General features: G+C 69.9%; 115 protein-coding genes and 1 pseudogene (2 of these 116 cut by a window edge). 49 read left to right on the top strand and 67 right to left on the bottom strand.

The annotated features are described in order from the left end of the window. Nucleotides 1–137: the start of an antibiotic biosynthesis monooxygenase gene (locus OG741_RS31795; protein ID WP_405603487.1), read on the bottom strand. It extends 841 nt beyond the left edge of the window; only the first 137 of its 978 coding nucleotides appear in the window; its start codon is at nt 135–137; its stop codon lies beyond the left edge, outside the window. An 81-nt stretch (nt 138–218) separates the two neighbouring features. On the opposite strand from OG741_RS31795, the gene OG741_RS31790 reads away from it, so the two are divergent. Further along, entirely contained in the window at nt 219–785 is a 567-nt protein-coding gene (locus OG741_RS31790; RefSeq protein WP_405603486.1) for a nucleoside deaminase, read from the top strand. 132 nt (nt 786–917) lie between these two features. Further along, nucleotides 918–1700 carry a TIGR02569 family protein gene (locus OG741_RS31785; RefSeq protein ID WP_405603485.1) on the top strand — a complete coding sequence of 261 codons (783 nt, stop codon included), beginning with the start codon at nt 918–920 and terminating at the stop codon, nt 1698–1700. Nucleotides 1701–2052: 352 nt separating this feature from the next. Here the strand turns inward: OG741_RS31785 and OG741_RS31780 are convergent, their stop codons facing one another. Further along, nucleotides 2053–2628, bottom strand: a complete 576-nt coding sequence (locus tag OG741_RS31780) for a TetR/AcrR family transcriptional regulator (RefSeq protein ID WP_266482911.1) — start codon at nt 2626–2628, stop codon at nt 2053–2055. A gap of 5 nt (nt 2629–2633) precedes the next feature. Further along, a complete protein-coding gene (locus OG741_RS31775; RefSeq protein WP_405603484.1) occupies nt 2634–4064 on the bottom strand; it encodes an amidase in 1431 nt (476 codons plus the stop codon). A 55-nt stretch (nt 4065–4119) separates the two neighbouring features. Between OG741_RS31775 and OG741_RS31770 the strand changes: the two genes are divergently transcribed. Continuing rightward, nucleotides 4120–4911, top strand: coding sequence for an SDR family NAD(P)-dependent oxidoreductase (locus OG741_RS31770; RefSeq protein WP_405603483.1), 792 nt, complete (start codon nt 4120–4122; stop codon nt 4909–4911). A 58-nt stretch (nt 4912–4969) separates the two neighbouring features. On the opposite strand, the gene OG741_RS31765 is transcribed toward OG741_RS31770, so the two are convergent. The 8 genes from OG741_RS31765 to OG741_RS31730 all read right to left on the bottom strand — a co-directional run bounded on the left by OG741_RS31765 (nt 4970) and on the right by OG741_RS31730 (nt 13934). Next, nucleotides 4970–6493, bottom strand: a complete 1524-nt coding sequence (locus OG741_RS31765; protein WP_405603482.1) for an NCS1 family nucleobase:cation symporter-1 — start codon at nt 6491–6493, stop codon at nt 4970–4972. A gap of 14 nt (nt 6494–6507) precedes the next feature. Then, nucleotides 6508–7509 (bottom strand): TIGR03842 family LLM class F420-dependent oxidoreductase, encoded by a 1002-nt coding sequence (locus OG741_RS31760; protein WP_405603480.1) that lies wholly within the window; start codon nt 7507–7509, stop codon nt 6508–6510. 12 nt (nt 7510–7521) lie between these two features. Beyond that, a complete protein-coding gene (gene hydA, locus OG741_RS31755) occupies nt 7522–8928 on the bottom strand; it encodes a dihydropyrimidinase (RefSeq protein WP_405603478.1) in 1407 nt (468 codons plus the stop codon). A 32-nt stretch (nt 8929–8960) separates the two neighbouring features. Further along, nucleotides 8961–10244, bottom strand: a complete 1284-nt coding sequence (locus OG741_RS31750) for an aspartate aminotransferase family protein (RefSeq protein ID WP_405603476.1) — start codon at nt 10242–10244, stop codon at nt 8961–8963. Beyond that, entirely contained in the window at nt 10241–11083 is an 843-nt protein-coding gene (locus OG741_RS31745) for a nitrilase-related carbon-nitrogen hydrolase (RefSeq protein ID WP_266482895.1), read from the bottom strand. Before OG741_RS31745 ends, OG741_RS31750 begins: the two co-directional genes overlap by 4 nt. Before the next feature lie 234 nt (nt 11084–11317). Beyond that, nucleotides 11318–12913, bottom strand: coding sequence for a hypothetical protein (locus OG741_RS31740; RefSeq protein WP_405603474.1), 1596 nt, complete (start codon nt 12911–12913; stop codon nt 11318–11320). Between the two features lie 105 nt (nt 12914–13018). Beyond that, a complete protein-coding gene (locus OG741_RS31735; RefSeq protein ID WP_405603473.1) occupies nt 13019–13399 on the bottom strand; it encodes a PPOX class F420-dependent oxidoreductase in 381 nt (126 codons plus the stop codon). Nucleotides 13400–13676: 277 nt separating this feature from the next. After that, entirely contained in the window at nt 13677–13934 is a 258-nt protein-coding gene (locus OG741_RS31730; RefSeq protein ID WP_405603471.1) for a helix-turn-helix domain-containing protein, read from the bottom strand. A 55-nt stretch (nt 13935–13989) separates the two neighbouring features. Here OG741_RS31730 and map point away from each other — a divergent pair, with 55 nt between their 5' ends. After that, nucleotides 13990–14757: a type I methionyl aminopeptidase gene (gene map, locus OG741_RS31725; RefSeq protein WP_405603470.1), complete on the top strand. Its 768-nt coding sequence runs from the start codon at nt 13990–13992 to the stop codon at nt 14755–14757. A gap of 6 nt (nt 14758–14763) precedes the next feature. Here map and ggt read toward each other — a convergent pair whose 3' ends face one another. After that, nucleotides 14764–16593, bottom strand: a complete 1830-nt coding sequence (ggt, locus tag OG741_RS31720; RefSeq protein WP_405603468.1) for a gamma-glutamyltransferase — start codon at nt 16591–16593, stop codon at nt 14764–14766. Nucleotides 16594–16698: 105 nt separating this feature from the next. On the opposite strand from ggt, the gene OG741_RS31715 reads away from it, so the two are divergent. Then, nucleotides 16699–17442, top strand: a complete 744-nt coding sequence (locus OG741_RS31715; RefSeq protein ID WP_405603467.1) for a hypothetical protein — start codon at nt 16699–16701, stop codon at nt 17440–17442. On the opposite strand, the gene OG741_RS31710 is transcribed toward OG741_RS31715, so the two are convergent. After that, nucleotides 17439–18764 (bottom strand): cytochrome P450, encoded by a 1326-nt coding sequence (locus OG741_RS31710; protein WP_405603466.1) that lies wholly within the window; start codon nt 18762–18764, stop codon nt 17439–17441. The genes OG741_RS31715 and OG741_RS31710 overlap by 4 nt on opposite strands. 28 nt (nt 18765–18792) lie before the next feature. Next, the gene (locus OG741_RS31705) at nt 18793–19335 is read right to left on the bottom strand and encodes a PH domain-containing protein (protein WP_405603465.1); all 543 of its coding nucleotides are present in this window, start codon (nt 19333–19335) and stop codon (nt 18793–18795) included. Nucleotides 19336–19501: 166 nt separating this feature from the next. On the opposite strand from OG741_RS31705, the gene OG741_RS31700 reads away from it, so the two are divergent. Continuing rightward, a complete protein-coding gene (locus OG741_RS31700; RefSeq protein WP_405603464.1) occupies nt 19502–21091 on the top strand; it encodes a CocE/NonD family hydrolase in 1590 nt (529 codons plus the stop codon). A 46-nt stretch (nt 21092–21137) separates the two neighbouring features. Here OG741_RS31700 and OG741_RS31695 read toward each other — a convergent pair. The 12 genes and pseudogenes from OG741_RS31695 to OG741_RS31640 all read right to left on the bottom strand — a co-directional run. Next, nucleotides 21138–21296: pseudogene (locus tag OG741_RS31695) on the bottom strand (amino acid ABC transporter permease); the annotation flags it as partial. 278 nt (nt 21297–21574) lie between these two features. After that, nucleotides 21575–22021: a DUF6278 family protein gene (locus tag OG741_RS31690; protein ID WP_405603462.1), complete on the bottom strand. Its 447-nt coding sequence runs from the start codon at nt 22019–22021 to the stop codon at nt 21575–21577. 58 nt (nt 22022–22079) lie between these two features. Then, nucleotides 22080–22859: an exodeoxyribonuclease III gene (locus tag OG741_RS31685; protein ID WP_405603460.1), complete on the bottom strand. Its 780-nt coding sequence runs from the start codon at nt 22857–22859 to the stop codon at nt 22080–22082. 44 nt (nt 22860–22903) lie between these two features. Continuing rightward, nucleotides 22904–23536, bottom strand: coding sequence for an MBL fold metallo-hydrolase (locus tag OG741_RS31680; protein WP_405603458.1), 633 nt, complete (start codon nt 23534–23536; stop codon nt 22904–22906). Between the two features lie 47 nt (nt 23537–23583). Continuing rightward, nucleotides 23584–24882 (bottom strand): 4-carboxymuconolactone decarboxylase, encoded by a 1299-nt coding sequence (gene pcaC, locus OG741_RS31675; protein ID WP_405603456.1) that lies wholly within the window; start codon nt 24880–24882, stop codon nt 23584–23586. 36 nt (nt 24883–24918) lie between these two features. After that, on the bottom strand, nt 24919–25497 hold the full coding sequence (locus OG741_RS31670) for a hypothetical protein (RefSeq protein WP_405603455.1): 579 nt from the start codon (nt 25495–25497) through the stop codon (nt 24919–24921). A 2-nt stretch (nt 25498–25499) separates the two neighbouring features. After that, complete coding sequence (locus OG741_RS31665) at nt 25500–26657, bottom strand: ROK family glucokinase (RefSeq protein WP_405603453.1); 1158 nt, start codon at nt 26655–26657, stop codon at nt 25500–25502. Nucleotides 26658–26996: 339 nt separating this feature from the next. Then, complete coding sequence (locus OG741_RS31660) at nt 26997–27824, bottom strand: ATP-binding cassette domain-containing protein (RefSeq protein ID WP_405603452.1); 828 nt, start codon at nt 27822–27824, stop codon at nt 26997–26999. Further along, the gene (locus tag OG741_RS31655; protein WP_405603450.1) at nt 27821–28876 is read right to left on the bottom strand and encodes an ABC transporter permease; all 1056 of its coding nucleotides are present in this window, start codon (nt 28874–28876) and stop codon (nt 27821–27823) included. Before OG741_RS31655 ends, OG741_RS31660 begins: the two co-directional genes overlap by 4 nt. After that, the gene (locus tag OG741_RS31650; protein ID WP_405603449.1) at nt 28873–29886 is read right to left on the bottom strand and encodes a sugar ABC transporter substrate-binding protein; all 1014 of its coding nucleotides are present in this window, start codon (nt 29884–29886) and stop codon (nt 28873–28875) included. Before OG741_RS31650 ends, OG741_RS31655 begins: the two co-directional genes overlap by 4 nt. A gap of 128 nt (nt 29887–30014) precedes the next feature. Next, nucleotides 30015–31013: a substrate-binding domain-containing protein gene (locus tag OG741_RS31645; RefSeq protein ID WP_266482838.1), complete on the bottom strand. Its 999-nt coding sequence runs from the start codon at nt 31011–31013 to the stop codon at nt 30015–30017. 143 nt (nt 31014–31156) lie between these two features. Further along, nucleotides 31157–31876, bottom strand: a complete 720-nt coding sequence (locus tag OG741_RS31640; protein ID WP_323136086.1) for a GntR family transcriptional regulator — start codon at nt 31874–31876, stop codon at nt 31157–31159. Nucleotides 31877–32031: 155 nt separating this feature from the next. Between OG741_RS31640 and OG741_RS31635 the strand changes: the two genes are divergently transcribed. Further along, nucleotides 32032–33036, top strand: a complete 1005-nt coding sequence (locus OG741_RS31635) for a Gfo/Idh/MocA family oxidoreductase (protein ID WP_405603447.1) — start codon at nt 32032–32034, stop codon at nt 33034–33036. A gap of 53 nt (nt 33037–33089) precedes the next feature. On the opposite strand, the gene OG741_RS31630 is transcribed toward OG741_RS31635, so the two are convergent. From OG741_RS31630 to OG741_RS31620, 3 genes are read right to left on the bottom strand one after another with little or no spacing between them, the layout of a single operon-like run. Continuing rightward, complete coding sequence (locus OG741_RS31630) at nt 33090–34268, bottom strand: cytochrome P450 (protein WP_405603446.1); 1179 nt, start codon at nt 34266–34268, stop codon at nt 33090–33092. Between the two features lie 18 nt (nt 34269–34286). After that, nucleotides 34287–34958, bottom strand: a complete 672-nt coding sequence (locus OG741_RS31625) for a response regulator (protein WP_405603445.1) — start codon at nt 34956–34958, stop codon at nt 34287–34289. Beyond that, nucleotides 34955–36178: a sensor histidine kinase gene (locus OG741_RS31620; protein WP_405603444.1), complete on the bottom strand. Its 1224-nt coding sequence runs from the start codon at nt 36176–36178 to the stop codon at nt 34955–34957. Before OG741_RS31620 ends, OG741_RS31625 begins: the two co-directional genes overlap by 4 nt. Before the next feature lie 145 nt (nt 36179–36323). Between OG741_RS31620 and OG741_RS31615 the strand changes: the two genes are divergently transcribed. Further along, nucleotides 36324–36542, top strand: a complete 219-nt coding sequence (locus OG741_RS31615) for a hypothetical protein (protein WP_405603443.1) — start codon at nt 36324–36326, stop codon at nt 36540–36542. An 8-nt stretch (nt 36543–36550) separates the two neighbouring features. On the opposite strand, the gene OG741_RS31610 is transcribed toward OG741_RS31615, so the two are convergent. After that, a complete protein-coding gene (locus OG741_RS31610; protein WP_405603441.1) occupies nt 36551–36931 on the bottom strand; it encodes a hypothetical protein in 381 nt (126 codons plus the stop codon). Nucleotides 36932–37459: 528 nt separating this feature from the next. Here OG741_RS31610 and OG741_RS31605 point away from each other — a divergent pair. Then, nucleotides 37460–38008: a DUF1062 domain-containing protein gene (locus OG741_RS31605; protein ID WP_405603440.1), complete on the top strand. Its 549-nt coding sequence runs from the start codon at nt 37460–37462 to the stop codon at nt 38006–38008. Nucleotides 38009–38074: 66 nt separating this feature from the next. Here OG741_RS31605 and OG741_RS31600 read toward each other — a convergent pair whose 3' ends face one another. The 5 genes from OG741_RS31600 to allB all read right to left on the bottom strand — a co-directional run bounded on the left by OG741_RS31600 (nt 38075) and on the right by allB (nt 43037). Then, entirely contained in the window at nt 38075–38632 is a 558-nt protein-coding gene (locus tag OG741_RS31600; RefSeq protein ID WP_405603439.1) for a dihydrofolate reductase family protein, read from the bottom strand. Between the two features lie 82 nt (nt 38633–38714). Then, nucleotides 38715–39323 carry a dihydrofolate reductase family protein gene (locus tag OG741_RS31595; RefSeq protein WP_405603438.1) on the bottom strand — a complete coding sequence of 203 codons (609 nt, stop codon included), beginning with the start codon at nt 39321–39323 and terminating at the stop codon, nt 38715–38717. 106 nt (nt 39324–39429) lie between these two features. After that, nucleotides 39430–40263, bottom strand: coding sequence for an AIM24 family protein (locus OG741_RS31590; RefSeq protein WP_405603437.1), 834 nt, complete (start codon nt 40261–40263; stop codon nt 39430–39432). A 315-nt stretch (nt 40264–40578) separates the two neighbouring features. Next, the gene (gene alc, locus OG741_RS31585; RefSeq protein WP_405605862.1) at nt 40579–41694 is read right to left on the bottom strand and encodes an allantoicase; all 1116 of its coding nucleotides are present in this window, start codon (nt 41692–41694) and stop codon (nt 40579–40581) included. Then, the gene (gene allB / locus OG741_RS31580; RefSeq protein WP_405603436.1) at nt 41694–43037 is read right to left on the bottom strand and encodes an allantoinase AllB; all 1344 of its coding nucleotides are present in this window, start codon (nt 43035–43037) and stop codon (nt 41694–41696) included. The genes alc and allB overlap by 1 nt, the downstream gene beginning before the upstream one ends. Before the next feature lie 337 nt (nt 43038–43374). On the opposite strand from allB, the gene OG741_RS31575 reads away from it, so the two are divergent. Then, on the top strand, nt 43375–44175 hold the full coding sequence (locus OG741_RS31575) for an IclR family transcriptional regulator (protein ID WP_405603435.1): 801 nt from the start codon (nt 43375–43377) through the stop codon (nt 44173–44175). Between the two features lie 76 nt (nt 44176–44251). On the opposite strand, the gene OG741_RS31570 is transcribed toward OG741_RS31575, so the two are convergent. After that, nucleotides 44252–44818 (bottom strand): TetR/AcrR family transcriptional regulator, encoded by a 567-nt coding sequence (locus OG741_RS31570; RefSeq protein WP_405603434.1) that lies wholly within the window; start codon nt 44816–44818, stop codon nt 44252–44254. Between the two features lie 92 nt (nt 44819–44910). On the opposite strand from OG741_RS31570, the gene OG741_RS31565 reads away from it, so the two are divergent. After that, nucleotides 44911–45330, top strand: coding sequence for a DUF1348 family protein (locus OG741_RS31565; RefSeq protein ID WP_405603433.1), 420 nt, complete (start codon nt 44911–44913; stop codon nt 45328–45330). 21 nt (nt 45331–45351) lie between these two features. Here OG741_RS31565 and OG741_RS31560 read toward each other — a convergent pair whose 3' ends face one another. After that, nucleotides 45352–46044 carry an ABC transporter ATP-binding protein gene (locus tag OG741_RS31560; RefSeq protein ID WP_405603432.1) on the bottom strand — a complete coding sequence of 231 codons (693 nt, stop codon included), beginning with the start codon at nt 46042–46044 and terminating at the stop codon, nt 45352–45354. After that, a complete protein-coding gene (locus tag OG741_RS31555; protein WP_405603430.1) occupies nt 46041–47120 on the bottom strand; it encodes an ABC transporter permease in 1080 nt (359 codons plus the stop codon). Before OG741_RS31555 ends, OG741_RS31560 begins: the two co-directional genes overlap by 4 nt. A 110-nt stretch (nt 47121–47230) precedes the next feature. On the opposite strand from OG741_RS31555, the gene OG741_RS31550 reads away from it, so the two are divergent. Continuing rightward, entirely contained in the window at nt 47231–48415 is a 1185-nt protein-coding gene (locus OG741_RS31550; RefSeq protein ID WP_405603429.1) for a sensor histidine kinase, read from the top strand. Next, nucleotides 48412–49044 carry a response regulator gene (locus OG741_RS31545; protein ID WP_405603428.1) on the top strand — a complete coding sequence of 211 codons (633 nt, stop codon included), beginning with the start codon at nt 48412–48414 and terminating at the stop codon, nt 49042–49044. Before OG741_RS31550 ends, OG741_RS31545 begins: the two co-directional genes overlap by 4 nt. A 55-nt stretch (nt 49045–49099) precedes the next feature. Here OG741_RS31545 and OG741_RS31540 read toward each other — a convergent pair whose 3' ends face one another. Together OG741_RS31540 and OG741_RS31535 are read right to left on the bottom strand one after the other, a co-directional pair. Continuing rightward, nucleotides 49100–49411, bottom strand: coding sequence for a DUF5955 family protein (locus tag OG741_RS31540; RefSeq protein WP_266482780.1), 312 nt, complete (start codon nt 49409–49411; stop codon nt 49100–49102). A 119-nt stretch (nt 49412–49530) separates the two neighbouring features. Next, entirely contained in the window at nt 49531–51417 is a 1887-nt protein-coding gene (locus OG741_RS31535; protein ID WP_405603427.1) for a serine/threonine-protein kinase, read from the bottom strand. 166 nt (nt 51418–51583) lie between these two features. Between OG741_RS31535 and OG741_RS31530 the strand changes: the two genes are divergently transcribed. The 3 genes from OG741_RS31530 to OG741_RS31520 all read left to right on the top strand — a co-directional run bounded on the left by OG741_RS31530 (nt 51584) and on the right by OG741_RS31520 (nt 54335). Next, a complete protein-coding gene (locus OG741_RS31530; protein WP_405603425.1) occupies nt 51584–52201 on the top strand; it encodes an NTP transferase domain-containing protein in 618 nt (205 codons plus the stop codon). Between the two features lie 217 nt (nt 52202–52418). Continuing rightward, nucleotides 52419–54041 carry a malate synthase A gene (aceB, locus tag OG741_RS31525; protein WP_405603423.1) on the top strand — a complete coding sequence of 541 codons (1623 nt, stop codon included), beginning with the start codon at nt 52419–52421 and terminating at the stop codon, nt 54039–54041. Between the two features lie 138 nt (nt 54042–54179). Continuing rightward, entirely contained in the window at nt 54180–54335 is a 156-nt protein-coding gene (locus OG741_RS31520) for a hypothetical protein (protein WP_405606015.1), read from the top strand. 122 nt (nt 54336–54457) lie between these two features. On the opposite strand, the gene OG741_RS31515 is transcribed toward OG741_RS31520, so the two are convergent. Further along, on the bottom strand, nt 54458–54925 hold the full coding sequence (locus OG741_RS31515) for an ATP-binding protein (protein ID WP_405603421.1): 468 nt from the start codon (nt 54923–54925) through the stop codon (nt 54458–54460). Nucleotides 54926–55099: 174 nt separating this feature from the next. Between OG741_RS31515 and OG741_RS31510 the strand changes: the two genes are divergently transcribed. Together OG741_RS31510 and OG741_RS31505 are read left to right on the top strand one after the other, a co-directional pair. After that, nucleotides 55100–55933, top strand: a complete 834-nt coding sequence (locus tag OG741_RS31510) for a helix-turn-helix domain-containing protein (protein WP_405603420.1) — start codon at nt 55100–55102, stop codon at nt 55931–55933. Further along, complete coding sequence (locus tag OG741_RS31505) at nt 55930–56136, top strand: DUF397 domain-containing protein (protein ID WP_405603419.1); 207 nt, start codon at nt 55930–55932, stop codon at nt 56134–56136. Before OG741_RS31510 ends, OG741_RS31505 begins: the two co-directional genes overlap by 4 nt. 82 nt (nt 56137–56218) lie before the next feature. Here the strand turns inward: OG741_RS31505 and OG741_RS31500 are convergent, their stop codons facing one another. After that, entirely contained in the window at nt 56219–57142 is a 924-nt protein-coding gene (locus tag OG741_RS31500) for a fibronectin type III domain-containing protein (protein WP_405603417.1), read from the bottom strand. 125 nt (nt 57143–57267) lie between these two features. Between OG741_RS31500 and OG741_RS31495 the strand changes: the two genes are divergently transcribed. Further along, on the top strand, nt 57268–60222 hold the full coding sequence (locus OG741_RS31495) for an NACHT domain-containing protein (RefSeq protein ID WP_405603415.1): 2955 nt from the start codon (nt 57268–57270) through the stop codon (nt 60220–60222). 229 nt (nt 60223–60451) lie between these two features. Beyond that, on the top strand, nt 60452–61264 hold the full coding sequence (locus OG741_RS31490) for a CAP domain-containing protein (RefSeq protein WP_405603413.1): 813 nt from the start codon (nt 60452–60454) through the stop codon (nt 61262–61264). Nucleotides 61265–61287: 23 nt separating this feature from the next. Here the strand turns inward: OG741_RS31490 and OG741_RS31485 are convergent, their stop codons facing one another. From OG741_RS31485 to OG741_RS31475, 3 genes are read right to left on the bottom strand one after another with little or no spacing between them, the layout of a single operon-like run. Continuing rightward, the gene (locus OG741_RS31485) at nt 61288–62592 is read right to left on the bottom strand and encodes an ATP-binding protein (protein WP_405603412.1); all 1305 of its coding nucleotides are present in this window, start codon (nt 62590–62592) and stop codon (nt 61288–61290) included. Next, entirely contained in the window at nt 62589–63281 is a 693-nt protein-coding gene (locus tag OG741_RS31480) for a response regulator transcription factor (protein ID WP_405603411.1), read from the bottom strand. Before OG741_RS31480 ends, OG741_RS31485 begins: the two co-directional genes overlap by 4 nt. Before the next feature lie 53 nt (nt 63282–63334). Then, on the bottom strand, nt 63335–63595 hold the full coding sequence (locus tag OG741_RS31475; RefSeq protein ID WP_405603410.1) for a hypothetical protein: 261 nt from the start codon (nt 63593–63595) through the stop codon (nt 63335–63337). Here OG741_RS31475 and OG741_RS31470 point away from each other — a divergent pair. Further along, nucleotides 63582–63887, top strand: coding sequence for a hypothetical protein (locus tag OG741_RS31470; protein WP_405603409.1), 306 nt, complete (start codon nt 63582–63584; stop codon nt 63885–63887). The genes OG741_RS31475 and OG741_RS31470 overlap by 14 nt on opposite strands. Nucleotides 63888–63924: 37 nt before the next feature. Here OG741_RS31470 and OG741_RS31465 read toward each other — a convergent pair whose 3' ends face one another. Both OG741_RS31465 and OG741_RS31460 read right to left on the bottom strand, forming a co-directional pair. Further along, entirely contained in the window at nt 63925–66087 is a 2163-nt protein-coding gene (locus OG741_RS31465) for a hypothetical protein (RefSeq protein ID WP_405603407.1), read from the bottom strand. 146 nt (nt 66088–66233) lie between these two features. Continuing rightward, nucleotides 66234–67076 carry a MerR family transcriptional regulator gene (locus tag OG741_RS31460; protein ID WP_405603405.1) on the bottom strand — a complete coding sequence of 281 codons (843 nt, stop codon included), beginning with the start codon at nt 67074–67076 and terminating at the stop codon, nt 66234–66236. A 158-nt stretch (nt 67077–67234) separates the two neighbouring features. Between OG741_RS31460 and OG741_RS31455 the strand changes: the two genes are divergently transcribed. From OG741_RS31455 to OG741_RS31430, 6 genes are all read left to right on the top strand, one after another. Further along, nucleotides 67235–67636 (top strand): hypothetical protein, encoded by a 402-nt coding sequence (locus OG741_RS31455; RefSeq protein WP_405603403.1) that lies wholly within the window; start codon nt 67235–67237, stop codon nt 67634–67636. A gap of 129 nt (nt 67637–67765) precedes the next feature. Beyond that, on the top strand, nt 67766–68368 hold the full coding sequence (locus OG741_RS31450) for a TIGR03086 family metal-binding protein (RefSeq protein WP_405603402.1): 603 nt from the start codon (nt 67766–67768) through the stop codon (nt 68366–68368). Nucleotides 68369–68474: 106 nt separating this feature from the next. Then, on the top strand, nt 68475–69062 hold the full coding sequence (locus OG741_RS31445; RefSeq protein WP_405603400.1) for a 3'-5' exoribonuclease domain-containing protein: 588 nt from the start codon (nt 68475–68477) through the stop codon (nt 69060–69062). 29 nt (nt 69063–69091) lie between these two features. Then, a complete protein-coding gene (locus OG741_RS31440) occupies nt 69092–69913 on the top strand; it encodes a chitosanase (RefSeq protein ID WP_405605860.1) in 822 nt (273 codons plus the stop codon). A gap of 91 nt (nt 69914–70004) precedes the next feature. Further along, nucleotides 70005–71135, top strand: coding sequence for a catalase family protein (locus OG741_RS31435; RefSeq protein ID WP_405603398.1), 1131 nt, complete (start codon nt 70005–70007; stop codon nt 71133–71135). A gap of 147 nt (nt 71136–71282) precedes the next feature. After that, entirely contained in the window at nt 71283–72140 is an 858-nt protein-coding gene (locus OG741_RS31430; RefSeq protein ID WP_405603396.1) for a chitosanase, read from the top strand. 68 nt (nt 72141–72208) lie between these two features. Here OG741_RS31430 and OG741_RS31425 read toward each other — a convergent pair whose 3' ends face one another. From OG741_RS31425 to uraD, 6 genes are all read right to left on the bottom strand, one after another. Continuing rightward, nucleotides 72209–73540 (bottom strand): nucleobase:cation symporter-2 family protein, encoded by a 1332-nt coding sequence (locus OG741_RS31425; protein WP_405605858.1) that lies wholly within the window; start codon nt 73538–73540, stop codon nt 72209–72211. Beyond that, entirely contained in the window at nt 73528–73665 is a 138-nt protein-coding gene (locus OG741_RS31420; RefSeq protein WP_405606013.1) for a hypothetical protein, read from the bottom strand. Before OG741_RS31420 ends, OG741_RS31425 begins: the two co-directional genes overlap by 13 nt. 260 nt (nt 73666–73925) lie before the next feature. Then, the gene (locus tag OG741_RS31415) at nt 73926–75302 is read right to left on the bottom strand and encodes an 8-oxoguanine deaminase (RefSeq protein ID WP_405603395.1); all 1377 of its coding nucleotides are present in this window, start codon (nt 75300–75302) and stop codon (nt 73926–73928) included. Between the two features lie 147 nt (nt 75303–75449). Next, entirely contained in the window at nt 75450–76373 is a 924-nt protein-coding gene (gene pucL / locus OG741_RS31410) for a factor-independent urate hydroxylase (RefSeq protein ID WP_405603393.1), read from the bottom strand. Between the two features lie 5 nt (nt 76374–76378). Continuing rightward, nucleotides 76379–76768 carry a hydroxyisourate hydrolase gene (gene uraH, locus OG741_RS31405; RefSeq protein ID WP_405603391.1) on the bottom strand — a complete coding sequence of 130 codons (390 nt, stop codon included), beginning with the start codon at nt 76766–76768 and terminating at the stop codon, nt 76379–76381. Further along, a complete protein-coding gene (gene uraD / locus OG741_RS31400; protein ID WP_405603389.1) occupies nt 76765–77307 on the bottom strand; it encodes a 2-oxo-4-hydroxy-4-carboxy-5-ureidoimidazoline decarboxylase in 543 nt (180 codons plus the stop codon). Before uraD ends, uraH begins: the two co-directional genes overlap by 4 nt. A gap of 439 nt (nt 77308–77746) precedes the next feature. On the opposite strand from uraD, the gene OG741_RS31395 reads away from it, so the two are divergent. Continuing rightward, nucleotides 77747–78040: a hypothetical protein gene (locus tag OG741_RS31395; RefSeq protein ID WP_405603387.1), complete on the top strand. Its 294-nt coding sequence runs from the start codon at nt 77747–77749 to the stop codon at nt 78038–78040. A gap of 33 nt (nt 78041–78073) precedes the next feature. Here the strand turns inward: OG741_RS31395 and OG741_RS31390 are convergent, their stop codons facing one another. Together OG741_RS31390 and OG741_RS31385 are read right to left on the bottom strand one after the other, a co-directional pair. After that, nucleotides 78074–78457 (bottom strand): helix-turn-helix domain-containing protein, encoded by a 384-nt coding sequence (locus tag OG741_RS31390; protein WP_405603386.1) that lies wholly within the window; start codon nt 78455–78457, stop codon nt 78074–78076. Continuing rightward, a complete protein-coding gene (locus tag OG741_RS31385) occupies nt 78454–78702 on the bottom strand; it encodes a hypothetical protein (RefSeq protein WP_405605856.1) in 249 nt (82 codons plus the stop codon). The genes OG741_RS31390 and OG741_RS31385 overlap by 4 nt, the downstream gene beginning before the upstream one ends. Before the next feature lie 168 nt (nt 78703–78870). Here OG741_RS31385 and OG741_RS31380 point away from each other — a divergent pair, with 168 nt between their 5' ends. The 16 genes from OG741_RS31380 to OG741_RS31305 all read left to right on the top strand — a co-directional run bounded on the left by OG741_RS31380 (nt 78871) and on the right by OG741_RS31305 (nt 95599). Continuing rightward, entirely contained in the window at nt 78871–79923 is a 1053-nt protein-coding gene (locus OG741_RS31380; protein ID WP_405603384.1) for a lytic transglycosylase domain-containing protein, read from the top strand. 57 nt (nt 79924–79980) lie between these two features. Next, nucleotides 79981–81033, top strand: a complete 1053-nt coding sequence (locus OG741_RS31375) for a sigma-70 family RNA polymerase sigma factor (RefSeq protein ID WP_405603382.1) — start codon at nt 79981–79983, stop codon at nt 81031–81033. 100 nt (nt 81034–81133) lie between these two features. Beyond that, on the top strand, nt 81134–82093 hold the full coding sequence (locus OG741_RS31370; protein ID WP_405603381.1) for an ABC transporter ATP-binding protein: 960 nt from the start codon (nt 81134–81136) through the stop codon (nt 82091–82093). Continuing rightward, entirely contained in the window at nt 82090–82860 is a 771-nt protein-coding gene (locus OG741_RS31365) for an MlaE family ABC transporter permease (protein WP_405603379.1), read from the top strand. Before OG741_RS31370 ends, OG741_RS31365 begins: the two co-directional genes overlap by 4 nt. 2 nt (nt 82861–82862) lie before the next feature. Then, on the top strand, nt 82863–83666 hold the full coding sequence (locus tag OG741_RS31360) for an MlaE family ABC transporter permease (protein ID WP_405603378.1): 804 nt from the start codon (nt 82863–82865) through the stop codon (nt 83664–83666). Nucleotides 83667–83671: 5 nt separating this feature from the next. Next, nucleotides 83672–84916 carry an MCE family protein gene (locus OG741_RS31355; RefSeq protein ID WP_405603376.1) on the top strand — a complete coding sequence of 415 codons (1245 nt, stop codon included), beginning with the start codon at nt 83672–83674 and terminating at the stop codon, nt 84914–84916. Then, nucleotides 84913–85947 (top strand): MCE family protein, encoded by a 1035-nt coding sequence (locus OG741_RS31350; protein WP_405603375.1) that lies wholly within the window; start codon nt 84913–84915, stop codon nt 85945–85947. Before OG741_RS31355 ends, OG741_RS31350 begins: the two co-directional genes overlap by 4 nt. Next, a complete protein-coding gene (locus tag OG741_RS31345) occupies nt 85944–86924 on the top strand; it encodes an MCE family protein (RefSeq protein WP_405603373.1) in 981 nt (326 codons plus the stop codon). Before OG741_RS31350 ends, OG741_RS31345 begins: the two co-directional genes overlap by 4 nt. Next, a complete protein-coding gene (locus tag OG741_RS31340; RefSeq protein WP_405603371.1) occupies nt 86921–88075 on the top strand; it encodes an MCE family protein in 1155 nt (384 codons plus the stop codon). The genes OG741_RS31345 and OG741_RS31340 overlap by 4 nt, the downstream gene beginning before the upstream one ends. Then, complete coding sequence (locus OG741_RS31335) at nt 88072–89346, top strand: MCE family protein (RefSeq protein WP_405603370.1); 1275 nt, start codon at nt 88072–88074, stop codon at nt 89344–89346. The genes OG741_RS31340 and OG741_RS31335 overlap by 4 nt, the downstream gene beginning before the upstream one ends. After that, a complete protein-coding gene (locus OG741_RS31330; protein ID WP_405603369.1) occupies nt 89343–90614 on the top strand; it encodes an MCE family protein in 1272 nt (423 codons plus the stop codon). Before OG741_RS31335 ends, OG741_RS31330 begins: the two co-directional genes overlap by 4 nt. Then, nucleotides 90587–91162, top strand: a complete 576-nt coding sequence (locus OG741_RS31325; protein WP_405603368.1) for a hypothetical protein — start codon at nt 90587–90589, stop codon at nt 91160–91162. The genes OG741_RS31330 and OG741_RS31325 overlap by 28 nt, the downstream gene beginning before the upstream one ends. Before the next feature lie 49 nt (nt 91163–91211). Continuing rightward, nucleotides 91212–92006 carry a hypothetical protein gene (locus OG741_RS31320; protein WP_405603367.1) on the top strand — a complete coding sequence of 265 codons (795 nt, stop codon included), beginning with the start codon at nt 91212–91214 and terminating at the stop codon, nt 92004–92006. Between the two features lie 185 nt (nt 92007–92191). Further along, on the top strand, nt 92192–93016 hold the full coding sequence (locus tag OG741_RS31315) for a TIM barrel protein (RefSeq protein ID WP_405603365.1): 825 nt from the start codon (nt 92192–92194) through the stop codon (nt 93014–93016). Nucleotides 93017–93054: 38 nt separating this feature from the next. Then, entirely contained in the window at nt 93055–93942 is an 888-nt protein-coding gene (locus OG741_RS31310) for a 2-hydroxy-3-oxopropionate reductase (protein ID WP_405603363.1), read from the top strand. Nucleotides 93943–94132: 190 nt separating this feature from the next. Next, nucleotides 94133–95599, top strand: a complete 1467-nt coding sequence (locus OG741_RS31305) for a catalase (protein ID WP_405603362.1) — start codon at nt 94133–94135, stop codon at nt 95597–95599. Nucleotides 95600–95966: 367 nt separating this feature from the next. Here the strand turns inward: OG741_RS31305 and OG741_RS31300 are convergent, their stop codons facing one another. From OG741_RS31300 to OG741_RS31260, 9 genes are all read right to left on the bottom strand, one after another. Continuing rightward, nucleotides 95967–98249 (bottom strand): nitrate- and nitrite sensing domain-containing protein, encoded by a 2283-nt coding sequence (locus OG741_RS31300; RefSeq protein WP_405603361.1) that lies wholly within the window; start codon nt 98247–98249, stop codon nt 95967–95969. Between the two features lie 98 nt (nt 98250–98347). After that, nucleotides 98348–98539: a hypothetical protein gene (locus OG741_RS31295; RefSeq protein WP_405603360.1), complete on the bottom strand. Its 192-nt coding sequence runs from the start codon at nt 98537–98539 to the stop codon at nt 98348–98350. Continuing rightward, complete coding sequence (gene dhaL, locus OG741_RS31290) at nt 98536–99204, bottom strand: dihydroxyacetone kinase subunit DhaL (protein WP_405603358.1); 669 nt, start codon at nt 99202–99204, stop codon at nt 98536–98538. The genes OG741_RS31295 and dhaL (OG741_RS31290) overlap by 4 nt, the downstream gene beginning before the upstream one ends. Before the next feature lie 46 nt (nt 99205–99250). Continuing rightward, nucleotides 99251–100243, bottom strand: a complete 993-nt coding sequence (gene dhaK, locus OG741_RS31285) for a dihydroxyacetone kinase subunit DhaK (RefSeq protein WP_405603357.1) — start codon at nt 100241–100243, stop codon at nt 99251–99253. 166 nt (nt 100244–100409) lie between these two features. Continuing rightward, nucleotides 100410–102092 (bottom strand): phosphoenolpyruvate--protein phosphotransferase, encoded by a 1683-nt coding sequence (locus tag OG741_RS31280; RefSeq protein ID WP_405603356.1) that lies wholly within the window; start codon nt 102090–102092, stop codon nt 100410–100412. Further along, the gene (gene dhaL / locus OG741_RS31275) at nt 102089–102730 is read right to left on the bottom strand and encodes a dihydroxyacetone kinase subunit DhaL (protein ID WP_405603355.1); all 642 of its coding nucleotides are present in this window, start codon (nt 102728–102730) and stop codon (nt 102089–102091) included. The genes OG741_RS31280 and dhaL (OG741_RS31275) overlap by 4 nt, the downstream gene beginning before the upstream one ends. Nucleotides 102731–102893: 163 nt before the next feature. Further along, nucleotides 102894–103892: a dihydroxyacetone kinase subunit DhaK gene (gene dhaK, locus OG741_RS31270; RefSeq protein WP_405603354.1), complete on the bottom strand. Its 999-nt coding sequence runs from the start codon at nt 103890–103892 to the stop codon at nt 102894–102896. Further along, nucleotides 103889–104662 carry an MIP/aquaporin family protein gene (locus tag OG741_RS31265; RefSeq protein ID WP_405603353.1) on the bottom strand — a complete coding sequence of 258 codons (774 nt, stop codon included), beginning with the start codon at nt 104660–104662 and terminating at the stop codon, nt 103889–103891. The genes dhaK (OG741_RS31270) and OG741_RS31265 overlap by 4 nt, the downstream gene beginning before the upstream one ends. 377 nt (nt 104663–105039) lie before the next feature. Beyond that, nucleotides 105040–105816 carry an IclR family transcriptional regulator gene (locus tag OG741_RS31260; RefSeq protein ID WP_405603351.1) on the bottom strand — a complete coding sequence of 259 codons (777 nt, stop codon included), beginning with the start codon at nt 105814–105816 and terminating at the stop codon, nt 105040–105042. Between the two features lie 60 nt (nt 105817–105876). Between OG741_RS31260 and dhaM the strand changes: the two genes are divergently transcribed. The 4 genes from dhaM to OG741_RS31240 all read left to right on the top strand — a co-directional run bounded on the left by dhaM (nt 105877) and on the right by OG741_RS31240 (nt 107360). Continuing rightward, complete coding sequence (gene dhaM, locus OG741_RS31255; protein WP_405603350.1) at nt 105877–106269, top strand: dihydroxyacetone kinase phosphoryl donor subunit DhaM; 393 nt, start codon at nt 105877–105879, stop codon at nt 106267–106269. Continuing rightward, complete coding sequence (locus tag OG741_RS31250; RefSeq protein ID WP_405603348.1) at nt 106253–106552, top strand: HPr family phosphocarrier protein; 300 nt, start codon at nt 106253–106255, stop codon at nt 106550–106552. The genes dhaM and OG741_RS31250 overlap by 17 nt, the downstream gene beginning before the upstream one ends. 76 nt (nt 106553–106628) lie before the next feature. Next, nucleotides 106629–107117, top strand: a complete 489-nt coding sequence (locus tag OG741_RS31245; protein WP_405603346.1) for an ATP-binding protein — start codon at nt 106629–106631, stop codon at nt 107115–107117. Nucleotides 107118–107171: 54 nt separating this feature from the next. Next, nucleotides 107172–107360 (top strand): hypothetical protein, encoded by a 189-nt coding sequence (locus OG741_RS31240; protein ID WP_405603345.1) that lies wholly within the window; start codon nt 107172–107174, stop codon nt 107358–107360. Nucleotides 107361–107397: 37 nt separating this feature from the next. Here the strand turns inward: OG741_RS31240 and gcl are convergent, their stop codons facing one another. Then, nucleotides 107398–109185: a glyoxylate carboligase gene (gene gcl / locus OG741_RS31235; RefSeq protein ID WP_405603343.1), complete on the bottom strand. Its 1788-nt coding sequence runs from the start codon at nt 109183–109185 to the stop codon at nt 107398–107400. A 204-nt stretch (nt 109186–109389) separates the two neighbouring features. On the opposite strand from gcl, the gene OG741_RS31230 reads away from it, so the two are divergent. Beyond that, entirely contained in the window at nt 109390–110115 is a 726-nt protein-coding gene (locus OG741_RS31230; RefSeq protein ID WP_405603341.1) for a hypothetical protein, read from the top strand. A 284-nt stretch (nt 110116–110399) separates the two neighbouring features. On the opposite strand, the gene OG741_RS31225 is transcribed toward OG741_RS31230, so the two are convergent. Beyond that, the gene (locus OG741_RS31225; RefSeq protein WP_405603340.1) at nt 110400–112016 is read right to left on the bottom strand and encodes an AMP-binding protein; all 1617 of its coding nucleotides are present in this window, start codon (nt 112014–112016) and stop codon (nt 110400–110402) included. After that, on the bottom strand, nt 112013–112205 hold the 3' portion of the coding sequence (locus OG741_RS31220; protein ID WP_405603339.1) for an AMP-binding protein. 1496 nt of this gene lie beyond the right edge of the window; the window shows 193 of its 1689 coding nt (coding positions 1497–1689); its start codon lies off the right edge, out of view; it ends in the stop codon at nt 112013–112015. Before OG741_RS31220 ends, OG741_RS31225 begins: the two co-directional genes overlap by 4 nt.

The raw sequence follows: 112205 nt of genomic DNA, 5'->3' as shown, positions 1-112205 counted from the left end.
CCGTCAAAGCCCTCGGCTACGTGGTTGGTCTTCTCCTGCCAGCGCTTATAGGCGTCAACCCGGCCCTCCCGGACCTTCTGGGAGGTCACGACGGTGGCACCGTCGCCGCCCGGGACACGGCTTGCAGTAACACCCATACGGAGTAGCCTACTACGTAGGGGAGTTATCGGACAAATGGGGGAATTATACCTCGGTGTGTGGTGAAGCGGAGGTTCGACATGGGACACAAGGAGTTTCTGTCGGAGGCGATACGGCTGGCCACCGAGTCCGTGGAAGAGGGATGGGGCGGCCCTTTCGGCGCGGTTATCACCCGTGACGACGAGATCGTCGCCCGCGGCCAGAATCGCGTACTCCTCACCGGCGACCCCACCGCGCACGCCGAAGTGGAGACCATCCGCAAAGCGGTTCAGCGGCTCAATCCCGAGGCGCCCTCCATATCGGAGGATCACCAGAACGAGAGCACGCTCGAATACGTGCAGCGCCCGGCAGGATCCCCCGACCCGGTACCGGAGAGGGCCCGGATGCTCAAGGGGTGCACGATCTACATCAGCGGCGCCCCGTGCCCGATGTGCATGAGCGCCATCTACTGGTCGCGGATCGACAACGTCTATTTCAGCTGCGATCTGAAAGCCACGCGTGAGATCGGATTCGATGACGCCTTCCAGTACGAGGACTTCATGAAGCCCCTCGACGAGCGCAGGATCCAGATCGAGCAGATCCACCCCGAGATGGGTGCGAAGGCCTACGAGGCGTGGAGTACAAAGCCCGACCGGCACCCCTACTGAACTGACAGGGTGTCACCTGGCGGCGATACGAGGCGGAACGCGCCGCGGTCGCTGCGCTCGGCACCTCGAATTCATCGAGTACGAAGGGAAAGTTCGGCAGCCATGCAAGCCAGCCGCCTACGCTTCCCGGCCATGACCCAGTCCCCCGCACCGTCCGCTCGCGTACTCACGGCTTTCGGGGCGTCCGAAGCACCCGTCCCGCTCCCCGGCGGCCATGGTTCCGCCTGGCGTTCAGGACCGCTGGTGCTGAAGCCCGCCGTCTCGGAGCCCGAGACGGTATGGCGTGCGGGCGTGCTGCACCATCTGCCGAAGGCCCCCGACTTCCGCGTGGCCCGCCCCGCCCCGGCGGCGGACGGGGGCTGGGCGGCGCACGGCTGGGAGGCCTGGCGGCTGACCGGCGGATCCGCCGATCCGCACCGCGCCGACGACGTCATCCGGGCAGGCGAGGCGTTCCACGCGGCGCTCAGTGACCTGCCCCGCCCGCGTTTCCTCGGCGTACGGGACGACCCGTGGTCCCGCGCGGACCGGCTGGCCTGGCAGGAGACCGACGAGGTCCCGGACTTCCCGCTGCTCAAGCCGCTGTTGGCCGCCCGCCGCCCGGTCGAGGCACCCGCCCAGATCGTCCACGGCGATCTGCTGGGCAACGTCCTCTTCGAGCCCGGCCTGCCGCCCGCGATCACCGATTGGGCTCCGTACTGGCGCCCGGCGGCCTGGGCCTCGGCGATCGTCGCGGTCGACGCGCTGTGCTGGTCCGCGGCCGATGCGGCGCTGCTGGAGCGCTGGTCACATGTGCCGGACTGGGGTCAACTCCTCGTCCGCGCGCTGATCTTCCGTATCGCGACGCGGGAGAGCGTGGACGAGGCGGCAGAGAGCGAGTACCGGCCGGTCGTGGACCTGGTCCTGGCGACCGGCTGACTGGGCCCGGGGGTCTTTCCCCACCCCGCCCTCCCCCTACGGCCTGGCGGCCGTGGGAGGTACCCCCATCCCGAACTGGGGGCAAGCCCCCAGACCCCCGGTCGGGGCTTCGCCCCGGACCCCGAATGCGACCTTCGGCCGCATGTCCTCAAACGCCGGACGGGCTGAATAATCAGCCCCGCCGCACAATCCAGCCCCGCCGGCGCTTGAGGCGTGGTCCCGGACGCGAAATTCAGCCCCTCCGGCGTTTGAGGCGCGCGGAGGTTGGGGGTCCCCCGGACGGAGTCGGGGGAGGGCGGCGTGGGGAACAAGCCCGCCGCAGGTGGCACCGCGCCGCACCGCACCGCGCCGCCTACCTCCCCACCGCCCCCCGCGCCAGCAGCAGCAGCGCGTCCACCAGGTCCTGCGACGGGCCGCCCGTCGCCAGGCGGCGGAGCTGGAGGCCCATCACCAGCGCGACCGTCGTCGCGGCGAGGTGCTCCGCGTCGGGGACGCCGAGGCCGGTGAGGATCTGCGTCGCCAGCCGGTCGTACGCCGCGAAGGCCTCCGCCGCGGCCTCCCGCAGCCGTTCGTCGCGCCCGGCCTCGACGTACAGCTCGAAGGGCGCGATGTGCTCGCTGTCGAAGGCGGTGCCGCCCGCCACCTGGCCCGCCAGGGCAGCCGCGCCGTCGATGTCGACGCCGTCGCTCTGGCACTGGTCGGCGAGTTCGGTGAAGCGGCGGGTCTCCTCGCGCACGAAGTGCAGCAGGCTCTCGCGCAGCAACTCGTGCTGGGTCTCGAAGTGGTACGTGACCGAGCCGAGCGAGACCCCGGCCTCCTTGGCGATCCGCCGGTTGGTGACCGCCGCGACCCCGTCCTTGCCGATGATGTGCAGGACGGCGGTGATGATGCGCTGCCGGGTGGGGGCGGAGCGGGCGGGGCTGGACATGGCGGTCATTGTTCCACCGGCACGCTCCCGGGGATCAGCGGGGCGGGCGGGCGCTTCTCGTACCAGCGCAGGTCGGCCTCCAGTTGGGCGGCGAGCGAGATCAGCCGTTCCTCGCTGCCTGCGGGGCCGAGCAGTTGGGCGCCGAAGGGCAGTCCGTCGGCCGTGAGACCGGCGGGGACGTTGACGCCGGGCCAGCCGAGGACGTTCCAGGGCCAGGCGTACGGGCACGCGGCGGCCATGATCGCGTCCGTACGCCAGGCGCTGAGGCCGTCGAAGGTGCCGATGCGCGGGGGCGGGGCCGCGGTCGTGGGCGTGAGAACGACGTCGTACGAGTCGAAGATCGCGCCGATCCGCCGGTGCTGGCGGACTTCGCGGGCGCGGGCGGCCCGCACGACGCGCCCGCCGAGTGTCCGGCCGTGCCGCATGGCGGTGCGGGTGCGCGGGTCGAGGAGTGCGGGCTCGGGGTGGAGGGCCGCGACCTCGGCTATGCCCGCGGTGGCGCGCGGCACGAAGGCGAGGCCGATCAGCCCGTAGCGCGGCCGGGCCTCCTCGACATGGTGGCCGAGCCGGGCGAGTGCTTCGGCAAGTGCGGTGACGCCGCGGCGTACTTCGGGGTGCGGCATGCTGCGGGTGAGGGTGAGCGGGGGCCGCCAGGCGAGGGCGATGCGCAGTCGGCCCGGGTCGCGGCGGGCCGCGGCCGAGGCGTCGATCGCGGCGGGCTGGTGCAGGTCTTCGGCGTGCGGGCCCTGCACCACGTCGAGCAGCAGGGCGGCGTCGGCGACGGTGCGGGCGAGCGGGCCGTTGACGGCGAGGCCCTGGAAGGCGTCGGCGTAAGGGTGGAGGGAGACCCGTCCGCGCTGCGGTTTGATGCCGACGAGATGGGACCAGGCTGCCGGGATACGGACCGAGCCCGCGCCGTCGGAGCCGAGGGCTGCGGGCACGAGCCCGGCGGCGACGGCTGCCGCGGAGCCGCCGGAGGAGCCGCCCGGGGTGTGGTCGGTTGACCAGGGGTTGCGGGTGGCGCCGAAGGCGGGGCCTTCGGTGAACGGCCACTGTCCGAGTTCGCAGGAGTTGGTCTTGCCGACGATGACGGCGCCGGCCGCGCGCAGTCGGCGTACCGCCTCTCCGTCCCGTTCGGCCGGGGCGAGTTCGCCGGAGCAGCCGAAGAGGGTAGGCAGCCCGGCCACGTCGGTGTCGTCCTTGACGGCGACCGGCACACCGAGCAGCGGCAGCCGCTCCCCTGCCGCGAGCCGCCGGTCGGCGTCCCTGGCTTCGTCGACGGCCCGTTCGCCGCGTGTCCAGCGGAAGGCGTTGATGGTGGACTGGCTGGCCTCGATGCGCCGGAGCGCGTCGCTCACGAGCTCCTCCGAGGAGGTGTGACCGCCCCTCAACACCCTTATGTGTTCTGCCAGTCCGCCGAATTCGTCTGTGGACACGACCGCCCCGCCTCCCTATTGTTCGTTCGAACGAACAGAACTGGAGGGTAACCAGATGCGCATCACCGGAGCAACCGTTCTGCTGACCGGGGTCACCGGCGGCATCGGCGGCGCACTCGCCGCCGAACTGTCCGCCAAGGGCGCGAAGTTGGTGCTGACCGGCCGCCGCCGCGAGGCCCTGGAGCCGCTCGCCGACCGCTATGGGGCGCGCACGATCCTCGCCGACCTCGCGGACGACGACGATGTACGGCGGCTCGCGGACGAGGCCGCCGGTACGGACATCCTGATCCCCAACGCCGCACTGCCCTCCAGCGGTGAGCTGCTGGACTACACGCCGGAGCAGATCGACCGCGCCATCGCGGTCAACTTCCGCGCTCCCGCGCTCCTGGCGCGGCTGCTCGCCCCCGCCATGGTCGAGGCGGGCCGGGGCCACATAGCCTTCGTCGGCTCGCTCTCCGGCAAGGCGGCGACCAAGTCCTCGTCGCTGTACAGCGGAACCAAGTTCGCGCTGCGCGGCTTCTCGCTCGCTCTGCGCCAGGATCTGCACGGCACGGGTGTCGGCGTGTCGATCGTCCAGCCCGGTTTCGTACGGGACCTGGGGATGTTCGCGGCGACCGGCTCGGGGACTCCCGCAGGTGTGCGTACGGTCTCGCCGCGGCAGGTTGTGAACGGTGTGGTGCGGGCCGTCGAGCGCGATGTCGCCGAAATCAATGTCGCACCGCTGGAGTTGAAGATCCTCAGCGCGATCGCAGGCCAGTTCCCGGGCTTCGCCGAACGGGTCCAGCGGCGGTCGGGGGCCGAGCCGACGATCCGCAAGATCGTGGAGTCCCAGCGGCCGAGCCGCTGACCGGGCGCGCGGCGCGAGCGGGCACCGATGTGCGCGCTCGCGCCCCTGCGTGCGCCGTTCAGCCTGCGGTCAGCCGGGCCCGCTCCGGCAGCATCAGCACCATGTAGAGCACGAGCGAGGCCCCCAGCCCCACCGCCCAGCCGTAGTCGGCGAGCGGCTTCAGGAACGGGATGAGGCCGTCCTCGGGGAAGGGCCCCTTGCCGGGCGCGGAGTGCGATCCGCCCACCGCAAGTACACCGCCGACCACGAAGGCCGCGACCGCGCGCGGATTCCAGCCGGAGGCGTACCAGTAGCGGCCGCCAGGAGTGTAGAGACCGGGCAGGTCGAGCACGGTGCGGCGGACGACCCAGTAGTCGGCGATGAGGATGCCCGCGACCGTGCCGAGCAGCCCGCCGACCAGACCGAGCCAGGTGAAGATGTAGAGCTCGGGTGTCTCGGTGAGCTTCCACGGCATGATCAGCACCCCGACGACGCCGGTGATCAGCGCTCCCCTACGGAAGTTGATCACCTTCGGCGCGAGGTTCGCCAGGTCGTACGCCGGTGAGACGACGTTCGCCGCGATGTTCACAGAGAGCGTCGCGACCAGCACGGTCACCAGGGCGAAGAGCAGCCCGAAGACATTGTCGGTCTTGGCGGCGAGCTGGACGGGGTCCCAGACGGCCACGCCGTACACGGCCTGCGAGCCGGAGGTGACGAAGACCGACAGCAGGGCGAAGAGCGTCATCGTCGTCGGCAGCCCGAGCGACTGCCCCCAGATCTGGGCCCGTTGACCGGATCCGAAGCGGGTGAAGTCGGGGATGTTCAGGGAGAGGGTCGACCAGAAGGCGATCATCCCCATCAGGGAGGGGAAGAAGACCGTCCAGAAGTCCGGGCCCCAGCCAAGCTTGGACGGCTGGTCGAGCAGCGGGCCGAGGCCGCCCGCCTTCGCGGCGATCCACACCAGCAGCACCAGCGCGCCGACGATGACGAAGGGCGCCGCCCAGTTCTCGAACCGCCGCAGTGCCTCCATCCCCCGGTAGATGATGGCCAGTTCGAGCGCCCAGAAGAGCACGAAGCACACCCACAGCGTCCACGGCTGCCCGCCGACCTCCGCGGCCTCGGCCCAGCCGCCGAAGATCTTGCCGAGCAGGACGAAGATGCCCTGGCCGCCGATCCAGGTCTGGATGCCGAACCAGGCGCAGGCCACCCCCGCCCGGATCAGCGCGGGCAGATTCGCCCCGCGCAGGCCGAAGGAGGCCCGGGCGAGAACGGGGAAGGGGATGCCGTACTTGGGTCCCGCGTGCCCGGTCAGCAGCATCGGGAACAGCACGATCAGATTGGCCAGGGCGATGGTGAACACCGCCTGCTTCCAGTCCATGCCGAGCGTGACGAGTCCGGAGGCGAGCAGCCAGGACGGGATGTTGTGGGCCATGCCGACCCACAGGGCCGCGAAGTTGTACGTCGTCCAGCGGCGCTGCGAGACCGGTACGGGCAGCAGATCGTCGTTGACGAAGCGGTTGTCGGAGGGTGCCGCGCCGGGCGCAAGCTCGACGCGGCCGTCCTGGTCGATTATGGGTTCTCCGGAGGGGACGGTCGCAGTCACAGGCGGCTCGCCCTTCAGCCGTTGAGTGCCGGGATGATCTCGGAGCCGTACGCGTCGATGGTCGCTTCCTTCGCGTCGTGCATGTTGTAGACGGCGAACTGGTCCACGCCCAGTGCGCGCAGCTCCTTCAGCTTCTCGATGTGCGCCTCGGCCGGGCCGAGCAGACAGAAGCGGTCGACGATCTCGTCCGGGACGAAGTCCGTCGACGGGTTCCCGGCGCGGCCGTGGTGGCTGTAGTCGTAGCCCTCGCGCGCCTTGATGTACGAGGTGAGAGCCTCGGGCACCAGGTCGGAGTGCTCGCCGTAACGGGAGACCAGATCGGCGACGTGGTTGCCGACCATCCCGCCGAACCACCGGCACTGCTCGCGGGCGTGCGCCAGGTCGTCACTGACATAGGCGGGCGCGGCGACGCAGATGGTGACGGATGCGGGGTCGCGTCCGGCGTCGGAGGCGGCCGTGCGTACCGCGGAGACCATCGACGCGGTCAGATACGGGTCGGCGAGCTGGAGGATGAACCCGTCGGCCTTCTGGCCCGTGAGCGCCAGTGCCTTCGGCCCGTACGCCGCCATCCACACCGGCAGCTTCCCGTCGCGCACCCACGGCAGCCGCAGCGGCTGCCCGTCGACCTCGGCCTCCCGGCCCTCGGCGAGATCGCGGATGACGCCCATCGCCTCGCCGAGCCGGGCCAGGGTGTTGGGCTTGCGGCCCGCGACGCGCATCGCCGAGTCGCCTCGCCCGATGCCGCACACCGTGCGGTTGCCGAACATGTCGTTCAGCGTCGCGAAGGTGGAGGCGGTGACTTCCCAGGTCCTGGTCCCCGGGTTGGTCACCATCGGCCCGACGTGCATCTGCTGCGTGTGTTCCAGGATCTGGCTGTAGATGACGAAGGGCTCCTGCCAGAGCACCGCCGAGTCGAAGGTCCAGCCGTAGCGGAAGCCGTTGTGTTCCGCGCGCTGCATGAGCGAGACGACGGCCGAGGCCGGCGGGTCGGTCTGCAGGACAAGTCCGAAGTCCATGATGTGGAGCTCCTAGTTCAGGTACTGGCAGGTGCCGCGGGGGGTGTACTGGCCGTGTCCCGCCCGGCCGGTGAACTCCCGCTGGTCGATGACCACTTCGCCGCGCGAGAGCACGGTCTCCACCTGGCCGGTGATCCGCTTGCCCTCGTAGGCGGAGTAGTCGACGTTCATGTGGTGCGTCTCGACGGAGAGAGTCTGTTCGGCGTGCGGGTCGTAGATGACGACATCGGCGTCGGCGCCGGGGGCGATGGTGCCCTTCTTGGGGTAGAGGCCGAACATCCGGGCCGGTGTGGCGCAGGCGATCTCGATCCAGCGCCGGCGGGTGATGTGCCCGTCCAGGACGGCCTGGTGCAGCAGGTCCATCCGGTTCTCCACGCCCGGCAGCCCGTTGGGAATCTTGGAGAAGTCCCCGCGGCCCAGCTCCTTCTGGCCGCTGAAGCAGAACGGGCAGTGGTCGGTGGAGACGACCTGGAGGTCGTTCGTCCTCAGCCCCCGCCAGAGTGCCGCCTGGTGCTCGCGCGGCCGCAGTGGCGTCGAGCAGACGTACTTGGCGCCCTCGAAGTTCGGCTCGGCGAGATTGTCGGTGGACAGGAAGAGGTACTGCGGGCAGGTCTCGCCGAAGACGTTGAGACCCTTGTCGCGGGCGGCCGCGAGCTCGGCGACCGCCTCGTCGGCCGACACATGGACGACGTAGAGCGGGGCGCCGGCGACCCGGGCGAGCTGGATGGCGCGGTGGGTGGCCTCCGCCTCCAGCAGGACCTGGCGCACCTCGCCGTGGTAGCGCGGGTCGGTGCGGCCCTGGGCGAGTGCCTGTTCCACCAGGACGTCGATCGCGATGCCGTTCTCGGCGTGCATCATGATCAGCCCGCCGTTGGTGGCGGAGCGCTGCATGGCCCGCAGGATCTGCCCGTCGTCGCTGTAGAAGACGCCCGGGTAGGCCATGAAGAGCTTGAAGGAGGTGATGCCCTCCGCCACCAGGTGGTCCATCTCCTTCAGCGAGGACCCGTTCACGTCCGAAAGGATCATGTGGAAGCCATAGTCGATGGCGCAGTTGCCGTCGGCCTTGGCGTACCAGGCGTCGAGTCCTTCGCGCAGGGCATGGCCGACCGACTGCACGGCGAAGTCGACGATGGTGGTCGTGCCGCCCCAGGCGGCTGCCCGGGTGCCGGTCTCGAAGGTGTCGGAGGCGGAGGTCCCGCCGAACGGCAGCTCCATATGCGTGTGCGCGTCGACGCCGCCCGGGATGACGTACTTGTTGGTCGCGTCGATGATGCGGTCGGCGGTCCAGCCCTCGGCCACGGCGGAGGCGTGCGCCGCGAGAGCGGCGATCCGGCCGTCCTCGATCAGTACGTCGGCGTGGATCTCGTCCGCGGCGGTGACGACCAGGCCGCCGCGGATCAGGGTGCGGGTGCTGCTCATGGTGGTGCGCTCCCTTTCGTGCCTACGGTCGACTACGCGTTGTGCAGGGCCTGTTCGAGGATGACGGCGCCCTCTTCCGCCTCGGAGACGGTCAGTGAGAGCGGCGGGGCGATCCGCAGGACGCTGGTGTTGTGGCCGCCGCCCTTGCCGATCAGCAGGCCGCCCTCGCGCGCGGCCTCCAGGACGGCCGATGCCGCCTGTGGGTTCGCCTCGTCGGTGCCGGGTTTGACCAGCTCGATGCCGATCATCAGGCCGCGGCCGCGTACTTCGCGTACGGCGGCGATGCCCGCCCCGATGGCTCGCAGCCGCTCGATCAGCAGGCCGCCGACGCGGCGAGCGTTGCCCTGGAGGTCGTGCTCCAGCAGATACGAGAGGTTGGCGATGCCCGCCGCCATGGTGACCGGGGAGCCGCCGAAGGTCGAAATGGAGTTGGCGTCCAGGGAGTTCATGACCTCGGCGGATGCGACGACACCGCCGATCGACATGCCGTTGCCGATTCCCTTGGCGAAGGTGAGCATGTCCGGCGGCCCGCAGTCGGCGTGCGCCTGCCAGCCCCAGAAGTGCTCGCCGGTGCGGCCCCAGCCGGTCTGCACCTCGTCGGCGATCCAGAGGATGCCGTGCCGGTTCAGGACCTCGCGGAACGCGGCGTACAGGCCGTCGGGCGGGGATGTGAAGCCGCCGACGCCCTGGATGGGCTCGGCGATCAGCGCCGCGACCGAGCCGCGGGTCTGGCCGAGGATGTCCTCCAGGTCCGCGACGCAGGCCTCGATGAACTGCGCGTCGGAGAGCTGGGCGTAGGGGCCGCGGGTGCGGACGCCGCCGTGCACGTACAGCGTCTGCAGCGGGGAGAGACTGGTCGGCGACCAGCCCCGGTTGCCGGTGATACCGACCGCCGAGAAGGACCGGCCGTGGTAGCTGTTGCGCATCGCCAGGACCTGGTTGGACCGGCGGTATCCGGTCGCCAGCAGCAGGGCGGTGTCATTGGCCTCGGTGCCGGAGGTGGTGAAGAAGACCCGGGCGTCGGGGATGCCGGAGAGGGTCGCGATCCGCTCGGCGAGCTCGACCATCGGGCGGTTGAGATACAGCGTGGACGAGTGGACGATCCGCCCGGCCTGCTCGCTGACGGCCTTGGTGACCTCGGGCAGGGCGTGGGCGGTCATGGTGGTGAGGATGCCGCCGAAGAAGTCGAGGTAGCGGTTGCCGTCCGCGTCCCAGACATGGCGGCCCTCGCCGTGCGTGATCTCGACCGGCTGCTTGTAGTAGAGGGCGACCCAGTCCGGGATGACGGCCCGGTGCCGGTCGTACAGGCTGGTCACGGCTGCACCAGCCCCTCGTACGCGTCCGGGCGGCGATCGCGGTAGAAGGCCCACTGCTGGCGTACGACATCGATCAGGTCGAAGTCGAGGTCGCGTACGAGCAGTTCCTCCTCCTTGTCACTGCCCACCTCACCGACGAACTGGCCCCGGGGGTCGACGAAATAGCTGGTGCCGTAGAAGTCGTTCTCGCCGTACTCCTCCTGGCCGACGCGGTTGATCGCGGCGATGAAGTATTCGTTCGCGACGGCGGACGCGGGCTGCTCCAGCTGCCAGAGGTACGCGGAGAGGCCACGCGAGGTCGCGGAAGGGTTGTAGACCAACTGGGCTCCGTTCAGGCCCAGTTGACGCCAGCCTTCCGGGAAGTGCCGGTCGTAGCAGATGTACACCCCCACCCTGCCCACCGCCGTGTCGAAGACCGGCCAGCCCAGATTCCCCGGCTTGAAGTAGTACTTCTCCCAGAAGCCCTTGACCTGGGGAATGTGGTGCTTGCGGTATTTACCGAGGTAAGTGCCGTCGGCGTCGATCACCGCGGCGGTGTTGTAGTAGAAGCCCGCGCCCTCGACCTCGAACACCGGGACCACGATCACCATGCCGGTCTCGCGGGCGAGTTCCTGCATCCGGCGGACGGTGGGGCCGTCCGGGACGGGCTCGGCCCAGCGATAGTGCTCCGGCTCCTGGACCTGGCAGAAATAGGGGGCGTTGAATACTTCCTGGAAACCAATCACTTTCGCGCCCTGGCGGGCCGCCTCACGGGCGTGTTCCTCGTGCTTGGCAATCATGGATTCGGTGTCGCCGGTCCAGGTCGCCTGGACGAGTGCGGCGCGTACGACGTTGGCCATGAGCTGCTCCTTCGACGCGGGGTCAGAGACCCTCTACGCACGTAGATACTTGCGTAGGAGGAGAACGTAAGCCCCGTCACACACTGGGGCAAGACCATCGTCGTTAACCGGCAGAGTCGATCACGTTTCACACCCGAGCGGTCCACATCGAACAGCTTCGGCCCGGGGTGTGTTGATCAGCCGCGGACCAGGCACGGGGCCAGGCACGGGATCAGGCCGCGGGTCAGGCACGCGTCAGGCGCCGAGATGACCCGCTACACGCAGCGCGTGCACAAGATCGCGCTCGTGCGACGTGGAGATCACACGTGCGGCGTCGAGCAGCCGCGGTACCAGCCTGCGGGGGTCGCTGTCGGCGATCCTGACGGCGTCCTCGGCGGAGTGGAGTTGGACGAACGCGGTCAGTAAAGCCCGCGCCTCAAGATCGCGGCCCTCGTCCTCCAGGGCGAGCACGGCCGCGGCGATGTCGTCGGCGGGGCGGGTCACGCCCTGCCGCAGCAGCCGGCTGCTGTCGTCGGTGCGGCCGGCCGCGGCGAGTGCGCCCGCGGCTGCCGCAAGCCTTAAGGCCGGCTGCGATGCGGCCTCCCACAGCAGTGTGGTCCAGTCGGCGGCGAGGCCCGCGCGGTGCAGCTCGGCGGCGAGTACGGGCAGCCAGGGGGCGGGCCAGGCAGCCGCCTCGCAGAGCACGGCGTGCGCCTCGCCGCTGCGGCCCTCGGCCCGCAGACGCCCGAGCGTGGCGACGGTGTCACGGGCAGCCTGCCGAGCCCCGGCAGGGGGTTCGGGCGCGGTGGGCGTCTGCTGCTCCGAGGGGCCACCGCCGAATCGTGCCCCGCGGGGTGTGTCGCCGACGACGGGCAGCACGGGCACGGCGGCGACCTCGTCCCCGCTCCCCTCGACCCCGGCGAACCGGGCGCCGCGGGGGCGCCGCTTCTTCTTGCCGGCGGCGCGTTCCGCGGGGTGCGCGGCCTCCGGAGCCGTCGGGTCCGCCTGGGCGGGCGGGCCGTCGTGGGGTGCGGCGGGCTGGGGCCGGAACCAGTCGTCGGGCAGCGCGGGTACGGCGGGGGCGGGGGCTTCGTACGCGGGGTCAAGGGGCCTGCCCGACTGCGGCGGCACGGTGGCAGCGCTGTTCGCGTCGTACGCAGGCCCTGCGGGCGCGTCCGGCTGCGGCACGGCGGCGGCACCGGCCTCGTACTGCGTGCCTCGCTCCCGGAGATCGGTCCAGCCGTCGGCCTCGGTACCCGGCGCCTCGTACGCCGTACGCGCCGCGAAGCCCGACCACTCCTCCGGCTCCCCGCCGTGCTCGGGTCCGGCCGCCCGCGTCGCGTCCCCGCACAGGGCCGTGTGGCGGGCCCGCAGCTCGCTCACCCGGGCCGTCGCGCGGGCGTAGTCGTCGCGCGTCCACTCCAGTTCGTTGGCCAGCTGTTCCGCCGCCGCGCTGCCCTCCGGCTCCCCCGCCAGGCGGCGCAGCAACTCATCCGCCCGGCCCGTCGCGTACACCTCTTCCCGGAGCATCAGCTCCAGCCGCTCCTCCAGCGCCTCGCGGCCGCCGGGCAGCCGGTCGTGCGCCGCCGCCGAGTCCGCGTGGAGCTGGCGCGCGCGTACGGATTCCAACTCCGCGAACTGCCTGCCGCGCACCCCCGCGAGGTCCTGGAGCAGCGATTCCACCACGTCCCAGGGCGGGATCTCGGTCCCGTCCAGACAGGCCCGCATACCCTCGGGATCACGCTGCCAGAAGATTCCGTACCAGCCGCTGCCCGGGTCGATGAGCGCCGCGAGCCCCTTGAGGTATCGCGCGAACACGCCGGTCTCGACCGGAAGTTGATGCACCGTCATCGCTGCCGCCCCTGCCCCACCGTCGAATGGAACCTTCCAGTCTGGAAGCTTCCAGTCCGTAGGCATTCGACCGCAGCAGTGTTACGACGCTGTCACGCAGTGTTTTCAGATGGTCACCGCGATGCCAGTGTGCGGCCGCTTACCGAGCCGTACGACCATGGCCGGCCAGTCGACGAGCCAGAACTGCCAGGTGTATTTGCGGGAGAGCAGCTTGCGGATGGCGCCCGTCCCCTCGTCGTCCAGCAGCCGCGCCGTACCCTCCACGCTCGGCGCACCCTCCGCCACCCGGCCGCGCGCATCGCAGACCGTGACGGCGACGCGGCTGTTGTTGCGCAGCCGCTTGACCTTCCAGGCGTCGGACCGGGTCCATACGAACAGCTCACCGCCGTCCACGGCGAACCAGACGGGTGTTGCGACGCCTGTCCCGTCCTTGCGGTAGGTGGTGAGGCTGACGTATCTGGCGCTGGCGAAGTCCTCGGCATTCACGCGGCGAGCCTACGCCGGGCGGCAAGCCGTGGGCCCTGCCGGGGGCTGTTCCCCTACCCGCCCCTTCCCGAACTGGGGGCAAGCCCCCAGACCCCCGAATGCGACCTTCGGCCGCATGTCCTCAAACGCCGGACGGGCTGGATATGCGGCCATGCCGCATATCCAGCCCCGCCGGCGTTTGAGGCGCGGGGGTCCGGGGGCGGAGCCCCCGCAAGGGGTCTGGGGCGGAGCCCCAGTTCGGGAAGGGGCGGGTAGGGGAACAGCCCCGCCGCAGGCGTCACGCCGCAGCCCGCGCCCCCGCGCAGCTCACCGCCAGCTCGTCCATGGACAGACCCAGCACCGCCGCCACCGCCGCCACCGTGAAGAACGCCGGCGTCGGCGCGCGACCCGTCTCGATCTTGCGCAAGGTCTCCGCGGACAGCCCCGCCGCCGCCGCCACCTCCACCATGCTCCGGTCACCGCGCGCCCGCCGCAGCAACTGTCCGAGCCGTTCGCCGCGTTCGCGCTCTTGGGGGGTGAGAGGGGTGCGTACCATGGCGTTATTCTAATGCCGGTATTTCAATACCGGAAGAACCGGTATAGTAATTGGCATGATGGAGATCAAAAGCGATACGTCGATCGACGCGATGCGCGAGGCGGGCCGCATCGTGGCCCATGCCCTCACCGCGGTCCGCGAGGCCGCGGCCGTCGGCGTCAGCCTGCGCGAGCTGGACGGCGCCGCCCGCGCGGTCCTCGCCGGGGCCGGAGCCGGTTCGCCCTTCCTCGACTACCGCCCCAATTGGGCGCCCATCCCCTTCCCCGCCGTCATCTGCACCTCCGTCAACGACGCGATCGTGCACGGCATCCCCAACCACTACCGGCTGCGCGACGGCGACCTGGTGAGCATCGACTGCGGCGCGACCCTCGACGGCTGGGTCGGCGACGCGGCCGTCAGCTTCACCGTCGGCCGCGCCCGCCCCGAGGACGAACGCCTGATCGCCACGGCCGAAGAGGCCCTGCAGGCGGGTATCGCCGCGGCCGTCGTGGGCAACCGCATCGGCGACATCGCCCACGCGGTCGGCCGGGTCTGCCGCTCGGCGGGATACGGCATCCCGGACGGCTTCGGCGGCCATGGCATCGGCCGCCATATGCACGAGGACCCGGGCGTGCCCAACGAGGGCCGCCCCGGCCGTGGCATGCCGCTGCGTCACGGCATGGTGCTCGCGATCGAGCCGATGGTGATCGGCGGCGGCACGGACGAGCACCACACGGCGGGGGACGGCTGGACGATCCGTACGACGGACGGCAGCCGTGCCTCCCACGCCGAGCACACGGTGGCGATCACGGACGACGGCCCGCGCATCCTGACCGCGCTCTAGGTCCGGTCAGCCGCCGGACGGATCACCGGACGGATGGACGACCATCGCCGAACCCCCGCCCCTGCGCACCTTCTCGGCCGCCGCCAGCCAGCGCCCGTCGGGCAGTCGCTGAATGCCCGTGGCCGCGCCGATCTCCGGGTTCTGCCGGAAGGCATGGCCGATGGCCTCCAGCTCGGCGCGCAGCGTGCTGTTCCACAGCGCGGGCTCCAGCTCCGTGGTCGTCTGGTTGCGCTGGCTCGCGCGGGGCGCGGCGATCGCCTCGACCAGTGGCAGGCCCCGGTCCAGGTGGCCCGTCAGCGTCTGCAGCACCGTCGTGATGATCGTCGCGCCGCCGGGTGAGCCGAGGGCGAGGATCGGGCGGCCGTTCTCGAGCACGATCGTCGGCGAGATGGACGAGCGCGGGCGCTTGCCCGGGCCCGGCAGATTCGGGTCGTGGACCGCGGGGTTCGCGGGGGCGAAGGAGAAGTCGGTCAGCTCGTTGTTGAGCAGGAACCCGCGGCCCGGCACGGTGATGCCGCTGCCGCCGGTCGACTCGATCGTCAGGGTGTAGGCGACGACATTGCCCCACTTGTCGGCGGCCGTCAGGTGCGTGGTGTTCTCGCCCTCGTACGTGGTGGGGGCGGCCGTTCCCGGCGTACCGCATGCCTCGGGCTCGCGCGGGTCGCCCGGAGCCAGCGGGCTGGTGAGCACCGCGTCGTCCTTGATCAGGCAGCCGCGGGAATCCGCGAAGCGCTGCGACAGCAGCTCCTTCACGGGCACGTCCTCGAAGGCGGGGTCCCCGACCCAGCGCCCCCGGTCGGCGAACGCGATCCGGCTCGCCTCGATGAAACGGTGCAGATACTGCGCCTGCGAGGCCTTCGAAAGGTCGCTCCGCTCCAGGATGTTGAGCGCCTCGCCGACGCTCGTGCCGCCCGAGGAGACCGGCGCCATGCCGTACACGTCCAGACCGCGATAGGCGATCTTGGTGGGCGCGCGCCGGATCGTCTCGTACGACCGCAGATCCCTCTCCGTCAGATCGCCGGGGCGTACCTTGCGCGTCGTACCCGCGGCCACGGGTGGTGTGCGGACCGTGCTGACGATGTCGTCGGCGATGGCGCCGCGATAGAGCGCGCCGACGCCCTTGCGGCCCAGTTCCTTGTACGTGGCCGCCAGGTCTGGGTTCTTGAAGTCGGAGCCGACCACCGGCAGCGCGCCGCCCGGCAGGAAGAGCTCCGCCGTGTCCGGGAAGTCCCGGAATCTCGCCTCGTTGGCCTGGGTCTGGTTTCGGAAGGTGGCGTCGACGGTGAAGCCGTCCTTCGCCAGTCGCTCGGCCGGTTTCAGCAGCGTCCGCAGGGATCTGCTGCCCCAGGCGTCGAGCGCCGACTCCCAGGTCGCCGGAGTGCCGGGAGTGCCGACGCCGAGGCCGCTCGTCATGCCTTCCTCGAAGGGGATCGGCTTGCCGTTCTCCACAAAGAGGGAGGCGTCGGCGGTGCGGGGCGCGGTCTCGCGGCCGTCAATGGTGTGGACCGTGCGGGACTTGGCGTCGTAGTAGACGAAGAAGCCGCCACCACCTATGCCCGCGGAGTACGGCTCGGTGACGCCGAGGGCGGCCGCCGTGGCCACCGCCGCGTCCACGGCGTTGCCGCCGCGCCGCAGCACCTCGATGCCCGCGGCCGAGGCATCGGCGTCGACGCTCGCGACCGCCCCGCCGTAGCCCGCTGCGACGGGCGTCCTGACCGGGCTCCCGGCCGGTGGGGCGTGCGGGGGCGGAGCTGCCGCTCCGATCGAGACCACGGTCGAGACCATGGCCGCGGCAACGGCCAGAACCGGCACATTTCGTGCGGTTGAGCGACGCATCCGTACCTCCAGTCAACGTACGTCCGCGCACTGTAACTTCACCGCCACTGCCCCGTCAGGACCGCCTCGAACAATGGTCCGCAAACACCGCTAACATGCGCGCCCATGACTGACGACGTACGCAACATCGTGCTCGGCGTGTTGGCCGCCGGCATCAGCGCCACTCTCGGCTGGCTCGCCCGCACCTATCTGTGGCGGCGCAGACTCCGCCGCAAGCAGGACTTCTTCGGGCTGCCCGGGAACTCCGAGTCGCTGCTCGTCGTCAATCGCGAGGCCGGCCGGGACGGTTCCGTGCACCGCTTCGACGTCTTCGCGCTGCTCGAACTCTCCGCGCTGATCAAGGACTGCGGGGCGAACGCGCAGATCGTCTGGCACGACATAGCCCAGCAGGGCTTCGGCGAGCGCACGGAATTCTGCGTCGGCGGTCCGGTCTCGAACCGGCGGATGGCCGCGCATCTGCACTCGCTGCTCCCCGGCGTGAAGATCAACACGGATCCGGAGCCGGGCCCCGACCAGGGCGCGTTCCAGATCGGACCGGAGCGCTACCGCATGGAGCCGGGTGTCGCGGAGTACGTCCTGCTCGCCCGGCTCACCGCGGGCCAGGACGCCCGGCCCGTCTTTCTCTTCTGCGGCCAGCGCGCCATCACCAACCAGGCGGCCACCCGCTATCTGGCGCGCCAACACGAGAAGCTCGCCCGCAAGCACGGCGGCAACTCCTTCTGTCTGCTGCTGAAGGTCGTCAACTCCCAGGCGTACGGCGCCGATGTGGTCGAGCTGGTCTCCGATGTGACGCGGACGGCGCAGACTGCTGTCCCCGCCGCGCGCAGTTCCCACCGCGCCGCAACCTAGGAGGTGAGCGGCAGCGACTTCACACCATTGATGAAGTTGGAGACGAGCCGCCGCGGCGGGCCCGCCATCACCAGCGGCGGCAGCAGATCCATCGCTTCCCCGTACAGGATCCGCAGCTGGAGCCGGGCGAAGTGGGCGCCGAGACAGACATGCGGGCCGTCGCCGAAGGAGACATGCGGATTCGGGGAACGGCCGAGGTCGAGCCCGTACGGCTGGTCGAAGACCCGCTCGTCGTAGTTGGCCGAGGCGTGGAAGACGACCACCTTGTCGCCGCCGCGGATGTGCTGCCCGGCGAGCGTGGTGTCGCGGGTCGCGGTCCGGCGGAAGCTGAGGACGGGCGGGTGGCGGCGCAGCAGCTCGTCGACGGCGCGGTCCAGGTCCACGTCACCCGCCCGCAGCCTGCGCTGTTCGTCCGGGTGCTCGGCCAGCGTCAGAAAGCCACCGGGGGCGGCACTGCGCACGGTGTCGTTGCCCGCGACCGTCAACAGGAAGAAGAACATCTCCAGCTCCGCGTCGGAGAGTTCCGACTGCGCGAGCGAGGTCATGACGTCGTCGGCGGGGTTCCTCCGTTTGTACGCGGCGAGCTCCTGGGCGTAGCTGAACATCTCCTGGAGCATGGCCGGTGAGCGGGGGTTGACCGGACGCCCGTCCGTTCCGAGCACCGGCGGCTCGTCGGGGTCCTGGTAGGCGATGACGCGCTCGGTCCACTTCAGCAGCAGCCCGCGGTCGCTCTCCGGGACGCCCAGCAGATCGGAGAGGTTGAGCAGGGCGTAGTCGTCGGTGACGGCGGTGACCAGGTCGAAGGCGGGGCCGCTGTCCCGTGCGGCGGTGAGCAGTTGGCGGGCGCGGGCTCGCGCGGCCACGCCGAACCGGTCGATCCGTCCCGGGGTGAAGGCACGGCTCACCAGCCGTCGCAGGCGCCCGTGGTCCGGCGGGTCCCGGTTGAGCATCATGCGCCGGATGAAGGGCAGGTCGGCCGGGTCGGGGTCGCGAATCTGGGTGGCGCCGAGGTGGGAGGAGAAGGTCCCGGAGTCCTTGAGGACCCCGACCACGTCGGCGTGGCGGGTGACGGCCCAGAACCCGGGGCCCTCGGGCCAGCCGAGGACTTCGTACTCCTGCTGCCAGGCGACGGGGTGGCGGTCGCGGAGCTCACGGAAGGCGGCGTGCGGCAGACCGGCGGCGTAGATCCGCGGGTCGAAGACATCGGGCACGCCCGGACCGGGCTCCCTCGGACCGGCCACGCCCGGACCGCTCTCCCCCGGACCGGGCTCCGTCGGACCGGCCAGGCTCGGATCGGGCTCGCGCTCTTCGGGCCTCGTCATTCCTCCATTGTCGTACGCGGACGCCCGTCTACCGCTGCGTTTCATCCGTGATCGTGATCCCTGTCGGCGCGTACTGCCCGATGGCGTCCAGTAGTTCGGCCGGATCGACATCGAAGACCTGCGTCTCGAAACAGAGCCCGTCGCCACCCGGACGCTCCAGCTCGGGGCCGAGCCTGCGGTGCGCGGCCCGCAGCCGGCAGGTGCGCGGAAGCTTCCCGACGGGAGCCTCGCAGTCGACGAAGACGTAGCCGGAGGAGGCGCTCACCCCTCGGACCGCGGACCAGGGCACGGTTCTGGCGGGCCAGGCCGGCAGCCGTACGGTCAGTCCGTCCGCGTCGACCGTCAGCCCGAGCGGCCGCACGAGGTGCGCGGCGCAGCTGACCGCGATGAGGGCGAGGGGCACGCCGAGCACCGACATGGCGATCCCGCCCGCGGTGCCGTTGGGCCCTTCGACGATCGCCGCCACGGCGATGCCCCATACGACGAGCAACACGAGCGCGGCGACGGGCACCCACTCCACCCGCCGTCTCAGCCGCAGTTGCAGGGTCGTCCGTTCCGTCGTCGCGTCCACAGCGCGAGCGTGCCGCTCCGTCGGCCGGAACACCAGGGGCTCACGCGCCAACTGACACCACGTCCAATAATCGTTACCGTCGCGTAACTTACCGAGGAGTTACCCCAAGTAAGTCCTCAAGGTTACCGTCGGGTCACTTTGCAGTGACACGAGTGAGGAGTGACCCGTGGGACAGTCGCGCAAGGCCCTGCGTACGACGGCGATCGGTACGGTCTCCGTCGCGCTTCTCGCCGGACCGGCCGCCGGGGTGGCTCCCGCCGTCCCGATGGCCGGCAACCAGGCCCAATCCGCCACCGCGGACGTACGGTTCGTCGACATCACCGGTGACGGCGGCACCGTGCTCAAGGCCAATGTCGTCACGCCCGCGGGCTCCGACGGCACGCGCAGATACCCCGTGATCGTGCTGCCCACGAGCTGGGGACTGCCCCAGATCGAATACATCGCGCAGGCCAAGCAGCTCGCCGACTCGGGCTATGTCGTGGTGAGTTACAACACCCGCGGCTTCTGGCAGTCGGGCGGCACCATAGAAGTGGCCGGGCCGCCCGACATCGCCGATGCCTCCAAGGTGATCGACTGGGCGCTCGCGAACACCCCCGCCGACCCCGGCAGGGTGGGCATGGCCGGCGTCTCGTACGGCGCGGGCATCACCCTCCTTGCCGCCGCCCACGACAAGCGCATCAAGGCGGTTGCCGCCCTCAGCGGCTGGGCCGACCTGGTCGAGTCCATCTACAGCGGCCGCACCCAGCATGTGCAGGCCACCGCGATGCTCAGTGGGGCGGGGTATCTCACCGGCCGGCCGAGCGAGGAGTTCAAGCAGATCACGGCGGACTTCTTCTCCTCCAACCTCGCCAAGGAGCAGGAGCTGATCGACTGGGGCAAGAAGCGCTCCCCCGCCACCTATCTGGACCGGATCAACGCCAACGGCACGGCGATCATGCTCGGCAACGCCTGGGGCGACTCGATCTTCCCGCCCAACCAGTACGCCGACTTCTACGAGAAGCTCACCGGTCCCAAGCGCCTGGAGTTCCGCCCCGGCGACCATGCGACGGCGGAAGGCAGCGGTCTGCTCGGTCTGCCCAACGACACCTGGACCAGCGCCCATCGCTGGCTCGACCACTACGTCAAGGGTGCTGACAACGGCATCGACCGCGAGCAGCCGGTCCGCATCAAGTCCCGTTCCACCGGCGGATACGAGAACTACCCCGACTGGAAGTCGGTGGCCGCGACCGAACGGAAGATCGAGCTCGGCGGGTCCAAGCGGATCTTCGCCAATGTCGACTCGGGCGCCAACGGCGGGGTCATCTTCCTGTCCAGCATCCTGGACCAGTTCGCCAAGCTGCCCCCGATGGCCTCGATCCCGCTGCTGCCGCGCCTCTTCGCCGCCGTCTGGAAGTCCGAGCTCTACGGCACCGAGCAGCAGATCCGCGGCACGGCCAGGATGCACACCACGGTCACAAGCACCAAGGAGAGCGGCACCCTCGTCGCATACCTCTACGACGTGGGCCCGCTCGGCCTCGGCAAGCTGGTCAGCAATGCGCCGTACACCTTCCACGGCATGACACCCGGGAAGCCGTTCGCCGTCGACCTGGAGCTCTTCTCCACCGCCTACGACGTCCCGGCGGGCCACCGTCTCGCCCTGGTCGTCGACACTGTCGACCCGCTCTACATCGAGCACAACCCGTCCGGCGCGCAGCTGACCTTCTCCTCGTCCGCAGCCGACCCGTCATATCTGTCGGTCCCGCTGCGCGAGAAGTGATCACCGGCTGCCGCCGGGCGGGAATGGCCCTGAGCTGCTGCTCCCCCTACGGCCTGGGGGCCGTGGGGGGTCCCCCACCCGGCAGCAGCGTCCCTGGTCCGGCCGGAGCCGGATCCGCGGCCTTGGTATGCGGGGAGATCGCCATCACCACGGGGATGAACGGCACATGGTAGTCGAGATCCGGTGGTCGAAGCGGCTGCCGATGGCAGGGTTTCCGCGCGGCGCGGGCGAGAGCGCCGCGGCGTAGGGCGTGTTTGAGAAGTCGCGTCATGGGTCCTGCACCCCCCGTCAGTCCCGCGGCACGTGCACCTGTCCGTCGTACGTGTTGACGTCACGCAGCTCGATCAAAGGATCGACGACCATACGCTGACCTACCCACTCTCGGCTGTGTCGAGGTCCGCGCAAACTATCCAGCCGGACAAGGGACTTCACACTCGACACGCATAAATAGGGCATAAGCCGTATTAATGGAGTCTACGCAGCTCAGGCCTCTGCGGCCTCTGCGTACACCTGAGACAGCTGAGGCGCACCGTTGACCGCCCAGTCCAGGCCCGCCTCCACCACGCTGATCTCCCGGCCGGAGGCGAGCTGCACCACGGGATGACCGCCCGGCCAGATGTGCCAGGCCGCCCCGGGGACCGTGCGGACGATCACCGTGCCGAGGTAGAGACCCGCGTCATTGCCCAGCCAGGGCAGCTCCTCGGGGTCGTCGCGCCAGCGCGGCGGGAGCTGGTCGAGGGCGGCCAACGAGGCGGGGCTGTCGTCCAGTTCGAGCCCTGCCTGCCCTGCTCGGACACGCAGCAGCTCACACTCCGAGAGCAGCTCGGCGATGGCCGCCTCGCGCTCCGGGTCGTACTCCGCGGCGGGCTCACCCTGCACCTGCCCGGCGTCGTGCCGCTTGAGCCAGTTGTCCAAGAAAGGGATGTTCATACCACTCAGCCTCGCATCCCTGCCGCCCGGCGCACCACAGGGCGCGCGTCAACAAACGTCAGATGTCCAGATCCACAACGACAGGCGCATGATCCGACGCGCCCTTGCCCTTGCGCTCCTCGCGGTCGACGTAACTGTCCTTGACCGCCTGGGCGAAAGGATCATTGCCGTAGACCAGGTCGATGCGCATACCGCGGTTCTTGGGGAAGCACAGCTGGCGGTAGTCCCAGTACGTGAACGGGTGGTCGTACTTGAGGGGGCGCGGCACGACGTCGGTGAGGCCCGCCTCCTGGAGCGCGATGAGCGCCGCGCGCTCGGGCGGGGTGACATGCGTCTGCCCCTCGAAGAACTCGCGGTCCCAGACGTCGTCGTCGGTCGGGGCGACATTGAAGTCGCCGAGGACCGCGAAGGGGCGGGCCGCCGCCGCGTCGGAGGCGACCGCCGCCTTCAGGGCCTCGAACCACTGCAGCTTGTACGCGTAGTGCGCGTGCCCGGGCTCGCGGCCGTTCGGCACGTACACCGACATGGCGCGGACCGGGCCGCAGGTCGCGGCGATCGCCCGGGGCTCCTGCACCCCCTCGTACTCCGGGCCGCCGGGCAGGCCCTTGACCACGTCGTCGAGGCCGACCCGGGACACGAGCGCCACGCCGTTCCACCGGCCCGTGGCGTGGACCGCGGACTCGTAACCGAGCTCGCGCAGCTCGTCGGAGGGGAACTGCTCCTCGGTGGTCTTGGTCTCCTGGATGCACAGCACGTCCGTGCCGCTGTTCTCCAGCCAGGCCAGCAGGCGCGGCAGTCGGGCGGTGATCGAGTTGACGTTCCACGTGGCGATGCGCATGCGAAGAGCCTAGCCGGGCGGTCTGACAGCCGGGCCCGCGGCCGTCACAGGTCGGTGCTCGCGCCCGGTGCCAGCCTGCCGTGGTCCGTGCCGCCGAGCTCGCCGATCTGACGGTCGTAGATCGGCCGGGCGAGATCGGTGAGCAGGGCGTCGTGCACGTCGATGGCACGCCGCGGCTTCACCTCGCGCACGTAGTCGATGACCTCGGAGATCTTGCTCCACGGGGCCTGTACGGGGAGCAGCAGCGTCTCGACCGGATGGTCGGGGACGGTGAGGGCGTCACCGGGGTGGAAGACCGAACCGTCCACCAGATAGCCGACGTTGGTGATCCGCGGGATGTCCGGGTGGATCACGGCGTGCAGCTCTCCGTGCACCTGCACGTCGAACCCGGCCGCGGTGAAGGTGTCGCCGTGGCCGACGGTGTGGACGCGGCCGGGGAAGGCCGCCGAGATCTTCCCGGCGACGCTGCGCAGGGTCCAGATCCCGGCGCCCGGGTTCGCCTCCATCGCGGCCCGCAGCCGGTCCTCGTTGAAGTGGTCGGCATGCTCGTGGGTGACCAGGATGACGTCCGCGCCGATGGCGGCGTCCTCTTCACTGAAGGTGCCGGGATCGATGACGAGCGTCTGCCCGTCCTTCTCCAGCCGGATGCAGGCGTGCGTCTTCTTCGTGAGCCTCATGAGCCCATCCTGCTACGCCGTGCCCCGTCCGGCCGGTCGTCAGGGGCTCAGGGGGTGGTCTCCTCCTGGATGACGGCGTGGGCCACGCGGAAGGCGGAGTTCGCCGCCGGGACGCCGCAGTACACGGCCGCGTGGATCAGGACTTCCTTGATCTCGGCGGGGGTGAGTCCGTTGCGCAGCGCCGCGCGGGTGTGGAAGGCGAGCTCGTCCAGGTGCCCGCCCGCGACCAGCGCGGTGAGCGTCACCACGCTGCGGGTGCGTCTGTCGAGGCCCTCACGGGTCCAGACCTCGCCCCAGGCGTAGCGGGTGATCAGCTCCTGGAAGTCGCCGGTGAAGTCGTCGGCGGCGGCCGTCTCCCGGTCGACGTGCGCGTCGCCGAGCACCTCGCGGCGCACCTTCATCCCGGCGACGTACGGATCGGGGCGTCCCTGCTGCACCGCCTCGGGCTGCGCGGGCGAGGCGGGGGCGATCTCCCCGATGGGCGTGACCGGGGCGGACAGGGCGGGTGTGATCGGCGAGGCCGGGATCGGGGTGAGCCCCGTCGTTGAATCGGATGCGTTCTGCCAGGCGGTCGAGAAGTGGTGTACGAGAAGGTCGGTGACCGCGCCGGGCTGCTCGACGGGGGCGAGGTGCGATGCGCCCGGCACGAGCGCGAGCCGGGCGTCCGGTATACCGGCGACCAGGGTGCGGGCCTCGGCGGGCCCGGTGACCTGGTCCTCGGAGCCGACCAGGACGAGGGTCGGGACGCCGACGTGGCCGAGTTCGCCGCGTACGTCGAAGGCCGCGAGCGCCTCGCAGGCGGCGATGTAGCAGCCGGGGTCGGTGGTGCGGACCATCTGGACCGCCCACTCGACGATGGCGGGCTGGGCGGCGGCGAAGCCGTGCGTGAACCAGTGCTCGGGCGCGCTGCGGGCCATCGGGTCCAGACCGTTGGTCCGCACGATCACACCGCGCTGGCGGAACTCGTCGGCGGTCCCGAACCGCGGCGAGGCGGCCACCAGCGCGAGGGAAGCCACCCGGTGCGGGTGGCGCAGCGCCAGCTCCACGCCGATCGCGCCGCCGATGGAACAGCCGGCGTAGCCGAAGAACTGGATGCCCAGCCCGTCGAGGGTCGCGAGCAGCCGGTCGGCGAGCTCGGCGACGGAGGTCGCGGGGAGGGCGGGGGCACCGCCGTGGCCGGGCAGATCGAAGCGGAACACCCGCCACCGGCGGGAGAGATCGGCTATCTGCCGGTCCCACATGTGCCATGTGGTCCCGAGGGAGGGACCGAGGATGAGTACGGGTGCGTCGTCCGGACCGTCGATCCGGTACTGCAGGGTCTTCGGGGGCGTCTGCGTCTCACTCACCCGCTCCACGTTAATGACTGGAGGCACGGCCTCCGGTCAGGGGGTCGCTGTCGAGACAACAAAGACCATGGGGCGGGAGGTGTCGGTCAGATCGACGGTGATGTCCTGGGAGGGACGGGGGTCCTTCTGCGTATGGCTGGTGCCCGCCCACTCGCCCTCGCTGGCGCCGAAGCGCCAGGCGACGGTCTCGGCGTCGCGCGCGCCGATGCTGACCTTGCCGTCGTCCAGCTGCGCGCGGCTCGTGCCGACGCCCTTGAGGAACTGGTCGAGCCCGGCGGAGGTCGTACGGAACTGCACGTACAGCCGGCTGGTCTTCCAGTTGCTCGTCTCGTAGTACGCGACCTGCGTGGACTTCTCCGGGATCGGCACCTCGAAGATGCGGCGCTTCATCTGGGAGGGCCAGGTGTTGCGCAGACCGGTGGCCGAGGACTCCGACTCCTTGTCCCGCCCGCTGTCACGACTCTGCTCCGCGGAGATCACCAGATAGCCGGCCGGGATGCCGACGAGGAGCACGATGGTGATCGCCGTCAGCCAGCGACGGAGCACCATGTGGCGGTGGTTCTCAGGGGGGCGGACGCTCTCGTCCGTTGCGGTGGACTGGCGGGGCAGGGTCATGACTACGGTTCCTGGGTGGGGCGGATGGTGCCGTTGCGGATGGCCTGCGCATAGCGCTCGTAACGCTCTTGGCGCTCCACACGGCGCCGGTTGGCCCGGCGGAAACGGCGGGCCACGAGCCGCGCGAGGTCGGCCGCACCGACCATACCTGCCTCCGGGCCGAGCTGGGCCTTGACGATGCGCGCCTCTGGGCGGTAGCCGCGGCCCGTGAGGTGACGGCGGAAGGCGTCCCGGGCGGGGCCGATGAGCAGGTCGTCGGCCGCGCTGACACCGCCGCCGATGACGAAGCAGGACGGGTCGAGGGCGGCCGCGAGATTGGCGATGCCGATGCCGAGCCACTGGCCGATGTCCTGGAAGAGCTCGATGCACATGGCGTCGCCCTCGCGGGCGAGCTCGGTGATGACCGGGCCTGTGATCTCGGGAATGTTCCCGCCGACGCGCTCGATGAGGCCGTGCGCGACCGGGGAGTCGGCGGCGGCGAGCTCACGGGCCTCGCGGACCAGCGCGTTGCCGGAGCTGTACTGCTCCCAGCAGCCGCGGTTGCCGCAGGGGCAGCGGTGGCCGCCGGGCACGACCTGCATATGGCCGAATTCGCCGGCGACGCCGTACTTGCCGCGCTTGACCCGGCCGTCCTCCAGGATCGCGCCGCCGATACCCGTGCCAAGGGTGATCATGACCAGGTGGTCCTCGCCGCGGCCCGCACCGAAGCGCCACTCGGCCCAGGCGGCGGTGTTGGCGTCGTTGTCGACCAGGACGGGGACGGCGAGCCGGGCCGAGAGGGCGTCGCGCAGGGGCTCGTTGCGCCAGGCCAGATGGGGTGCGAAGAGCACCTTGGAACGGTCGGCGTCGACCCAGCCCGCCGCGCCGATGCCCACCGCGTGCACGTCGTGCCGGTCGGACAGGTCGAGGACCAGCTCGCAGATGGTGTCCTCGACGACCTTGGGGCTCTTGGACTTGTCCGGCGTCTCCGTACGGACCTTCTCAAGGATCACGCCGTCGGCGTCGACGACACCCGCCATCACCTTCGTACCGCCGATGTCGATGCCGACGGTGGGGACGCGGGGCGCGGTGAGATGCGAGCGCCGCTCGCGGGTGCCGACGGTCTTCAGGACGGTGGCGCGGGCGGAGCCGCGGTGCGCGAAGTCGCGGTAGGTGCTCATGTCCCTGCGGGGTCTCGGGGGCGGGGCCGGTGGCTGTCATGTCCCCGGCGGTGGGCAGTGCCCACCGGGGCCGATTCTGCCATCCGGCGGGGCGGGGCGCCGTGTGCCGGGGGGCGGTGCCGCTGCGAGGGGCTGTTCCCCTACCCGCCCTCCCCCAGACTCCGTCCGGGGGGACCCCCAACCTCCCCGCCCTCAAACGCCGGAGGGGCTGAAGGTGCGGCTCGGCCGCACATCTCAGCCCGTCCGGCGTTTGAGGACACGCCCGAAGGCGTACCGGGGTCGGGGGGCTTGCCCCCAGTTCGGGAAGGGGCGGGTAGGGGAACAGCCCCGCCGCAGGCGCTACGACGCCCCGCCCTCGCCCTTCACCGGGTGGCCCCCCAGATGCGTCGGCACCGGCGCCCTCTCCAGCTCGTGCCTCAGGTCCTCCAGCTCGCTCCCGCCCGCCATCTGGCGCGTCAGCTCGTCCAGCGTCACCGAGCTCTTCGTGTGGCTGGCGGACATCGTGCCGCGCTTGAGCAGGATGAAGCGGTCCCCGACCAGATACGCGTGGTGCGGGTTGTGGGTGATCAGCACCACACCCAGCCCCGCATCCCGCGCGGCGGCCACGTACTTCAGCACCACACCGGACTGCTTCACACCGAGCGCGGCCGTCGGCTCGTCCAGGACCAGGACCTTCGCGCCGAAGTACACGGCCCGGGCGATCGCCACGCACTGCCGCTCGCCGCCCGAGAGCGTGCCGATGGGCTGGTCGACATCGCGCAGGTCGATGCCCATGCGCAGCAGCTCGGACCGGGTCGTCTCGCGCATCTGATCGACGTCGAGGCGCTTGAAGGGACCGACACCCTTCGTCGGCTCGGAGCCGAGGAAGAAGTTCCGCCAGACCGGCATCAGCGGTACGACGGCGAGGTCCTGGTAGACCGTGGCGATACCGCGGTCCAGCGCCTCGCGCGGGCTGGCCAGGCTCGCCTGCTCGCCCTCGATGAGGAAGGTTCCGGCGTCGTGCTGGTGCAGACCCGCGATGATCTTGATCAACGTGGACTTGCCCGCGCCGTTGTCGCCGAGTACGCAGGAGATCTCCCCGGCGTGCACCTCCAGCGAGACGCCCTCCAGGGCGCGGATGTTGCCGTAGTACTTACTGACGTTGTCGAGCTCGACGAGGGCCGTCATTTGCTTGCCTCCGCACGCTTGCGGACCCATGCGTTGAGCAGGGTGGCGAGAAGGAGCATCGCTCCGAGGAAGAACTTGAACCAGTCCGGGTTCCACTCCGCGTACACGATGCCCTTGCTGGTCATGCCGAAGATGAACGCACCGACCGCCGAGCCGATCGCCGAGCCGTAGCCGCCGGTGATCAGGCAGCCGCCGATGACGGCCGCGATGATGTACGTCAGCTCGTTGCCGACACCTTCGCCGGACTGCACCACGTCGAAGGAGAACAGCAGATGCTGGCCGGAGACCCAGGCGGCGAAAGCGACGCCCATGTACAGGCCGATCTTGGTCCTGTTGACCGGGACACCGACCGCGCGGGCCGCGTCGGCGCCGCCGCCGACCGCGAAGATCCAGTTGCCGAAGCGGGTACGCAGCAGGATCCACGTGGCCAGGGCGACCAGCGCGAACCACCACAGGATGGTGACCTTGAGGGTGACGTCACCGAGGGTGAGCTGCGAGGCGAAGATCTTCTTCGCTGAGCCGAACCCCTCCATGTCGGCGATGGACTTCGTCGAGACCGTCTCGCTGATCAGCTTGGTGAAGCCGAGGTTGAGGCCGGTCAGCATCAGGAACGTGCCGAGCGTGATGATGAAGCTGGGCAGTTTCGTACGGGTCAGCATGAAGCCGTTGAAGACCCCGATGGCCAGCGTGACCAGCAGTGAGACAAAGACGCCGACCCAGACGTTCGCCGTCATCTGGTAGCTGAACATCGAGGAGATCAGCGCGGAGCTGGTCACCAGGACACCGGCCGACAGGTCGAACTCGCCGCCGATCATCAGCAGCGCGACCGGTACGGCCATGATGCCGAGCGTCGATGCCGCGTACAGGACGGTGGACAGGCTGGACGCCTGCAGGAAGGAGTCCGCGACGATCGAGAAGAAGATGAAGACCGCGACGGCGCCGACGACCGAGCCCAGTTCGGGTCTGCCCATCAGCTTGCGCAGGGGCGAGGTGCGCAGCAGTCGCTCGTCGGTCTTCTGTGGTGGTGTGGCAGGTGGTGCGGTCGCACTCATCGTGTCCCCCGCTCTGTGTATTCCTTCAGCTCGGCGGCGTCGGTCTTGGTGATGATCTGAGGTCCGGTCAGGACGGGCCGCCCGCCGCCGAGCATGTTGGCGTTGTACTTGTAGAGCCACAGCAGGTCGACGGCCTGGTACCCCTGGAGATAGGGCTGCTGGTCGACGGCGAAACCGAGCGTCCCGGCCTTCAGTTCGGTGGCCACCTTGGCGTTGAGGTCGAAGGTGTCGACCTCGGCCGTGCTCTCGGCGGTCTTCTTCGCCTGGACGGCGGCGTCCGCGAACGGTGCGCCCAGCGTGACGACCGCGTCGATGGAGCGGTCGGCCTGGAGCTTGGCCTCGATGGACGCCTGGACGTCGGGCATGTTGGTGCCGTCGACGTAGAGGTTCTGGAGCTCGCCGCCGAAGGTCTTCTTGGCGCCCGCGCAGCGCTGTTCATGGCCGACGTTGCCCTGCTCGTGGAGCACGCACAGGGCCTTCTTGCGGCCGCGCTTGTCGAGTTCGTCGCCGACGGCCTCGCCCGCGACGGACTCGTCCTGCCCGATGTGGGTGAGCGCTCCGTACGCCTTGGACTGCTCGGAGCCCGAGTTGACGGTGATGACGGGGATACCGGCCTTCTCGGCCTTCGCGACGACGTCCTTCATCGCGTCGGGCTTGGCGAGCGAGACGATCAGTCCGTCGACCTTCTTGTCGATGGCCGCCTGGACGAGCTGGGCCTGCTGCTGGCCCTCGTCGTTGTGCGAGTAGAGGAAGTTGATGTTGTCCTTGACGGCGGCCTGCTCCGCGCCGCTCTGGACGATGTCCCAGAAGGTGTCGCCGTCGCCGGAGTGGGTGACCATCGCGAAGGTCCAGCGAGGGGTGGTGACCGCGGACTTGCCGGCCGCGGCCTGCGCCTTGCGGGCGTCGGCCGCGCGCTTGCCGCCCGTGCTGCTGCATCCCGCGAGTGAGGCTCCGAGTACCGCCGCCAGCACCGCGCCCAGCGCGCGTACCCCTGTCCTTGCCCTAGCCACGACGCCGTGCCCTTCTTGCCGTACTCGCTGTGCTTCTCGGTGCGGCCGGGGGGCGTGATGACGCGCCCCGGCCGCCCAAGTATGTGTCACAGCAGGTCGGAGGGTTGGCACCGGGTATACCGCGTACGTCATCGGGTTCCGTCGGCGGTGAGCTTCTCCAGCGCGGGCACATCCTTCTCGGTGACCAGCGCGGGACCGGTGAGGATCGGCTTGCCGCCGCCGATCACATTGCCGTTGACCTTGTTGAGCCACAGCTCGTCGATCGCGAGATAGCCCTGGAGGTAGGGCTGCTGGTCCACGGCGAAGCCGATCTGCTTGGCCTTGAGCTGCTTGACCACCTCGGCGTTGAGGTCGAAGGTGTTGACCTCGGCGCCGGAGCCCGCGCCCTCCTTGGCCTTGACCGCGGCGGCAGCGATGGGGGCGCCGAGGGCGACGACGGCGTCGATGTCCTTGCCCGCCTGGAGTTTGGCCTCGATGGACGAGGTGGTCGCGGGTGTGTTGGTGCCGTCGACGTTGAGGTTCTCGACCGTGCCCTTGAAGGTCTTCTTCACACCGGCACAGCGCGCTTCGAGCGAGACGTTGCCCTGCTCGTGAATGACGCAGACGGCCTTCTTCTTGCCGCGCTTGTTGAGTTCCTCGCCGATGGCCTCGCCCGCGACGGACTCGTCCTGGCCGATGTGGCTGAGCGCGCCGAGCGACTTCGAGAACTCGGCGCCGGAGTTGATCGTGACGACGGGTATGCCTGCCGCGACGGCCTTCTTGACGACGTCCTGGACTGCTTCCGGCTTGGCGAGGGTCACGATGATGCCGTCGACCTTCTGGTCGATGGCGGCCTGCACGAGCTGGGCCTGCTCCTTGCCCTCCTTGTTGGCCGAGTAAAGGAATTCGACGTTGTCCTTGCGGGCGGCCACCTTGGCGCCGCTCTGGACGATGTCCCAGAAGGTGTCGCCCTCGCCGGAGTGCGTCACCATCGCGATCTTCAGACGTCCGGTGGTGGCGGGAACGCCTCCTCCACCGTCCTTGGAGGGGCTGTCCTTGGCCTCCTTGCCGCCGGAACTGCTGCATCCGGCGACAACGACCAGGGCACTTGCGGCGAGCAGGGCTGCTGCCGTGCGGGTGGTACGCATGGTGGGTCCGCCTTCTCTCCCGGCCGCCCGATTGCGGCTGGGTGAGTTTTTACGGCGGCCACGCGACCCCGTCAAGACTTTGTCCGAACATTCTTACGCGAAAGACATTCTTACGTGACCCGCCCCGGGCCTCCCCGGGGCGGTCAGGGACGCACGAGGAGCTGGAACTCGAAGGCGTAGCGCGAGGCCCGGTAGATGTGCGAGCCGAACTCGACGGCGCGGCCGGTGTCGTCGAAGGTGGTGCGCTCCATCGTCAGCAGCGGAGCCCCGGTCGCCTCGGTGAGCAGCTCGGCCTCGAGCTCGGTGGCGGCCCGTGCCCCGACCGACTGCCGGGCGCTGTGCAGGGTGATCCCCGCGGATCGCATCATCCGGTACAGGCCGGTTGCCTCGAGCCGCTCGGTGTCGCAGTCGAAGAGGCCCGCGGGCAGGTGGTTGCGCAGCCTGGCCATGGGCTCGCCGTGGGCAAACCGCAGCCGCTCGATCAGCTGCACGTCGCTGTCCTCCGCCACCCCGAGAGCGGCCGCGACCTCGGCACTCGCCGGTTCGACGGCATTGCGCAGCACGATGGTGGCCGGGCGCTGGCCGGCCGCCTCCAGGTCGTCGTAGAGGCTGCTGAGCTCCAGCGGGCGCTTGACCTGGCTGTGCACCACCTGGGTGCCGACGCCCCGGCGGCGCACCAGCAGGCCCTTGTCGACGAGGGACTGGATGGCCTGGCGGACGGTCGGGCGGGACAGGCCGAGCCGGTTGGCCAGCTCTATCTCGTTGCCGAGCAGGCTGCCGGGAGTGAGGGTCCCTCTCTCGATGGCGGATTCCAGCTGCTGCGACAGCTGGAAGTAGAGCGGGACCGGACTGGTGCGGTCCACGCTCAGCTGGAGCGACAGGGACGGGTCCGTCACGTGTCTGGGCTGCTTGGGCACGGGGTGAGCGTAGTCGCACGGAATGTTGACGGGAAGTCGTGAAGTTCGGTTGTCAGGACAAAGTCTTGACATGGCGACCGGCCCGCCGCCACCTTTGGGCCATGCGCATCGGATTGATCGGAACGGGACGTATCGGCACTTTCCACGCGGGCGTGCTCAGCCGCCACCGGGAGGTGGGTTCACTGGTCGTGGCGGATACCGACGCGGCGCGGGCGGCCGAGGTCGCCGAGCGCACCGGGTCCACCGCCGCGCCCAGCGCCAACGAGATCTTCAAGTGGGGCGTCGACGCCGTCGTGATCGCCTCCGCCACCGCCGCCCATGCCGACCTCATCGCCCGGGCCGCCCGCGCCGGGCTGCCCACCTTCTGCGAGAAGCCCATCGCCCTGGATCTGCCGGGCACGCTCGGCGCCCTGCGCGAGGTCGAGACCGCGGGCACCCAGCTCCAGCTGGGCTTCATGCGCCGCTTCGACGCGGGGTACACCACGGCCCGCGAGCTGGTGCGCTCGGGACGGCTCGGCCGGCTGCACACCGTACGGGCCATCACCTCCGACCCGGCGCCGCCGCCCGCCGCGTATCTGCCGCTCTCCGGTGGCCTGTACCGGGACTGCCTGGTCCATGACTTCGACATCCTGCGCTGGGTGACCGGCCGGGAGGTCGTCGAGGTGTACGCCACCGGCTCGGACCGGGGCCCCTCGATGTTCCGCGACGCGGGCGACGTCGACACGGCGGCCGCGGTGCTGACCCTGGACGACGGGACGCTGGCCACGGCGACGGCCACCCGGTGCAACGGCGCGGGTTACGACGTACGCATGGAACTCGCCGGTGAGCTCGACCAGGTCGCGGTGGGCCTGGACGACCGTACGCCGATCACCTCGACCGAGCCGCAGGGCCCGCCGCCCGCGACCAAGCCGTGGCCGGGCTTCCTGGAGCGGTTCGCCCCCGCGTACGAGGCGGAGCTGGACACCTTCGTCCGGATGGTCCAGGGCGAGGCCGAGAATCCCTGCGACGGCCGCGAGGCGCTGACGGCGCTGCGGATCGCGGAGGCGTGCGAGCTGTCCCGCCGCGAGCACCGGCCGGTCCGGCTGGAGGAGATCCCGGCGGACTGAGCGCGCGATCCCGGTGGACCGAGCGCGGCGGTGAGGCCGGGGCCGGCCGCGGGCTACCAGCTCACCGGCAGCCGCCGCACGCCGCGCATCAGCAGGCCAGGCAGCCAGTCGAGCGGGCCGCCGGAGGGGTCCAGCGCCAGGTCCGGGCAGCGTTCCAGCAGGGTGCGGATCGCGATGCGGGCCTCCATACGGGCCAGCGGCGCCCCGAGGCAGAAGTGAATACCGTGCCCGAAGGCGAGATGGCCCCGGGTGTCCCGCCGGATGTCGAAGCTGTCCGGGGCCGGATAGCGGGACGGGTCGCGGTCGCCCGCGGCGAGGCCGACCAGCACCGTCGCGCCGGCCGGGATCACCCGGTCCCCGACCGGGACCGGCTCGGCGGCGAAGCGGGCTGTGCCGTTCTCGACGGGGCCGTCGTAGCGCAGCATTTCCTCGACCGCGCCGTCCAGGAGTCCGAAGTCCGCACGCAGGGCGGCCAGTTGGTCGGGGTGGGTGAGCAGGGCCCGTACTCCGTTGGAGATGAGATTGACCGTCGTCTCATGGCCGGCGATGAGCAACAGATAGGCGAGCGCCCGCAGTTCGGCCGCCGAGAGCCGGTCGTCGTCCTCGGCCCGGGTCCGTATGAGGGCGGAGAGCAGATCGTCGGCGGGCCCGGCACAGCGCTTGTCCTCGATGAGCTCGTCGAGGTACGCGGCCAGGCTGTGGATGGCGTCCGCCTCGGCATTCGCTCCGGTCGGGGCCACGACCTCGTTGGACCACTTGCGGAAGGCGTCGCGGTCGGCGGCCGGGATGCCGAGCAGCTCGCAGATGACGATGATCGGCAACGGGAAGGCCAGCGCGTCCACCAGATCGCCGTGCCCGGCCGGCAGCATCGCGTCCAGCAGTTCGTCGGTGATCTGCTGGATGCGCGGGCGCAGGCCCTCCACCCGCCGCCCGGTGAATTCGCGCGTCACGAGCCTGCGCAGCCTGCTGTGGTCGGGCGGGTCCAGGACCAGCAGATTCGGTCCGATGACCTCCTCGTCCAACATCATCGCGCCTACCGTGGCGGGCGACTTGGACAGCCGCGGATCGGCGAGCGCGGCCCGCGCCTCCTCATGACCGACGATCAGCCAGAACTGCTCGCCTCCCGCCATGCGCACCTCGTGGACGGGGCCCGACTCGCGCAGCCGCGCGTAGTACGGATACGGATTCGCGGTGAACTCCGCTCCGTACTCCCCCAGATCAACAATTGTCATCACGCCAGCGTACGTCCGCTAAACCGGCTCGTCCTCGTCGAGCAGGCCCGCGTCGTGCACCAACAGCGCGATCTGGACACGGTTGTTCAGGTCCAGCTTGGCCAGAATGCGCGAGACATGCGTCTTGACGGTCGGCACGCTCATATAGAGGGTCGCGGCGATCTCGGCGTTGGACCTGCCGCGGCCGACGGCGACGGCCACCTCCCTTTCGCGGTCGGCGAGCGAGGCGATCCGCTCGGCGGCGGACTTCTTGCGGGTGCCGGGGGTGCGGTCCGCGACCTGTGTCATCAACTGGCGGGTGACGGCCGGGGAGAGCACCGGTTCGCCCGCCGCCACCCGCCGTACCGCGGCGACGATCTCGGCGGGCGCGGTGTCCTTCAGGACGAATCCGGCGGCTCCCGCGCGCAGCGCCCGCAGCACCTGTTCGTCCGCGTGGAAGGTGGTGAGGACGACGACTTCGGGGGCGTCGGGGCGGCGGCGCAGCTCCTCGGTGGCCGTGAGGCCGTCCATCCCCGGCATCCGGATGTCCATCAGCACCACATCGGGCGCAAGCCGGTCGACGAGTGCCGCGACCTCCGAGCCGTCGGCCCCCTCCCCCACGATCTCGAGGTCGTCGGCTCCGCCGAACATGAAGGCGAGTCCCGCGCGGACGAGAGGGTCGTCATCGACGACGAGCAACCGGATAGTCATGCGGCCCACGGTAGCCAGGCCCGGACGCGGAAACCGCCGTCGGCCGTGGCTCCGTGTTCGAGGCTGCCGGCCGCGAGCGTGGCGCGTTCGGTCAGACCGATCAGCCCCTGACCGGAGCCGGGGACCTTCTCGACCTCGCCGATCGGGGCGGGATTGGCGACGTCCACGGTGAGGCCGTGGCCCGGTCTGCCGCTCACAGCGACGGTGACCTCGGCGCCCGGTGCGTGTTTGCGGGCGTTGGTCAGACACTCCTGGGCGATGCGGTAGACGGTGCGGCCGGTGGCGGCGGGGACGGCGGCCGGGTCGGTGATGCGGTTGTCGAGGGTGACCTTCATGCCCGCCTGCCGGGACTCGGCGACCAGGGCGTCGAGGGTGGCGAGCGTGGGCTGCGGCCGGTCGGCGCCTTCGCCCTCGCCGGGGGCCCGCAGTACGCCGATGATCTCGCGCAGATCCTGGAGCGCCTCGTGCGCGCTGTCGCGGATCACTCCGGCGGCCCGGGCGACCTCGGCCGGGGGCGCGTCCGGCCGGAATTCGAGTCCGCCCGCGTGCACGCTCAGCAGGGTGAGGCGGTGGGCGAGCACATCGTGCATCTCACGGGCGATGGCCTCGCGGGCGAGCCGCTGGGCGTGCTCGGCGCGCAGCTCGGCCTCGCTCTCGGCCCGCCGGGCGCGTTCGCGCAGGGCGACGACGAGCTGGCGCTGGGCCCGTACGAGCATGCCCCAGCCGATCACCAGGAGGATCAGGATCACGCCGGTGAGGAGCGAGGCCAGGAACGACATGCCCGGATCGGGGCGTACGACAGCCGCGGCTGCCGAACCCGCGACGGCCAGGGCCCCGACGACGGCGACGGGCTTGAAGGGGCGGTGCACGGCGAGGCTGAACAGGCTCACCAGCAACGCCCCTCCCGCGACCGGAGACACCACGCTCACGACGAGCAGGGTGAGCGCGAGCCCGAGCGGCGCGCGGCGTCTGACCCACAGTGCGCAGCAGGCGAGCACACCCACCAACTGGTCGGCGAAGACGACCAGTTCGGAGTTGCCGGCCTGCCGGCTCGCCTCGGAGGCCAGGACGCCGATGAGCGCGGCGATGACGAAGGCGAAGGTGTCGACGACCCAGTCGCGCACGGTACGGCGCGGCCTGGCCCTGGTCCGGTCGCCGGGCAGGTCCGCCTCCTGCGACATGGCCGAGGGCAGCAGCCAGGGGTACTCCGTGCGCGTCATGTCGACAAAGCTACGCAGACGGGAGCGGTGATGCCGCCGCGCGGCGGCGGGAAGCTACCAAAGTCGCGCAGGCTCAGACTTTCGGCTCCGCGAGGCATCCCGAGGGCCGACGCTACGGCCCCGCGCCCCGGACCACGATCGGCGCATGAAGAAGATTCTCGAAGCCATCGGCATGGTCCTGCTGGTCGCGGGCGCCTGCGGGGTGTTGCGCGAGCTGACCGGCTGGTTCCGCTTCATGGGCTTCACGCGCTTCGTCACGGACCACGTCGGCTTCCTGCAGGGCCGGGAGATCTTCGCGAACGTGGTGATCGGCGTGGTCGGCTTCGCGGTACTGATGATCGCGGACCAGTACAGGAAGGCTTAGGAAGCGGCTCAAGCCCGGTGGGCGGCATCGGTCAGCCGGGTCACCTCGGCGAGGTGTTCGGCCATACGGTTGCCGACGCTGCCGCTCGTGAAGAGCACGGCACCCACGACGGAGACGGGCACCGAGAGGCCGAGGACGCCGAGGAGTTCGGGCCAGTCCCGTTCGGCGGTGCACCTGTTCTCACCGGTGTACGCCCCCTCATTGGCCGTAGAACGGTCCGTGAAGAGCCGCGCCTCGCAGGTGGACCGGTACCCCGCGTCGTACGGCGTGAGCAGCAGAACGCCGAACCACACCCACAGCAGCGCGGCGAGCGACAGGAGGCCGAAACCCCACGCCCGGGTGCGCTTGGCACGCGCGCGGAAATCTATGTCGTACATGAGTGATCGCATGGCGCACGAGCCCTAGGTCCTGTCCGGTCGATCAGGCCGGATCAGTGAGCGGGGGCTGGTGCGTGCAGATGCAAGGCGGAGGAAGGAGCCGACGCGGAGCGTCGGCGACTGACGCAACGCGGCATGGGGGCACCTCCCGTGCCCGAAGGGCTACGGGGGAGTGCGTGCCAGGGCACGCGAGCCCGGCAAGATCGGCCGGACAGGGCCTAGATGTCGGCTCCTTGGCCGCGAAGCCTTTGTCGGCCAGGATCACCTGCCGTTCGTACGAGGTGGTGGTCGCGTTCCCTCCAGGGCCAGTCGAACGCGCGGTCGCCGCGGTGGTCACCGCTCGCGTGGCGGTGAGGCGCTCGAAAACCAGTGGAGCAGCGCCGCTGAGCCCCATTACCGTGCTGCCGAACCAAGTCGTCTAGGCAAGGACGTGCCGTTGTACACCCTGTGAGACCTCCCGAGTGCTGATTCGTCGCGCGTCGCGCATGTGCGCCGCGCTCCTTTCTGCTGCGGACTTCTCACTGAAACCGGTGTACTTCTGTGCTCAACAACTGGGTGGTCATGCCCACCTGCCTGCCGCTCGTTCGCCGGCGTTGCCACGCGTGCGCGTCCGCGCGCTTCCGGGCAAGCGGCAAATTTCGCGTCAACGCCAACCACAAGCTCATCGACGCCTGGCTCCTCGCGCTCTGCACCACTTGCGGGGAAACTGCAAAGCTCACGGTCCTGGAGCGGATGAATGTGCGCTCCGTACGACCTGAGCTGCTGGACCGGCTGCATGACAACGACCATGGCCTGACAGCTGAGCTGCTCCAGGATCCGGTCGTGCAGCGCCGTAATCGCATCGCCCTCGACTGGGCGGGCGCCTGGCGCCTCGACACCGGCGGATCGGATCACCTGAACCGCGAGGTGATCGACGTCTCGGTCCGCTTTGCGGCGAAGATCCCTGTCCGGCCGGTGCGACTGATCGCGGAAGGGTGCGGCCTTTCGCGGGCCGAGGTCGAGAGACTGATCACGGAGGGGAAAGTCGTTTCGGCAGTCCGGCTGACCGGCAAGCTCTCCGGCGATTTCACCTTCACGCTCAAGCGCTGAGCCCTCCTCCGGGACCAGGGGCCTGTCCGGCATGATCCGCCGGACAGGCGTCCGGCAGTTTTGTACCTAGCGCGCCACGCGGTAGCGGAGGTAGACGAATCTCGAGCTGAAGGTGCGGGTCTCGACGAGTTCGAGATCCACCCGGCGCTCGTGCTGGGGAAAGAACGGGATGCCGCCGCCGACCAGCACCGGGTAGACCATGGCCCGGTACTCGTCGATGAGACCCAACGCGGCCACCTCGGCGGCGAGAGTCGCGCCGCCGATCGCGATGTCGCCCTCGCCCGGCTCGGCTCGCAACCGCTCGATCTCCTCCGCCAGGCCGCCGGAGGCCAGGCGGGCATGGCCCTGCACCGCCGACAGCGTGGTGGAGAACACCACTTTTGGCAGCGGCTTCCAGAGCGCGGCCCACTCGAGGTCGTCGGGCGATGGATCCTCGCCGGCGGTCTCCCAGTACAGCATCGTCTCGTACAGCCGTCGTCCCAACAGGTGGACGCCGACCTCTCGAATCTCGTCGATCCAGAAGCGAAAGACCTCCTGGTCGGGCACCGACCAGTCGAAGCCGCCGTCCGGCCCGACGATGTAGCCGTCAAGTGAGACGTTCATCGAATAGGTCACGCTGCGCATCAGAAGTCCTCCTCGGTAACGGGTTCGACAGCACGACCGCCCCTCGCGCCTGGAGCTTGGTCAGCAGCCCTGCCCACACTGCCTAGTAGCTGCCGTACTCGGGACGACCGGCCAGCTCGTACGTGTGGATGGCCACGCCCGCGCCCGTGACCCGGGACGCGGTGTGCCGGAAGGCGGTCGGGACGGCGCCGCTGGCGAACAGCTTGCGGCCCGTGCCCAGGACGACGGGGAAGGTGAGCAGATGGAGCTTGTCGATCAGATCGTGCGCCATCAGGAAGTGGGCCAGGGCTCCGCTGCCGTGGACCTGGAGCTCGCCGTCCGTGCGCTCCTTCAGCGCGGTGACCTCCTTGACGAGATCGCCGTCGATGATGGTGCTGTTTTCCCAGTCGGCCATCTCCAGTTTGGTCGAAGCGACGTACTTCGGCAGGGAGTTGAGCTTCGAGGCGACCGGATCGGCGGGGTCGGTCACCTTGGGCCAGTAACCCGCGAAGATCTCGTACGTACGGCGACCGAGCAGGAAAGCGCCCGCCTGGTCGAAGACCTCATTGATGAACCGGCCGAAGTCCTCGTCCCCGTACGGCACGGACCAGCCGCCCAGCGCGAAGCCGCCGCTGGTGTCCTCCTCAGGCCCTCCGGGGGCCTGCATCACACCGTCGAGGGTGACAAAACTGGTGATCGAGAGCTGAGCCATGACGGTTCCTCTTTCGGGGTGCTCGGGATTGCTGTGTTCCGGTCATCAGCTGAGACCCCCCTCGTACCAGGAAATCATCGGTCGGCCCTGCGCGCCTCGGCACGTACTAGCCTGCGTCCGTGGAGAACAGCCCGCCCGTCGGTCCCTGCTTGTCGCCGCCCTGGGCCTTCCTGAGCGCGTTGGCGAGACCCTCGATGGTCAGCGACTGGAGGATCACCCGCCCCTTTCCCTCCAGGGTGGCCAGGGAGAGGCCCTCGCCGCCGAAGACGGCGTTCATCAGGCCCTGGCGGTTGAGGCCGCCGATGCGCTGGACGCCGTAGCGGATGCCCTCCTCGAAGGCGACGATGCAGCCGGTGTCGACCTCGATACGGCCGCCGAAGTCGGCGGGATCGAGGTCGATGAAATTGCCCGCACCGCAGATGATGACCGTGCCGCGCCCGGTGAACCTCTCCAGGATGAAGCCCTCGCCTCCGCTGCGGCCTGTCTTGCCGCCCTGGAAGGCGATGCCGAACTCGACAGTGGACTCGGCGGCGACGAAGGCGTCCTTCTCGGCCATCCACGCGCGCGTGCCGTCGAGTTCGAGGGTACGCATCTCGCCGGGCAGCACGCCCGCGAAGCCCACGGTGCCTTCGCCGCCGGTGGAGGTGAAGTACTGGAAAGCGAGTGATTCACCGGCGAGGGCGCGCTGGCCGGCCTGCATGGCGGTGCCCATGGCCTGGCGCAGCATTCCGCTCATGCCGCCCGAGCCGGTGCCGGTGCCGCCCGCGGACTGGCCTCCGCCTCCGCCCCCTCCGCCGGGGCCGGACAGCCGGGTCTCCATCGTCACGTTGGACGTCTTGAACAGGAACTTTCCGGCCTCGCAGTAGACGGTCTGCCCCGGCTGGAGGGAGACGACCGCCATTTGCATGGCGCTGCCGACGATCTCTTGCTGAAGGGTCACACGGTGATTCAACGTCCGTTCGGCGCGGGCGCGGAGGAGGCAGGGCCGCTTTCCTCGTGTCGCGGCGTGCCGCCTGCGGCGGGCTTTGTCCCCTACCCGCCCCTTCCCGAACTGGGGGCAAGCCCCCAGACCCCCGAATGCGACCTTCGGCCGCATGTCCTCAAACGCCGGACGGGCTGAAATGTGCGGCCGAGCCCGCACCTTCAGCCCCGTGGGGGTCCCCCCGGACGAAGTCTGGGGGAGTTTGAGGCGCGGGGGTCCGGGGGCGGAGCCCCGGCTAAGGGAACGGGGGGTGGGGAACGAGCCCCGCAGGGATCAGCCGCCCAGTTCCCGGTGCCGCTTCGCCAGGGCGCCAGCCCCCTCCGACGTCAGCGAACCGAACAGCCGCAGCCGCGAGATCCCCCCGTCCGGGTAGATGTCCACCCGCACATGCGTCCCCACCGCCGGAGCCCCCAGCACAAACCGGTGATTCGTGTCCGGCTGCAGCCGAGTCCGCGGCAGGATCTCCGTCCACTCCCCCGTCTCGCCGTCGCGGAGCGAAACCGACGCCCAGCCCGCGCTGTTGCCCTTGAGATACGCCGTGTCGATCTCGACCGCGCGGATCTCGGCCTGCGCCACCAGCTGGTAGCGGATCCAGTCGTTGCCCTTGTCCCGGCGCCGGCGCGTTTCCCAGCCGTCGTCCATCTTGCGGGAACGGCCCGGCTGGATGGTGTTGGTGGCCGGGGAGTAGAAGCGGTCGGAGGCGTCCTCGACCTGGCCGCCGTTCTCCAGAGCCGCGAGGTCGAAGGTGCCGAGCACGCCGAGCCACTCGGGGTCGGGCGCGACCTCGCCGTAGACGCGCAGGCGGGCGATGCCTCCGTCGGGGTGCTGGTTGACGCGCAGGTGCGTGAAGCGCTGCTCGACGTCGACGGTGAAGCCGTTCGCCGCGTGGCCGCCGATGGTCGTACGCGGCACGAGCGTCGTCCACTTCACGTCGTCGGCGAGCAGATCCCCGGGCGAGGGGGACCCGGCCACCGCGGTGGCCTCGACCGAGACGGCCTGCGGGTAGTTGCCGCGGAAGTGGGCGGTGTCGATGACGATGCCGCGTACGACGCCGGGCGCTCCGAGGCGTACGAGCGCCCAGTCGTGGTCGTCGTCAGTGGGGTGCGGCTGCTCGGCCGAGATGCCGCGGCGGCGGCGGGTCTCCCAGCCGTCCATGATCTTGCCCTTGTGGCCGAAGTGCTCGGGGTCGAACTCCGCGGCCTCGGGCTTGAGCATGTTCTCGCGCTCGGCGAAGAACTCGTCGTTGGCCGCGATGACGCCCGCGCCGAGCCGCCGGTCGGCGAGGTCGGCGTAGTGCGTGAAGGGGAACTCCGCCGTGCGGTAGTCGGCGTACGGGTCGCCGCCGCCGAACGGGCCGGCGTCACCGGTGAAGGAAGGGATGGACACGATCAGTTGTTCCTTTCGAGCAGCCGGCCGGTCGGCTCGGCCAGGGTGCCGTTCTCCACGATGCGTTCGCCGCGCAGCCACGTCGATCTGACGACTCCGTGCAGGGTCTTGCCCGCGTATGCCGTCACCTGGTTGCGGTGGTGGAGCTCGGCCGGGTCGACGGTGAAGGTCTCGTCGGGCGCGAGGACCGCGAAGTCGGCGTCGCGTCCGGCCTCGATCGCGCCCTTGTGGCCGAGTCCAGCGAGCTGCGCGGGTGCGGCGGACATCCAGCGGACGACGTCCTGAAGGGTGTGCCCGCGCTTGCGGGCCTCGGTCCAGATGGCGGGGAGGCCGAGCTGGAGGGAGGAGATACCGCCCCAGGCGGTGGCGAAGTCCGGGGTCTTGAGGTCAGTGGTGCAGGGCGAGTGGTCGGAGACGATGCAGTCGATGGTCCCGTCGGCCAGGCCCTCCCACAGGGCGTCCTGGTTCTCGGCCTCGCGTATCGGCGGGCAGCACTTGAACTCCGTTGCCCCGTCCGGGACTTCCTCGGCCGTGAGGGTGAGGAAGTGCGGACAGGACTCGACGGAGATCTTCACGCCCTCGCGCTTGGCGGCCGCGATGAGCGGCAGCGCGTCGGAGGAGGACAGATGCAGCACATGTACGCGGGCGTCGAGCCGCTTGGCGTGGGCGATCAGGCCTTCGATCGCGGTGTTCTCGGCATCGCGCGGCCGGGAGGCGAGGAAGTCCGCGTACGTGGGTCCGGGCTCCTGCGGCGCCGCGGCCAGATGGTGCGGGTCCTCGGCGTGCACGATCAGCAGTCCGCCGAAACCGGCGATCTCGGCCATCGACCGGGCGAGCTGTTCCTGGTCGAGCTCCGGGAACTCCTCGACGCCGGACGGCGAGAGGAAGCATTTGAAGCCGAAGACTCCGGCGTCGTACAGCGGCCGCAGGTCCTTCACATTGGACGGGATCGCGCCGCCCCAGAAGCCGACGTCGATGTGCGCCTTGCTGCGTGCCACCTCCTGCTTGGTGGCGAGGTTGGCGACGGTGGTGGTGGGCGGGAGGGAATTGAGGGGCATGTCCAGCAGGGTGGTGATGCCGCCCGCCGCGGCCGCGCGGGTGGCGGTCCAGAAGCCCTCCCACTCGGTGCGGCCGGGGTCGTTCACATGGACATGGGTGTCGACGAGGCCGGGGAGCAGGACGTCGTCCCCGAAGTCCTCCAGCCGGGCGCCGGGCGGCACCTCGGCGTCGTACGGCAGCACCGCCGCGATCTTTCCGGCGGCCACGGCGACCGATGCGGGCCGTGTGCCGTCCGGGGTGATCACGCGCGTCGAGCGCAGTACCAGCTTCACGTCCACATTGGACACCCGTGCCCCTCACTTCCGTCCGGTACGGCCGACCGTCCAGCGGACCGCATCGCGAAATTCAACGAACTGTTGAAGGAGTCTTCACTCCACAGTCCTCGCCGTCAAGACCTGCTCGTTCCGGCCGGAGGGCTTGGATATTTCCACAAAGTGGAAGTAGAATTTCGCAAAGCAGAAGGTGGTTTTCACCGAGCAGGCCAGCAGGGGACCATGGGAAGTGACTGCCGAGACGTGGACAAACGCCCGCTGACCGGCATGGACGCCCTCACGACACCAGTGTGCCCGACCCGGACGCCCGGTAGGCTGCTCACTTGCCCGCCTGCCCGAAAGGACCGTTGACGTGCCAACGTCCAGCGCCAGCACCACCGACGCCGCCAAGCCCGCATCCAGCGGCGGCGTGCAGTCACTGGAGCGCGCCTTCGACCTGCTCGAGAGAATGGCCGACGCGGGCGGCGAGGTCGGGCTGAGCGAACTCTCCGCCAGCAGCGGTCTGCCGCTGCCCACCATCCACCGGCTGATGCGCACGCTGGTGGCCTGCGGTTACGTACGCCAGCAGGCCAACCGCCGCTACGCACTCGGCCCCCGGCTGATCCGCCTGGGAGAGTCCGCGTCCCGGCTGCTCGGCACCTGGGCCCGCCCCTATCTCGCCCGGCTGGTCGAGGAGACCGGCGAGACGGCGAACATGGCGCTGCTCGACGGCGACGAGATCGTGTACGTCGCGCAGGTGCCCTCCAAGCACTCCATGCGGATGTTCACCGAGGTCGGCCGGCGCGTGCTGCCGCACTCCACGGGCGTGGGCAAGGCGCTGCTCGCGCACACCCCGCCGGACGAGGTACGCGCACTGCTCGCCCGTACCGGCATGCCCGCGGCCACCGAGAAGACGATCACGACACCCGAGGGCTTCCTCGAAGCGCTCGAACAGGTGCGGCGCGCCGGTTACGCGGTCGACGACAACGAGCAGGAGATAGGGGTCCGCTGCCTCGCGGTCTCGGTGCCCAACTCCCCCACGGCGGCGGCGGTTTCGATCTCCGGTCCGGCGGGCCGGGTCACCGAGGCGGCCACCGAGAGGATCGTCCCGATCCTCCAGGAGGTCGCAAACGACCTCTCGACGGCGCTGGCGAACACGGCGACGCAGGGCTGATCCCTCAAGCGACACCACCCGCGCCCTGCTCCCCCGGCTCGTTGCAGCGGGAGCGGGGCGTTCGGCTTTCCGTGTCCTACGAGCGGCCCGCCTCCAGCAGCACTCGGGCGGCCTCCTTGGCCTGCCCCGCCGTCGCGCTGCTACCCGTGATCGCGGCCGTCGTGATCGCGCCCTCCACCAGCAGCAGGAGAGGCTCGGCCAGCGAGGCAGGACGGCCCGCGGCGGCCACCAGGCCCGCGAGATAGCTCCGCAGCGCGTCGACATGATCGCGGGCCGCGGCCGCCACCGCGTCCGAAGTGGCGCCCAGCTCCCCGAAGGAGTTGACGAAGGCACAGCCGCGGAAGTCGGGCTCCTCGAACCACGACTGCAGCCAGTCGAAGACGGCGAGGATCTTGTCCTCGTCCGCAGCGTCCGCGGGCCGGGCGTCGACATGGCTCGCCAGCGAGGCCCGCCAGCGTGCGTCACGCCGGCGCAGATACGCCTCCACCAGCCGCTCCTTGGAGGGGAAGAGCTGATAGAGACGCTTGAGGGACACACCGGACTCGTTGCGGATCTCGTCCATCCCGACCGTCTGCAGCCCTCGCCCGTACAAGAGCGTCTCGGCCGCGTCCAGCACGCGGGTCTGAAGTACTGCGGCTTCCATGTCAGCCCTCGCCTTGCGTGAGAATCACCGTTCTCCTACGCTACTGCACACCGGAGAGAACGCACGTTCTCTCTCTTCCGAAGGGGATATCCATGACTGCGAAGAGGCTGCCCGTCCCGCCGTTCACCGCCGAGACCGCCCAGCAGAAGGTCCGGGCGGCCGAGGACGCCTGGAACAGCCGGGACCCCGAGCGGGTCGCCCTCGGCTACACCGAGGACTCCGAGTGGCGCAACCGCGATGTGTTCCTGTCAGGGCGCGCGGAGATCGTCGAGTTCCTGCGCGAGAAGTGGCAGTACGAGCTGGACTACCGCCTGCGCAAGGAGCTGTGGGCCTTCACCGACAACCGCATCGCTGTCCGCTTCGAGTACGAGTGGCGCAACGACGAGGACCGGTGGTTCCGCAGCTACGGCAACGAGAACTGGGAGTTCGACGAGAACGGTCTGATGCGGCGCCGGTACGCGAGCATCAACGACATCCCCATCGCGGCGGACGAGCGCCGCATCTCGCTCTGAGACGGTCGTGACAGGGTCGGATCAGCCCGCCACCGGCAGCGCCGCGAGCCGCCCGTCCGCCATCGTGACGGTGCGGTCCGTCCGCTCCAGGTGCGCCCGGTCGTGGGTGACCAGTACGGTCGCCGTCCCCCGCTCCCGGGTCAGGGCGCCCAGCAAGTCCAGTATCGCCGCGCCCCGTTCATGGTCCAGGGCGCTCGTCGGCTCGTCGACCAGCAGCACGGCGGGCTCGTTCATCAAGGCCCGGGCGATGTTCACGCGCTGGCGCTGGCCGCCCGAGAGCTGGTGCGGACGGCGGTGCGCCTCACGGGCGAGGCCGACCGCGTCCAACAGCTCCAGGGCACCGGCCCGCGCCTCGCGCGGTCTGTGCCCGGACAGATGAGCCATCACCTGGAGCTGCTCGGCCGCCGTCAGGGACGGCAGCAGATTGGGCTGCTGGAAGACGATGCCGATGCTCTCGCGCCGCAGCGCGGCCTGGCCCGCCCGGTCCAGGCCCGCCGTGTCCGTACCGTCGACGACGACCCTGCCCCGGTCGGGGGTGACGAGGGTCGCCGCGACAGCCAGCAGGCTCGACTTCCCGGAGCCGGACGGGCCGACGACGGCGGTGAGCGAGCCCGCCGTGACCTCCAGCGAGACGGAGTCCAGCGCGGTGAGCCGCCCGTCGCCGTCGGGGTAGGTCAGGGTCACGTCGTCGAGCAGCAGGTTCGCAGAGGTCATCGTGCGCTCCCCAGGGCGGTCAGAGGATCGACGGCGGTGATCCGCCGGATGGACAGGGCCGCGCCGAGGACGCCGAGGACGATCATCACGACGGCGGGCAGCAGCACGGTCGGCGCGGCCAGTTCGAACGGCACGTCACCGCCGCTGATCAGCGCGCCGATCGCGGCGGCCAGAGCCGTACCGAGGAGCGTTCCGGCGGCCAGCATCGTCACCGCCTGCCCCAGCGCGTCCTTGAGCAGATACGGCGTCGAGGCGCCGAGCGCCTTCAGTACGGCGATGTCGGCGCTGCGCTGGATCGTCCAGACAGTGAAGAAGGCTCCCGTGACCAGCGCGCTGATCACGAAGAGGAAGCCGCGCATCAGCTGCAGCGAGCCGTTCTCGGCCTGGTAGGAGCCGATCGCGGTCAGCGCCTCCTCGACGCCGAGGGTCTTCGTACCGGCGGCCTTGTCGGCGGCGGCAAGGTGCGAGCCGTCCGCTGTCATGAGTGCGATGACGGTGGCCTGTTCCTGCGTCGTGGTGCCGGAGTCCCCGATCCGCTGCCAGTCGTCGAGCGCCGTCCACACCACGGGCGTGTGACTGAAGGAGGCATCGCCCTCGACCGCCGCGACCGTCTCCTCCAGGCCGCCGATCCTGACCCGGTCGCCCGCGCCGACGCCCAGTTCGTCAGCCGCCTTCCCGGAGAGGACGACACGGCCCGGCGCGAGGCCCTGCGGCGCGAGCCCGGAGTCGGGCTCCACGCCGAAGGACGACACGGCGGCGCTACGGTCCCCGGCGGCGGCGTTCAGCGTACGGATGCCGAGGGGGTGGGCCCCGGTGACGCCGGGCTGCCTCGCCCACCTCGCCCACTGGCCCTCGTTCACGGAGGAGTTGGTGAAGGACACCGGCCGGCCGCCGGGCGGGGCAGCGAAGGCGATGTGGTCGGCGGGCAGGCCGGTGACGGCCGAGGTGTTCTCCCGGGCCAGCCCGGCGGTCAGCCCCGACAGCAGCCCAACCAGCAGCGTGATCAGCACAACCACCGTGCCCATCAGGGCGAACCGGCCCTTGGCGAACCGCAGATCTCTCCATGCGACGAACATGGGCCCAGCCTCGGGCACGAGGCCCACGCGAACATCGCGCCGCGGTGCGTACTCACATCAATCTTTTGATTGACCTCGCGCCCGCGCACCCCCCTTACGCTGGGACGACCATGGATTCCCGCCCCCTCACCCCCGTCCTGCGCGTGCTGCGCCTGTGCCTGCACGCGCTGCTGGCCGGGCTGCTCACGCTCGCCGCGATACGGGCCGTGTCGGACGGCACCCCGCACGCCTACGCCGTGGTGGCGGCCGCCGCCCTGATGGCCGCGGTGTACGCGGCCGGTGTGCTGAGCCCGGCCGTGCACCGCTCGCCGCGCGCCGCCGCGCTCTGGCTGTCGGCACTCGGCGCGGCCTGGCTGGCGCTGCTCGCCCTCTCCCCCGACGGCCTGTGGTCCGCCTTCCCGCTGTACTTCCTGCTGCTGCATCTGCTGCCGGTGCGCTGGGGGCTGCCCGCGGTCGCCGTGACCGCGGCCGCGGCCATCGGCAGCTTCCTGCTGCACGGCAGGACCATCACCCCGGGCACCTTCATCGGACCGCTGCTCGGCGCCGCCGTCGCCGTCGCGACCGTGCTCGGCTATCGCGCGCTGTACCGGGAGAGTGAGAGCCGGCGCGAGCTCATCGAGGAACTGGTCTCCACCCGGGCGGAGCTCGCCGAGGCGGAGCACCAGGCCGGGGTGCTGGCCGAACGTGAGCGGCTGGCCCGGGAGATCCACGACACCCTCGCCCAGGGGCTGTCCAGCATCCAGCTGCTGCTGCGCGCCGCCGAGCGGACCCTGCCCGAAGACGCTCCGGCCGCCGCGCATGTACGCCGGGCCAGGCAGGCCGCGCAGGACAACCTCGCCGAGGCACGCCGTTTCGTACGCGCCCTGACGCCGCCCGACCTGGAGCACGGCTCGCTGGCCGGAGCACTTCAGCGGCTGTGTGCCACAGTGCCCGGGCCCGCCGTCCAGTTCGGCATCAGCGGCCTGCCTGTCGAGCTGCCCACTCCGTACGAGGTCGCCCTGCTGCGTACTGCGCAGTCGGCGCTCGCCAACACCGTGCGCCATGCCGCCGCGGGCCGGGCGGAGATCACGCTCAGTTTCATGGACACCTCGGTCTCGCTCGACGTGGTCGACGACGGCCGGGGCTTCGACCCCACGACCGCGGCGCCGGCGCCGCACGGGGACGGCGGTTTCGGACTGCCCGCGATGCGGTCGCGGGCGCGGTCGCTCGGCGGAACGCTCAGTGTGGAGTCGGCCCCTGGCCAGGGCACGGCGGTCGCGCTGACTCTGCCGCTTCCGGCACAGGCCTCCGTATGAACACGCCCATCCGCCTGCTGCTCGCCGACGACCATCCCGTCGTACGGGCGGGGCTTCGGGCGGTCCTCGACACCGAGCCCGAATTCGCTGTAGTCGCGGAGGCGGCCACCGCGGAACTGGCCGTCAACCGGGCCGCCGCGGGCGGCGTCGACGTGGTGCTGATGGACCTTCAGTTCGGCCCGGGCATGCATGGATCCGAGGCGACTGCGGCGATCAGCGCGCTCCCCCACGCGCCGCGCGTGCTGGTCCTCACGACGTACGACACGGACGCGGACATCCTGGCGGCGGTGGAGGCGGGTGCGGCGGGCTACCTCCTCAAGGACGCGCCCCCGGAGGAACTGGCCGCGGCGGTCCGTACGGCGGCAGCGGGCCGGTCGGCGCTCGCCCCGGCCGTGGCGCACCGGCTGATGGACCGGATGCGCACCCCGTCGGAGGCGCTGACGAAGCGGGAGCTGGAGGTGCTGCAGCTGGTGGGGGACGGTCTGTCGAATCTGCAGATCAGCAAGGAGCTGTTTCTGAGCCAGGCGACGGTGAAGTCCCATCTGGTGCATATTTACGCGAAGTTGGGGGTGGACTCGCGGACGTCCGCGGTGGCAACGGCGAGATCCCGCCGCCTGATCCGCGGCTGAGCCCGTCCCGTATTCAGCCTGTCCGGCGCTTGAGCCTCAGACTCCCGGACAGGTCCTAGCGCGGCACCTCGCCGAACAGGTCGACCGCCTCCCGCACCGCCATCAGCCCGGGCGCCAGCGCACTCACCGACCCGATCGCCCCGGCGATCAGCAGCAACGAGCGCCGCATCCGGGGGATCTCGGGATCGCCCGCCGCCACCATCGCGGCCAGCACGGCCAGTTCGTCCTCGGCGATACCCCGGTCGGGGAACTCGCCCGGATGACCGGCCAGTTCGCGGCGGAGCCGGGAGACGGCAGCCCGCAGTTCCGTCTCCCTATGGTCCTCGCCGCTCACTGTCACCCGCGTCTGCCCCACGCTCCGCAACAAAGCCCGCCCCCTCGCAGGTCCTTATGGCTGTTCGACGACCGTCAGCAGTTGGTCGGACACCGAGGGTCGCGGGCAAGCTACGCCATCCGATGCGGTACGCGCCACTCCGGGGACAGAATTCAGGACTTCGGCTGTACGGAGTCCATCGCACCGCGCCAGACCGTCACATCGACGGTCATGTAGTGGCTGGGATCCGATTCGGGCGCCCTTCCCTGGTAGGTCACCAGGCCGACGTTCCCCGTCTCACTCAGCACACAGAACTTCGCGCCCTTCGAGAGGTTCTTGATCTCGAGCAAAGTGGCGAACCGGGTCTCACTCTTGCAGGTCGCCAGGTCGGCGCTCTGGCCCGGGCCCAGGAGGATCAGCTTTGCGTTCCTGGCTTCGATCGTACCGAGGTAGTACTCGTGCTCGAAGTCGAGGGTGTTGGCGCTTTCGCTCTCAACCGGCTTGACCGGCTCGTCGCCGAGGCTGATGCCGTAGTCGTCCGTCACGTTGAGGCCGTTGTACGTCTTGGGCTTCGGGTCCGCGACCGGCTGGGAGGGCTTGGTGGACTTGTCGCCGCCCCGGCTGTCGGTGGCGCCGTTCCCGCTCGTGTCCGACGTGCTGCCGCCCTGGGACTGACTGCCCTTGTCCTTGTCCTTGCCGGACAGAGCGACGTACACGCCACTGCCGACGAGCGCGCCGAGCACCAGCGTGATGACGACGGCGGTGGCGAGAGTGCTGCTCTTCTTCTTGGGCGCGCCGGGCGGGAGCTGCCCGGAGGCCGTCTGGTAGGGCTGCACCGGGTACGGCTGCGGGGGGCGGACGTGCTGGGGCGCGGTATGCGCGTGCGGGGTGGCGTGCGCCTGCGGGTAGCCGTAGGTCGGGTTCTGGGGCGGCGGGCCGAAGCCGGGCGGCGGAGTCGCCGGGGCGGAGGCCGTGGTGGGCGGCGGAACCGGAGCGGGCGACTGCATCTGAGCCGGGCCCGCGGTCTGCGTGGGCGCGTAGTGCGGCGACTGGACCGGCGGCTGCTGGACGGGGGACTGCGCGGCAGCCTGGGTGGGCGGGTGGGCGGGAGCCGGGGCCTGTCCGGCCGGCGGTGTCACCGGCGGCGCAGGCGCCGCCGTGCGCGTGGTGATCTCGGCCGCGACCGCGCCCGGCAGCCACTCCTCGGGACGCCGCAGCACCGTCTCCGCATTGGCGGACTGGCAGATCGTGAGCAGCTCGGCGACCGACGGCCGGCCGTCGGGCTCCTTCGTCAGGCAGCGGGTCACCAACTCACGCAGCTGGTGGGGCAGTTCGGTGAGGTCGGGCTCCTCGTGCACGATCCGGTAGAGCACGCCGTGCGAAGTGCCTTCACCGAAGGCCGCCTTGCCGGTCGCCGCGAACGCGGCGATCTGGCCGAGCGCGAAGATGTCGGTGGCGGAGGTGACCTGGCTGCCGGCGGCCTGCTCGGGGGCCATGAAGGACGGCGTGCCGATGGTGACGCCGCTGCTGGTGAGCGAGGTGGCGTCGGCGGCGCGGGCGATGCCGAAGTCGATGACGCGCGGACCGTCCGAGGACAGCAGCACGTTGGCGGGCTTGAGGTCGCGGTGCACGATTCCCGCTCCATGGATGACATGGAGCGCCTCGGCGATTCCGGCGACCAGCAGCAGCACGGTCTCCACCGGCAGCTTGCCGTGCTCGTGGACCGCGTCGGCGAGTGAGGGCCCGGGGACGTAAGCCGTCGCGAGCCAGGGCTGCTTGGCCTCGGCGTCGGCGTCGATGACCGGCGCGGTGTACAGGCCCTGCACGCGCTGCGCGGACTGCACCTCCTGGGCGAACCGGCGGCGGAACTCCGCGTCCTGGGCGAAGTCCGGCCGGATCACCTTGATGGCGATGGGACGCCCGCCGGGCGTGTACGACAGATACACCTTGCCCATGCCGCCCGCGCCGAGCTTGGCGGCGAGCTTGTATCCGGCGACGTGCTTCGGATCGTCTTCGGCCAGAGGCTGGAAGACCGTTCCCTCGTGTGCGCGCCCACTCATCGAACTCTCGTCCCCCATGCCGAACTTCAGTATCGGAGGGCACCCTATCCAAGGCTCGCCCCGCTCTCCACGTCGGACGACCGATGGCGCCCGCTCGGTTGCGGAACACAGTCGGCGAGCCGTGAATCGCTCGGCGCTTCGACCGGTTATGAGGTAAGGAGTCCTTATGGCACACCCACTTCCCCACCCATCGAAGGAACCGGTCGTCGCCGGACTGCTGCTCGCCGCGGGCGGCGGTCGGCGGCTCGGCGGACGCCCCAAGGCGCTGCTGACGCACCGGGGCAGGCCGCTGGTCGAGCACGCGGTGCGCGCGCTGCGCGAGGGCGGCTGCGCTCCGGTGCATGTGGTGCTGGGTGCGGCTGCCGACCGCGTACGCAAGGAGGCAGATCTGTCCGGCTGTGTACTGGTCGACAACCCCGACTGGGAGGAGGGCATGGGCTCTTCGCTGCGCGCGGGTCTTCAGTCGCTGTCCGCCACGGCGGCGGACGCCGCGCTTGTCTCGCTGGTGGACCAGCCGGGGATCGGCGCCGAGGCCGTGGCCCGCGTGCGGGCCGCCTACCGCTCCCGTCAGTCGCTCGCGGCGGCCGCGTACGGAGGCGAGCGCGGCCATCCGGTTCTCTTCGGCGCGGGGCACTGGCAGGAGATCACGGCGAGCGCGGTCGGCGACCGCGGTGCTCGCGCCTATCTCAAGGAGCACGAGTCCTTGATCGCGCTGGTCGAGTGCGGCGATGTGGCCGAGGCGTACGACATCGACACGGCGGCGGATCTGGCGCACCTTGAGTGAACGGCGTGGCACTCAGCGCCATGGTCTGTCGACCCAGAGAATCTCGATATCAACAAACCATTGAACTTCCACCATGAGGAAACTACTATCCACTGGTCAGAAGCGCCCGACACCCCAGACGGCGCCCGCGACCGCACCTCGGCTCTTGCGGCACCGAGTGCCGTAACCGCACGCCCGGCGGCCGTCAGGCACCGCCCGCTGAAGGAAGTGACAGCTCATGTCCGCACCAGCGCCGTCCCCGCTGGCCATCGTCGAAGCCGAGCACCTGCCCCGGCAGGAAGAGGTCCTCACCGAGGCGGCCCTCGCCTTCGTGGCCGAGCTGCACCGGCGGTTCACACCGCGGCGTGACGAGCTTCTCGCCCGCCGCTCCGAGCGCCGCTCCGAGATCGCCCGTACCTCCACGCTGGACTTCCTCCCGGAGACCGCCGCGATCCGCGCGGACGACTCCTGGAAGGTCGCCCCGGCCCCCGCGGCGCTGAACGACCGCCGGGTGGAGATCACCGGACCCACCGACCGCAAGATGACCATCAACGCCCTGAACTCGGGCGCGAAGGTCTGGCTCGCCGACTTCGAGGACGCCTCGGCCCCCACCTGGGAGAACGTCGTCCTCGGCCAGCGCAATCTGATCGACGCCTACGAGCGGAAGATCGACTTCACCGACCCGAACTCCGGGAAGACATACGCCCTCAGGCCGAACGAGGAGCTCGCGACCGTCGTGATGCGCCCGCGCGGCTGGCACCTCGACGAGCGGCACCTGCAGTTCGAGGGCCGTCCGGTCCCGGGCGCCCTGGTCGACTTCGGCCTGTACTTCTTCCACAACGCCCAGCGCCTGATCGACCTCGGCAAGGGCCCGTACTTCTACCTCCCGAAGACGGAGTCGTACCTGGAGGCCCGCCTCTGGAACGACATCTTCGTCTTCGCGCAGGACTACGTCGGCATCCCGCAGGGCACCGTCCGCGCGACCGTCCTGATCGAGACGATCACGGCGGCGTACGAGATGGAGGAGATCCTCTACGAGCTCCGCGACCACGCGGCCGGCCTCAACGCGGGCCGCTGGGACTACCTCTTCTCCATCGTCAAGAACTTCCGTGACGGCGGCGAGAAGTTCGTGCTCCCGGACCGCAACGCGGTGACGATGACCGCCCCCTTCATGCGCGCGTACACCGAACTCCTCGTCCGCACCTGCCACAAGCGCGGCGCCCACGCCATCGGCGGCATGGCGGCCTTCATCCCCTCGCGCCGCGACGCCGAGGTCAACAAGGTCGCCTTCGAGAAGGTCAAGGCCGACAAGGACCGCGAGGCGGCCGACGGCTTCGACGGCTCCTGGGTCGCCCACCCCGACCTGGTCCCGATCGCGCTGGCCTCCTTCGACGCGGTGCTGGGCGAGAAGCCCAACCAGAAGGACCGGCTGCGCGAGGACGTCTCGGTGGCGGCCGGCGATCTGATCGCGATCGACTCCCTGAACGCCAAGCCCACGTACGAGGGCCTGCGCAACGCCGTCCAGGTCGGCATCCGCTACATCGAGGCATGGCTGCGCGGCCTCGGCGCGGTCGCGATCTTCAACCTGATGGAGGACGCGGCGACCGCGGAGATCTCCCGCTCCCAGATCTGGCAGTGGATCAACGCGGGCGTGGTCTTCGAGAACGGCGAGCTCGCCACCCCGGAGCTGGCCCGCAAGGTCGCGGCACAGGAACTGGCGGCGATCCGCGCGGAGATCGGCGAGGAGGCGTTCGCGTCCGGCAAGTGGCAGCAGGCCCACGATCTGCTGCTGCACGTCTCCCTCGACGCCGACTACGCGGACTTCCTGACCCTGCCCGCGTACGAGCAACTGACCGGCTGACCTCGGCTGCTTCGCATCGCCCCCGGTACCGCACAGAGCCGGGGGCGTCGGCCGCTTTGACCGCCGTGGGCCCTACCGCACCGACCGGCCGCGGGCTGCCGGGCCTGCCTGCTCCTCACGGGCCTCGGCCATCGAGGCGTGGAGCCGGCGTTCAAGGCGGGGGAAGACGTCGGGGTGTCCGGCGCCGCGGATGAGGACGAGCACGACCAGCGCATGACCGACGCCTACCGGAGCAACGTCTCGCCGAACTCCCTCACCGACCTAGAGGACATGGCGGCGGCACTCGACGGGTGAGGCGCATGGGAAATGTCTGCCATGGTGACGTCGACACCCCGACAGCAAGAAGGTCCACTACTGCGCCAAGCTCTTTGCACCGGTTCACGATGGGGCTTTGGCCGCTGAGGAGCCACGCCGCCTCACCGAATGGGCGGCAGTCGCAGCTCCGCCCACACATGTTTTCCGGGGGCACCCGCGCGGGGTGCGACGCCCCAGCGGTGAGCGAGCTGCGAGACAAGGTAGAGGCCCCGGCGCGATTCAGCCTCCATGGGTGGGGCGGCCAGTTCGCCGGGCGCTGGGCATCGCTCGGTGCGGGTGTCGGCGACTTCGAGGCGGAGGGCGGTGGCGGTTGCGGTGAGGCGGAGGTGGAAGTCGCGGCCGGGGACGTGTCCGTGGCGTACGGCGTTCGCGGTGAGTTCGGCGGCGATGAGGGTGAGCGCCTCGTTGGGGGCGGAGTCGTACGGGTAGCCCCACTCGTCGATGCGGTGCGCGACAAGGCGGCGGGCAAGGCGGGCGCCGCGCGGGGTGGAGGTGAACCGCATCGAGAACTCGCAGGTGGGGGTGGGGGGTTGCTGGTTCGGCGCGTGAGGGGGAATTGCTCGGGTCATGAGGAAAACGGTGGCGGTGCGTGCGTAGCGTTGCCAGGAGGGACGCGCTCACCGGTACGAGGTGTACGCGTCGGGGACGGCGTTGTACGCGGCTCGAAGCGTGACCGGCTGAACGACGCTGCGTTGGCGCAGGTGCGGTGTACGGGCGGGGGCGAGCACGGGAGGTGCGGGGTCATGGACGATCAGCAGCAGCCGGAGCACGAGTACGAGCCGGGATCGGGCATCCTGCACGTCTTCGGTCAGCAGTTGAAGCTGTGTCGGCTACGGGCGGGGCTGGAGCGGCTGGAGTTGGGGTCGGTGACCGGGTATTCGGCTTCCACGATCGCCGCGTTCGAGCAGGGACGCCGGATTCCACCACCGAGGTTCATCGACAAGGCGGACGAGGTGCTGGACGCGGGCGGGTTATTGCGGGCGAGCAAGGAGGAGGTGGCGCGGGCGCAGTACCCGGCGTTCTTCCGTGACGCGGCGCGGTTGGAGGCGCAGGCGGTTGAGCTGCACGTATACGCCACGCACGCGGTACCTGGCCTGCTGCAGACTGAGGAGTACGCACGGGCAGTGTTCGCCATGAGGCGCCCGCTGCTGGACGAGGACACCGTCGCCCAGCGGGTAGCCGCCCGCCTCTCCAGGCAAGAGATCTTTTCGCGCACGCCTCTGCCCACCATCAGCTTCGTCATCGAGGAATCCATGCTGCACCGCCCCTTGGGGGGACGGGGCGTGATGCGCGGTCAACTGGAGCAGGTGCTGCTCTGCGGACAGCGTCGCAATGTCGAGCTGCAGGTGATGATGACCGCCCGCGAGGAACACGCCTGCTTGGCTGGTCCGTTCACCTTGATCGAGACGAAGGATGGGCGGAGGATCGCGTACGTTGAGGCGCACAAGGACAGCCGTCTCTACACGGAGCGACAGCCGGTCCGAGAGATCGAGGAGCAGTACGGGATCCTCCGGGCACAGGCGCTCACTCCACGCGAATCGCTGGACCTCGTCGAGAAGTTGCTTGGAGAGAGATGAACGTCGAAGCGCCCGTACAGGCCATTCCCGAGTCGGCCTGGTTCAAGAGCAGCTACAGCAGTGGCGAGGGCGGCGAGTGCGTCGAGATCGCGGCCTGCCCCGGCACTGTCCACATCCGCGACTCGAAGGACAAGGCGGGGCCGACCCTGCGCGTAGCGTCCGAGGGCTGGATGGCCTTCGTGGAGTTCGCCGCGCGGGGCTGAGCGCACACGAGCGACGGAGCCCCCGTCACCGGAAGCGATCCGGTGACGCGGCGCCAATCACCCACACGCCGACCGCAGCACTTCAGCGGACCACCACCGTCCGCTGCGCCGAGAAATCGCCCCACTTCCCGTCCGGCAGCTTGGCCCGGAGTTTGATGCTGTAGCGGGTGCCCGGCTTTTCCGTGACCGTGATCGTGTACGCCGCCGTCCCGGCGGGAGGTTGGGCACCCCACACGATGGTCGTGGCCAACTTCCCATTCAGGAACAGCTGATGCTCCTTGACCGGACCACCGGTCTGCGGTGGCGTCCAGCTCAGATCGATGTTCCCCTTGCGGGCAGTCGCTTTGAGATCGGTGGGCGCCGTGGTGGGCCCCTTCCCCGGCGCCGACGCGGTGGTCAGGTCCACGGCGTTGCTGTCCGGTGAAGAGTTCTCGGCGGCGTCGCGTGCCCGCACGGTGAAGGTGTAGACGGTGCCGGGCCGCAGCCCGGTGACGCGGGCGGTGGTCTGGGTGCCGTGCACACTGTGGATGCGGGAGTCCTCCTGGTAGATGTCGTACGAGGTGACGCCGATGTCGTCCGCGGAACGCGCCCAGGACAGGGTGACCTCGCTGCTCCCCTCGGCCCGGCCGCGCAGATTGACGGGCCGCGACGGCGCCTTGTGGTCCTCAGGCGTAGGGGCCGGTGTGGTGACGGGCACGGCGGCGCTCGGCTCGGAGAGGTTCCCGGCGGCGTCGCGCGCCCGGACGGTGAAGCTGTAGGCGGTCTCGGGGCTCAGCCGGTCGATGTCGACCATGTGCCGCGTGGCGGGCAGGGTCTTGACCCTGGTGCCGTGCTGAAACACCTCGTATCCGGTGACGGCCTTGTTGTCGGTGGCCTGCTCCCACATGACATGCACGGAGGTGGCACTGCCTGCTTGGACCGTCACGCCGGCGGGCGGCGACGGGTTCTCGGTGTCTTGGTCCTCGCCGCCGCAGGCGGCCAGCAGGAGGACGGCGGCGCAGGTCAACGCTGGGAGTGTGGGGGGACGTTGCACGATCGAACCTCCGCAGAGGACGGCAATGGTCCAGACCTATATGACACAGCCCGCTGCCCTGCGGCAAGACCTTCGCCATCTGGACGGACGGAACGGCCATGGCTACCTTCGCCGTACCGGGCGGCGAGGCCCGGCGGGAGGGGGGCCCGAACGTCGTGCTTGCCGAGGTCGCCGCTGGAGTGATCGTCGAGGCCGTCGCGGGCACGGCCCGATGGCTCAGGAGAGAGTCCGCCCGGCCGGACGACGCCGAGCAGGCGCTGGTCCGATGGTTCGACACCTATCAACTCACCGGTCCTGGCCTCGACATGCAACTTCCGCAGGGACTGGCAGCCGAGCGAGTGGAGGAGTTTCTCCACTGCGACGACAGCCAGGCCGTGCTGCATGAGCTGCTCGCCGTGCGGCTCACCGATACTCCGGAAGCGGTGGTCGAACGGCTTCGGGATGCATACGAAGCCGCCGCACGGGCACGTCTTTCGCCGGCGGGCGCGGACGGTGCCGATGTCGAAGGAGTCGGTGCCGAACTCTTCGACTACTTCGACCTGGAAATCGCCACGCTGGTCGGCCGGTTGGCAGGGGCGGATACTGAACTGCACCAGCGTGTACGCACCGAGGCATTCTCGGCACGCATCGCCGCCGTACTGGGGGCGATCGAGCAGCATGTGCAGGCTCTCACCGTACGCGACTCGGCCTGCCTGGCCGCGGACCAGGCGTTCGTCGCGGACTACCGCAGTCAGCTCGTGTCGGCGCACGGATCCCTGGAACCACCCGACTTCGCGCGCCGCCGACGCGTACCGATCAACGCTCTCCACGTCAGTCCGCGCATCCAGCGAGACCTGGAGCGCCGGGCCACGCAGGACGCCAGTCAGGATGTCGGTCAGGGCCTCGGCATCGCGGAGTTCGAGAACGTCATCGACCGGACGGTGCTGCTCGGGGACCCGGGCTGCGGCAAGTCCACCACCTGCCAGGTTCTGATGCACCGGCGAGCGACCGACCCGGGTGGCCCGGTGCCGTTCCTCGTCGTACTCCGCGATTTCGCCCTCATGGACAACGGGGAACGATCCGTTGTCGACCACATCGAGCACCGGCTGGAGACCTACTACCAATGCCCCGCCCCGCCGGGCGCGGTCAAGCGTCTCCTGCTCGACGGGGCAGCATCAGTGATCTTCGACGGCCTCGACGAACTGGTCGACTCCGCGCGCCGCCGGGAGGTGACCGAGATCGTCGAGCTCTTCGCCACCCGGTACCCCCAGGCAGCCGTTCTCGTGACGTCGCGTGTCGTGGGCTACAACGAGGCCCGGCTCGACGACCGCTTCTTCGAGTGCTATCGCCTGGGGCCGTTCGACGAGGCGCGGACGGAGGAGTACGTCCGCAAGTGGTTCGCGCAGGAGGAGGAGCAGACGGCGGAAGCGGCCCGGCAGGCCGCGGACATTTTTCTCGCCGAGAGCGGCGGCCTGGTCGACCTGCGGTCCAATCCCCTGATGCTCGCGCTCATGTGCATCCTCTACCGAGGGACAGGCAGCATCCCCCGCAGCCGCCCCGAGGTGTACGAGCAGTGCTCGACGATGCTGTTCCAGAAATGGGACGTACGTCGCCGAATTCACATCGAGCTCAAGATGGCGTATCTGGTCGAGCCTGCCTTGCGTTACCTCGCTTATTGGCTCTTCACCCAGGACCGTGATCCGCACGCGGTCACCGAGCGCGAACTCGTCGCCAGGGTTGTGGACTTCCTTCGGGCCCGCGGATACGAGAACCTCGACGAGGCCGAGTCGGCCGCGCGGCAATTCGTCGGCTTCTGCCGCGGACGGGCCTGGGTGTTCAGTGAGGCGGGCACGACCGCACACGGCGAGAGCCTCTACACCTTTACCCATCGCACGTTTCTCGAGTACTTCGCCGCGGCGCAACTGGCCAGCACCAGCGACACTCCTGAGGCCCTCGCCCGCCGCCTGGCCCCGCGCGTCGCCAGGCAGGAATGGGACATCGTCGGCCAGCTCGCCGTCCAGATCAAGGAGCGCTCGACGGAGGACGGCGGGGCGCGGGTGTTCGCCACGCTGCTGTCCGAACGGCGTCGCAGGTCGCCGGTCGGACGCGGAAACGTGCTGGCGTTCCTCGCCCGCTGCCTCACCTGTGTCGATCCGCCACCGCGTCTCGTGAGGCAGCTGACCCGGGCCACCGTCGAGCATCTCGCGGGCGGCGATGCGGGATCGGATGAATTCAGCGGGCCGGTCAGCTGGCTGCTCGGCAGTTGCCGGCACTGTCGCGACTGCGTCAGCGACGAGCTCTCCTTGGTGATCGCCGACCTGGTGGCCTCGGGGGACGAGCAGCGGCGGCTCACCGGACTGCGCCTTGCCGCATCCGTGGACGTAGGCGCCGCCCAGGGCTCCAGCTTGTCGGGCGGGCAGGAGTTCTGGTGGGACTTCGCGCGGCGGATGGTCAGCGAATACGCGGCCCAGTACCAGGCCGCGGCGCACATCGACGTTGGCCTGATGGATGTGTGCCTCGGGCACGGCATGGCCGGTCTTCGGGAATACCTGCCCCGGTTCGACTCGGGCATCAGCTCCCTGTTCGTGTCCTGGCCCATGGGGTTCTTCGACTCGTGGCAGCCCTATGCAACACGGTGCGTCTTCGTCCTTCTCAGCGGCGAAGAGGGCTCGCGCCCGCCCTTCGAGAGCGTCGTCCGCGACTGCTCCGCCGTCGGAGCGTGGGTGCGGGAACACCCCGATCCTCCGTGGGCGGACGATCCGCTCGACGTGTCGAGGTTCCTCGAGTACTTCACAGAGAAGATCGCCTCGTCCCCGCCGAGCGCGCTGGCAGTACTCGACGCCGACGGGTACCTGGGCGCTGCCGTCCTGCTTCTCACCTCGATCGAGGCGAGCCAGGACCCGCGCCCGCAGCATCTGCCCGAGGTTCTCGGCCCGCTGGCTGGCCTCGCCCCCTACCTGGAGGCGCGCCACAACGAGGGTGCGACCGCTCTGCCTGCCCTCCCGGTCCCGGACGGATTCGGCGAGCTCCTGCGATCGTGGGCGCGGCGCGAGGTGCACTTCGTGCGGCAGTAGCTCCCTCCCGGCAGATTGTTCCCCCGCCACGGCACGGCCATTTGGCCCGGCGTACCTTGCCGGAGCCTGATGGCTTTCTTATGGCTTCTTGAAGAAGCCCTTCCCCAGGGCCTTTTGACGCACGGACCGGCATACGCTCTCGGCAACCCCCCACCGTGATCCCGGTGGGCGCGCTGCGTCTGCCGGGATCCCGCTCGCTCAGCCGTCTTCCTTCCGAGGTGTTGCACGTATGGGTTCCCGAAGAGCCGCCAGCCCCCAGCCCCGTTCCCACGCCCGCCCCAAGAACGGGCTGCGGGCGCGCAATGTCGTTCTGGCGCTCGGTGCGATCACCGTCACGACGGGCGTCGGCGTCACCCTTGCCATGGGCGGCGGCAACAGCGGCTCGGCGGGCAAGGTTACGACGGATGCGGCCGACCTTCCCGGACCGGCGGACGGCCAGGCCGCCGCGGGCAGCGCGTCGCCCCTTGCCTCTCCCTCGGCGATACCCAGCGCCAGCGCCTCCCCGAGCCCGCGTGTGACGGCTTCCGCCAAGCCGAAGCGGACGGCGACCCCGACTCCGACCCCGACCGTGAAGGCCCAGAGCGGGAGCGGCGCCGGTGAAGCGAGTCGGCCTACCGCGCGGTCGGGCAGCGGCTCGGGCGACGACGGCGGGTCGTCGAACGGCGCCGAGGCGCAGGTCCTCGCGCTCGTCAACAAGGAGCGCGCGTCGGCCGGTTGCTCGCCGCTGACCTCGAACGCGAAGCTCACCAAGGCCGCGGACGACTACAGCGACGTCATGGCCGACTCGGGCGTGATGTCCCACACCGGGCCCGACGGATCGACCATGGCCGGACGCGTCGAGGCGGCCGGATACGCCTGGTCCACGCTGGGCGAGAACATAGCCCAGGGGCAGTCCGACGCCGCGGCCGTCATGGACGCGTGGATGAACAGCCCCGGCCACCGCGCCAACATCCTCAACTGCTCCTTCAAAGAGATAGGCATCGGCGTGCACTTCGGCGACGGTGGCCCCTGGTGGACGCAGGACTTCGGCGCAAGCCGCTAGCCGCAAGCAGGTAGCCGGAGCGGCTACAGCTCGTCGCGCGCCAGCCCAAAGGACACCCGCACCCGGGCCCCGCCCATCGCCGCGCGGGTGATCTCCAGCTCCCCGCCCGCCGCGGAGGCCGCGCGCGCCACGATGTCCAGGCCGAGGCCCGTGGAGCCGCCGACGCTGACACCCCGGGTGAGCGCGGCGTCCGGGTCGGCAACGCCGGGACCCGCGTCCTCGACCGTGAGCAGCACGTGCCGGTCGGTGCGCTCCACGCGTACGGCGAAGGCAGTGCCCTGCGGAGTGTGCCGGAAGACGTTCCCGATCAGCGCGTCCACGACCGCGGCGAGGTCGTCCTCGGGGAACCGTACGGGCGTCCGGCGCGGCGTGAAGGAGCGCTCGTACAACCGCTCCTGCTGGGTGGCGAGCACCGACCAGAACTCGAGCCGCATCGCCACCACCTCGGTCAGCTCGCAGGGGCGCGCCGGAATTGTCCCGTTCACGGGTCCTGCGGCCAGCGGGGTGCGCGCGGCGGTGATGATCGAGTCGAGTTCGCTCTCCAACTGCGAGACGGCCTCCGTGATCCGCCGGGCGCCGGGTGAACCACCCAGCAGATCCGCCTCCAGGTACAGCGCGGTCAGAGGGGTTCTGAGCCGGTGCGAGAGATCGGCGACCATCTCCCGCTCGATGGCGAGCAGCTCGACGACCCGGTCGGCCATGGTGTTGAACGCGGCCCCGGCTTCCTGGAGCTCCGGCGGACCGTCCGGATCCACCCGTACGTCGAGGTCCCCCGAACCCAGGGCCAGCGAGGCACGCTTCAGGCTCCTGGAAGAACGGACGACCCGGGCGCCCAGCCGGTCGGCGACCAGCACCGAGCCGCCCACCAGGCCGAGCGCGAGCAGTGACATGACGCCCCACGAGGCCCACACGCCCCGGGTCAGATCCCCGGCGGGCACGTACGCCTCGACGACCGCCACCCGGTTCTCGGCGAGGACGACGGGCTGGAGATAGACCCATCCCTCGGCGGTGTCGAGCGCCAGCGTCTCCCGCTTGCCCACCGCGCGTTTCAGCGCCTCCTGCGGGGCGTGCAGGGTGCCGACGAGCCCGCCGTCCGGGAGCCTTACGGCGAGCCGGTCGTCCGAGCCCAGGCCCGAGACCGCCTGCTGCACATCGGCGCGTCTGGTGGTCAGGGCGAGTACGGGCGAGAGAGCCGCCGCACGCTGCTCGGCGGCGGTGGTCACCCGGTCCCGGGCCTGTTCGCGTACGAGCAGTGCGAGCGGGACGAGAAAGGACAGCGCGACCATCAGCGTCGCGGCCAGGGAGATCCCTGCGAGGGCGCGTCTCATGACGGCGAGGCGACCAGCTTGATCCCGATTCCGCGCACGGTGTGCAGATAGCGCGGATGCGCGGCCTTTTCACCCAGCTTCCTGCGCAGCGCCGAGAGGTGGACGTCGACCGTCTGGTCCTCGAGATAGGGCTGCTGCCACACCTCGGCGAGTATGCGCTTTCGGGATATGACCTGGTCGGCGTTCTGCGCGAGGTAGGCGAGCAGGTCGAACTCGCGCCGGGTCAGGGAGAGTTCGCCGCCGTCGAGGTGTGCGGTTCGGGCGAGCGGGTCGATCCTGAGACCGGCGACCTGGAGGACCTGCTGCCGGTTGCCGTCGTCCGCGGCCGGCCCGGACCGCCGCAGTACGGCCGCGAGCCGGGCGGCGAGCTGGCCGCCCGAGAAGGGCTTGACCATGTAGTCGTCGGCTCCGGCGTTGAGGAGCCTGATGACCTCGGTGTCGTCGTCGCGGGCCGTGGCGACCAGTACAGGTACCCGCGAGATGCCCCGGATCATCCGCAGCACGTCGAGACCGTCCAGGTCGGGCAGTCCGAGGTCCAGCACGACGATGTCGGGCGGGCCCTGGGTGATCTGCCGCAGCGCCTCGAAACCCTGGTGGGCGGTCTTCACCGCGTACCCGTGTCCGGTGAGGACCTCGATCAGCGCGGCCCGGATGACTGGGTCGTCCTCGACGACAAGTACGGAGGCCATGAGCAGGCACGTTAGCGGGTCCGCCAAGATGGTGTCGTGTCCCGGTACCTGCGCTACGTGCTCATCTGGCTGTCCTGCACGGCGGCCAGCGTCACGGCCGTCATGATCACGGTCCATTTCGTGGTGGGTTCGACCAGGCCGACGGCGCCGGTCGCCCAGTCGGCGGCGAAGGACTTCACCGCCTCGCCGCGGGCGTCGGCGACTCCCAGCGCCTCCCCGAGCCCCGAGCCCACCCCGAGCCGGTCGTCGCCCAGGCCGAAGCCGCCCAGGAAGACCGACAGACCCCCCACAGCGTCGCCCGTGACCCGCACCACTCCCCCGCCTTCACAGGAGCAGTCCGGGGCGAACCCGGGCGGCGTGGGCTGCGATGAGGGCGGCTCGGGCGTGCACACCATCACGTCCCAGGGAGGGAAGGCCACCGTGCGCTACGGAAGCGGCGGGGTGTGCCTCATCTCGGCGGTGCCGAACCAGGGCTTCACGGCGAGCACCACTCAGAGTGCGCCGGACACTCTGACGGTGACGTTCGCGGGCGACCGGCACCGCTCGGAAATCACGGCATCGACCGTTCCCTCGGACCGGGCGAGTGTGCGGGAGACGTCCTTCTGAGGGTGCCCCGACGTCGGATCTGCCTCGCAGGGGCGGATCAGCGTCTGCGGTTCTTCTTCGACCGCGTCCTCAGCGGGTCGGTCGCCGCGGCGGTGCGACGGGCGACAGCCGCGATGCCGGGGGCCGAATGACGGTCACCGAGGTCAGCCAGCACATGGTGCGCACGGTTGGCATCGGCGTCGGCGAGCGCGGCGATCAAAGCCCCCGGGCCACCCGGCCACGTGGTGCCGACCGCGTCGAACGCGGTCACCAGGGAACTCGGGGCGAGCCCGGGTTCAGCGAGGCGGTCCTGGTGGTGGCCCGCGTTCAGGTCGTCCAGCACGAGGGCGGCCCGCGCGCTCAAAGGGACCTGCCGTTCATCCGCCTGCTCTCCGCGGGCACGCAGCGCCTGGAAGGCGTACGCGCCGAGCGCGGGGTCGGCGAGCTGTCCGCGCAGGGCTGCCGGCGGTGCGGTTGAGGCGTCCAGACAGGTGAACAGGGCGCGGGTGAGACTCGCTTCGTCGGTGCCCGGCTTGGTGGCGGCGAGGGCGCCAAGGACTTCGTCCCAGGCCTCGGGGGTGTTCTCGCGGGCGGTCAGCCAGTCGGTGAAGGCCCGGGTGGTGGCGTCCCGGGGCCAGAGCCGGGCCGCTTCGACGAGGGTGGCCGACTCCCAGCCGGTGACCGTGTCCCGGTCCGGCGCGGCGACCGCACAGGCCTTGAGCGTGTGGCGGACCGAGGCGACACCAAGGGGGGTCAGACCGAAAGCGTCACCGGTCCGGAAGACAGCGCCGGTGGCGGAAAGCCGGTCGACGACGGCGGCGAGCGCCCGGGCGGGAGCGTCGAGCTCCGTCCGGTCCTCGTCATCCAGGGTGGGGAGGCCGAGCAGCTCGGACAGCTCCTGCGGAGCCGGGGTCGCGTACTCGGCCGGGGCGCTGTCCGGGACCGGCACAGGCCTGTTCTCCACAGCCGGGTCAATCAGCCAGTCGTTGTACTCGGCGGCCTTGCGCGCCACGGACTCGGCGGTGCAGCCGCGCTCGTACAGGGCGTACAGCAGGTGCGCCGCGTCGTCGGCGTACTCCGGGTCCAGGGTTGGATCCTCCGTGAGACGTCCGACGGCCGTGGCGAGGATGTCCGCCGCGAGTTCGGTGAGTTCCTGCGGGGTGCCATCGGCCCAGATCCCGGCGGCCGGGCCCGGTGTCGTCAGCATGCCGTCCTGCTGGAGCAGGCCACAGGCGACCGCGAGGTGACGCACCTCCTCGTCGACGAGGTCCGGCCCGTCGGCGGCTGCCGAGAGGAGGGTGGGCAGCGGGGCTTCTTGGAGCAGGCCGCGTAGTTCCAGCGGCGCGGGCAGCGCGGGCGGCGGCGGGACCGGGAGACCGGAGTCGCCGTAGTAACTGAGGTGCTGATCGAGCAGCGCGTCGGCAAGGACGAGGTGGGGCGAGTCCTCGGGGCCGGGGGCGAGATGCGCGTACGGCCCCGAGAAGGCGTCGGACAGTCCGGCGGCCGTCCAGCGGTCCATCAACGTGCCCGCGATACGGCGCATTTCACCCGGAAGCCCTTCCTCCGGATCCACCTCCACCGCCTCCAGGGGCAGACCGGGCAGCAGCGGCCCGGCGGGCGAGGGCTGCTCAAGATCGCGGGCGAAGGCCCTCAGCAGGGTCTCGGCCAGGAGGATCTGTGTGACGACGGTCCGTCCGGTGACATCCGCCCGCTCCACCCCGGCGGGCAGGGCGGGGCGGTCGGCCCGTGGAGTGCGTTCGTGCGCGTCAAGCCGGCGCAGCACCGCCTCGGGGTCGTCGACGGGTGTTCCGTCGGCCCGCATCAGCGACGCGTACCAGCGCGGCCAGGTCAGATTGCCCGGATCGGCCATCGCCCGCCGGAATTCCGGCACGGCCTCGTCGATGGCGGCCAGCAGCCGGGCGTGACGCTTCGTGTTCAGCCTGCCCCTGGCCCGTACAAGCTCGGCGAGCGCGCGCATGACGGCGGGGGCAACGGGCAACTCGGACTCGGTCACGCAGACCAGGACGGGCACATCCTGGTGGAGCACCTGCCGGACCAGCTCGGGGGTCGGCTCCGGCAGGCCGGTCCGGCGGTCCGCACCTCTGAGTACGAGCAGGGTCAGCACGGCGTCGGCGATCCGGGCGGAGGAAGGGCTGCCGAAACCGGTGGCCTCCTGGAGGAAGAGGTCAAGGCCTGCGCTGGGGGTGAGGCTAGTGGTCACATCTCCCAGCGTAGGAAACAGCGCGGGTCCCTGCGGGGTCGTTGGACGGGTCATACCTTCCAGGCCGCCCTGATCCGGCTCCGGTCTGTGTACGGGGCGCCTGTCTCTCGATGCTTCTCGGTGCGCGGGGGCCGCCGCTCGTCAGGTCATCCGTCAGCGTTTGTCCCGTCGAGCTTGCAGATTGCCGCGGCGGTTTCCACGCCTGCGTCGTGCAGCAGATGGCGCATGCGGGAGATGTCGACGTAGGCGGCCTCGAGGGGATGCATGACCAGGCGCGAGAGCGCGGTGCCGTACTTGGCCATCGAGCTCTTGCCGGGGATGAATATCGACAGCTCGTCCCGGGCCTCGAAGATCTGCACCTCGACGTCGCCGGGCAGAGCGGCGACCGCTTTCTCGTCCGCCGTGACGGGGACCTTCACCAGCCAGCACGGCCCTTCGCCGGTGAGTATCTGCCTCTTCTGCTCGGAGGTCTCGGCTGCCAAGGCTCGCCATGGGGTCCCCGACACAACGGCTCCGCACGACACCACGGTCTTGACCACCTCCTGAACGGTGGCGGTGACGGCGGCATCGGCTGCGTCCCAGTCGAACGGGTGAGGCCCAGCCGTCGGGCCGGGTACCGGCTTCGACACCACGTTCGTCTCGGGTGCGTGGCGCAGGCGGGCCTGCGGCCACAGGCTGAAGAGCTCCTGAGCTTCGCTGATCGCCTCGTCCTGGGCCCGCCGCTGGAGCTGCACTTCCGTGCTGTGCTGCTGCAACAGGGCGGGTGCCGCGTCCGGCTCGTCGAGAGCACGCCTGACGAGCTTGACGCTCATCCCCGTGCCGCGCAGGACGGTGATCAGCATGGCCTGTTCGACCTGCTCAAACATGTAGGAGCGGTAGCCGGTCTGCTCGTTGACTTCGGCTGGGACGAGCAAACCCTCGGAGTGGTAGAACCGCAGCGTCTGCGGCGACAGGTTGCACATTTCACTGAATTCGCTGATGGACAACATGGCGCCATGTTCGCCCTTACAGCAACTACAAGGTCAAGCGCCGAGGCTTTGTGGCGCGGCGCACAGCCCATACGCGGCGCATGGCTCGCACGGCGCCTCGTCTCGAAGACGTAACCGCCCGGATGGCGGATGAATGCCGCTGGTCAGATGCTTGAGGCATGCGGCTGCGACCGAAGGAAAGAAAGTCCGCGGGCCACCACGCACCCGGAACCGTCCGCGTGCACATCGACCCCACGCGGGCAGGTGGCCTCGTCTACGAGACGCTGAGCGCGATCTTCGAGCTTGCCCTTGCGCCGCCCGGGGCGGGTCGGATCGTCTCGGACGGCGGCGGTCCCGTGGTGTCCGCCCTGCCCTTCGACGTAGGCAGGCAGCGCCCCCTCCACGAACCGGTTCTGCTCTCCGAAGACGTCCATGCGCTCGTCTTCGGTCACCCGAAGGACATCGAGCGGCTCGTTCAGGGCCTCCAGGAGCACTTCACGGTGGAGGACAAGGGGTCCCGCGAGCCGGGCGACGGGGAGCAGGCGCGCGAGCTGGTGATCGGGCACAGACAGGGCGGCTGACAGCCGACACGGGCAGCGTTCCACCGGGTGCTGGCGCCCGGCGGTCATCTACTGATCGCCTTCAAGGTCGGCGACGAGCGGGGCCGTCTTCGGCGATGAGTTTTGGCGGGCGGTGCGGTCTTCCTCTACATGGACACCACTGCACAGACCGCATTCCCCGACCTCCGCCCCGCCGCCCACGCCGTGGCGCAGCTGATCGACGGCATAGGCGACGAGCGGCTCGGGGATCCGACGCCCTGTCCCAAGTACGCCGTACGGGAGCTGCTCGGCCATGTCGTCGGCCTGTCCACGGCCTTCCGGGACGCCGCGCGGAAGGACCTCGGGCCAACGACCGACACCGACCCGGGCTCCGTCCTGCCGGTGCTACGCGACGACTGGCGCACGGTGCTCCCCCGGCGACTGGACGAGCTGGCGGAGGCCTGGGACCGGCCGGGCGCATGGGACGGCGCGACCCGGGCGGGCGGCGTCGCTCTGCCGGCGGCCGTCGCCGGACGCGTCGCCATCAACGAACTCGTCGTCCACGGCTGGGACTTGGCCCGGGCCACCGGGCAGGAGTACCAGCCGTCCGATGCGAGCCTTCAGGTGTCGTACGAGCTGATGCGGCCGACGGGGGACGACCCGAGCCGGGACGGGATGTTCGGCCCGGTCGTCGCCGTGCCCGACGACGCGCCGCTGCTGGACCAGGTCATCGGTTTCAGCGGCCGTCGGCCCGACTGGCGGCCGGGCGACTGACCGGGGCGACGGCCGGCGCCTGGCCCGGGCCAGAGCGCGACCAGGGCCGGGCGGCTCGCGCGAAAACCCGATGTGCCGGGAGCGGCGCCGATGCGATGCTCCCGGTATGGCACGTCGCGTGAAACCCAGTCTCTACATCTCCGTCGACATCGAGGCCGACGGCCCGATCCCCGGCCCCTACTCGATGATCAGCTTCGGCGCGGCGGTGGCGGGTCGCCAGGATGCCGAAGGCTACGTACCGGAGGACCCCGAGGCGTACACCTTCTACCGCGAACTACGCCCCATCAGCGAGGACTTCGTGCCCGAGGCCCTGGCCGTCAGCGGACTCGACCGGGACCGGCTGATCGCAGAGGGCAGTGAACCGGCCACCGCGCTGGGAGAGTTCGGCGACTGGGTGCGTGAGGTGAGCGCGGGCGCCCAGCCGGTGATGTGCGGCTATCCGGCCTCGTACGACTGGACCTTTCTGTACTGGTATCTGATCCGCTTCACCGGGGCGAGCCCCTTCGGGCACTCCGGGTGCCTGGACATGAAGACCCTGTACGCGACCAAGGCGCGGCTCCCGCTGCGTGCCGTCGCCAAGGGCACGATGCCGCGGGAGCTGCTCTCCCGGCGGCGACACACCCATCACGCGCTGGACGACGCGATCGAGCAGGCGGAACTGTTCAGTAACCTCATGGCGTGGCCGGGGCGCTGACCCCAGGAAGGGGTTGTGCCGTGAAGTCCATGGCCAGGGCGCTGCTCGCGCTGCTGCTGATGTCACTGCTGACGCTCGCCGCCTGTGCGGGCTCCGGGGACCACGAACCGGCCGCGCCCGTCGGCCTGGACGACCCCGCGAAGAAAGACATCGCGATGCAGCTGGTGTCCAGCGCGGAGAACTCCTCGCTGGACTGGAAGGCCCAGTACAAGTACATCGAAGACATCGGCGACGGCCGCGGCTACACCGCCGGAATCATCGGCTTCTGCTCCGGCACCGGCGACATGCTCGCCGTCGTCGAGCGCTATACGAAGGCCAGGCCCAACAACATCCTGGCGCCGTTCCTGCCCGCGCTGCGCTCGGTCAAGGGCAGCGATTCCCACAAGGGCCTCGGGCAGCCCTTCACCGACGCGTGGGCGCGCGCCGCCGTCTCGGACCCGGCGTTCCGTGCCGCGCAGGACGCCGAGCGGGACCGGCTGTACTTCTCGCCCGCGGTGCGCCAGGCCGAGCTCGACGGGCTCGGCGCGCTGGGGCAGTTCATCTACTTCGACGCCTACGTGATGCACGGGTCGGGCGACAGCGAGGGGTCGGTCGGCTTCCGCACCATGCGCGAGCAGGCCGTGCGGACCGCGAAGCCGCCCGCGAGCGGCGGCGACGAGAAGGCGTATCTGAATGCTTTCCTGGACGCGCGCGTCGAGGCGATCGGCCGCGAGCCCTCGCACACGGACACGAGCCGCATCGAGACGGCCCAGCGCGTTTTCGTCGACAAGAACAACTTCGGCCTCGACACGCCACTGGAGTGGAAGGTCTACGGCGACAGCTACCGTATCGAGCACATCGACGCGGACTAGGGATGCAACGCGCGCCTCGAGTGGGACCCATCACAAGCAGTTATGTTGTGCACAACTGAATAGCGGGCTACCTTTCCTGTAGGACACAGCCATGCAGGACGCGGCGAAGGAGAAGCCCGCCATGGAATTCGTCAGGTACGAGACGTACACCCCCGTCGAGCGGCCCACCTACCAGCAGGAACTGGACGAGGTCGTCCGCAACGTCGCCATGCGTACCCGGGAGTCCGTCGAGCGGCAGCACGTGGGCCGCGCGGTCAGGACGGCCCACGGCAAGACCTACGGGCTGGTCAAGGCCACCGTCACGGTCGGTGAGGTCCCGGGCCCGTACACCCAGGGGATCTTCGCCGAACCCGGCACCTACGACGCGGTCGTGCGCTACTCCAACGGGCTCGGCCATCTGCGGGCCGACTCGCTGCTCGGCGCGGCCTGCGGCATGGGCATCAAGATGTTCGGCGTGCCCGGCGCCTCGCTGCTCGCCGACGAGGCCGAGGCGACGACCTTCGACCTCAACCTGATCAACAACAAGGTCTTCTTCGCCAACACGGCGTACGACTACATGGTCATCGAGGAGCTGTTCGCCGAGCTTCCCGACGCCCTGGTGAACCCTGCGCGGCGTAAGTCGTGGATGGGCGAATTCCTCACCAGGCGGGGAACCTTGGAGACCTCGGACGAGTGGCTGTGGGACGAGCTGTTCGCGATGCTGTCGTTCACCCAGGTCCCGCGGCAGAACCTCTTCTCGTACACGTACAACAGCATGGGCGCCTTCCGCTACGGCGACCACATCGCGAAGGTGCGCACGGTGCCGGTCTCGCCCGTCACGCATCTGACGGTCGATGTGCGGGCTGACGGCGAGGCGTTCCGCAACACGCTCGTGGCGGAGGCCGCCGAGCGTGACCATGTCTTCGAGCTGCAGGTGCAGCTCAACGCGGATCTGGCGCGGATGCCGGTGGACAACACCTCGGTGGAGTGGCCCGAGCAGCTGTCGCCTTGGGTGAAGGTAGCGACGATCGCCATTCCACGGCAGGACATCGGCGACGAGGAGAACCTGGCCGCCGCGGACGGCACGTCGATCACGCCGTGGCGCACCCGTGAGGACCACCGGCCGATCGGCGAGATCCAGCGGGTCCGCGAGGAGGTCTACCGCCGCTCGTCCATCGAGCGGCACCGCCTCAACGGGCAGCCGCGGGTGGAGCCTTCGAGCAGCACCGAACTCCTCGGCTGAGCTCCCGGGCCGAAGTCCTCGGCCGAGTTCCCGGGCCTTGCTTCCGCCCAACTTCCGTGTGGCGAAAGGGGTGTACGTCACTTCCGCACTCTGATAGGAAAGCTTCCTAACAGAACACCGGAACGACGAACTCCCCATGGAGGCAAGGTGCTCACCCCCCACGTACGCGCCCCACGTCCGCTCAGGTTCCTCCCCCGTATCGCGCTCGGCGTGGCACTTCTCGCCGTGCCGGCCACCGCCGTCGCGGCCACGTCCGACGGCTCCACCGAGGTGTCAGCGGCCCCCGCCCCGGCCGCCACCGGCCTCGACGACCCGGCGAAGAAGGAGATCGCCATGCAGATCGTCTCCAGCGCGGAGAACTCCTCGCTGGACTGGAAGGCCCAGTACAAGTACATCGAGGACATCGACGACGGCCGCGGCTACACCGCCGGGATCATCGGCTTCTGCTCCGGCACCGGCGACATGCTGGACCTCGTCGAGCTCTACACCGACCGCAAGCCCGGGAACGTACTGGCCAAGTACCTGCCCGCGCTGCGCGAGGTCGACGGCAGCGACTCGCACGAAGGGCTCGACCCGAACTTCACCAAGGACTGGAAGAAGGCGGCCCAGGACTCGGAGTTCAAGAAGGCCCAGAACGACGAGCGCGACCGGGTCTACTTCAACCCCGCGGTCAAGCGCGGCAAGCAGGACGGCATCGGCGTCCTCGGCCAGTTCATCTACTACGACGCGATCGTGATGCACGGCGACGGCGGCGACTCCACCAGCTTCAGCAGTATCCGCAAGAAGGCCCTCGCCAAGGCCAAGCCGCCCGCTCAGGGCGGCGACGAGAAGACGTATCTGAATGCCTTCCTCGACGCCCGGGTCTGGGCGATGAAACAGGAGGAGGCGCACGAGGACACCAGCCGGGTCGACACGGCCCAGCGCGTCTTCGTCAGGAACAACAACTTCAACCTCAACACACCGCTCGACTGGAAGGTGTACGGCGACAGCTTCCACATCGACTGACGCGTTGAGTGCCTATGGCAAAGCCGGAGGGCCGGGTGTCCGCGCGGACACCCGGCCCTCCGTGCGCGTCAGTGGACCGCGACCGCCTCGTGGCCGGTCGGGGTGGTCACCGGGCCCTCCGAACTCCTCTTCCTCCCCAGGTGGTTGAAGGCGAGGTTGAGGACGATCGCCACGATGCACCCGGTGGAGATTCCCGAGTCGAGGACGACGAGCGCGTCCTTGGGGAAGGCGTGGTAGAACTCCGGCGCGGCGATCGGGATCAGCCCGACGCCGACGGAAGCCGCGACGATCAGCGCGTTCTCGCCCTTCTCCAGGGCCGCCGAGGCCAGCGTCTGGATGCCGCTGGCGGCGACCGAGCCGAAGAGCACGATGCCCGCGCCGCCGAGGACCGGCAGCGGGACCAGGGCGATCACAGAGGCGGCGACCGGGCACAGCCCCAGCACGATCAGGATGCCGCCGCCCGCGGCGACGACGAACCGGCTGCGGACCTTCGTCATCGCGACCAGGCCGATGTTCTGGGCGAAGGCGCTGCACATGAAGCCGTTGAACAGGGGGCTGATCGCACTGCCGAGGGTGTCGGCGCGCAGACCGCCCTCGATGGTCCGCTCGTCCGCCGGCCGGTCGACGATCTTGCCGAGGGCGAGCATGTCGGCCGTGGACTCGGTCATGCAGACCAGCATCACGATGCACATCGAGACGATCGCGGCGATCTCGAACTGCGGGGCACCGAAGTGGAACGGCGTCGGGAAGCCCACCACGTCCGCGTTCTTGATGGCGTCGAGGCTGGTCATCCCCATCGGGACGGCAATGACCGTGCCGACGACAAGGCCGAGCAGGATGGCGATCTGCTGCAGGAACCCGCGCAGGAATTTACGCAGGGCGAGCACGACGACCAGGGTGAGCGCGGCCATCCCGATGTTCTTCATCGAACCGTAGTCGGACGCTGTGGAGTTGCCGCCCTGGGACCAGCGGAAGGCGACCGGCAGCAGCGAGAGACCGATCAGGGTGATGACGGTGCCCGTGACGACGGGCGGGAAGAAGCGTACGAGCTTCGAGAAGTACGGAGTGAGGACGAAGCCCAGCAGGCTGGCGACGATGATGGCGCCGAAGATGACGGTGAGGCCGTCGGCTCCCCGGTCCTTGCCGATGGCGATCATCGGCGTCACACCGGCGAAGGAGACTCCGTTGACGAACGGGAGCCTGGCGCCGACCTTCCAGAAGCCGAGGGTCTGAAGGAGGGTGGCTATACCGGCCGTGAAGAGGCTCGCCCCCATCAGGAAGGCGGTCTCCTTGGCGCTCAGGCCCAGGGCGGGCCCGACGATCATGGGCGGGGCCACCACGCCCGCGTACATCGCGGCCACATGCTGCAGTCCGCTGGTGAACATCTTCAGAGGGGGCAGGGTCTCATCGACCGGATGCTGTCCCTCCGGTGCTGCGACTGCTTCTTCAGCGACTGCATCTTCAGCAACTGCTTCTTCAGCAACTGCTTCTTCAGCAACTGCTTCTTCTGCTTCTGCGACTGCATCTTTCGGAAACCTGGGCTGTGCGGCCACGGGTGATTCCTCCGGTCGGTGGCGCGTCTGGCGGTGACGCGGGTGCAGGGAGGTGGTGCGAATGGTGCAGCGGTGAGCCCGGTGCTTCCGGGGTGTGAAGACACGAGTCACCGTCCCGGGTGGTGCGGCACCGATACGCGGTGCCGCACCACCCGGTCACGGCTGCCATGGACCCCGCTCGGGTCCACGGCCTCCGGTCGAGGGCCGTCCCCCTCGACCGGACTTCTTGTGGTCAGTCCTGCGCGGCGATGCGCGCGAGGCGCTGTGCCTCGTCCCGCGCGGAGCGGGCGATGGCGTCCTCGTCCACCGTGGTCAGGTGGTTGTCCTCGACGACGGTCTTGCCGTTGACGAGGGAGAGCGTCACCGGGGCGGCCGCGCCGAAGACGAGCGCGATGACCGGGTCGGCGATGGAGGAATGGGCGAGCGTGTCCAGCTTCCACAGCACCAGGTCGGCGATCTTGCCGGCCTCGATGGAGCCGATCTGGTCGGCGCGGCCGAGGACCTGGGCGCCGCCGTACGTACCGAGGCGCAGGGCCTGGCGGGCGTTCAGCGCCGCCTCGCGGTGAGGGCCGAGCCGGTTGATGAGGAGCGCGTTGCGCAGTTCGGTGTGCAGTTCGCCCGACTCGTTGGACGCGGTGCCGTCGACGCCGAGGCCGACCGGGACGCCCGCCTTCAGCATGTCGGGGACGCGGGCGATGCCCGCGGCGAGGCGTGCGTTGGAGGACGGGCAGTGGGCGACACCGGTGCCCGTACGGGCGAAGGCGGCGATGTCCGAGTCGTTCATGTGGACGCAGTGGGCCATCCACACGTCCGTGCCGAGCCAGCCGGTCGACTCGAAGTAGTCGGTCGGGCCCATCCCGAAGAGCTCCTTGCAGAACTCCTCCTCCTCGACGGTCTCCGAGCCGTGCGTGTGCAGCCGTACGCCCTTGCGGCGGGCCAGCTCGGCGCCCTGGCGCATCAGTCCGGTGGAGACGGAGAAGGGGGAGCAGGGCGCGACGGCGATCTGCGTCATCGCGTCGAAGGAGGCGTCGTGGTGCTTGTCGATCGTCTCCTCGGTGGCGGCGAGCGCGCCTTCGAGGGTCTCGACGGCGAAGTCCGGCGGCAGGCCACCGTCCGACGTGCCGCGGTCCATGGAGCCGCGGGCGAGGGTGAAGCGGACACCCATCTCGCTCGCCGCGCCGATGATCGCGCCGGACAGGTCGCCGGAGCCCTGCGGGTAGACGTAGTGGTGGTCCATGGCGGTGGTGACACCGCCGCGGGCCATCATCGCGAGAGAGCCCTGGGCCGCCGCGCGCGCCATCGGCTCGTCGATCCGCGCCCAGGTCGGGTACAGCGCGACCAGCCAGTTGAACAGGTTGTGGTCGGTGGCCAGACCCCGGGTGATCCACTGGTAGAAGTGGTGGTGGGTGTTGATCAGGCCGGGGGTGATGAGATGGCCGGTGCCGTCGATGCGGCGGACCACGTTCTCCAGGCCCTCGGGGGCCTTGCCCGCTCCCACGGATTCGATCCGGTTGTCCGCGACGACGACGTAACCCGAGGCGTACTCGGTGTCGTTCGCGTCCACGGTCGCGATGGCACAGTTCTCGATGACGATGCGCGAAGCCGCCATGGCGGGTCCTCGTTCTTCCCATTGGTGGAACGGACCCGGGGGTCGAGCGGGGTGACGACCGGATCCGCGGTGCTGTTGTTGCGCAGATGCCCCCGCTCTCCCCCCTGTACCTGACGCCGGCGCACGCGTCGGGGGTACGGCGGTGTACTACAGGTTGGTCATGTCGAGCGGGATCTGCGGCTCGATGCCGTCCCGCAGGACTGTGGCCTCGATCAGACCGTAGGGGCGGTCCGCCGCGAAGTAGACCTCGTTGTCGTTCTTGAGCCCGAACGGCTGGAGGTCCACCAGGAAGTGGTGCTTGTTCGGCAGTGAGAAGCGGATCTCGTCGATCTCGCTGCGGCTGTTGATGATCCGCGAGCCCATTTGGTACAGGGTCTGCTGGAGCGAGAGGGAGTACGTCTCCGCGAAGGCCTGGAGCATGTGCTTCCTGGCCTGCTCGTAGGACTTCTCCCAGTTGGGCATGCGCTCCTCGTCCGAGGACCAGTTGTAGCGCCACCTGGCGGACACCTGGGTCGCGAGGATGCGGTCGTGCGCCTCCTGGAGCGTCGTGTACTTGTCCTTGACGTAGCCCCAGAACTCGGAGTTCGTCGAGTTCATCACGACGAGGTCCTTCAGGCCGGAGATGACCTGCCACTTCTCACCGTCGAAGGTGATCTGGGTGACGCGGGTCTCCTGGCCCTTGCGGACGAAGGAGTGCTTGACCTCGTCGGCTCCGATGAACTTGGAGTTGCTGTCCGAGGTCTCGATGCGCTCCCAGGCGTACTCCTCGATGCGGATACGCGCCTGGTGGATCGGCTCCTGGCTGGTCACGAAGTGACGGGCCAGGTGGATGCCGAACTGCTCGGCCGACTCGATGCCGTACTCCTTGGCGAACGCGTACACCGTGTTCTTGGTGGTGTCGGTCGGCAGGACGTTGGCGTTGGAGCCGGAGTAGTGGACGTCGTCCATGTCGCCGGAGAGGGCGACGGAGACGTTCAGGTCCTTGATGTGGTGCGTGTCGCCGTCCCGCGTGATCTTGACGACGCGGTTCTCTGCTTTGCCGTACTGGTTCTGGCCGAGAATCGTGGGCATGTCTGCTAGCTCCCTCGGTAAACGGAGTAGCCGAACGGGTTGAGCAGCAGCGGTACGTGATAGTGCTCGCCCGGTGTGACGGCGAAAGTGATCGTCACCTCGGGGAAGAACGCACCGCTGTCCCTTACGCGGGGGGCGTCCTGCTGCGCCTCGGCTTGCTTCTTGGAGAAGTACTGCTCGACCTCGAAGTCGAGACGTACGTGGGTGGTGCCCTCCGGCAGTGCCGGCAGGTCCTTGCAGCGCCCGTCCGCATCGGTCGCGGATCCGCCGAGCGCCACCCACTCCGCGTCCCGGCCGCTGCGGGCCGCGAGCGAGATGGCGACGCCCTCGGCGGGGCGTCCGACGCTGGTGTCCAGGATGTGCGTGGACACCGAGGCGGTGGTTTCCGTGCTCATGCGCTCTCTTCCTCTACGAGACGAGTCAGCCGGATACGGTTGATCTTGCCCAGTTCGGCGCGGACGATTTCCCGCTCCTGCTCGGGCGAGTTCCCGATCCGCTCACGGACCGCGTCGCGCATCTGCTCACCGGTCCGGCCGGTGGCGCAGATCAGAAAGACGTGCCCGAACGTGTCCTGGTAGGACAGGTTCAGTTCCAGCATTTCAGCCTTGAGCTCCTCGGAGGCCCCGGACATCCCGCTCTGCTCACGGGAGGAGGTCGGGTCCCCGGGCTTCGGGCGGCCGATCGGCGGATGCCCCGCCATCGCCTCGGCCAGATCCTCGGCGGTCAGTTCGGCCATGGCGGCGTCACTGGCGTCGAAGAGGGCCTCCGCGGTGGCGTACGGACGCTGGGCGAGCAGCTTGCTCCCCCATGCCGAACTGGCGCACACCTCGTGCAGCGCGGCCAGGGCCGCGCTGTCCTGTGAGGCGTTGAACCGGGCGAGGCCCGCTGGGGTTTCTGGGGCCGCCCCCGACAGGGGGTGTGGTCCTGAAGTCACGGGAGCCTCCGTGGCTGTTTTTCGCTGTGCGTTGGACGGGCTGCGGACAGCTAACGCCCTCCGGCAACACGACGTCAACACTTTGTTGAAAACTCGGCAACGCGCAAGCTGCCGTCCGGGCATCCAGAAGGTCCACGGTGGCACAGAACCGCCGGGCGGGCAGGGTTGGCATGTCCAGCTCACGGCGAGCCATGCAGGGTGCCACGCCGGGCGTCGTACGGACGGACATTCATAAATGCCACCGGACCATAAATAGGAACTACCCCTAACGGCCCACATCGCACAGCCCTCACGTAACTTGGCATAGACCAAGGCGTTATGTGGATGTCATCGCAAACCGGCGCCCAGAAGACGCCGAGCAGGCGGCCGATGCCCGCCCCTGCCACCCCCGTAAAGGCAATTCGCCTCTCAGCATGCCCTCACATGGGAGAGAACTGTTGTGAAAGACATCCTGCTGTGGACCGCTCTGATCTTCGGTGCGGTGTGCACCGTACTGGCGGCCATGTCTCCGCCTCCGGCCGGCCGGATGTGGCGCACGGACCTGCAAGAGCTGGAACGCCGCCGACGTCTCAGGGCAGTTCTCGCAGCGCAGACCACTTTCCCCCTGGAACCATTGCCCGCGCCGCCGGCAGCCGAGAACATTCCGTCGCCGGAACAGCAGAATGAAGCTCCGTCATGGAGTTCCTGCAAATGCCTTGAATGGAAACCCGAAGAGATGCACGCGAAATTGTAGGACGGTCGGCTCCCGGGGGAAACCGACGGCCGCCTACGGGCTCTCCGCCCGCGTCTTTGTTTCCCGGTTCAGGTAGTTGTAGACGGTGAATCGGCTGACGCCGAGCGCACCGGCCACCGTCTCCACACCGTGCCGTACGGAGAACGCGCCGCGCGCCTCCAGGGTGCGCACCACCAGCTGCTTGGTCTTGCGGTCCAGCTCCGACAGCGGCATGCCGTGCCTGCGCTCCATGGCGGCCAGGATGTGGTCGAGAGAGTCCGCGAGCTGCGGGAGTCGTACGGCGAGGACCTCCTCGCCCTCCCAGCTGAGTACGACATCGTCCTCGCGGGCCTCACCGGGCGCGAGCAGCTCGCCCCCCATGGCGTCCACGAGCGGCTTGACCGCCTGTGCGAGTGCGTGGTCGGCGGGCCCGGTCATGCCTCGCCCTCCACGACGTTGACCTGCAGCGAGACCCGGGTGGCCCCCGCGGCCAGGGCCGTGCGCAGCAGCATGTCCACCGCGCTCAGCACCTCGTCGGCGCCGCCCTCGGCCGTATTGCCGAAGGGGCCCACATCCACCTTGTCCAGATCCGCGCTCTGGACGACCTCGCGGACGGCCAGCGCGTGCGCCGGCGGCTCGTCCAGGTCGAACGGCTCGGTCGTGAACTCCACTCTCAGTCGCACCATGCCCCCACGTTAGCCGCGCACTTCGGCGCAGTCGTCGGCCTCCCGGCCCGGAACAGCTCCCGAAAAGCTCCGGAAAAGGTACGACACGTCGCGACGGACGGACGCCGCTGCCGCGTAGAGCAGGTGAACGGGGCGCAGAGCAGCGCACTGGGAGGGGTCTGCATCATGACAGGGCGCAAGCTCAGAGGTGTCCACGCGAGCGTGGTCGTCACGGCAGCCATGGCGGCACTGACCGCATCACAGGCACCGGGAACGGCGGCGCACGCACCGGCCCCGGCGACGGTTCGGCCGGCCCCGCCCGGGCCGAGCGTCTCCGGAGACACCCCGTACCGCACCGAGCTTCCGCCCCTGCGGGCGCGCGGCGCGGCACACGACGCCGAGAGCGGCGCACCGGTGGGCGGGGCACTGCCCGCCACCGTCCTGGCCGCCTACCGGCAGGCCGAGGACGAGCTCGCGGACAGCAGGCCGGGGTGCCGTCTGCGCTGGCAGCTGCTCGCCGCGATCGGGCAGGTCGAGTCCGGGCAGGCGCGCGGCGGCCGGGTGCGGGCGGACGGCACGACGCTCACCCCGATCCTCGGCCCGCGGCTGGACGGGAAGGGGTTCGCCGTGATCAGGGACACCGACGGCGGGCTGTACGACGGGGACTCCGCGTACGACCGTGCCGTCGGCCCGATGCAGTTCATCCCCTCGACCTGGGCCGTCTGGGGCGCCGACGGCAACGGCGACGGACACAGCGATCCGGGCAACATCTACGACGCGGCGCTCGCGGCGGGGCACTACCTGTGCGCGGGCGGGCGCGATCTCTCCCGGGCGGCGGACCTGGACCGCGCGATTCTCGGCTACAACCGCTCCGGTGCGTATCTGCGCACGGTCAGGGCGTGGTTCACGTACTACCTCGAAGGCCACCGGGTTGTGCCGGACCAGGGTGCCGGACCGGCCGTCCGCCCGAAGCCGACGGCGCCCACGAGACCGCGGCCGGCTGCGTCCGCCGCGGCTCCCGCCCACCCGGCGGGCGCGTCCCCCGCGCCCAACTCCTCGCCCACGCCCGCCCCTTCACCCTCGCCGTCGAAGAGCGGCACAGCCGCCACGGAGCCCTCGTTGCCGCTGCCGACCGTCCCGGATCCCATCGGCGAGCTGCCCGGGCTCGGCGGGCTGACCAGCAACGGAACGGAATCGATGCGCGCCTCCCCCTCCACAAGCCCGGATACCGGGCGGTAATCTCCCCCGCGCCGGGCCTACGCACCTGCCCGGCCGGGTGAGCGCGAAGGGGCCCTCATGGCGACGGACACAGACGAGGCCGACGACCGGTGGCAGCGTGCCTGGAGCCACCGCGAGCAGCTGCTCAAGGTGGCACGGCGCAGGTCCATGAGTCTGGAGGACGCCGAGGACGCCGTACACGAGGCGATGCTGCGCGCCGCCGAGCACCCGGAACTGGACGACGAGCGGCTCGGCGCATGGCTGACGACGGTGACGATGCGGCTGTGCGTGGACCGCTACCGGCAGGTCAACCGGGAGAGCGAGGTGCGCAGCCAGCCGACGCTCCTGACACCGGTCCCGGTGCCGGTCGAGGAGGCGGTCTGCGACCGCGCCGAGGCCCGGTGGCTGGCGGTACGGAGCGGTGAGCTACCCGCCCGCCAGGCCGAGGCCCTGTGGCTGAAGTCCGAGGATCTGGACGTCGGCCAGGTCGCCGTGAAGATGGGGCTGAGCTACCGGACGGTCGAGTCGCTGCTGGCGCGGGCCCGCAGGACCCTGCGCCATTCGCTGGCCGCCACGCTGGGCGGGGCTCTGTGGCTGATCGGGCACGGCCGCCCGCGCGGCGGGCATGCCCAGGCGGTGGCGGTGGCCTCGACGGCGGCGACGCTGGCGTTCGCGGGCCTGATCCTGCTGCCGCACGTCCATGACAGCGACGGGCCCGGCTCGCCGCGTCCCGCGTCCCCGGCGGTGTCACAGGCGGGGGATGCGCGGGAGTCGGGCGGTGGCCCTGCGCCGACCGCCCCCGCTCCCACCGCCTCGCCGCAGGCCGATACGGACGCCGGGCGGCCTTCCGGCGGCCCCTTGCTCACGTCCCTGCCCGGGGTTTCGCTGCCCCCTCTGCCGCCGCTGCCGCTGACCGCTCCGGCAGTACCGGACGTCCCGGGTGTGCCCGAGGTGCCGGAGATTCCCGTGCCCGGCCTGTCCGGCCTGCCGTCGGCACCCTTGCCGTCCGCGTCCGTACCGTCCGTGCCATCGGCGTCCTTGCCATCCGCGTCCCTGCCCACGCAGGACCTTCCCACCGGGGACCTTCCCGTGGACATGTCGGACGCCGCGTCGCCCGTTCCTCACCCGTAGGAAACCTCCCGGAAAAATTCTTCGGCCCGCAGCGACGGACCGGCCGCCCCTCCCCGTAGAGCAGATGTCGGAGCTGCTCCACGGCTGAAGGGTGAACCGGATGGGTGTCGAGATCTGTGTGGAGGGACTGACCAAGTCCTTCGGTCACCAGGTCATCTGGCAGGACGTTTCGCTGACGCTGCCCGCCGGCGAGGTCTCGGTGATGCTCGGCCCTTCGGGCACGGGCAAGTCGGTGTTCCTCAAGACGCTCGTCGGGCTGCTCAGGCCCGAACGCGGGTCGATCCGGATCGCGGGAACCGACATCACCGCCCTGCGCGAACACGACCTGTACGAGGTGCGGAAGCTGTTCGGCGTGCTGTTCCAGGACGGCGCGCTGTTCGGGTCCATGAACCTCTACGACAACATCGCCTTCCCGCTGCGCGAGCACACCCGCAAACCGGAGAGCGCGATCAGGCGGATCGTGCTCGAGAAGATGGACATGGTCGGCCTGATCGGCGCCGAGGAGAAGCTGCCCGGCGAGATATCCGGCGGTATGCGCAAACGGGCGGGACTCGCCCGGGCGCTGGTGCTCGATCCGGAGATCATCCTCTTCGACGAGCCGGACTCGGGGCTCGACCCGGTCCGGGTGGCCTATCTCAACCAGCTGATCGTCGACCTCAACGCACAGATCGACGCGACTTTTCTGATCGTCACCCACGACATCGCCTCCGCGCGGCAGGTCCCGGACAACATCGGGCTGCTCTTCCGCCGCGAGCTGGTGATGTTCGGCCCCCGCGAGAAGCTGCTGACCAGCGAGGAGCCGGTGGTACGGCAGTTCCTGGGCGGCCGGATGCAAGGTCCGATCGGCATGGCCGAGGAGAAGGACGCGGCCCAGGTCGAGCAGGAGCTGGCACAGCTCGGCGATGCCGCCGACCCCGTACCGCACGGCCTGCCCGAGCTGACGCCGCGCCTTCTGCCCACCGCGGGGATCACCCGTCCGCCGCGCTGGGAGGCGATCGCCGAGCGCGAGGCGCTGCGACAGATGCGTGCCGCGGTGCGCGGAAGGGGGGCCGACGTATGAGCCTTTCGCCCACCGGAGCCCTCAGGCACACGGGCAGCCTCTTCGCGATGGGTCTCGACGTCCTGCGGACGATACCCAAACGCCCTTTCCAGGCACGGGAGTTCATCCAGCAGGCCTGGTTCATCGCCAGTGTCACGATCCTTCCGACCGCGCTGGTGTCCATTCCCTTCGGCGCCGTGATCGCGCTGCAGATCGGCAGCCTGACCCGGCAGCTGGGCGCGCAGTCCTTCGCCGGTGCCGCGTCCGTCCTGGCGGTGCTGCGCGAGGCCTCGCCGATCGTGACCGCGCTGCTGATCGCCGGGGCGGGAGGCACCGCGATCTGTGCGGACCTCGGGGCGCGGAAGATCCGCGAGGAGATCGACGCGATGCAGGTGCTGGGCATCGACCCCATCCACCGGCTCGTCGTGCCGCGGGTGCTGGCGACGATGCTGGTGGCGGTGCTGCTCAACGGACTGGTCTCGGTCGTCGGCGTGGCCGGCGGCTACTTCTTCAACGTGGTCCTGCAGAACGGCACACCAGGCGCCTATCTCGCCTCCTTCACCACCCTCGCCCAGCTGTCGGACCTGTGGGCGGCCGAGCTGAAGGCCCTGGTGTTCGGCGCCATCGCCGCGATCGTCGCCTCGTACAAGGGGCTCACCGCCAAGGGCGGCCCGAAGGGTGTCGGCGACGCCGTCAACCAGTCGGTCGTGATCACTTTCATGCTGCTGTTCGTCACCAACTTCGTGATGACGGCCGCCTACTTCCAGATCGTGCCGCAGAGGGGATGAGGATGGCGCTCACGCAATGGCTCGATGAACTGGGCACCCAACTGACCTTCTACGGGCGCTCGCTGGCATGGACCGGCCGGACCCTGCGCCGCTACAAGAAGGAGACCCTGCGGCTGCTCGCGGAGGTGAGCTTCGGCCGCGGCGCGCTGGCCGTCGTCGGCGGCACGGTCGGTGTCATCGCCTTCCTGTCCTTCTTCACCGGTACCGAGGTCGGCCTGCAGGGCTATGCCGCCCTGAACCAGCTGGGCACGTCGAACTTCGTGGCGTTCCTCTCGGCGTACTTCAACACCCGTGAGATCGCACCGCTGGTGGCGGGTCTCGCCCTGTCCGCGACGGTCGGCGCCGGGTTCACGGCACAGCTCGGCGCGATGCGGATCAGCGAGGAGACCGACGCGCTGGAGGTGATGGGCGTTCCCTCGCTGCCGTTCCTGGTGACGACGAGGATGATCGCCGGCTTTGTCGCCGTGATCCCGCTGTACGTGGTCGGGCTGCTGTCCTCGTACTTCGCCGCGCGCACCATCACGACCGGCTACTACGGGCAGTCGACCGGCACCTACGACCACTACTTCCAGCAGTATCTGCCGCCGGTCGACGTGCTGTGGTCCTTCGGCAAGGTGATCGTCTTCGCCGTCGTGATCATCCTTGTGCACTGCTACTACGGCTACTACGCGAGCGGCGGCCCGGCGGGCGTGGGCGTCGCCGTCGGCCGTGGGGTGCGCACCTCGATCGTCGCCATCAACATCCTCGACTTCTTCCTCAGTCTGGCGATCTGGGGCGCCAACACGACCGTACGGATTGCGGGGTAGGGCCGGTGCGGACCGTCCGACTGAAGCTGTACGGCGTCGCCTTCATCGTGGTGATGGGGCTGTTGCTGTCGTTGTCCGTGGCCGTGTACCAGCAGGTGTTCACCTCGGTCGTACGCATCACGCTGGAGGCCGACACGCTGGGCAACCAGCTGGATCCGCGGGCCGACGTCAAGCTGCGCGGGCTGCTGGTCGGCGAGGTGCGCGCGGTGCGGGCCGACGGCCGCAAGGCGACCGTCGACATCGCGCTCAAGCCGGAGCACGTCTCCCGGATCCCGGCCGACGTGCACGCGCGGCTGCTGCCCAAGACGCTGTTCGGCGAAAAGTTCGTCGAGCTGGTGGCGCCGCGCGGGTCCGGCGTCCGGCCCATCCGCGCCGGTGATGTCATCACCCAGGACCGCACCACGGTCGGTATCGAGGTGCAGCAGTTGCTCAACGACCTGCTGCCCCTGCTGCGCACCATACGGCCCGCGGAGCTCAACGCCACCCTGTCCGCGTTCGCCACCGCCCTGGAAGGGCGCGGCGACCGCATCGGCGCTAATCTGACCCGCGTCGAAGGGTACTTGCGCGAGCTCAACCCCCATATGCCGTCCATCAAGGAGGACATCGCGCGCTTCGCCGATGTGGCCGAGGTGTACGGCGACGCGGCGCCCGATCTGATGCGGATCCTGCGCAACTCCGTGACCACCAGCCGCACGCTCGTCGAGCAGCAGGACCGGCTGGCCGAGGCCCTGAAGGCGACCACCACGGTCGCGGGCACCGCGGAGAAGTTCTTCGACGACAACGGCGACCGGCTGATCACGCTCGGCCGGGTCTCCCGGCCGACCCTGGCGCTGTTCGCCCGCTACTCCCCCGAGTACCCCTGCCTCCTCGACGGCCTGGTGCGCCAGGAGGCGGCATCCGAAAAGGCGTTCGCGGGCGGGGAGATGCGCATCACGCTCGAATTCGTCCGCCCCCGGCCCGCGTACCGACCCGGTGAGGAACCGCGCTATGCAGAGCGCTCAGGACCCGACTGCAGAGGTCTGCCCAGCCCCCGTGTCCCGGCACCGGAGGTCCATCTCGACGACGGTACGAAGCGGACCGGCGCGGGCGGGCTGCCCGGCGGAGCCGGGGTGTCGGCCACCGCGGCCGAGCAGCGGGCCGTCGGCTCGCTCGTGGCCCCCGTCCTCGGGGTGCCGGCCGACCGGGTGCCCGCGGTCACGACGCTGCTGTTCGGACCGATGGCCCGCGGAACGGCGGTGAGTGTCGCATGAGGAGAGCACGTGCCACCGCGGCCATGGCGCCGCTGGTCAAGTTCAGTGTGTTCGCCGTGGTGACGGTGCTGGCGACCGCGCTGCTCGCGGCGACCATCGTCAATATTTCGTTTACGAAGGAGGACACCTACCGGGCGGTGTTCAGCGATGTCACCAGCCTGGAGGAGGGCGACGACATCAGGGTCGCCGGAGTGCGCGTCGGTGAGGTCCAAGACATCGCGATCAAGGACCGCACGCTCGCCGAAGTGACCTTCACCGTCGCCCATGACCGGCCGCTGCTGGCGAGCACCGGCGCGGTCATCCGCTACCGCAGTCTGGTGGGCTCGCGTTATGTCGCCCTGACCGAGGGGGCGGGCGACGGCACGCGCCTGGAGCCGGGCGGGGTGATCCCGCTGTCCCGGACGAAGCCCGCGCTCGACCTCAACGCGCTGCTCGGCGGGTTCAAGCCGCTGTTCGCGGCGCTGAGCCCCAACGACGTCAACCAGCTCGCCACCGAGATCATCAAAACCCTTCAGGGCGAGGGCGGCACGGTCAACAGCCTGCTCGCCCACACCGCGTCGCTCACCACGACGATCGCCGACCGCGACGAGCTGATCGGCTCCGTGATCGACAACCTCAACGCGGTCCTGGGGACCCTGGACAAGCGCGATGCCCGCTTCTCCGGCCTGCTCAAGCAGTTGCAGCGGCTGATCTCCGGACTGTCCGCCGACCGCAAGCCGATCGGTGCCTCGCTGGCGGGCATCGCCGGGCTGACCGAGGCCACCTCGGGTCTGCTCCAGGACGCCCGGCCGCCGCTGCGTGACGACATCGCCGGGCTGAGAGAGCTCACCGGAACGCTGAACGAGAACGAGAAGACCGTGGAGGGCGTGCTGAAACGGCTGCCGAACAAGCTCAACAAGCTGACGGGGACCGCCTCGTACGGCTCCTGGTTCAACTTCTACCTCTGTGACTTCGACGGCCGGATCGTGCTGCCGAAGACCAGAGAGGTCATCACCCCCGAGCTCCATGTCGCCCGGGCGAGGTGCTCATGATCCCGTTCCGTGAGAGAAATCCAGTGGTGATCGGAGCCGTGGGCGTCACCACGCTCGCGCTGCTGGCGCTGGCCGCGTTCAACGCCGACAGCCTGCCGCTGATCGGCGACGGCGAGACGTACAGCGCTGCCTTCTCCGAGGCGGGCGGCCTCAAGCCCGGCGACGAGGTGCGGATCGCCGGGGTCAAGGTGGGCAAGGTCGACGACGTCGACCTGGACGGTGACCATGTGAAGGTCACCTTCCGGATCAAGGACGAGCCGGAGTTCGGCACCCGGACCGGGGCCGCCATCAGGGTCAAGACGATCCTGGGCGCGAAGTACCTCGCGCTGCAGCCGAAGGGATCCGGGCAGCTGCGGCCCGGCAGCGAGATCCCGCTCAACCGGACAACTCCGGCGTACGACGTCGTGGCGGCGTTCAGCGATCTGACGACCACCACGGAGAAGGTGGACACCGCCCGGCTCGCGAAGGCGCTCGACACCATCTCCACCACCTTCGAGGATTCGCCCGCCGAGGTCCGGGCGTCCATCAAGGGTCTGTCGAAGATCTCCCGGACGGTGGCCTCCCGCGACCAGTCGCTGCGGGAACTCCTCGATCACGCCAACGGGGTCACCGGCGTGCTGAAGGACCGCTCCGACGACTTCGCCGTACTGGTCAAGGACGGCGACAAGCTCTTCAAGGAGATCGCCGCGCGGCGGGCGGCGATCCACTCGCTGCTCAAGAGCTCGGCCGCACTCGGCGTCCAGCTCTCGGGCCTGGTGCAGGACAACCGCAAGCAGATCGGCCCGGCGCTCAAGGGACTGGGCTCGGTGGTCGCCATGCTCGAACGCAACCAGGCGAGCCTCGACCGCAGCATCAAGCTGCTCGCGCCCTATGTGCGCGTCTTCACCAACACCCTCGGCAACGGGCGGTGGTTCGACAGCTACATCCAGAACATGGTCGCCACTCCGGTGGTTCCGCGGACGGGAGGCTCGCGATGAACGTCCGGCTCGTATGGAAAGGACGCCTCGCCCGGCGCGTGGCACTGGCCCTGGCGTTCGCGCTCGTCGCGGGCACGACGGCCGTCGTCCTGTGGCCGCGCTCGTCCCCGGTCCATGTCACCGCGTACTTCCCGCGCACCGTCGGCATCCACCCCGGCTCGGACGTACGCGTCCTCGGCGTCCGCGTCGGCGAGGTCGGGAAGATCACGCCGGAGGGCGGCCGGGTGCGGGTGGAGCTGGAGTACGAGCCCGGTCGCAGGATCCCCGCCGACGCGCAGGCAGCGATCATCAACTCCTCGGTCGTCAGCGACCGTTACGTACAGCTGCTGCCCGTCTACCGCGGCGGGCCCGCGATGAAGGACGGCGCGGTCATTCCGCTGAGCCGCACGGCCGTGCCGGTCGAGCTGGACCGGGTCTTCGACAGCCTGCACACGACAGCCGAGGCGCTCGGCCCCAAGGGCGCCAACGCGGACGGTTCGCTGTCCCGCCTGCTCGGGGTGAGCGCGGACAACCTCGACGGGCAGGGCGCCAAGCTCCACCAGACGGTCGAGGACCTGTCGCTGGCGGTCACCACCCTGTCCGACGGCAGGCAGGACCTGTTCGGCACCGTACGCAATCTGCAGGTGTTCACCGCGGCGCTGGCCGCCGACGACAGGAACGTGCGGTCGTTCAACGACAGCCTCGCCCAGGTGGCCGACCAGCTCGCCGGCGAACGCAAGGACCTGGCGGCGGCGCTCCGGAATCTGGGGGTGGCGCTCGGCGATGTGTCCACGTTCGTACGCGGCAACAAGAAGGCGCTGACCGCCGATGTGAAGGGACTCAGCAAGGTCACCCGAGTGCTGGTCACCCAGCGTGCCGCCCTGGCGGAACTGCTGGAGGTCGCACCGGCCGGGCTCTCCAATCTGCAGAACGCCTACAACCCCTCGTCCGGCACCCTCGACACCCGTAACAACCTGAACCAGTCCCAGGATCCGGCCGCGCTGCTGTGCTCTCTGCTGCGGACCACGGGGGACGCGGGCGGCCAGAACCCGGACTGCAAGGAGCTCCGGCAGCTCTTCGACACGCTGCCCCAACTGCCCACCGCCGCACCGGTGGCGGGCACCGGACCGGTCGACCGGACGCTCGGCGGAATCCTGGAGGCCGGTGCATGAGGCTCAGCAGAGTGCTGCGCGGGGGCAGGGCCGCGGCCCTGTGGACGGCCATGGGCTCGGTCGTGCTCACCGGCTGCGAGTTCAACGGCCTGTACGACGTGGGGCTGCCCGGCGGCGCCGCCGACGACGGCAACGCCTACCGGGTCACCGTCGAGTTCCGGGACGTACTCGATCTGGTGCCGCAGTCGGCCGTGAAGGTCAACAACGTCACGGTGGGCGCGGTCGAGAAGGTGGAACTGGCCGGCTGGCACGCCCGGGTGCGGCTGCGGGTCGACGGCAAGGTGAAGCTGCCGGCCAACGCGATCGCCGAGCTGCGCCAGACGAGCATGCTCGGCGAGAAGTACGTGGCGCTGTCCGCCCCGGCCGACAGCACCCCCGCGGGCCGGCTCGGCGACGGCGACCGGATCCCGCTGTCCCGTAGCGGGCGCAACCCGGAGATCGAGGAAGTTCTGTCCGCGCTGTCGGCCCTGCTCAACGGCGGCGGGGTGGCTCAGCTGAAGACGGTCACCACGGAGCTGAACAAGGCCCTCGAGGGCCGGGAGAACCGGGTGAAGTCCCTGCTGAGCGAGCTCGACACCTTCATCGGCGGCCTCGACGGGCAGCGCAAGGAGATCGTCCGCGCGCTCGAAGGCATCGACCGGCTGGCCGCGCGTCTTGCGCAGGAGAAGAAGACCATCGCCACGGCGGTCGACACCATGCCGGGCGCCCTGAAGGTGCTGGCCGACCAGCGCCGCAATCTGACCGCGATGCTCACCTCGCTCTCCAAGCTCGGCACGGCGGGCACCAAGGTGGTCAATGCCTCGCGGGCCGACCTGGTCGCCAATCTGCGCAGTCTGCGGCCGATCCTGGCGCAGTTGAACAAGGCGGGCAGTGATCTGCCGAACGCGCTGGAGCTGCTGACGACGTATCCGTTCCCGCGCAATGTGACGGGCGCGATCAAGGGCGACTACGTCAATCTCAGGATCACCGCGGATCTCGATCTCGCGAGCATCTACGGCAATCTCGCCGAGGAGCCAAAGAAGCCGGGCGCACCGGACAAACCCGGACTGCCGGACCTGCCCGAGCTGCCCGGCGTACCGCTGCCCACCTCGCTGCCGAAGGTCCCGGGCGCGCCGACGACACCTGCTCCCCCGCCGGTCGACACGGATCCACTGTGCCCGCCCGTGTGCACCGGCAGTTACGCCGCCTACGGAGGCGGGGACGCCGAACGCTTTCCGGCCGGGGTCTCCCCCGCCCTCGCCGAGCTCATGCTGAAGGGGATGCAGCCGTGATCACTCGTACGGTCAAGGCCCAGTTGCTCGCCTTCGCCACGGTCACCGCCGTCGGGGTGTCGTACGTCGGAGCCCAGTACACGGGCCTGGCGGACATGCTTCTCGACCGCGGCTACACCGTGCGCGCCGAGTTCACCGAGTCCGGAGGCGTCTTCCCGGGGGCGGAGGTCACCTATCGCGGGGTGCCGGTCGGCCGCGTCGGTGAGCTGCGGCTTGCGGGCGCGGACGGGGTGCAGGTGATGCTGGACATCGAGGACGAGGCGCGGATACCGGCCGACACGCTGGCGGTGGTGGCGAACCGTTCGGCGGTGGGCGAGCAGTACGTCGACCTCCAGCCGCGGGACAGCGACGGCCCATACCTTCGGGACGGCAGCGTGATCGTCCGCGGTGACACCCGGGTACCGCTGCCCACCACGGATGTCGTGCTGAGCCTGGACCGGCTGGTCAACTCCGTGGGCAAGGAGGATCTGCGCATCACGGTCGACGAACTCGGCAAGGCCTTCGCCGGAACCGGCCCGCATCTGAGCCGACTTGTCGACTCGGGCAACAGTCTCGTGGAGTCGGCGTCCGCTTCGCTGCCGCAGACCGTCTCGCTGATCGAGGACTCGCGCACGGTCCTCAAGACGCAGGTCGACAAGGGCTCGGCCATCAAGTCCTTCTCGCACGACCTGGCGGCCCTGACCGCCGAGCTCAAATCGAGCGACGGGGACCTGCGCAAGCTGATCGGCTCGGCCGCGCCTGCCGCACAGGAGCTGAACTCGCTGCTCAAGGCGAACGAGACCCATCTGCCCGTACTGCTGGGAAATCTGATCAGCGGCGGCCAGATCACGGTGGCCCGGCTGCCCGGCGTCGAACAGGCCCTGGTGACCTTCCCGGTGGTCGTCGCGGGCAGCTCCACCGTGATCCCGGGCGACGGCACCACCCACTTCGGGCTGGTCGCCGAAGCCGACGATCCGCCGCCGTGCCGCCAGGGATACGGCACCCAGCGGCGCGACCCGGCGGACACCGCCGAGCGCCCCGCGAACACGGGCGCCCACTGCGCGGCCCCGCGCGGCAGCGCCACCTCGGTCCGCGGGGCGCAGAACGTGCCCGGCGCCACGGCTTCGGCAGGGGCCGGCCGGGCGGCGTATGTCACCCCCTACGACCCCGAGACCGGCATCGTCGCCGGTCCGGACGGAACGCTCGTCGAGATCGGCTCGACGGGCGGCGAACAGAGCGTGCTCGGAAAGGACTCGTGGCAATGGCTGCTCGTCGGACCTATGGCATGAACGCGGGCATCCTCGCGCGCCTGACGCGCTCGCTGCGCCTGCTCGGCGCCAGAACGGCCGCCTCCGCCCGGCAGGGCAGAGCGACGGCGGCGGCACTCGTGGTGGCGACGGTGGTGACCACGGCGCTGAGCGGCTGGCTCTGCGTCCAGGTGTACGAGCAGCGCGCCGAGGCGCAGCGGCACCAGGAGATCCTGGCCGCCGCCCGGCAGTCCGCGCTGAACTTCACCTCGCTGGACTACCGGCACTACGCGCAGGACAGCGAGAACGTGCTGAAGGGCGCCACCGGTGACTTCAAGGAGCAGTTCTCCGGGCAGACGACCGAACTGACGAAGCTGGTCGCGGCCAACAAGTCCATCTCGCAGGGGCAGGTGCTCGAAGCGGGCATCACGCGTTCCGACGAGCGCACGGCCCGCGTCCTGGTCGTCGCCGACAGCAAGGTGACCAACACCGCCGCACCGGGGGGCCAGGCCCGCACCTATCGGCTGCAGCTCGATCTCGTACTGGAGAACGGCCGCTGGCTGACCTCCGACGTCGAGTTCGTCGGCTGACGTCGTGCCCGGGCACACACCCGAACCACCTGCAGTGAGGAGCAAGGCAGTGAGGACCAACACCGTGGCGAACCCGAACGGCCGAGGCCCCGGCGCCGCATCCCCCGGCCGTCGCTCGATGGCCGCTGCCGCCCGCGCGGCGGCCAGGCGTACGGAACGGGTCGCGACCCGCAGTCCCGAGGAGACGCGTCCGCAGCCCGGGGAGGATGCGCCTGCGCAGGCCCCGCACGAGCTGCCTCTGGAGGCGCCGGACGACGCGAGCCAGGGACGGAAGGCGGTCGAACAGCAGGCCGGGCCCGTCCTGGTCGCCGACGAACCAGTGGCGGCTGCCGCACGCGGGCGGCGGCGAGGCAGGTTCTGCGCCGTGCTGGCCGTGCTCGTGGCGGCGCTGCTGGCCGCGGTCGCCGTGCTCGGCTGGGAGTACGGGGACGGCCGGCGGACCGAGGGGGCGCGGGCGCAGGCGCTCGCCGCGGCGCGTGAAGCGGCGCCCGTGGTGCTGTCGTACGACTACCGGCGGCTCGACAAGGACTTCGCCGCGGCGCGCGGCCATCTGACCGGTTCCTTCCGTGACGACTACGGCAGGACGACGGCGAGGGTGGTGGCGCCGACCGCGGCGAAGTACCACGGGGTGGTCAAGGCGAGCGTGGTCAAGCCCCCGGGCGGCGGCGCACCGGCAGCCTCGGTGGTGTCGGCCTCGCCGGACAGGGCCGTCGTGCTGCTCTTCGTCAACCAGGTGACCACGAGCACGCAGGTGACGGGGCCGCGCGTCGACCTGAACCGGGTGCGGATGACTCTGACGCGTACGTCGGCGGGCTGGAAGGTGAGCGCGGTGGACGCGCTCTAGCCCTTTCGCCCGCCGGAAAGCCCCCGAGCGCCCCCGAGCCGGGGACAGGAGCCTGAACAGGCCCTCTGTCCCCCGGCTCGGGGGCGCTTTTTGGTTGCCCGCTCTTGACAGCCCTCCCCCATCCCAGGCAATCTTCCGTTAAGCAGAAACTGACTTCCGCGATACGGAAGGAGCGCAAGCCCCTCATGGGATACTCGGACCAGCGCTTCGATGTGAACCTCTCGATCCTCTTCACGGAACTCCCGCTCCTGGAGCGCCCCGCGGCAGCAGCCGCGGCGGGCTTCACCGCGGTCGAGCTGTGGTGGCCCTGGATCGAGACCCCCACCCCGCCCCAGGCCGAGCTCGACGCCCTCAAGAAGGCGCTCGACGACGCGGGCACCCAGCTGGTGGGCCTGAACTTCTACGCCGGGCAGCTGCCGGGCCCCGACCGCGGCGCGCTCTCCGTGCCCGGCGAGGAGTCCGGCCGCTTCCGCGCCAACATCGACGTGGCAGCGGACTTCGCCGCATCGGTGGGCTGCAAGGCGCTCAACGCGCTGTACGGCAACCGCGTCGAGGGCGTCGACCCGGCCGTCCAGGACGAACTCGCCCTGGAGAACCTGGTACTCGCAGCCCGCGCGGCCGACCGGATCGGCGCGATCCTGCTGGTCGAAACCCTCAACAAGCCGGAGTCCCCGCGCTACCCGCTGGTGAGCGCCCCGGCCGCGATCGAGGTCGTCGACAGGGTGAACGCGGCGACGGGACTCGGCAACGCCCGGTTCCTCCTCGACATCTACCACCTGTCGATGAACGGCGAGGACGTCAGCCAGGTCATCGCGGCCTACGCCGGCAAGACCGGCCACGTCCAGATCGCGGACAACCCGGGCCGAGGCGCGCCGGGCACCGGCTCGCTGCCGCTGGAGCAGCTTCTCGACGAGCTGACGAAGGCCGGTTACGACGGCTGGGTCGGCCTGGAGTACAAGGCCGGCGACCGCCCGAGCGCCGAGTCCTTCGGCTGGCTCCCGGCCCGCTGAACTCCCTGACGTACCAAGGTTTTTAGGAAGGCACCCTCATGAGCACCCCCAAGATTGCATGGATCGGCCTCGGCATCATGGGCTCCCCCATGTCCGAGAACCTGCTGAAGGCGGGTTACCAGGTCACCGGCTTCACCCTGGAGCAGGACAAGCTGGACCGCCTCACCGCCGCCGGCGGCACCGCCGCGTCCTCGATCGCCGAGGCCGTCAAGGACGCCGACGTCGTCATCACGATGGTGCCCGCCTCCCCGCAGGTCGAGGCCATCTCGTACGGCGAGAACGGCATCCTGGAGAACGCCCGGCAGGGCGCCCTCCTGATCGACATGTCCTCCATCACCCCCCAGACCTCGGTGGACCTCGCCAAGGCCGCGGCCGAGAAGGGCATCCGCGTACTGGACGCCCCGGTCTCTGGCGGCGAGGCGGGCGCGATCGAGGCCGTACTGTCGATCATGGTCGGCGGCGAGCAGGACGACTTCGACAGCGCGCTGCCGATCCTTCAGGCGCTGGGCAAGACCATCGTCCTGTGCGGTCCGCACGGCTCCGGCCAGACGGTTAAGGCCGCCAACCAGCTGATCGTCGCGGTCAACATCCAGGCCTGCGCCGAGGCCGTCGTCTTCCTCGAGAAGTCCGGCGTGAACCTCCAGGCCGCCCTGGACGTCCTGAACGGCGGTCTGGCCGGCTCCACGGTCCTGACCCGCAAGAAGGACAACTTCCTGAACCGGGACTTCAAGCCCGGCTTCCGGATCGACCTGCACCACAAGGACATGGGCATCGTCACCGACGCCGCGCGCAACGTCGGCGCCGCGCTGCCCGTCGGTGCGGTCGTCGCCCAGCTCGTCGCCTCCCTGCGTGCGCAGGGCGACGGCGACCTCGACCACTCCGCCCTGCTGCGCGCGGTCGAGCGCCTCTCCGGGCAGCAGGTCTGAGTCCGGGCCCGCACCGGGCCCCTGATTTCCGGGCGGCGTCGGCGCTGACACCTGTCCTGTCGCGCCCAGGCGCCGACGCCGTCCGGAACACCACACTTCGCTTTCAACAAACTGTTGACGTGACGTTCGAGGCGAATTTACGCTCCTCGCACCGCCAGCAGCTCCAGTACGGAAGGTCAATCCCGCCACCATGACGCAGCGTGTGCTTACGACCGAGTCAGGCGCCCCGGTCGCCGACAACCAGAACTCCGCCACCGCAGGCGTCGGTGGCCCCATCCTCCTGCAGGACCAGCACCTGCTCGAGAAGCTCGCGCGCTTCAACCGGGAGCGCATACCGGAGCGCGTGGTGCACGCCCGCGGCAGCGGCGCGTACGGCTACTTCGAGGTGACCGACGACGTCACCGGCTTCACCAAGGCGGACTTCCTCTCCCAGGTCGGCAGGCGCACCGAGACCTTCATCCGCTTCTCGACCGTCGCCGACTCGCTGGGTGGCGCGGACGCGGTCCGCGACCCGCGCGGCTTCGCGCTGAAGTTCTACACCGAAGAGGGCAACTACGACCTCGTCGGCAACAACACCCCGGTGTTCTTCATCAAGGACCCGATCAAGTTCCCGGACTTCATCCACTCGCAGAAGCGCGACCCCTTCACGGGCAAGCAGGAGCCGGACAACGTCTGGGACTTCTGGGCGCACGCCCCCGAGGCGACGCACCAGGTGACCTGGCTGATGGGCGACCGCGGCATCCCCGCCTCGTACCGCCACATGAACGGCTACGGCTCGCACGCCTACCAGTGGACGAACGAGGCCGGCGAGGCCTTCTTCGTGAAGTACCACTTCAAGACCAACCAGGGCATCCGCTGCCTCTCCTCGGAGCAGGCGGCCGAGCAGGCCGGCAAGGACGCCAACAGCCACCAGACGGACCTGCTCCAGGCCATCGAGCGCGGCGTGAACCCCTCATGGACCCTGTACGTGCAGGTCATGCCGGCGGCCGAGGCGGCGGACTACCGCTTCAACCCGTTCGACCTCACCAAGGTGTGGCCGCACAGCGACTACCCGCTGCAGCGCGTGGGCCGCCTGGTCCTCGACCGCAACCCGGACAACGTCTTCGCCGAGGTCGAGCAGGCCGCGTTCTCGCCGAACAACTTCGTGCCGGGCATCGGTCCTTCGCCGGACAAGATGCTCCAGGGCCGGCTGTTCGCCTACGCGGACGCGCACCGCTACCGCCTGGGCGTCAACCACACCCAGCTGCCGGTGAACGCGCCGAAGGCTGTTCCCCGGGGGTCTGCCGACAACTACGGCCGCGATGGCTTCATGACCACGCGCAACGGCTCGCGCCACGACAAGAACTACGAGCCCAACTCGTACGCCGGTCCCGCGCAGACGGACTCGGCGCTGTCGGCCCCGCTGGCCATCCACGGCTGGACGGGCACGCACGCCGCGGCGCTGCACAACAAGGACGACGACTTCTTCCAGGCGGGCGAGCTGTACCGCCTGATGTCCGCGGAGGAGAAGTCCCGTCTGGTGGCCAACATCGCGGGCGGCCTCTCGCAGGTCACCCGTGACGACGTCATCGAGAAGAACCTCGCCCACTTCCACGCCGCGGACGCCGACTACGGCAAGCGCGTCGAGGAGGCCGTCCGTGCCCTGCGCGAGGATTAGGAACACATAAGCTGCGCCCGGCCCTGACGGGAGGTCAGGACCGGGCGCCGCCTGTGCCGCCGACCCGGATGAGGGGTGGTCATGCGGTACGGGCAGGCCGGGGACCGCGGCGGTAGTGCGATGCCAGTGCGGTGGTCAAGGCACCGGAGTCCGCTTCTTGACCTGAAGGAAGCGAACCCTCGGTCCCAATCGCCGCCGCCGCGGGCCTCTCCCTGAGGGAGTCGGCCACACAGTCCCCGCCCGGCGACACGAATGTCCTGTCGCGCCAGCCTCGCGTCGTCGGGCGGTAACAACTGCACAGCCAGAGCGCCGAGTTGCGGACGGTCCCGCGGCTCGGCGCTCTCCTTCGTGCGACTGGCCGATCGTTTCAGACCTGGCCGGCCAAGCGGGCGCCGTGACGGCGTGTCCGGTACGCGCGTTTGGCCGGCGCGCTGTCGTTGAGTTGCTCGGTCGCGTCGTAGTTGCGCCAGCCCGTGAGGCGCCCTTCCGAGTTGTACCTGGCTGACAGTCCGGGAGGATCCATGTGATCTCCGTGTTCCCGGACCAAGTTCTGGGGCAGCATGACCACTGCTGTGATGCCGCAGTGGGCTGACCTGCGGAGTTGGACGCGGATGCCGTGGCGGCCGGAGAGCTGGCCGATGACGAACATACCCATGCGCCGCGCCACCGACACGTCGACGACCGGCGGGTTCAGGAGCCTCTCGTTAGCCTCCTCAAGGTCCTTTGCGGTCATGCCGATGCCGCTGTCCTGGATTTCGACCCTCGCGCCGCCGCCGGACAGCAGCTGGCTCGTGACGAGCACCTCGGTGTCCGGCGAGGAGAATGTGGCCGCGTTCTCCAGCAGCTCCGCGATGAGGTGAACGATGTCGTTCACTGCCCGGCCGTCGACGTCCGCGGTTACCAGTCCGCGTAGCTGCACACGCTGGTACTGCTCGACCTCACTGGTGGCTGCCCGGAGAACATCGACGAGCCGGACTGGGGCGCTCCAGCGGCGGCCCGCCTCCTCGCCCGCGAGGACGAGTAGGTTCTCCCCATTGCGGCGCATGCGGGTGGCCAGGTGGTCGAGCTTGAAGAGGCTGGCGAGCAGGTCGGGGTCCTGCTCGCCGTTCTCCAGATGGTCGATCAGCTCCAGTTGCCGTTCCACAAGGCTCTGGCTGCGCTGCGAGAGGTTGACGAACATCGCGTTGATGCGACCTCGCAGCTGCGCTTGCTCGAACGCCAGCCGTACGGAGTCGCGATGGACGTCGTCGAACGCGTGGGCGACACCGCCGATCTCGTCGGCCGAGTTGATGCCCGTGGGCTCGAACTTGATGGCCTCCAGTTGCGCGTCGCTGGAGCCCCGCAGCAGCCGGACCACTTCAGGCAGGCGGCGTTCGGTGATATCGAGCGCGGAGTCGCGCAGGGTGTGCAGCGGGCCAACAATCGACTGCACGACGACGTGCGTCACACCGAACGTGAGCAGGAGGATCAACAGCACGACGAGCGAGGTGATGAACACTGAGCGCTCGGCCTGGTGCCGCTCGCGCGAGCTCTCGTCTTCGACCGATCCGACGAGCCGCTTCTCGACCAGACGCATCAGCTCGAGCTTGCTCGTCATGGTGTCGAACCACTCGCCGGCGTCAAGGCGGAGGCGGCTGGTGCCCTGCCGGGCGAGCACCTGCTTCTGGAGCATCTCAACCTTGTTGACGTCCCTTCCGGTGACGGTGCGCTCGTAGAACTGACGCTGGGCCGGCGGCGCACCGGACCGGAACTCGCCGATCAACTCCTGTTGCTGCCGGCTGGCGAGGGTCAGGCCCTGGGCTTCGTTCGAATCGAAGTGCCCCTGGGTCAGCACCCCGCCGAGCAGCGCGCGTTGCCGGGAGGCTGCCTCCGTGGCCTGTGCGAAGGTCACGAGCGCACCGGCCCTCACGGCAAGGGTCTGGTGGGCGATGTCCGGCGTGAGAACGTCGAGGGCGTCGGTGAGCTCGGCGATCAACGCCGTGTATGCGTTGACCACGGACAGCAAGCGCATTTTCGAGTGGTCTACCGTGTGGCGCAGTGACGCCACCTTCCCGCCAGAGGCGTCGAGCACCGCGAGCCGGGTGGCCAGGACGGGGTTCGTCCCGCGGTGGACATGGGCGGCCTCGGCACGGACCCGGGCGAGCGCCGCGTCCACCTGGGAGCGCTGAGTGTCCAGCCGGCTCATGTCGCCCGTACGCCCGGCCGCGACGTAGAGCGCGGTGAGATCGCGTTCATCCTCAAGCTCCTGCAAGAGCCCCGTGCCCTTGTCGACGGTACGAACGAGCTGATGGACGTTGTCGATGTCCTGTGCGTTCTGCACCGCCGAGCCGATCCGCAAACCGCCGAGTACGAGCGCGGTGATGATCGGGATGAGCACTACGGCCAGCAGCTGGGTGCGCACACTCCAGTTACCCGGGGCGAACGCCTTCTGGTTGCTGCTCCGGCGCGGGCGACGCCCTCCACCTGCACGCGCGGGGCCCGGATCGGTATTGCCCGGTTCGGTACTGCCGTTGTCGGAATCGCTGCCTCTCGCCTGGGGCGTCTGCACCGGTTCCGTGCCGTGGCGATGCACCGCGGGTTGTGTTTGCACTTGCCTTCGCACCTTCTTCCCGCCAATGAACGTGCGCGATTCAGGGGCGCGTGCGCGCATCGCGGACGCTGCTCTCATCGCGCGAGTGCGCTTGTCGTGATATCGCTCAATGAGGCCATGGCCTCGTGCGTCCCCTGGCAGGTGCCTGGGGCAGCGAACTACGCGTCGGTCTCAGGGCTTTCCGGGATCGCAACCACTTCGTCGGTGGCGGTCGCTGTGGCAATCCGCTCGGTACCGGTGCCCAGCTCGTCATCTGTGCCCGTCGGCGGGTAGAGCCTGGCATCGCCGGCGAGTTTGGCCGTGCCGGGAGCCACCTCGGTGCCGGCCCACCGGCTGGATGCCACCCTCATGACGCCGCCCCTGTGCCTGGCCGCTCGCTTCTCCGCCCGCTCGCCGCGGTGACAGTCGCGAGGGCGGACAGAATGAGCACGGTCGACGCCGCGCCGGGGTCCTCGTGACCGATGGTGCGGGCGCCGAGATAGCTCGCCCGGCCCTTCCGGGCCTGCAGGCCGACGGTCTGCTTCAGGCCCCGCACGGCGGCGTCGGACGCCGCGCGCGTGGCCTTGCTCAGGTCGCCGCCGGTGTCGATGACGGCCTGGTAGGCGGTCACGGCCGGACTGAGGGCGTCGATCATCGTTTTGTCGCCTTCGAGCGCCGCGCCGATCCGCTGGATGCCGGTGAGGGCAGCCGCCAACGCCGCCCCAAGTTGTGCCGCAGACACGTCGGGATCCTCGCCCAAAGTCCGCGCGGCCTGCCGGAACCCGGTGCCGTACAGCGGTCCCGAGGCCCCGCCGGTCTTGCTGATCAATGCCCGGCCGACGGTGGCGAGCACCGCACCGGGGGTGGGCGGGTCGGTTTCGTCCAGCATTGCCACCGCCGCCTGCAGGCCACGGCGCATGTTGATGCCGTGGTCGGCGTCGCCGACAGCGGAGTCGAGCCGGGTCAGACGGTCGGTGTTGTCGACCACCAATCGGGCCGCCTCGTGGATCCAGGCCCGGAACATGCTCGCGTCCATGGTCGTCCTTCTCCCTCGTGGTGTCCGTAGCGGTGTCCGAGGATGCTCAGCGTCCCCAGCGCAGCGCGGGGGTCTCGACGGGGACATCCCACAGATAGGTGAGCTGCGGCGTGAGCCGGCACACCGTGATCGTGCAGCCGGCCATCTCCAGGCTGGTGATGTAGTTGCCGACCAGGTTGCGGGTGATCCACACGCCATGGCCGGCGAGCCACTCGGCAACCGCGGCATACACCACGTACAGCTCAAGAAGCGGGGTGCCACCCAGGCCGTTGACCATCACGAGCACTTCGCCCGAGAGCGGCATGTCGGCGTGGATGGCGTCCAACGCGACACCGACGATCTCCTTGGCGGAGACGAGCCTGCCGCGGGCGCGACCGGGCTCGCCGTGGATGCCGACGCCCAGCTCGATCTCGTCCTCGCCCAGCTCGAAGCCGGGCTTGCCCGACGCGGGCACCGTGCACGACGTGAGCGCCACCCCGAACGAACGGGACCGGTCGTTGACCTCCCGGCTCAAAGCCGCGGCCGAGGCCAGGTCCGCGCCAAGCTCGGCAGCCGCACCGACGATCTTCTCCACGAACACGGTCGCCCCGGTACCCCGTCGGCCGGCCGTCCACGTACTGTTCTCCACGGCGACATCGTCATTGACCACGACGCCCTCGACCCAGACGCCGTCGTCGGCGGCCAAGTCGGCGGCCATCTGGAAGTTCAGCACGTCGCCGGTGTAGTTCTTCACGATGTGCAGCACCCCCGCCCCGCCGTCAACGGCCCGCGTGGCGGCGAGGATCTGGTCCGGCACGGGAGATGTGAACACCTCACCGGGACAGGCCGCATCCAGCATCCCGTACCCGACGAACCCGCCGTGCAGCGGCTCGTGTCCGGACCCGCCACCTGACACCAGGCCGACCTTCCCAGCCGTCGGTCCGCCCGCGCGGATGATGTAGCGGTCGGACGTGTTGACCGTCAGTGAGGGGTGCGCGGCGGCCACCCCGACGAGAGCATCGGCAAGCACCTCATCGGGCGAGTTGATGAGCTTCTTCACGGTTCAGGCCCCTTCTCGACTGGATATGTACATCAGCAGAAATCCCTTGAATGGGATGGATCAGTGGGACTTGTCAGGGCGTCACCTTGCGCTTCACGCAAATCCTGGTGGGCCGGTTCGGTCGGACCTGCCTACGCTCGACTGATCGCGCCATGTGCGCCTCGGGTCAGGGCAGCGACGGCAGGCAGCACTGCTCGACGAGTCGCCAGACCTCTTCGGCGGTTTCGCGGGTGAGAGCGATGGCCGCCAGGGAGGCGCAGGTGTCATGGCGCAGGCGGCGGATGCGGGCGCGTACTTCGTCGAGGACGGCGGGTGCGACGGAGAGGATGTCGCACCCGAGGCCGATGAGGAGGGGGGTGACAAGGGGGTCGGCCGCGGCGTCGCCGCAGACGGAGACCTGGCGGTGGTGGCGGTGGGCTGCGGTGACGACCTGGGCGATGGCGTGGAGTACTGCGGGGTGCGCGGCCATGGCCGGGGAGGCAGCGGGGTCGCGCCGGTCCAGGCCCAGGATCTGGCAGGTGAGGTCGTTGCTGCCGATGGAGAGGAATGCGGCTTCGCGGGCGAGGTCGTCGGCTGCGGCGACGGCTTCGGGGAGTTCCACCATGATGCCCAGGGGCGGTATCGGGACACCGGCTTCGTCGGCGGCGGCCTGGAGAAGGCGTCGGCAGGCGCGGAGTTCGTCGATGCCGGCGACCATCGGGATCATGATGCGCAGGTCGGTATCGGCGCCCGCGCCGAGCAGGCTGCGGAACTGATCGGCGAAGGCGTCCGGTTGGGCCAGCATGAGCGGCAGGCCGCGGCCGATCCGCGCGCCCTGGATGCGGGACAGGAACGGCGGGAGTTTGTCGTCGGCGAAGTCGAGGGTGCGGGCGGTGGCGGTCTGTCCGGCGAGTGCGCGCATGACGGGGACGAGGGTGGCCGCGTGCTGGTTGCGGGTGGGCCAGGCAGGGTGGTTGAGGAAGGGCAGTTCGGTGCGGAGCAGGCCGACGCCGTCGGCGTTGGCCGCGAGGGCTGCGCGGGCCTCGGCCGGGGTCGCCACGTTGGCCCGCAGCACCACGTGATGATGGTCCAGTGTCTGGGCGGGCAGGTGGCGCTCTTGGGCGAGGGCGAGGCGGCGGGTGCGGGCGGCGTCCATGGCGTGCAGCGCGCTCGCGCGTTCGTCGTCGTTGGGGTGGGCGACGGCGGTGGCCTGGTCGGTGTCGAGGAGGATTTCCTGCCCGTCCGGCAGGTCGAGCAAGGCGGGGTCGACGGCCAGGAGGAGGGGGATGCCCTGTGAGCGGGCGACGATCGCGGCGTGGGAGTTGGGGCCGCCGGTGACGGAGATGGCGGCGGTGACCGTTTGGCCGGGTTCCAGCAGGTCTGCCGCGCCGATTTCGTGGGCGACCAGGACGAGGGGCTGGTCGGGTGCGGGGCCGGTGTCGCCGTGCAGGTTGGCCAGGACGCGGCGGCCGACTTGCCGTACGTCGGCGGCGCGTTCGGCCAGGGTCGGGTCGTCAAGGCCGGCGATGGTCCGGGCATAGGTGTCGATGGCCTGCCGGACGGCGACGGGTACCGGCTGGCCTTGGTGCGCTCGCTTGATGGCCTGTTCGCGCAGATCGTGGTCCTGCGCGATGTAGCTGTTGACCTCCATGATGTCGGCCTCTTCGTCGTTGCCCCGTTCACGCAGCGAGGTGGACAGGTCGAGCAGGCGGGCGGCGACGGCGTCGAAGGCGTCGGTGATCTGCTGTGCGGCGTCACCACCGGTGCGGTGGGGGAGCACGGCTCGGGTGAGCGGGCGGTCAGTGCGGTGGAGGAACCCCAGGGCTATGCCGGGTGCGGCGGTGTGCCCGGCGTAGGTGTGGCGGATCATCGGGTAACCACCACTTCGGCGAGTGCGCGGAAGATGAGGGCGGTGGAGGTGGCGCCGGGGTCCTGGTGGCCGATGCTGCGGGCGCCGAGGTAGGAGGCTCGGCCCTTGCGTGCCTGCATGGGGGTGGTCGCGCGCATGCCCTCCTCGGCAGCGTCGGCGGCGGCCAGGGCCGCGGCGGCGAAGTCGGCTCCGGCGCCGGCATGTTGCTGGAAGGCGGCCAGGGCGGGAGCGTATGCGTCGATCATTGTCTTGTCGCCGGGTGCGGCCGCGCCGAGCTTCTGGACGCTCTCCAGGCCGGCGGCGAGTGCGGTGGCGAACTGCTGCGTGTCGGCGGTGGGTGCGTCAAGAGCCTTGCCCATGGCGCGGAAGGCGCCGCCGTAGAGCGGGCCGGAGGCGCCCCCAACGCTGGAGATGAGTGTGGTGCCCGTCTTGACCAGCACGGCCCCGACGGTGTCCGGCTTGTAGTCGGCCAGGGCCGTGGTGACGGCGGAGAAGCCGCGTTTCATGTTGACGCCGTGGTCGGCGTCGCCGATGGCCGAGTCGAGCTGGGTGAGGTGGTCCTTGTGCATGTCGACGGCGGCGGCGATGGCCTGCACCCACGTGCGGGCGAGGTCGGTGTCCACGGAGTCTCCATTCATGGTTGGTATGTGGCGGGTTCACGGTTGGGTGAGCCGGGGGCGGATGCGGGTTGACGGTTGGGTGAGCCGGGGGCGGGGGCGGATGCGGGGGCGGTCGGGTGAGCTGGCGCGGGAAGGCTCCCGCCCGCCCTCGCGTATCGCGCGGCCCCGCCCCCGGCTCGGTTCAGGCGCCCCAGTGCAGGGCTGGGGTGTTCACGGGTGCGTCCCACAGAGACAGCATGTCGGCGTCGGCCTTGCAGACGGTGATGGAAACACCGGCCATGTCCAGGCTGGTCACGTAGTTGCCGACAAGACTGCGGGCGATGACCACGCCCTTGTCCGCGAGAGCGGTGGCGACGTCGTTGAAGACGACATACAGCTCGATGAGCGGTGTGCCGCCGAGGCCGTTGACCATGACGATGGTCTGGTCCCCCACGGTGAGCGGCTGGTCGGCGAGGATGGCGTCGAGGGCGGTAGCCACGATCTCCTTGGCCGGGCGGAGCTTCTCTCTGCTGCGTCCGGGTTCGCCGTGGATGCCGACGCCGACTTCGATTTCGTCCTCGGGCAGGTCGAACCCGGGCTTGCCGGAGGCGGGTGTGGTACATGCGGTCAGGGCGACGGCGAAGGACCGGGAGGCGGCGTTGACCCGCTTGCCCATCTCCGCCACCGCGGCGAGGTCGGCGCCGTTCTCGGCGAGAGCGCCGGCGATCTTCTCGACGAAGACGGTGGCACCGGTGCCGCGGCGCCCCGCGGTCCAGGTGGAGTCCTGGACGGCGACGTCGTCGTCGACCAGCACGGTCTCGACCGTGATGCCTTCCTCGGCGGCCAGTTCGGCGGCCATCTGGAAGTTGAGGACGTCGCCGGTGTAGTTCTTCACGATGAACAGCACGCCCGCGCCGCCGTCGACGGCCCGAGCTGCCGCCAGCATCTGGCCGGGCACGGGCGAGGTGAACACCTCGCCTGGACAGGCGGCGTCCAGCATGCCCAGTCCCACGAAACCGCCGTGCAGGGGCTCGTGCCCGGAACCGCCGCCGGAAATGAGGGCGACCTTGCCCGTGCTGGTGCCGCCCGCGCGGGCGATCACCTTGTTCTCCGCGTCGACTTTCAGTTCGGGGTGGGCGGCGGCGATGCCGGCCAGGGCCTCGTCCAGCACCGCCTCGGGGGCGTTGATGAGCTTCTTCACGACAGGGCTCCTTCGGCAGTGGCGGACTCAACGACCCGGTTCTCGGCCGTGGTTGTGGCGGCCTTGCGGTGGGCGTTGAGGGCTGTGTAAAGGACGCCGGCGGCAACCGCGCCGATCACCTCGGCGGCCAGGTAGACGGGCAGCTGATCCCAGTGGACCGTGCCATTGAACAGCTCGCCGGTGATCATCGGGCCGAGCGTCCTGGCCGGGTTGATGGACGCCGCGGTGGCGGGCGCCACCGGAATGATGATCGCGAACACGCCGAGGCCGATGGCCAGACCGGCGAAGCCGCCGGCCGCGCGCCGGTCGATGGCCCCGAAGACGACGAACGCGAGGATGAACGTGCCCACCGCTTCGGCGAAGAAGGCCTGCCCGGCGCCGACACCGGTGCCGTAGGCGGCGATACCGAGGCCGACGTCGACCGCCTTCTTACCCAGCACCCCGACGATTGCAAGCGCTCCCAGCACCGCACCGGCCACCTGGGCCGCGATGTAGCCGGGGACATCCCGCCAGGGCATCTTCTTCGTGACGGCCAGCGCCAGGGTGATGGCCGGGTTGATCTGGCAGCCGGAGATATGGCCGATCGCATAGACCATGGCGATCACGGCGGTGGCGAAGGCCAGCGAGATCATTCCCAGCTGCGCCATGGTGAATGGGGCGTCGCCGCCGACGATGAGCGTTGCGGGGACCGAACCGACGCCGATGAACACCAGCACCGCGGTGCCCAGCATCTCGGCCACAAGCTTCTGTGAGTAAGAGTTTTCTTCCATTGATGGCGCCCAGTGCCGAGCGGCAGCGTGGGCGTCTCACCTCCTCCGCGTGAGCGGGCTGTGAAGGGAGGGGGCCGCCAGGTGGTCAGGGTCGGGCAACCTGGCGGCCGGCTCAGGGGAACCGGATATCCAGCGGAATCCGGTAAGTCGTTCACTATTGATGAACGTTGTTCCGGAAGTTAAGCCCGCGTTTCACGCCTGTCAAGAGGTCCGGCGACTATCGGGCACCCCGGACACGGAGAAGGCCCCACGGCGACGCGCCGAGGGGCCTGGACGGAGGGGCAGGTGGCGGAACGGCGGACGTCGCCGCCGAGCTGCGGGTGGATGCGGAGTGTGCAGGTCAGGTGCCTGCGAGGCTGGTGGGTGCGGGGGGCCGGTCAGGGGCCGGCGATGCGGGCGGTCCCTCGAGGGGCGCCGAGGTCGCGGGAGAGATTGCGGGCGGTCTCGCGGACCGCGACCGCGAGCTCTTGTCGTGCCGGTTCGGCCAGCAGACGCTCGACGGGGCCGACAATGCCGATGGCCCCGACCACCTCGCCGGAGCGGTCGAAGACGGGGGATGCGATGCCCGCGTCCCCGATGGCGGACTCCTGGTCCTCGATCGCGTACCCCGTCCGGAGAATCTCCTTCAGCTGGCCGGCCAGCTCCTCCGGGTCGGTGATGCTGGCGCCGGTGAGCACCGCCGGGTCGCCCGCGAGCAGCCGCTCGCGCTCGGAGGCTGGGGTGAAGGCCACGATGGCCTTGCCCAGGGCGCAGGTGCTCCACGGGATGCTGGCTCCCACCTCGAGGATCTGCACTGCACCCTCCGGCCGGAAGGCGTGGTGCACCACCAGGACGTGGTCGCCAGTGAGCACGGCCACCCACACCGCCTCGTTCGCCCGGGTGGCGAGCTGGTCCGCCCAGGTCAGCGAGCGGGTCCGCAGCTCCTGGGTGTCCAGATAGGCGTTGCCCAGCTGCACCAGGTCCGGGCCGAGCTGGTACTTCGAGCTGTCCCGGTCCTGCACCACCAGCCCCTCGGCCTCCAGCGTGCGCAGCAGCGCGTGGACGGTCGGCTTGGCCACGCCCAGGCGGTCGGCCAGCTCGGTCACACCCAGCCGGGGCCCGGTGGACGCGAGCTCCCGCAAGATCTGCACCGCACGCTGCACCGCTTGAACCATCGAAAAATTCTCCTTGTTCAGTATTGATGAACAGCGTTCCGAGATATAGCGTTGCTGTTCATGAGCAACCTTGTCGGCATCGTACTCGTGTCCCACAGCGCCGAGCTCGCCGCGGGCCTTCGCCTGCTGGTGCAGCAGATCGGCTCCGACCACGTTCCCCTCGCTACCGCCGGAGGAACCGACGACGGCCGGATCGGCACCAGCTACGACCTCGTTCTCGCAGCGATCCGGAACGCCGACCGCGGAGCCGGCGTAGTCGTAATCCCCGACCTCGGCAGCTCCGTCCTCACCGCCCGCACCGTCCTGGAAGACCATCCCCGCACCGACGTAACGATCGTCGACGCGCCGTTCGTCGAAGGAGCCGTCGCAGCCGTCGTCACCGCCGCATCCGGCGCTGATCTCAAGACCGTCGCCAACGCCGCCAAGGAGGCTCGCAATGTCCTCAAGTTCTGACGCCACCACCACAACCGCCACGACCACGGCGAATCACGAAATCGCCGTCGTCCTGCCCGCCAACCTGCATGCCCGCCCCGCAGGCCAACTCGCCCGGGCCGCAGCGGAGTACACCAGCGCAATACAGCTGGAACATGGCGGCCGCACCGTCAACCCGACCGGCGTCCTCGCCGTGATGGGCCTGGGTGCCACCGCCGGAAGCACCGTGACCGTCCGCGCCGAAGGCCCCGACGCAGACCAGGCCGTCACGGCGTTGGCCGACATCCTCGCCACCGCCGAATAACCCGGCCACGCGCCACCGCACCGAACGAGCCGCCGCTTCCGATACGAGAAGCCGAGACAAGTGGAGGTGGTCGAAGATGACCACTCCGGCCATGACCACGTCTGACTCCAGCGTGGCACCGCACCCGCGGACCGAGCACATCCTCCCGCTGCCACACATCCCTGAGACCGTCTCCGCCGTGCGCCACGGCGCACGCACGGTCCTGGCCCGCTGGGCCCTGCCCACGGAGACAGCAGACGATGCCATCCTGGTGATCTCGGAACTGATCACCAACGCGATCGCTCACGCACTGCCCCCAGCAGTGTTGCGGCTGTCGATGCCCGAGGTCGGCGGCCGGCACGCCCTCCGTATCGAGGTCACAGACGCTGGGCCGCTACCCCGACCGCGCCGATCACCCGAGAACCCGCCCCCTGCGGAACATGAGGAACACGGACGCGGTACCGGCATCGTCGCTGCCCTTTCCATGCGGCACGGCATTTCCCGCCACCTCCAAAGGATGACCCGATGGGCGGAACTCCACGTGGCGTCCGCCCACACTGGCAGTGCTGCCACTGCAAGCCCTTGAAGAACGTCTCGGCGGGGCTCAGGAACGGCCGGACCCGCGAAGAAGCACATGGCGATGACCATGATCGCGGTAGCCGCGATCGGCCGACGGCGAGTCGGCTTCCTCCCCTCGTCGGGCGCGAGGGATCCGGCCCAACTCGTCCTGGGCTTCGGCAATCTCGGCGAGCGCACTATGCGCGAGGGCATCGCGGCCGTCGTCGGCATCCTGCGCGCAGAGCACAAAGCGCCACCCGGCGCGGATTGATTCCGGGACGGGTGCCGCTCGTGCCTCGCGCGGGTGCTCAGACCTTGAGCGTCCTGATGGAGGTGGGCGCGTGGCCCGGCTCCGTCGCCAGCTCCTCGAACTCGGTGACATCGCTGATGTCGGCCGTCTTGCTCATCGAGATGTTGGTGACGCGCTCCAGGATCGCCTCGACGACGACCGGCACCCGGAACTCGGCGGCCAGCTTCTTGGCCTCCTCGAACGCGGGCAGCAGCTGGTCGGGCTCGGTGACCCGGATGGCCTTGCAGCCCAGGCCCTCGACGACCTTGATGTGGTCGACGCCGTAGACACCCAGCTCGGGGGCGTTGATGTTCTCGAACTCCAGGTTGACCTGGAAGTTGATGTCCAGGCCGATCTGCGCCTGCCGGATCAGGCCCAGGTAGGCGTTGTTCACCAGCACGTGGACGTACGGGATTTTGTGCTGCGCGCCGACCGCCAGCTCCTCGATCATGAACTGGAAGTCGTAGTCGCCGGACAGCGCGACGACCGGAGACTCCGGGTCCGCGGTGGCGACACCGAGCGCGGCCGGGATGGTCCAGCCGAGCGGGCCCGCCTGGCCGCAGTTGATCCAGTGGCGCGGCTTGTAGACGTGCAGCATCTGCGCGCCTGCGATCTGGGAGAGGCCGATGGTGGTGACGTAGCGCGTCTCGGGGCCGAAGGCCTTGTTCATCTCCTCGTACACGCGCTGCGGCTTCATCGGCACGTTGTCGAAGTGCGTACGGCGCAGCAGCGTCGCCTTGCGCTCCTGGGTGGAGGCGACCCAGTCGGAGCGGTCGGGCAGCTTGCCTGCGGCCCTGAGCTCCTTGGCCACCTCGACGAAAAGCTCCAGCGCGGCCCTGGCGTCGGATGCGATGCCGTAGTCGGGGGCGAAGATCTTGCCGATCTGGGTGGGCTCGATGTCGACGTGGACGAACTTCCGGCCCTTGGTGTAGACGTCGAGCTTGTAGCCGGTGTGGCGGTTGGCCCAGCGGTTGCCGATGCCCAGGACGAAGTCGGACTCCAGGAAGGTCGCGTTGCCGTAGCGGTGCGAGGTCTGCAGACCGACCATGCCCGCGTTCAGCTCGTGGTCGTCGGGAATGGTGCCCCAGCCCATCAGGGTCGGGATGACCGGCGTACCGGTGAGCTCGGCGAACTCCACCAGCAGATCGGAGGCGTCGGCGTTGATGATGCCGCCGCCGGCGACGATCAGCGGGCGCTCGGACTCCAGCAGGAGCCGGATCGCCTTCTCGGCCTGGGCGCGGGTCGCTGCGGGCTTGTAGAGCGGCAGCGGCTCGTACGTCTCGGGGTCGAACTCGATCTCGGTGAGCTGGACGTCGATGGGCAGGTCGATGAGGACCGGACCCGGGCGGCCCGAGCGCATCAGGTGAAAGGCCTGCTGGAAGACGCCGGGGACCTGCGCGGCCTCCAGGACGGTGGTCGCGGCCTTGGTGACCGGCTTGGCGATCGAGGCGATGTCGACGGCCTGGAAGTCCTCTTTGTGGATCACGGAGGTCGGCGCCTGGCCGGTGATGCACAGGATCGGGATGGAGTCCCCGATGGCCGAGTACAGGCCGGTGATCATGTCGGTGCCCGCGGGGCCCGACGTGCCGATGCAGACGCCGATGTTGCCGGGGTTGGCGCGGGTGTAGCCCTCCGCCATGTGGGAGGCGCCTTCGACGTGGCGGGCGAGCGTGTGGTCGATGCCGCCGCCGGTCTGGAGGGCCTTGTAGAAGGGGTTGATCGCCGCGCCCGGCACACCGAACGCGTGCGTGACGCCTTCGCGCTTGAGGATCTCAACTGCCGCTCGGGCAGCGGTCATACGAGGCATGGGTGCTCCTGCTTCGGCCGGTCGGACTCGGGCTCTTTCGCGTCACTCCAGAGCCGCTATTCCGTAATGCGGAAGTGTAGTTCTGCTATACGGAAGCAATGTATGGCGCGTGCAGAACGGCGTCAAGGGATGACCGAAGTCCCGCCCGAAGGCATCCCGCTTGGTGGACGATGGACGGCAGTACGAAGGGAAGGGGGGAGCGCGATGGCCGATACGGTGCCGGTCCGCTGTCCGTCCTGCCGCCGCGACCACGTGTTCGCCTCGCCGGTCTACCCCTGCGCCTGCGGCGCCCCGCTCGCGCCGCCGCTGCTGCACGCCCCGCCGGAACCGATCACGCACCGCACCTGGACGGACGACTGGGTCACCGTGCGCTGCCTCGCCTGCGGCCGCCAGGACCACTGGCCGCAGCCCGAGCTCGGCTGTCCCTGCGGCACGGTGCTGCGCATCCCGGTCCGCCCGGTGAGCGCCCCCGGCCCCGGCGCGCCGGCCACGATGTCCTTCGCCCCGCGCCCGTCGCACATCCCGCTGCCGCGCACCGCGACCGTGCCGCGCCCCTCGTTCCGGCCGGTCACGATCCGTACTGCCCGCGATGCGGTGACCGCGGCGGCGCTCTATCTGAAGTGGCTCGGGTTCCAGGACGTCGTCCAGCCGGAGGTACGCCCCGTGTCCGGAATCGACCTGCGCGGCCCCGGCCTGGTCGCCCAGGTCGACCCCTCCACCCGCCCGGCCACCCTGCGCGACGTCGAGTGCCTGTGGCTGAACGGGCTGAGCGTCTCCGCGGTCGGCGTCTTCTTCTCTCTGGCGGGTTACGCGGACGACGCGAGGTCCCGGGCGGACGACCTCGGCGTCCCGCTCTTCGTCATGGACCTGACGGGGAGCCCGCAGCCGGTGAACGCGGCGGCGGACGAGCTGGTCTCGACGGGGGCGTGAGCGGTACGGGGGCGCCTGCGGCGGGCGTTCACCCCACCCCGCCCCTTCCCGAACTGGGGGCAAGCCCCCAGACCCCCCCGGTCGGGGCTTCGCCCCGGACCCCGAATCCGACCTTCGGCCGCATGTCCTCAAACGCCGGACGGGCTGGATGTGCGGCCCTGCCGCACATCTCAGCCCCTCCGGCGTTTGAGGAGCGGGGTCTGGGGCGGAGCCCCAGTTCGGGAAGGGGCGGGGTGGGGAACAAGCCCCGCGCAGCGGCACCCGCACCCATCGCACCGCCCCGCCTACTCCTCCCCCGCCGCCCCGAACCGCCGCCTCAGCTCCACCTTCCGCACCTTCCCGCTCACCGTCATCGGGAACTCGCCCAAGATCTCCAGCCGCCGCGGAATCTTGTAGTGCGCCAACTGCTCCCTGCAGTACGCCGCGATGTCCTCCAGCGTCGGCGGATCCCCCGCATCCCGCGGAATCACGCAGGCCAGGATCTCCTCCCCGTAGCGCTCGTCGGGGACCCCGACCACCTGGACGTCCGCGATCTTGGGGTGGGCGTACAGGAACTCCTCGATCTCGCGCGGATACACGTTCTCACCGCCCCGGATGATCATGTCTTTGATCCGGCCGACGATCTGGACGTACCCGTCCTCACGCATCACCGCCAGATCGCCCGTATGCATCCATCGGCCCGCGTCGATCGCCTCGGCCGTCTTCTCCGGCTCGTCCCAGTAGCCGAGCATCACGCTGTAGCCGCGGGTGCACAGCTCGCCCGCCTCGCCGCGCGGGAGTGTCACCCCGCCGACGGGGTCGACGACCTTGACCTCGACGTGCGGCAGGACCCTGCCGACCGTGCCGGTGCGGCGTTCCAGGTCGTCGTCCCGGCGGGTCTGGGTGGAGACCGGGGAGGTCTCCGTCATTCCGTAGCAGATCGAGACCTCGGCCATGTTCATCTCGGCGACGACGCGCTTCATGACCTCCACGGGGCAGGGCGAGCCCGCCATGATGCCGGTGCGCAGCGTGGACAGGTCGTACGAGGCGAAGTCGGCGAGGTTGAGCTCGGCGATGAACATCGTCGGTACGCCGTACAGCGAGGTGCAGCCTTCCTCGGCGACCGCGCGCAGGGTGGCCGACGCGTCGAAGGACGGGGCCGGGATGACCATGCAAGCGCCGTGCGAGGTCGCCGCGAGGTTGCCCATCACCATGCCGAAGCAGTGGTAGAAGGGCACGGGGATGCAGATGCGGTCCTGCTCGGTGTAGGCGATCATCTCGCCCACGAAATAGCCGTTGTTGAGGATGTTGTGGTGCGAGAGCGTCGCACCCTTGGGGAAGCCGGTGGTGCCGGAGGTGTACTGGATGTTGATCGGGTCGTCGCAGGACAACTCGGCCTCGCGCGCTGCCAGTTGCCCGTCCGTGACGGCAGGCGCCGCGTCCAGGAGTACGTCCCAGGAGCCGTGCCCGATGTAGTGGACGGACCGCAGGTCGGGACAGTTGGCCCGCACCTGGTCCACCAGCGCCCGGTAGTCGCTGGCCTTGTGCCGCTGCGAGGCGCACAGCACCGAGATCCCGGCCTGTTTCAGCACGTACTCGAGTTCGTGCGCCCGGTAGGCCGGGTTGATGTTGACCATGATCGCGCCGATCCGGGCGGTCGCGTACTGCACGAGCACCCACTCCGCGCAGTTGACCGCCCAGATCCCGACCCGGTCCCCTTTTGCGACGCCGATCCCGAGGAAGCCTCGCGCCAACTGGTCCACCGCGGCGCCGAATTCGGGGTACGTCCAGCGAGCGTCCATGCCGAGATCGACCAGCGCCTCGCGGTCCGGCCATGCCGCGATCGCCCGGTCGAGATTGCGGCCGATCGTGTCGCCGAGCAGCGCGGTCGTGCCGGTGCCGTGCGCGTAGGACAGGCTCATCGCAGATCTCCCTCGACGTACTCGGCGGTCGAGCCCTCGGCCGTGCGCTCGCGCAGCTCGATCCTGCGGATCTTGCCCGAGACGGTCTTGGGCAGCACGCCGAACTCCAGCCGCCGGATGCGCTTGTACGGCGCGAGAACCGCGCGCGAGTGCTCGAACAGCAGCTTCGCCGTGTCCGGTCCCGGCTCC

The organism is Streptomyces sp. NBC_01410 (assembly GCF_045040195.1).
GTDB lineage: Bacteria > Actinomycetota > Actinomycetes > Streptomycetales > Streptomycetaceae > Streptomyces.
Note: the sequence above shows the minus strand (reverse complement) of the source record. Positions and strands in the feature narration are given on the sequence as shown.

What these genes read in the sequence shown, in the direction of transcription:
- OG741_RS31490 (WP_405603413.1), top strand. Translation starts at nt 60,452, where the DNA reads ATGGGTTCCCGAAGAGCCGCCAGCCCCCAGCCCCGTTCCCACGCCCGC.
- OG741_RS31625 (WP_405603445.1), bottom strand. Translation starts at nt 34,958, where the DNA reads ATGACTATCCGGTTGCTCGTCGTCGATGACGACCCTCTCGTCCGCGCG.
- OG741_RS31485 (WP_405603412.1), bottom strand. Translation starts at nt 62,592, where the DNA reads ATGAGACGCGCCCTCGCAGGGATCTCCCTGGCCGCGACGCTGATGGTC.
- OG741_RS31790 (WP_405603486.1), top strand. Translation starts at nt 219, where the DNA reads ATGGGACACAAGGAGTTTCTGTCGGAGGCGATACGGCTGGCCACCGAG.
- OG741_RS31455 (WP_405603403.1), top strand. Translation starts at nt 67,235, where the DNA reads ATGCGGCTGCGACCGAAGGAAAGAAAGTCCGCGGGCCACCACGCACCC.
- OG741_RS31300 (WP_405603361.1), bottom strand. Translation starts at nt 98,249, where the DNA reads ATGCGCGCACGCGCCCCTGAATCGCGCACGTTCATTGGCGGGAAGAAG.
- OG741_RS31745 (WP_266482895.1), bottom strand. Translation starts at nt 11,083, where the DNA reads ATGGCCAACGTCGTACGCGCCGCACTCGTCCAGGCGACCTGGACCGGC.
- OG741_RS31230 (WP_405603341.1), top strand. Translation starts at nt 109,390, where the DNA reads ATGGCCGATACGGTGCCGGTCCGCTGTCCGTCCTGCCGCCGCGACCAC.
- OG741_RS31665 (WP_405603453.1), bottom strand. Translation starts at nt 26,657, where the DNA reads ATGAGCACCTACCGCGACTTCGCGCACCGCGGCTCCGCCCGCGCCACC.
- OG741_RS31615 (WP_405603443.1), top strand. Translation starts at nt 36,324, where the DNA reads ATGAAGAAGATTCTCGAAGCCATCGGCATGGTCCTGCTGGTCGCGGGC.
- OG741_RS31740 (WP_405603474.1), bottom strand. Translation starts at nt 12,913, where the DNA reads ATGACGGTGCATCAACTTCCGGTCGAGACCGGCGTGTTCGCGCGATAC.
- OG741_RS31630 (WP_405603446.1), bottom strand. Translation starts at nt 34,268, where the DNA reads ATGACAATTGTTGATCTGGGGGAGTACGGAGCGGAGTTCACCGCGAAT.
- OG741_RS31780 (WP_266482911.1), bottom strand. Translation starts at nt 2,628, where the DNA reads ATGTCCAGCCCCGCCCGCTCCGCCCCCACCCGGCAGCGCATCATCACC.
- OG741_RS31645 (WP_266482838.1), bottom strand. Translation starts at nt 31,013, where the DNA reads ATGCGTACCACCCGCACGGCAGCAGCCCTGCTCGCCGCAAGTGCCCTG.
- uraH (WP_405603391.1), bottom strand. Translation starts at nt 76,768, where the DNA reads ATGAGCACGGAAACCACCGCCTCGGTGTCCACGCACATCCTGGACACC.
- OG741_RS31600 (WP_405603439.1), bottom strand. Translation starts at nt 38,632, where the DNA reads ATGCGCAGCGTGACCTATTCGATGAACGTCTCACTTGACGGCTACATC.
- OG741_RS31680 (WP_405603458.1), bottom strand. Translation starts at nt 23,536, where the DNA reads ATGAGGCTCACGAAGAAGACGCACGCCTGCATCCGGCTGGAGAAGGAC.
- OG741_RS31245 (WP_405603346.1), top strand. Translation starts at nt 106,629, where the DNA reads ATGACCACTCCGGCCATGACCACGTCTGACTCCAGCGTGGCACCGCAC.
- OG741_RS31690 (WP_405603462.1), bottom strand. Translation starts at nt 22,021, where the DNA reads ATGAACATCCCTTTCTTGGACAACTGGCTCAAGCGGCACGACGCCGGG.
- pucL (WP_405603393.1), bottom strand. Translation starts at nt 76,373, where the DNA reads ATGCCCACGATTCTCGGCCAGAACCAGTACGGCAAAGCAGAGAACCGC.
- OG741_RS31445 (WP_405603400.1), top strand. Translation starts at nt 68,475, where the DNA reads ATGGCACGTCGCGTGAAACCCAGTCTCTACATCTCCGTCGACATCGAG.
- OG741_RS31495 (WP_405603415.1), top strand. Translation starts at nt 57,268, where the DNA reads ATGGCTACCTTCGCCGTACCGGGCGGCGAGGCCCGGCGGGAGGGGGGC.
- gcl (WP_405603343.1), bottom strand. Translation starts at nt 109,185, where the DNA reads ATGCCTCGTATGACCGCTGCCCGAGCGGCAGTTGAGATCCTCAAGCGC.
- OG741_RS31635 (WP_405603447.1), top strand. Translation starts at nt 32,032, where the DNA reads ATGCGCATCGGATTGATCGGAACGGGACGTATCGGCACTTTCCACGCG.
- OG741_RS31660 (WP_405603452.1), bottom strand. Translation starts at nt 27,824, where the DNA reads ATGACGGCCCTCGTCGAGCTCGACAACGTCAGTAAGTACTACGGCAAC.
- OG741_RS31530 (WP_405603425.1), top strand. Translation starts at nt 51,584, where the DNA reads ATGGCACACCCACTTCCCCACCCATCGAAGGAACCGGTCGTCGCCGGA.
- OG741_RS31730 (WP_405603471.1), bottom strand. Translation starts at nt 13,934, where the DNA reads ATGGTACGCACCCCTCTCACCCCCCAAGAGCGCGAACGCGGCGAACGG.
- OG741_RS31565 (WP_405603433.1), top strand. Translation starts at nt 44,911, where the DNA reads ATGACTGCGAAGAGGCTGCCCGTCCCGCCGTTCACCGCCGAGACCGCC.
- OG741_RS31685 (WP_405603460.1), bottom strand. Translation starts at nt 22,859, where the DNA reads ATGCGCATCGCCACGTGGAACGTCAACTCGATCACCGCCCGACTGCCG.
- OG741_RS31515 (WP_405603421.1), bottom strand. Translation starts at nt 54,925, where the DNA reads ATGACCCGAGCAATTCCCCCTCACGCGCCGAACCAGCAACCCCCCACC.
- OG741_RS31225 (WP_405603340.1), bottom strand. Translation starts at nt 112,016, where the DNA reads ATGAGCCTGTCCTACGCGCACGGCACCGGCACGACCGCGCTGCTCGGC.
- dhaM (WP_405603350.1), top strand. Translation starts at nt 105,877, where the DNA reads ATGAGCAACCTTGTCGGCATCGTACTCGTGTCCCACAGCGCCGAGCTC.
- OG741_RS31335 (WP_405603370.1), top strand. Translation starts at nt 88,072, where the DNA reads ATGAGGCTCAGCAGAGTGCTGCGCGGGGGCAGGGCCGCGGCCCTGTGG.
- OG741_RS31510 (WP_405603420.1), top strand. Translation starts at nt 55,100, where the DNA reads ATGGACGATCAGCAGCAGCCGGAGCACGAGTACGAGCCGGGATCGGGC.
- OG741_RS31370 (WP_405603381.1), top strand. Translation starts at nt 81,134, where the DNA reads ATGGGTGTCGAGATCTGTGTGGAGGGACTGACCAAGTCCTTCGGTCAC.
- OG741_RS31655 (WP_405603450.1), bottom strand. Translation starts at nt 28,876, where the DNA reads ATGAGTGCGACCGCACCACCTGCCACACCACCACAGAAGACCGACGAG.
- OG741_RS31450 (WP_405603402.1), top strand. Translation starts at nt 67,766, where the DNA reads ATGGACACCACTGCACAGACCGCATTCCCCGACCTCCGCCCCGCCGCC.
- OG741_RS31480 (WP_405603411.1), bottom strand. Translation starts at nt 63,281, where the DNA reads ATGGCCTCCGTACTTGTCGTCGAGGACGACCCAGTCATCCGGGCCGCG.
- aceB (WP_405603423.1), top strand. Translation starts at nt 52,419, where the DNA reads ATGTCCGCACCAGCGCCGTCCCCGCTGGCCATCGTCGAAGCCGAGCAC.
- OG741_RS31415 (WP_405603395.1), bottom strand. Translation starts at nt 75,302, where the DNA reads ATGGCGGCTTCGCGCATCGTCATCGAGAACTGTGCCATCGCGACCGTG.
- OG741_RS31375 (WP_405603382.1), top strand. Translation starts at nt 79,981, where the DNA reads ATGGCGACGGACACAGACGAGGCCGACGACCGGTGGCAGCGTGCCTGG.
- OG741_RS31315 (WP_405603365.1), top strand. Translation starts at nt 92,192, where the DNA reads ATGGGATACTCGGACCAGCGCTTCGATGTGAACCTCTCGATCCTCTTC.
- OG741_RS31710 (WP_405603466.1), bottom strand. Translation starts at nt 18,764, where the DNA reads ATGACGAGGCCCGAAGAGCGCGAGCCCGATCCGAGCCTGGCCGGTCCG.
- OG741_RS31360 (WP_405603378.1), top strand. Translation starts at nt 82,863, where the DNA reads ATGGCGCTCACGCAATGGCTCGATGAACTGGGCACCCAACTGACCTTC.
- OG741_RS31365 (WP_405603379.1), top strand. Translation starts at nt 82,090, where the DNA reads ATGAGCCTTTCGCCCACCGGAGCCCTCAGGCACACGGGCAGCCTCTTC.
- OG741_RS31280 (WP_405603356.1), bottom strand. Translation starts at nt 102,092, where the DNA reads ATGATCCGCCACACCTACGCCGGGCACACCGCCGCACCCGGCATAGCC.
- OG741_RS31715 (WP_405603467.1), top strand. Translation starts at nt 16,699, where the DNA reads ATGACTGACGACGTACGCAACATCGTGCTCGGCGTGTTGGCCGCCGGC.
- OG741_RS31390 (WP_405603386.1), bottom strand. Translation starts at nt 78,457, where the DNA reads ATGACCGGGCCCGCCGACCACGCACTCGCACAGGCGGTCAAGCCGCTC.
- OG741_RS31505 (WP_405603419.1), top strand. Translation starts at nt 55,930, where the DNA reads ATGAACGTCGAAGCGCCCGTACAGGCCATTCCCGAGTCGGCCTGGTTC.
- dhaL (WP_405603355.1), bottom strand. Translation starts at nt 102,730, where the DNA reads ATGAATGGAGACTCCGTGGACACCGACCTCGCCCGCACGTGGGTGCAG.
- OG741_RS31345 (WP_405603373.1), top strand. Translation starts at nt 85,944, where the DNA reads ATGATCCCGTTCCGTGAGAGAAATCCAGTGGTGATCGGAGCCGTGGGC.
- OG741_RS31240 (WP_405603345.1), top strand. Translation starts at nt 107,172, where the DNA reads ATGACCATGATCGCGGTAGCCGCGATCGGCCGACGGCGAGTCGGCTTC.
- OG741_RS31310 (WP_405603363.1), top strand. Translation starts at nt 93,055, where the DNA reads ATGAGCACCCCCAAGATTGCATGGATCGGCCTCGGCATCATGGGCTCC.
- OG741_RS31250 (WP_405603348.1), top strand. Translation starts at nt 106,253, where the DNA reads ATGTCCTCAAGTTCTGACGCCACCACCACAACCGCCACGACCACGGCG.
- OG741_RS31265 (WP_405603353.1), bottom strand. Translation starts at nt 104,662, where the DNA reads ATGGAAGAAAACTCTTACTCACAGAAGCTTGTGGCCGAGATGCTGGGC.
- OG741_RS31550 (WP_405603429.1), top strand. Translation starts at nt 47,231, where the DNA reads ATGGATTCCCGCCCCCTCACCCCCGTCCTGCGCGTGCTGCGCCTGTGC.
- OG741_RS31610 (WP_405603441.1), bottom strand. Translation starts at nt 36,931, where the DNA reads ATGCGATCACTCATGTACGACATAGATTTCCGCGCGCGTGCCAAGCGC.
- dhaL (WP_405603358.1), bottom strand. Translation starts at nt 99,204, where the DNA reads ATGGACGCGAGCATGTTCCGGGCCTGGATCCACGAGGCGGCCCGATTG.
- OG741_RS31535 (WP_405603427.1), bottom strand. Translation starts at nt 51,417, where the DNA reads ATGAGTGGGCGCGCACACGAGGGAACGGTCTTCCAGCCTCTGGCCGAA.
- OG741_RS31595 (WP_405603438.1), bottom strand. Translation starts at nt 39,323, where the DNA reads ATGGCTCAGCTCTCGATCACCAGTTTTGTCACCCTCGACGGTGTGATG.
- OG741_RS31570 (WP_405603434.1), bottom strand. Translation starts at nt 44,818, where the DNA reads ATGGAAGCCGCAGTACTTCAGACCCGCGTGCTGGACGCGGCCGAGACG.
- OG741_RS31460 (WP_405603405.1), bottom strand. Translation starts at nt 67,076, where the DNA reads ATGTTGTCCATCAGCGAATTCAGTGAAATGTGCAACCTGTCGCCGCAG.
- OG741_RS31555 (WP_405603430.1), bottom strand. Translation starts at nt 47,120, where the DNA reads ATGTTCGTCGCATGGAGAGATCTGCGGTTCGCCAAGGGCCGGTTCGCC.
- OG741_RS31545 (WP_405603428.1), top strand. Translation starts at nt 48,412, where the DNA reads ATGAACACGCCCATCCGCCTGCTGCTCGCCGACGACCATCCCGTCGTA.
- hydA (WP_405603478.1), bottom strand. Translation starts at nt 8,928, where the DNA reads ATGAGCAGCACCCGCACCCTGATCCGCGGCGGCCTGGTCGTCACCGCC.
- OG741_RS31670 (WP_405603455.1), bottom strand. Translation starts at nt 25,497, where the DNA reads ATGACCCTGCCCCGCCAGTCCACCGCAACGGACGAGAGCGTCCGCCCC.
- OG741_RS31440 (WP_405605860.1), top strand. Translation starts at nt 69,092, where the DNA reads ATGGCCAGGGCGCTGCTCGCGCTGCTGCTGATGTCACTGCTGACGCTC.
- OG741_RS31260 (WP_405603351.1), bottom strand. Translation starts at nt 105,816, where the DNA reads ATGGTTCAAGCGGTGCAGCGTGCGGTGCAGATCTTGCGGGAGCTCGCG.
- OG741_RS31380 (WP_405603384.1), top strand. Translation starts at nt 78,871, where the DNA reads ATGACAGGGCGCAAGCTCAGAGGTGTCCACGCGAGCGTGGTCGTCACG.
- OG741_RS31305 (WP_405603362.1), top strand. Translation starts at nt 94,133, where the DNA reads ATGACGCAGCGTGTGCTTACGACCGAGTCAGGCGCCCCGGTCGCCGAC.
- OG741_RS31350 (WP_405603375.1), top strand. Translation starts at nt 84,913, where the DNA reads ATGAGGAGAGCACGTGCCACCGCGGCCATGGCGCCGCTGGTCAAGTTC.
- OG741_RS31420 (WP_405606013.1), bottom strand. Translation starts at nt 73,665, where the DNA reads ATGCAGTCGCAGAAGCAGAAGAAGCAGTTGCTGAAGAAGCAGTTGCTG.
- ggt (WP_405603468.1), bottom strand. Translation starts at nt 16,593, where the DNA reads ATGCGTCGCTCAACCGCACGAAATGTGCCGGTTCTGGCCGTTGCCGCG.
- OG741_RS31340 (WP_405603371.1), top strand. Translation starts at nt 86,921, where the DNA reads ATGAACGTCCGGCTCGTATGGAAAGGACGCCTCGCCCGGCGCGTGGCA.
- map (WP_405603470.1), top strand. Translation starts at nt 13,990, where the DNA reads ATGATGGAGATCAAAAGCGATACGTCGATCGACGCGATGCGCGAGGCG.
- OG741_RS31760 (WP_405603480.1), bottom strand. Translation starts at nt 7,509, where the DNA reads ATGGACTTCGGACTTGTCCTGCAGACCGACCCGCCGGCCTCGGCCGTC.
- OG741_RS31325 (WP_405603368.1), top strand. Translation starts at nt 90,587, where the DNA reads ATGGCTGCTCGTCGGACCTATGGCATGAACGCGGGCATCCTCGCGCGC.
- OG741_RS31785 (WP_405603485.1), top strand. Translation starts at nt 918, where the DNA reads ATGACCCAGTCCCCCGCACCGTCCGCTCGCGTACTCACGGCTTTCGGG.
- OG741_RS31620 (WP_405603444.1), bottom strand. Translation starts at nt 36,178, where the DNA reads ATGACGCGCACGGAGTACCCCTGGCTGCTGCCCTCGGCCATGTCGCAG.
- OG741_RS31435 (WP_405603398.1), top strand. Translation starts at nt 70,005, where the DNA reads ATGCAGGACGCGGCGAAGGAGAAGCCCGCCATGGAATTCGTCAGGTAC.
- OG741_RS31295 (WP_405603360.1), bottom strand. Translation starts at nt 98,539, where the DNA reads ATGAGGGTGGCATCCAGCCGGTGGGCCGGCACCGAGGTGGCTCCCGGC.
- OG741_RS31770 (WP_405603483.1), top strand. Translation starts at nt 4,120, where the DNA reads ATGCGCATCACCGGAGCAACCGTTCTGCTGACCGGGGTCACCGGCGGC.
- OG741_RS31560 (WP_405603432.1), bottom strand. Translation starts at nt 46,044, where the DNA reads ATGACCTCTGCGAACCTGCTGCTCGACGACGTGACCCTGACCTACCCC.